Origin of the sequence: Paenibacillus xylanilyticus, from assembly GCF_047246825.1 — a bacterium.
Lineage (GTDB): Bacteria > Bacillota > Bacilli > Paenibacillales > Paenibacillaceae > Paenibacillus > Paenibacillus xylanilyticus_B.
In genome coordinates, this window is sequence record NZ_JBFOLB010000001.1 from 1,910,667 (window position 1) to 2,026,009 (window position 115,343).

General features: G+C 46.5%; 112 protein-coding genes, 1 tRNA gene, 1 other RNA gene and 1 pseudogene. 42 read left to right on the forward strand and 73 right to left on the reverse strand.

The window, feature by feature from the left end:
* Positions 1-45 precede the first annotated feature (45 nt).
* Together AB3N00_RS08175 and AB3N00_RS08180 are read right to left on the reverse strand one after the other, a co-directional pair.
* On the reverse strand, positions 46-792 hold the full coding sequence (locus tag AB3N00_RS08175) for a pseudouridine synthase (protein WP_413034101.1): 747 nt from the start codon (positions 790-792) through the stop codon (positions 46-48).
* Positions 789-2,444, reverse strand: coding sequence for an RsmB/NOP family class I SAM-dependent RNA methyltransferase (locus AB3N00_RS08180; protein WP_413034102.1), 1,656 nt, complete (start codon positions 2,442-2,444; stop codon positions 789-791). The genes AB3N00_RS08175 and AB3N00_RS08180 overlap by 4 nt, the downstream gene beginning before the upstream one ends.
* Positions 2,445-2,662: 218 nt before the next feature.
* On the opposite strand from AB3N00_RS08180, the gene AB3N00_RS08185 reads away from it, so the two are divergent.
* On the forward strand, positions 2,663-3,208 hold the full coding sequence (locus tag AB3N00_RS08185; RefSeq protein WP_413034103.1) for a thioredoxin family protein: 546 nt from the start codon (positions 2,663-2,665) through the stop codon (positions 3,206-3,208).
* 183 nt (positions 3,209-3,391) lie between these two features.
* Here AB3N00_RS08185 and AB3N00_RS08190 read toward each other — a convergent pair whose 3' ends face one another.
* The 3 genes from AB3N00_RS08190 to AB3N00_RS08200 all read right to left on the reverse strand — a co-directional run bounded on the left by AB3N00_RS08190 (position 3,392) and on the right by AB3N00_RS08200 (position 5,925).
* Entirely contained in the window at positions 3,392-3,886 is a 495-nt protein-coding gene (locus tag AB3N00_RS08190; RefSeq protein WP_413034104.1) for a DUF309 domain-containing protein, read from the reverse strand.
* Positions 3,873-4,688: a GTP pyrophosphokinase family protein gene (locus tag AB3N00_RS08195; RefSeq protein ID WP_175399759.1), complete on the reverse strand. Its 816-nt coding sequence runs from the start codon at positions 4,686-4,688 to the stop codon at positions 3,873-3,875. Before AB3N00_RS08195 ends, AB3N00_RS08190 begins: the two co-directional genes overlap by 14 nt.
* 139 nt (positions 4,689-4,827) lie before the next feature.
* A complete protein-coding gene (locus AB3N00_RS08200) occupies positions 4,828-5,925 on the reverse strand; it encodes a quinone-dependent dihydroorotate dehydrogenase (RefSeq protein ID WP_413035223.1) in 1,098 nt (365 codons plus the stop codon).
* 270 nt (positions 5,926-6,195) lie between these two features.
* Between AB3N00_RS08200 and AB3N00_RS08205 the strand changes: the two genes are divergently transcribed.
* Positions 6,196-6,333 carry a hypothetical protein gene (locus AB3N00_RS08205; RefSeq protein WP_164764163.1) on the forward strand — a complete coding sequence of 46 codons (138 nt, stop codon included), beginning with the start codon at positions 6,196-6,198 and terminating at the stop codon, positions 6,331-6,333.
* Between the two features lie 76 nt (positions 6,334-6,409).
* On the opposite strand, the gene AB3N00_RS08210 is transcribed toward AB3N00_RS08205, so the two are convergent.
* From AB3N00_RS08210 to AB3N00_RS08220, 3 genes are all read right to left on the reverse strand, one after another.
* Positions 6,410-7,846, reverse strand: a complete 1,437-nt coding sequence (locus AB3N00_RS08210; RefSeq protein ID WP_413034105.1) for a L,D-transpeptidase family protein — start codon at positions 7,844-7,846, stop codon at positions 6,410-6,412.
* 213 nt (positions 7,847-8,059) lie between these two features.
* The gene (locus tag AB3N00_RS08215; RefSeq protein ID WP_062322102.1) at positions 8,060-8,302 is read right to left on the reverse strand and encodes a ferredoxin; all 243 of its coding nucleotides are present in this window, start codon (positions 8,300-8,302) and stop codon (positions 8,060-8,062) included.
* 117 nt (positions 8,303-8,419) lie between these two features.
* Positions 8,420-9,721: a DNA polymerase IV gene (locus tag AB3N00_RS08220; RefSeq protein WP_413034106.1), complete on the reverse strand. Its 1,302-nt coding sequence runs from the start codon at positions 9,719-9,721 to the stop codon at positions 8,420-8,422.
* A 523-nt stretch (positions 9,722-10,244) separates the two neighbouring features.
* On the opposite strand from AB3N00_RS08220, the gene cimA reads away from it, so the two are divergent.
* Positions 10,245-11,864 (forward strand): citramalate synthase, encoded by a 1,620-nt coding sequence (gene cimA, locus AB3N00_RS08225; protein WP_175399756.1) that lies wholly within the window; start codon positions 10,245-10,247, stop codon positions 11,862-11,864.
* A 75-nt stretch (positions 11,865-11,939) separates the two neighbouring features.
* Here cimA and AB3N00_RS08230 read toward each other — a convergent pair whose 3' ends face one another.
* Positions 11,940-12,488: a TlpA disulfide reductase family protein gene (locus AB3N00_RS08230; RefSeq protein WP_413034107.1), complete on the reverse strand. Its 549-nt coding sequence runs from the start codon at positions 12,486-12,488 to the stop codon at positions 11,940-11,942.
* Between the two features lie 234 nt (positions 12,489-12,722).
* On the opposite strand from AB3N00_RS08230, the gene AB3N00_RS08235 reads away from it, so the two are divergent.
* The gene (locus tag AB3N00_RS08235) at positions 12,723-13,211 is read left to right on the forward strand and encodes a Mov34/MPN/PAD-1 family protein (RefSeq protein WP_413034108.1); all 489 of its coding nucleotides are present in this window, start codon (positions 12,723-12,725) and stop codon (positions 13,209-13,211) included.
* Here AB3N00_RS08235 and AB3N00_RS08240 read toward each other — a convergent pair.
* The 3 genes from AB3N00_RS08240 to AB3N00_RS08250 are packed head-to-tail and all read right to left on the reverse strand — an operon-like array spanning position 13,197 to position 16,462.
* Positions 13,197-13,934, reverse strand: a complete 738-nt coding sequence (locus AB3N00_RS08240; RefSeq protein ID WP_175399753.1) for an exonuclease domain-containing protein — start codon at positions 13,932-13,934, stop codon at positions 13,197-13,199. The two genes, AB3N00_RS08235 and AB3N00_RS08240, sit on opposite strands and share 15 nt — an antisense overlap.
* Positions 13,931-15,025, reverse strand: coding sequence for a DUF294 nucleotidyltransferase-like domain-containing protein (locus AB3N00_RS08245; RefSeq protein ID WP_413035224.1), 1,095 nt, complete (start codon positions 15,023-15,025; stop codon positions 13,931-13,933). The genes AB3N00_RS08240 and AB3N00_RS08245 overlap by 4 nt, the downstream gene beginning before the upstream one ends.
* A 33-nt stretch (positions 15,026-15,058) precedes the next feature.
* Positions 15,059-16,462, reverse strand: a complete 1,404-nt coding sequence (locus AB3N00_RS08250) for an ammonium transporter (protein ID WP_413034109.1) — start codon at positions 16,460-16,462, stop codon at positions 15,059-15,061.
* 356 nt (positions 16,463-16,818) lie between these two features.
* Between AB3N00_RS08250 and AB3N00_RS08255 the strand changes: the two genes are divergently transcribed.
* Both AB3N00_RS08255 and AB3N00_RS08260 read left to right on the forward strand, forming a co-directional pair.
* The gene (locus AB3N00_RS08255; protein ID WP_095288009.1) at positions 16,819-17,247 is read left to right on the forward strand and encodes a MerR family transcriptional regulator; all 429 of its coding nucleotides are present in this window, start codon (positions 16,819-16,821) and stop codon (positions 17,245-17,247) included.
* A 28-nt stretch (positions 17,248-17,275) separates the two neighbouring features.
* The gene (locus tag AB3N00_RS08260; RefSeq protein ID WP_413034110.1) at positions 17,276-17,956 is read left to right on the forward strand and encodes a zinc metallopeptidase; all 681 of its coding nucleotides are present in this window, start codon (positions 17,276-17,278) and stop codon (positions 17,954-17,956) included.
* 35 nt (positions 17,957-17,991) lie between these two features.
* Here AB3N00_RS08260 and AB3N00_RS08265 read toward each other — a convergent pair whose 3' ends face one another.
* Both AB3N00_RS08265 and AB3N00_RS08270 read right to left on the reverse strand, forming a co-directional pair.
* A complete protein-coding gene (locus AB3N00_RS08265) occupies positions 17,992-18,903 on the reverse strand; it encodes a LysR family transcriptional regulator (RefSeq protein WP_413034111.1) in 912 nt (303 codons plus the stop codon).
* Between the two features lie 77 nt (positions 18,904-18,980).
* Positions 18,981-19,610, reverse strand: coding sequence for a rhomboid family intramembrane serine protease (locus AB3N00_RS08270; protein ID WP_413034112.1), 630 nt, complete (start codon positions 19,608-19,610; stop codon positions 18,981-18,983).
* A gap of 147 nt (positions 19,611-19,757) precedes the next feature.
* On the opposite strand from AB3N00_RS08270, the gene tpx reads away from it, so the two are divergent.
* Complete coding sequence (gene tpx / locus AB3N00_RS08275; protein ID WP_175399747.1) at positions 19,758-20,276, forward strand: thiol peroxidase; 519 nt, start codon at positions 19,758-19,760, stop codon at positions 20,274-20,276.
* Positions 20,277-20,349: 73 nt separating this feature from the next.
* On the opposite strand, the gene AB3N00_RS08280 is transcribed toward tpx, so the two are convergent.
* The 4 genes from AB3N00_RS08280 to AB3N00_RS08295 form a co-directional block, all read right to left on the reverse strand.
* Positions 20,350-20,742: a DUF1499 domain-containing protein gene (locus AB3N00_RS08280; protein WP_154896022.1), complete on the reverse strand. Its 393-nt coding sequence runs from the start codon at positions 20,740-20,742 to the stop codon at positions 20,350-20,352.
* Positions 20,743-20,928: 186 nt separating this feature from the next.
* A non-coding RNA gene (ssrS, locus tag AB3N00_RS08285) (6S RNA) lies at positions 20,929-21,120 on the reverse strand.
* A 51-nt stretch (positions 21,121-21,171) separates the two neighbouring features.
* The gene (locus tag AB3N00_RS08290) at positions 21,172-21,981 is read right to left on the reverse strand and encodes a YesL family protein (protein ID WP_413034113.1); all 810 of its coding nucleotides are present in this window, start codon (positions 21,979-21,981) and stop codon (positions 21,172-21,174) included.
* Positions 21,982-22,185: 204 nt separating this feature from the next.
* Positions 22,186-23,760, reverse strand: coding sequence for a DEAD/DEAH box helicase (locus AB3N00_RS08295; protein WP_413034114.1), 1,575 nt, complete (start codon positions 23,758-23,760; stop codon positions 22,186-22,188).
* Between the two features lie 302 nt (positions 23,761-24,062).
* On the opposite strand from AB3N00_RS08295, the gene AB3N00_RS08300 reads away from it, so the two are divergent.
* The 4 genes from AB3N00_RS08300 (at position 24,063) to AB3N00_RS08315 (ending at position 28,136) form a co-directional block, all read left to right on the forward strand.
* A complete protein-coding gene (locus AB3N00_RS08300) occupies positions 24,063-24,884 on the forward strand; it encodes a YitT family protein (RefSeq protein WP_175399744.1) in 822 nt (273 codons plus the stop codon).
* A 174-nt stretch (positions 24,885-25,058) separates the two neighbouring features.
* Complete coding sequence (locus AB3N00_RS08305; protein WP_413034115.1) at positions 25,059-25,247, forward strand: hypothetical protein; 189 nt, start codon at positions 25,059-25,061, stop codon at positions 25,245-25,247.
* Between the two features lie 161 nt (positions 25,248-25,408).
* A complete protein-coding gene (locus tag AB3N00_RS08310; RefSeq protein WP_413034116.1) occupies positions 25,409-26,590 on the forward strand; it encodes a putative glycoside hydrolase in 1,182 nt (393 codons plus the stop codon).
* A gap of 154 nt (positions 26,591-26,744) precedes the next feature.
* Positions 26,745-28,136: an MATE family efflux transporter gene (locus tag AB3N00_RS08315; RefSeq protein WP_413034117.1), complete on the forward strand. Its 1,392-nt coding sequence runs from the start codon at positions 26,745-26,747 to the stop codon at positions 28,134-28,136.
* 112 nt (positions 28,137-28,248) lie between these two features.
* Here AB3N00_RS08315 and pfkA read toward each other — a convergent pair whose 3' ends face one another.
* A complete protein-coding gene (pfkA, locus tag AB3N00_RS08320) occupies positions 28,249-29,220 on the reverse strand; it encodes a 6-phosphofructokinase (protein WP_413034118.1) in 972 nt (323 codons plus the stop codon).
* Between the two features lie 54 nt (positions 29,221-29,274).
* On the reverse strand, positions 29,275-30,354 hold the full coding sequence (locus tag AB3N00_RS08325) for a tetraprenyl-beta-curcumene synthase family protein (protein ID WP_175399741.1): 1,080 nt from the start codon (positions 30,352-30,354) through the stop codon (positions 29,275-29,277).
* A 179-nt stretch (positions 30,355-30,533) separates the two neighbouring features.
* Between AB3N00_RS08325 and AB3N00_RS08330 the strand changes: the two genes are divergently transcribed.
* A complete protein-coding gene (locus AB3N00_RS08330; RefSeq protein ID WP_413034119.1) occupies positions 30,534-31,874 on the forward strand; it encodes a multi antimicrobial extrusion protein MatE in 1,341 nt (446 codons plus the stop codon).
* A gap of 35 nt (positions 31,875-31,909) precedes the next feature.
* Positions 31,910-33,088 carry an MFS transporter gene (locus tag AB3N00_RS08335; RefSeq protein WP_413034120.1) on the forward strand — a complete coding sequence of 393 codons (1,179 nt, stop codon included), beginning with the start codon at positions 31,910-31,912 and terminating at the stop codon, positions 33,086-33,088.
* A gap of 126 nt (positions 33,089-33,214) precedes the next feature.
* Here the strand turns inward: AB3N00_RS08335 and AB3N00_RS08340 are convergent, their stop codons facing one another.
* On the reverse strand, positions 33,215-33,412 hold the full coding sequence (locus AB3N00_RS08340; protein WP_095288023.1) for a cold shock domain-containing protein: 198 nt from the start codon (positions 33,410-33,412) through the stop codon (positions 33,215-33,217).
* Positions 33,413-33,575: 163 nt separating this feature from the next.
* On the opposite strand from AB3N00_RS08340, the gene AB3N00_RS08345 reads away from it, so the two are divergent.
* From AB3N00_RS08345 to AB3N00_RS08365, 5 genes are all read left to right on the forward strand, one after another.
* Positions 33,576-33,809 (forward strand): hypothetical protein, encoded by a 234-nt coding sequence (locus tag AB3N00_RS08345; RefSeq protein ID WP_056700248.1) that lies wholly within the window; start codon positions 33,576-33,578, stop codon positions 33,807-33,809.
* A 3-nt stretch (positions 33,810-33,812) separates the two neighbouring features.
* Positions 33,813-33,998 (forward strand): hypothetical protein, encoded by a 186-nt coding sequence (locus AB3N00_RS08350; protein ID WP_413034121.1) that lies wholly within the window; start codon positions 33,813-33,815, stop codon positions 33,996-33,998.
* Positions 33,999-34,196: 198 nt separating this feature from the next.
* Positions 34,197-35,987, forward strand: coding sequence for an oligoendopeptidase F (gene pepF / locus AB3N00_RS08355; RefSeq protein WP_175399866.1), 1,791 nt, complete (start codon positions 34,197-34,199; stop codon positions 35,985-35,987).
* Positions 35,988-36,122: 135 nt separating this feature from the next.
* The gene (locus AB3N00_RS08360; RefSeq protein ID WP_413034122.1) at positions 36,123-36,503 is read left to right on the forward strand and encodes a LapA family protein; all 381 of its coding nucleotides are present in this window, start codon (positions 36,123-36,125) and stop codon (positions 36,501-36,503) included.
* A 104-nt stretch (positions 36,504-36,607) separates the two neighbouring features.
* Positions 36,608-37,648: a M42 family metallopeptidase gene (locus AB3N00_RS08365; protein WP_413034123.1), complete on the forward strand. Its 1,041-nt coding sequence runs from the start codon at positions 36,608-36,610 to the stop codon at positions 37,646-37,648.
* A gap of 96 nt (positions 37,649-37,744) precedes the next feature.
* Here the strand turns inward: AB3N00_RS08365 and AB3N00_RS08370 are convergent, their stop codons facing one another.
* The 9 genes from AB3N00_RS08370 to AB3N00_RS08410 form a co-directional block, all read right to left on the reverse strand.
* The gene (locus AB3N00_RS08370) at positions 37,745-38,755 is read right to left on the reverse strand and encodes a hypothetical protein (RefSeq protein WP_413034124.1); all 1,011 of its coding nucleotides are present in this window, start codon (positions 38,753-38,755) and stop codon (positions 37,745-37,747) included.
* A 196-nt stretch (positions 38,756-38,951) separates the two neighbouring features.
* Positions 38,952-40,880, reverse strand: a complete 1,929-nt coding sequence (locus AB3N00_RS08375; protein WP_413034125.1) for an ABC-F family ATP-binding cassette domain-containing protein — start codon at positions 40,878-40,880, stop codon at positions 38,952-38,954.
* A 67-nt stretch (positions 40,881-40,947) separates the two neighbouring features.
* Positions 40,948-41,526, reverse strand: coding sequence for a TetR/AcrR family transcriptional regulator (locus AB3N00_RS08380; protein WP_413034126.1), 579 nt, complete (start codon positions 41,524-41,526; stop codon positions 40,948-40,950).
* A gap of 13 nt (positions 41,527-41,539) precedes the next feature.
* Positions 41,540-42,349, reverse strand: a complete 810-nt coding sequence (locus AB3N00_RS08385) for a DUF92 domain-containing protein (protein WP_413035225.1) — start codon at positions 42,347-42,349, stop codon at positions 41,540-41,542.
* A 229-nt stretch (positions 42,350-42,578) separates the two neighbouring features.
* Positions 42,579-43,352 carry an ABC transporter permease gene (locus tag AB3N00_RS08390; protein ID WP_413034127.1) on the reverse strand — a complete coding sequence of 258 codons (774 nt, stop codon included), beginning with the start codon at positions 43,350-43,352 and terminating at the stop codon, positions 42,579-42,581.
* A gap of 17 nt (positions 43,353-43,369) precedes the next feature.
* Positions 43,370-44,146: an ABC transporter ATP-binding protein gene (locus AB3N00_RS08395; RefSeq protein WP_413034128.1), complete on the reverse strand. Its 777-nt coding sequence runs from the start codon at positions 44,144-44,146 to the stop codon at positions 43,370-43,372.
* Between the two features lie 25 nt (positions 44,147-44,171).
* Complete coding sequence (locus AB3N00_RS08400) at positions 44,172-45,164, reverse strand: ABC transporter substrate-binding protein (protein WP_413035226.1); 993 nt, start codon at positions 45,162-45,164, stop codon at positions 44,172-44,174.
* A gap of 75 nt (positions 45,165-45,239) precedes the next feature.
* Positions 45,240-46,688: an aryl-sulfate sulfotransferase gene (locus AB3N00_RS08405; RefSeq protein ID WP_413034129.1), complete on the reverse strand. Its 1,449-nt coding sequence runs from the start codon at positions 46,686-46,688 to the stop codon at positions 45,240-45,242.
* Positions 46,689-46,741: 53 nt separating this feature from the next.
* Entirely contained in the window at positions 46,742-47,299 is a 558-nt protein-coding gene (locus tag AB3N00_RS08410) for a MarR family winged helix-turn-helix transcriptional regulator (RefSeq protein WP_413034130.1), read from the reverse strand.
* Positions 47,300-47,652: 353 nt separating this feature from the next.
* On the opposite strand from AB3N00_RS08410, the gene AB3N00_RS08415 reads away from it, so the two are divergent.
* Positions 47,653-48,060: a hypothetical protein gene (locus tag AB3N00_RS08415; RefSeq protein ID WP_413034131.1), complete on the forward strand. Its 408-nt coding sequence runs from the start codon at positions 47,653-47,655 to the stop codon at positions 48,058-48,060.
* A gap of 104 nt (positions 48,061-48,164) precedes the next feature.
* On the opposite strand, the gene AB3N00_RS08420 is transcribed toward AB3N00_RS08415, so the two are convergent.
* The 6 genes from AB3N00_RS08420 to hemE all read right to left on the reverse strand — a co-directional run bounded on the left by AB3N00_RS08420 (position 48,165) and on the right by hemE (position 54,730).
* Complete coding sequence (locus AB3N00_RS08420; protein WP_413034132.1) at positions 48,165-48,797, reverse strand: fumarylacetoacetate hydrolase family protein; 633 nt, start codon at positions 48,795-48,797, stop codon at positions 48,165-48,167.
* Positions 48,798-48,922: 125 nt separating this feature from the next.
* Positions 48,923-49,666, reverse strand: a complete 744-nt coding sequence (locus AB3N00_RS08425) for a glycerophosphodiester phosphodiesterase (RefSeq protein WP_175399726.1) — start codon at positions 49,664-49,666, stop codon at positions 48,923-48,925.
* A 35-nt stretch (positions 49,667-49,701) separates the two neighbouring features.
* The gene (locus tag AB3N00_RS08430) at positions 49,702-51,111 is read right to left on the reverse strand and encodes a CapA family protein (RefSeq protein WP_413034133.1); all 1,410 of its coding nucleotides are present in this window, start codon (positions 51,109-51,111) and stop codon (positions 49,702-49,704) included.
* A 187-nt stretch (positions 51,112-51,298) separates the two neighbouring features.
* Positions 51,299-52,723 (reverse strand): protoporphyrinogen oxidase, encoded by a 1,425-nt coding sequence (gene hemY / locus AB3N00_RS08435; protein ID WP_413034134.1) that lies wholly within the window; start codon positions 52,721-52,723, stop codon positions 51,299-51,301.
* Positions 52,723-53,673, reverse strand: a complete 951-nt coding sequence (gene hemH, locus AB3N00_RS08440; RefSeq protein ID WP_413034135.1) for a ferrochelatase — start codon at positions 53,671-53,673, stop codon at positions 52,723-52,725. The genes hemY and hemH overlap by 1 nt, the downstream gene beginning before the upstream one ends.
* Positions 53,666-54,730, reverse strand: coding sequence for a uroporphyrinogen decarboxylase (gene hemE / locus AB3N00_RS08445; RefSeq protein ID WP_413034136.1), 1,065 nt, complete (start codon positions 54,728-54,730; stop codon positions 53,666-53,668). The genes hemH and hemE overlap by 8 nt, the downstream gene beginning before the upstream one ends.
* Before the next feature lie 194 nt (positions 54,731-54,924).
* On the opposite strand from hemE, the gene AB3N00_RS08450 reads away from it, so the two are divergent.
* Positions 54,925-56,136: an MFS transporter gene (locus tag AB3N00_RS08450; RefSeq protein WP_413034137.1), complete on the forward strand. Its 1,212-nt coding sequence runs from the start codon at positions 54,925-54,927 to the stop codon at positions 56,134-56,136.
* Positions 56,137-56,224: 88 nt separating this feature from the next.
* Here the strand turns inward: AB3N00_RS08450 and AB3N00_RS08455 are convergent, their stop codons facing one another.
* Entirely contained in the window at positions 56,225-57,430 is a 1,206-nt protein-coding gene (locus tag AB3N00_RS08455; RefSeq protein WP_413034138.1) for a cytochrome P450, read from the reverse strand.
* 424 nt (positions 57,431-57,854) lie between these two features.
* Here AB3N00_RS08455 and AB3N00_RS08460 point away from each other — a divergent pair, with 424 nt between their 5' ends.
* On the forward strand, positions 57,855-59,066 hold the full coding sequence (locus AB3N00_RS08460) for an asparaginase (protein WP_413034139.1): 1,212 nt from the start codon (positions 57,855-57,857) through the stop codon (positions 59,064-59,066).
* Between the two features lie 111 nt (positions 59,067-59,177).
* On the opposite strand, the gene AB3N00_RS08465 is transcribed toward AB3N00_RS08460, so the two are convergent.
* The gene (locus tag AB3N00_RS08465; RefSeq protein ID WP_413034140.1) at positions 59,178-59,810 is read right to left on the reverse strand and encodes an O-methyltransferase; all 633 of its coding nucleotides are present in this window, start codon (positions 59,808-59,810) and stop codon (positions 59,178-59,180) included.
* Between the two features lie 241 nt (positions 59,811-60,051).
* Between AB3N00_RS08465 and AB3N00_RS08470 the strand changes: the two genes are divergently transcribed.
* The 4 genes from AB3N00_RS08470 to AB3N00_RS08485 all read left to right on the forward strand — a co-directional run bounded on the left by AB3N00_RS08470 (position 60,052) and on the right by AB3N00_RS08485 (position 64,841).
* Complete coding sequence (locus tag AB3N00_RS08470) at positions 60,052-61,203, forward strand: THUMP domain-containing class I SAM-dependent RNA methyltransferase (RefSeq protein WP_413034141.1); 1,152 nt, start codon at positions 60,052-60,054, stop codon at positions 61,201-61,203.
* Positions 61,204-61,409: 206 nt separating this feature from the next.
* Positions 61,410-63,404, forward strand: coding sequence for an LTA synthase family protein (locus tag AB3N00_RS08475; protein ID WP_413034142.1), 1,995 nt, complete (start codon positions 61,410-61,412; stop codon positions 63,402-63,404).
* Positions 63,405-63,484: 80 nt separating this feature from the next.
* Positions 63,485-63,889: a cytidine deaminase gene (locus AB3N00_RS08480; RefSeq protein WP_413035227.1), complete on the forward strand. Its 405-nt coding sequence runs from the start codon at positions 63,485-63,487 to the stop codon at positions 63,887-63,889.
* 214 nt (positions 63,890-64,103) lie between these two features.
* Positions 64,104-64,841: a DsbA family oxidoreductase gene (locus tag AB3N00_RS08485; RefSeq protein ID WP_413034143.1), complete on the forward strand. Its 738-nt coding sequence runs from the start codon at positions 64,104-64,106 to the stop codon at positions 64,839-64,841.
* 240 nt (positions 64,842-65,081) lie between these two features.
* Here the strand turns inward: AB3N00_RS08485 and AB3N00_RS08490 are convergent, their stop codons facing one another.
* The 3 genes from AB3N00_RS08490 to AB3N00_RS08500 all read right to left on the reverse strand — a co-directional run bounded on the left by AB3N00_RS08490 (position 65,082) and on the right by AB3N00_RS08500 (position 67,720).
* The gene (locus AB3N00_RS08490) at positions 65,082-65,987 is read right to left on the reverse strand and encodes a prenyltransferase (protein ID WP_413034144.1); all 906 of its coding nucleotides are present in this window, start codon (positions 65,985-65,987) and stop codon (positions 65,082-65,084) included.
* Positions 65,988-66,431: 444 nt separating this feature from the next.
* Entirely contained in the window at positions 66,432-67,262 is an 831-nt protein-coding gene (locus tag AB3N00_RS08495; protein ID WP_413034145.1) for an aldo/keto reductase, read from the reverse strand.
* A gap of 176 nt (positions 67,263-67,438) precedes the next feature.
* Positions 67,439-67,720, reverse strand: a complete 282-nt coding sequence (locus AB3N00_RS08500) for a hypothetical protein (protein ID WP_413034146.1) — start codon at positions 67,718-67,720, stop codon at positions 67,439-67,441.
* A gap of 199 nt (positions 67,721-67,919) precedes the next feature.
* Between AB3N00_RS08500 and AB3N00_RS08505 the strand changes: the two genes are divergently transcribed.
* Positions 67,920-68,327, forward strand: coding sequence for a hypothetical protein (locus tag AB3N00_RS08505; protein ID WP_413034147.1), 408 nt, complete (start codon positions 67,920-67,922; stop codon positions 68,325-68,327).
* A gap of 110 nt (positions 68,328-68,437) precedes the next feature.
* Here the strand turns inward: AB3N00_RS08505 and AB3N00_RS08510 are convergent, their stop codons facing one another.
* The 10 genes and pseudogenes from AB3N00_RS08510 to AB3N00_RS08555 all read right to left on the reverse strand — a co-directional run.
* Positions 68,438-68,659 (reverse strand): DUF1450 domain-containing protein, encoded by a 222-nt coding sequence (locus tag AB3N00_RS08510; protein WP_413034148.1) that lies wholly within the window; start codon positions 68,657-68,659, stop codon positions 68,438-68,440.
* A gap of 21 nt (positions 68,660-68,680) precedes the next feature.
* The gene (locus AB3N00_RS08515; RefSeq protein ID WP_175399711.1) at positions 68,681-68,983 is read right to left on the reverse strand and encodes an iron-sulfur cluster assembly accessory protein; all 303 of its coding nucleotides are present in this window, start codon (positions 68,981-68,983) and stop codon (positions 68,681-68,683) included.
* A 149-nt stretch (positions 68,984-69,132) separates the two neighbouring features.
* Positions 69,133-69,384 (reverse strand): hypothetical protein, encoded by a 252-nt coding sequence (locus AB3N00_RS08520; protein WP_413034149.1) that lies wholly within the window; start codon positions 69,382-69,384, stop codon positions 69,133-69,135.
* Positions 69,385-69,538: 154 nt separating this feature from the next.
* Positions 69,539-70,768, reverse strand: a complete 1,230-nt coding sequence (locus AB3N00_RS08525) for a M14 family metallopeptidase (RefSeq protein ID WP_413034150.1) — start codon at positions 70,766-70,768, stop codon at positions 69,539-69,541.
* Positions 70,769-71,008: 240 nt separating this feature from the next.
* Complete coding sequence (gene racE / locus AB3N00_RS08530) at positions 71,009-71,818, reverse strand: glutamate racemase (protein WP_413035228.1); 810 nt, start codon at positions 71,816-71,818, stop codon at positions 71,009-71,011.
* 227 nt (positions 71,819-72,045) lie between these two features.
* Positions 72,046-72,441: a YtxH domain-containing protein gene (locus AB3N00_RS08535; RefSeq protein WP_413034151.1), complete on the reverse strand. Its 396-nt coding sequence runs from the start codon at positions 72,439-72,441 to the stop codon at positions 72,046-72,048.
* Between the two features lie 179 nt (positions 72,442-72,620).
* Entirely contained in the window at positions 72,621-73,586 is a 966-nt protein-coding gene (locus tag AB3N00_RS08540; protein ID WP_413034152.1) for a DUF4261 domain-containing protein, read from the reverse strand.
* Between the two features lie 11 nt (positions 73,587-73,597).
* Entirely contained in the window at positions 73,598-74,059 is a 462-nt protein-coding gene (locus AB3N00_RS08545; RefSeq protein WP_413034153.1) for a DUF86 domain-containing protein, read from the reverse strand.
* A 175-nt stretch (positions 74,060-74,234) separates the two neighbouring features.
* Positions 74,235-74,522, reverse strand: a complete 288-nt coding sequence (locus AB3N00_RS08550) for a Dabb family protein (RefSeq protein ID WP_413034154.1) — start codon at positions 74,520-74,522, stop codon at positions 74,235-74,237.
* A 250-nt stretch (positions 74,523-74,772) separates the two neighbouring features.
* Positions 74,773-75,156 (reverse strand): annotated as a pseudogene (locus AB3N00_RS08555) (holin family protein); the annotation flags it as partial.
* 447 nt (positions 75,157-75,603) lie between these two features.
* Here AB3N00_RS08555 and AB3N00_RS08560 point away from each other — a divergent pair.
* On the forward strand, positions 75,604-76,200 hold the full coding sequence (locus AB3N00_RS08560) for a helix-turn-helix domain-containing protein (RefSeq protein ID WP_413034155.1): 597 nt from the start codon (positions 75,604-75,606) through the stop codon (positions 76,198-76,200).
* 250 nt (positions 76,201-76,450) lie between these two features.
* Here the strand turns inward: AB3N00_RS08560 and AB3N00_RS08565 are convergent, their stop codons facing one another.
* On the reverse strand, positions 76,451-77,599 hold the full coding sequence (locus AB3N00_RS08565) for a sn-glycerol-1-phosphate dehydrogenase (RefSeq protein ID WP_413034156.1): 1,149 nt from the start codon (positions 77,597-77,599) through the stop codon (positions 76,451-76,453).
* Positions 77,600-77,757: 158 nt separating this feature from the next.
* On the opposite strand from AB3N00_RS08565, the gene AB3N00_RS08570 reads away from it, so the two are divergent.
* Positions 77,758-77,958, forward strand: coding sequence for a hypothetical protein (locus AB3N00_RS08570; RefSeq protein WP_413034157.1), 201 nt, complete (start codon positions 77,758-77,760; stop codon positions 77,956-77,958).
* A gap of 108 nt (positions 77,959-78,066) precedes the next feature.
* Here AB3N00_RS08570 and AB3N00_RS08575 read toward each other — a convergent pair.
* Positions 78,067-78,151 (reverse strand) — tRNA-Leu (locus tag AB3N00_RS08575).
* Between the two features lie 220 nt (positions 78,152-78,371).
* On the opposite strand from AB3N00_RS08575, the gene AB3N00_RS08580 reads away from it, so the two are divergent.
* The 4 genes from AB3N00_RS08580 to AB3N00_RS08595 all read left to right on the forward strand — a co-directional run bounded on the left by AB3N00_RS08580 (position 78,372) and on the right by AB3N00_RS08595 (position 81,378).
* Positions 78,372-79,565, forward strand: coding sequence for an adenosylhomocysteinase (locus AB3N00_RS08580; protein WP_413034158.1), 1,194 nt, complete (start codon positions 78,372-78,374; stop codon positions 79,563-79,565).
* A 42-nt stretch (positions 79,566-79,607) separates the two neighbouring features.
* On the forward strand, positions 79,608-80,600 hold the full coding sequence (locus tag AB3N00_RS08585) for a Gfo/Idh/MocA family protein (protein ID WP_413034159.1): 993 nt from the start codon (positions 79,608-79,610) through the stop codon (positions 80,598-80,600).
* Positions 80,601-80,649: 49 nt separating this feature from the next.
* Positions 80,650-80,784 (forward strand): hypothetical protein, encoded by a 135-nt coding sequence (locus AB3N00_RS08590; RefSeq protein ID WP_413034160.1) that lies wholly within the window; start codon positions 80,650-80,652, stop codon positions 80,782-80,784.
* Positions 80,785-81,018: 234 nt separating this feature from the next.
* Entirely contained in the window at positions 81,019-81,378 is a 360-nt protein-coding gene (locus AB3N00_RS08595; RefSeq protein WP_413034161.1) for a winged helix-turn-helix transcriptional regulator, read from the forward strand.
* Positions 81,379-81,455: 77 nt separating this feature from the next.
* Here the strand turns inward: AB3N00_RS08595 and AB3N00_RS08600 are convergent, their stop codons facing one another.
* The 5 genes from AB3N00_RS08600 to AB3N00_RS08620 form a co-directional block, all read right to left on the reverse strand.
* Positions 81,456-83,072, reverse strand: a complete 1,617-nt coding sequence (locus tag AB3N00_RS08600) for a diguanylate cyclase (RefSeq protein WP_413034162.1) — start codon at positions 83,070-83,072, stop codon at positions 81,456-81,458.
* Positions 83,073-83,234: 162 nt separating this feature from the next.
* Positions 83,235-83,957, reverse strand: coding sequence for a spermidine synthase (locus AB3N00_RS08605; RefSeq protein ID WP_413034163.1), 723 nt, complete (start codon positions 83,955-83,957; stop codon positions 83,235-83,237).
* Positions 83,958-84,192: 235 nt separating this feature from the next.
* A complete protein-coding gene (locus AB3N00_RS08610; protein WP_175399694.1) occupies positions 84,193-85,095 on the reverse strand; it encodes a LysR family transcriptional regulator in 903 nt (300 codons plus the stop codon).
* 57 nt (positions 85,096-85,152) lie between these two features.
* Positions 85,153-85,890 carry an SDR family oxidoreductase gene (locus tag AB3N00_RS08615; RefSeq protein ID WP_413034164.1) on the reverse strand — a complete coding sequence of 246 codons (738 nt, stop codon included), beginning with the start codon at positions 85,888-85,890 and terminating at the stop codon, positions 85,153-85,155.
* Between the two features lie 32 nt (positions 85,891-85,922).
* The gene (locus AB3N00_RS08620) at positions 85,923-86,189 is read right to left on the reverse strand and encodes an Atu4866 domain-containing protein (protein WP_413034165.1); all 267 of its coding nucleotides are present in this window, start codon (positions 86,187-86,189) and stop codon (positions 85,923-85,925) included.
* Between the two features lie 162 nt (positions 86,190-86,351).
* Between AB3N00_RS08620 and AB3N00_RS08625 the strand changes: the two genes are divergently transcribed.
* A complete protein-coding gene (locus AB3N00_RS08625) occupies positions 86,352-87,284 on the forward strand; it encodes an AraC family transcriptional regulator (RefSeq protein ID WP_413034166.1) in 933 nt (310 codons plus the stop codon).
* Between the two features lie 60 nt (positions 87,285-87,344).
* Here AB3N00_RS08625 and AB3N00_RS08630 read toward each other — a convergent pair whose 3' ends face one another.
* A complete protein-coding gene (locus tag AB3N00_RS08630) occupies positions 87,345-87,779 on the reverse strand; it encodes a MerR family transcriptional regulator (protein ID WP_413034167.1) in 435 nt (144 codons plus the stop codon).
* Positions 87,780-87,981: 202 nt separating this feature from the next.
* On the opposite strand from AB3N00_RS08630, the gene AB3N00_RS08635 reads away from it, so the two are divergent.
* From AB3N00_RS08635 to AB3N00_RS08645, 3 genes are all read left to right on the forward strand, one after another.
* Positions 87,982-88,836: an SDR family NAD(P)-dependent oxidoreductase gene (locus tag AB3N00_RS08635; RefSeq protein WP_413034168.1), complete on the forward strand. Its 855-nt coding sequence runs from the start codon at positions 87,982-87,984 to the stop codon at positions 88,834-88,836.
* 133 nt (positions 88,837-88,969) lie between these two features.
* Positions 88,970-90,133, forward strand: coding sequence for an oxalate decarboxylase family bicupin (locus AB3N00_RS08640; protein WP_413034169.1), 1,164 nt, complete (start codon positions 88,970-88,972; stop codon positions 90,131-90,133).
* 78 nt (positions 90,134-90,211) lie between these two features.
* Complete coding sequence (locus AB3N00_RS08645; protein WP_413034170.1) at positions 90,212-91,351, forward strand: zinc-dependent alcohol dehydrogenase; 1,140 nt, start codon at positions 90,212-90,214, stop codon at positions 91,349-91,351.
* Positions 91,352-91,472: 121 nt separating this feature from the next.
* Here AB3N00_RS08645 and AB3N00_RS08650 read toward each other — a convergent pair whose 3' ends face one another.
* From AB3N00_RS08650 to AB3N00_RS08685, 8 genes are all read right to left on the reverse strand, one after another.
* On the reverse strand, positions 91,473-92,258 hold the full coding sequence (locus AB3N00_RS08650; protein WP_413034171.1) for a class I SAM-dependent methyltransferase: 786 nt from the start codon (positions 92,256-92,258) through the stop codon (positions 91,473-91,475).
* Between the two features lie 162 nt (positions 92,259-92,420).
* Positions 92,421-94,385: a fructose-specific PTS transporter subunit EIIC gene (locus AB3N00_RS08655; protein ID WP_413034172.1), complete on the reverse strand. Its 1,965-nt coding sequence runs from the start codon at positions 94,383-94,385 to the stop codon at positions 92,421-92,423.
* Positions 94,386-94,467: 82 nt separating this feature from the next.
* On the reverse strand, positions 94,468-95,379 hold the full coding sequence (gene pfkB / locus AB3N00_RS08660) for a 1-phosphofructokinase (RefSeq protein ID WP_413034173.1): 912 nt from the start codon (positions 95,377-95,379) through the stop codon (positions 94,468-94,470).
* A 2-nt stretch (positions 95,380-95,381) separates the two neighbouring features.
* Entirely contained in the window at positions 95,382-96,128 is a 747-nt protein-coding gene (locus AB3N00_RS08665) for a DeoR/GlpR family DNA-binding transcription regulator (RefSeq protein WP_413034174.1), read from the reverse strand.
* A gap of 268 nt (positions 96,129-96,396) precedes the next feature.
* Complete coding sequence (locus tag AB3N00_RS08670) at positions 96,397-96,873, reverse strand: hypothetical protein (RefSeq protein WP_413034175.1); 477 nt, start codon at positions 96,871-96,873, stop codon at positions 96,397-96,399.
* A 149-nt stretch (positions 96,874-97,022) separates the two neighbouring features.
* Complete coding sequence (locus tag AB3N00_RS08675; protein WP_413034176.1) at positions 97,023-98,450, reverse strand: NAD(P)-binding domain-containing protein; 1,428 nt, start codon at positions 98,448-98,450, stop codon at positions 97,023-97,025.
* A gap of 396 nt (positions 98,451-98,846) precedes the next feature.
* Positions 98,847-99,800 carry an SDR family NAD(P)-dependent oxidoreductase gene (locus tag AB3N00_RS08680; RefSeq protein WP_413034177.1) on the reverse strand — a complete coding sequence of 318 codons (954 nt, stop codon included), beginning with the start codon at positions 99,798-99,800 and terminating at the stop codon, positions 98,847-98,849.
* A gap of 112 nt (positions 99,801-99,912) precedes the next feature.
* On the reverse strand, positions 99,913-100,434 hold the full coding sequence (locus AB3N00_RS08685; RefSeq protein WP_413034178.1) for a TetR/AcrR family transcriptional regulator: 522 nt from the start codon (positions 100,432-100,434) through the stop codon (positions 99,913-99,915).
* A 390-nt stretch (positions 100,435-100,824) separates the two neighbouring features.
* On the opposite strand from AB3N00_RS08685, the gene AB3N00_RS08690 reads away from it, so the two are divergent.
* Positions 100,825-101,004, forward strand: coding sequence for a hypothetical protein (locus AB3N00_RS08690; RefSeq protein ID WP_413034179.1), 180 nt, complete (start codon positions 100,825-100,827; stop codon positions 101,002-101,004).
* 68 nt (positions 101,005-101,072) lie between these two features.
* On the opposite strand, the gene AB3N00_RS08695 is transcribed toward AB3N00_RS08690, so the two are convergent.
* From AB3N00_RS08695 to AB3N00_RS08705, 3 genes are all read right to left on the reverse strand, one after another.
* Positions 101,073-101,849 (reverse strand): hypothetical protein, encoded by a 777-nt coding sequence (locus AB3N00_RS08695; protein ID WP_413034180.1) that lies wholly within the window; start codon positions 101,847-101,849, stop codon positions 101,073-101,075.
* 33 nt (positions 101,850-101,882) lie between these two features.
* Entirely contained in the window at positions 101,883-102,848 is a 966-nt protein-coding gene (locus AB3N00_RS08700) for an ABC transporter substrate-binding protein (protein ID WP_413034181.1), read from the reverse strand.
* A 108-nt stretch (positions 102,849-102,956) separates the two neighbouring features.
* Positions 102,957-104,588, reverse strand: a complete 1,632-nt coding sequence (locus AB3N00_RS08705; protein WP_413034182.1) for a helix-turn-helix domain-containing protein — start codon at positions 104,586-104,588, stop codon at positions 102,957-102,959.
* A gap of 353 nt (positions 104,589-104,941) precedes the next feature.
* Here AB3N00_RS08705 and AB3N00_RS08710 point away from each other — a divergent pair, with 353 nt between their 5' ends.
* The 3 genes from AB3N00_RS08710 to AB3N00_RS08720 all read left to right on the forward strand — a co-directional run bounded on the left by AB3N00_RS08710 (position 104,942) and on the right by AB3N00_RS08720 (position 106,432).
* Positions 104,942-105,361, forward strand: coding sequence for a MarR family winged helix-turn-helix transcriptional regulator (locus AB3N00_RS08710; protein ID WP_413034183.1), 420 nt, complete (start codon positions 104,942-104,944; stop codon positions 105,359-105,361).
* A gap of 30 nt (positions 105,362-105,391) precedes the next feature.
* Positions 105,392-106,042, forward strand: a complete 651-nt coding sequence (locus AB3N00_RS08715; protein WP_413034184.1) for a nitroreductase family protein — start codon at positions 105,392-105,394, stop codon at positions 106,040-106,042.
* A 93-nt stretch (positions 106,043-106,135) separates the two neighbouring features.
* A complete protein-coding gene (locus AB3N00_RS08720; RefSeq protein WP_413034185.1) occupies positions 106,136-106,432 on the forward strand; it encodes a putative quinol monooxygenase in 297 nt (98 codons plus the stop codon).
* A 158-nt stretch (positions 106,433-106,590) separates the two neighbouring features.
* On the opposite strand, the gene AB3N00_RS08725 is transcribed toward AB3N00_RS08720, so the two are convergent.
* Positions 106,591-108,141, reverse strand: coding sequence for a class I adenylate-forming enzyme family protein (locus tag AB3N00_RS08725; protein WP_413035229.1), 1,551 nt, complete (start codon positions 108,139-108,141; stop codon positions 106,591-106,593).
* A gap of 286 nt (positions 108,142-108,427) precedes the next feature.
* Positions 108,428-109,912, reverse strand: coding sequence for an amidase family protein (locus AB3N00_RS08730; RefSeq protein WP_413034186.1), 1,485 nt, complete (start codon positions 109,910-109,912; stop codon positions 108,428-108,430).
* A gap of 217 nt (positions 109,913-110,129) precedes the next feature.
* Here AB3N00_RS08730 and AB3N00_RS08735 point away from each other — a divergent pair, with 217 nt between their 5' ends.
* Complete coding sequence (locus AB3N00_RS08735) at positions 110,130-111,638, forward strand: hypothetical protein (RefSeq protein WP_413034187.1); 1,509 nt, start codon at positions 110,130-110,132, stop codon at positions 111,636-111,638.
* 865 nt (positions 111,639-112,503) lie between these two features.
* Positions 112,504-113,718 (forward strand): helix-turn-helix domain-containing protein, encoded by a 1,215-nt coding sequence (locus AB3N00_RS08740; protein ID WP_413034188.1) that lies wholly within the window; start codon positions 112,504-112,506, stop codon positions 113,716-113,718.
* Between the two features lie 737 nt (positions 113,719-114,455).
* Here the strand turns inward: AB3N00_RS08740 and AB3N00_RS08745 are convergent.
* Entirely contained in the window at positions 114,456-115,301 is an 846-nt protein-coding gene (locus tag AB3N00_RS08745) for an AraC family transcriptional regulator (RefSeq protein ID WP_413034189.1), read from the reverse strand.
* Between the last annotated feature and the right edge of the window lie 42 nt (positions 115,302-115,343).

Here is a 115,343-nt window from a genome sequence, read left to right on the forward strand (position 1 = left end):
GCACTCTGCCCGGCTCCCTGCTCCGCTTCGCGAAGGACGGGAGCCTTACTTACGCAGACAAGCTAATTCGTCTGCGGTTAGTTCACGATATTTGCCGATCGGCAGTTCGGCGTCGAGCTGAAGTTCGCCCATGGCTACTCGTTTTAGATAAACCACTCGTTTGCCTACTGCCAGAAACATTCGTTTAACTTGATGGAATTTGCCCTCATGGATAATCAGAGATATCGAAGAGATGACACCCTCCTCCGTCTCCTCATGACTAAGCACGGTGAGCTCTGCAGGCATTGCTTCATAGCCATCATCCAGCTGTATGCCAACCTTGAACCGTTGTACATCCTCGTCATCCACTTTTCCCAATACACGGGCTTCATATGTCTTGGGTACATGTTTGCGCGGGGACAACAGATCATGCGCAAGTGGACCGTCATTCGTTAGAATGAGCAGTCCCTCCGTATCCTTATCCAGCCGTCCCACAGGGAATGGCTCGAAGATCCTGTCCTCTTTGCGCAGCAGGTCCAGCACGGTTTTATCCCTGTTGTCTTCCGTTGCCGACACCACGCCAGGGGGTTTATGCAGCATCAGATAGATCATTTCCCGGTACACAATCCGCACCCCATCTGCTTCTATCACATTGGTGTCCGGGTTCACCTGGATTCCACTATCTTTCACCGTTTTGCCATCGACAAGGATTCTGCCTTGCTTCACCATTTTTTTGAGCTCACTCCGCGTACCTACACCCATGTGACTCAATATTTTATCGAGGCGCTGCGTTTTCTTTCCTTTTTCACTCATACCGATGTCCACCTCCAGCCCGCTGGATACTCATTTTTCAGCACGCCATCCAGCCATTTCCCCCAGCCGAGCGCATACCCGTCCACACACACCAACGCATATCCTTTGGCCGCTGCTTCTCCCTTACACTCCACGCGTTCTTCTTCGATATTCAAGGTTTCACCTTTCAGGTACCTCACCGCTTCTCCGTTCGCGGAAGCCAGGTTTATCATCCTTTTTGCCTCGGAACTATGCAGGGCACAAGCCAGTGGGTGAGACGGTACAAATCGTCCATTCTTCACCGTCCCCATAAACCATCCCGGACGGATCACCTTAAGCCCTTCCAGTCGCGCTGCACCAACAGACGATTGATACACACGATCACCGTAAAATACCGTTTCACCAAAGAGCTCCAGTTCCACATGATCTTCAATAAATTGTTGATACACCGTTACCGGATCAATGTTCACCTGCTCGGTCCCTCGGCCTTTGCCACGATTGGTTTTACGAGTATCACGCTCATTATTTCTTCCGACTCTTCCTTCGTTTTTGCCACCTCGTGCTGGTCTGTCATTTCGCTCTCTGGATTCGGTTCTCATCAAGCGTTCCCGTTTTCGATCTGCTTTGCTGAGAGGCTGAGCCGCAGCGATGGCTTGATCCTCGTATATTCTTGATTCAATCTCGCTCTTTTCTCCTGTAATGCTGCTCAATTCTGCAAAGGATTCAGAGCGATGCTGTAATACAGCTACATAATGGCCTTCTCCTTCCAACAAGTGAGGCCACAACCTCGCAGTGCCACGCGTCTGGTCCAACACAGTATCGGTCTCTTCTGCCGTCTCAGGCAGCATCTGGCGTACCCAATCCGGTCTTCCCGGGGCAAATCCGGCCGCTTCCGGAATGTCCTTAACGACAAAGTCCGGATTGAGGTTCAGAAATTCCGCAATCATGGCCTCATTTTCTTCAGGTGCAAACGTACACGTGGAATAAACGATGGTTCCCCCAGGAGCAAGCAGCTTCGCGGCTGTCTCCAAAATGTCACGCTGCATGAGCACACATTTTTCCACCGAATGATGTTCCCATGATTTGACCATGTCTTCATCTTTACGGAACATGCCTTCCCCCGAACATGGCGCATCAATTAATACCTTATTAAAATAATGCGGAAATGCACCGGCAATTCGCTCAGGTGACTCATTCAGCACAACTGCGTTGCGTACACCGTACAGTTCGACGTTTTTGGCAAGTGCTTTGGTCCGTTCTGCATGGATATCATTGGTTACCAACACACCCCTGCCCTGAAGCTTCGCTGCGATCTGGGTTGACTTACCACCTGGTGCTGCACACAGGTCCAGCACATGATCCCCAGGCTGAACACCCAACAGTTCAACCGGGGCCATCGCACTTGGTTCCTGAATATAATATAGACCCGCATGATAGTACGGATGCAAACCTGGCTTCACACCATGAGGCACATAAAAGCCCGTCCCGCACCACGGAATGGGCCGCAAATCAAAAGGAGCCAATTCATCAAATTGATCCAATGATATTTTTAACGTATTTACTCGAAGCCCCGCATGTGGGGACTGTTCATATGATTTCATAAATTGTTCAAACTCATCACCAAGCAGACCTTTCATACGCTCGGCAAAGATTAAAGGTAGCTGTACAGCCATATTCACTCATCCTGTCCTGTTAAAATGCATATTGTTCTATGTTATCATATCCGGGTGCAGCTTTCCTATGGCTTCACTGCATATTCCACTACAGCGTGTAATGTTGTATAATGACAAGTAGGTTGATTCTCGTGCAAAAAACGGGTGTTTATGTATATTATCCCATACTCTATTTTTGCCAAAACTATATTTTGATATGATTAATGGGGGATGGTCCAATGAAATCGAAGAAAAAGAAAAGTGCCTCAATCCTGATTTTCCTGGGTATTTTCGTTGTGCTGCTTGCAGCGCTTGTCCTGGTGAATCAGCAATCCAAGAAACAAATGGACGCTGTCGAGAACGCTTATGGCATTGCAGCATCCAAGCTTAATCCGGCTACACGCGAATTGCTTGATGATCCTAACTATCAACAGATTATCCTGCCAGATGATCTTAAAACCAAGATTGACAATAAGGAAAGCTTTTTCGTTTATTTCTTTGCCTCTGACTGCTCACATTGCCGTGCAACTACACCTCAGTTAATGCCGCTGGTAGATGAAGTAGGCATCGATCTGCCACAATTCAATCTGCGTGAGTTCGATTCAGGCTGGACAGATTATAACATCGAATATACACCTACGCTGGTTTATTATCAGGATGGCGTGGAAAAAGACCGTATGGTTGGCGGGCTGCAGGAGAACGGCAGCGACAACGGCTACACACTCGATGACTACAGACAATTTTTTGACAAGTATAAAGTCAGCACAGCTCCTTCGGCAAGCTAAAGGGTAACTTATGATTTCGAGTCATGAACTTATTCAAGCTTTTTCTTAGAGGACAAGCACGCACTCATTCGCAACTTCAATCACATGAAAATCAATTAAAAAATCACCCCGACAAATCCTTTTGAAGGATCTGCCGGGGTGATTTTTGTTATGTCGTATATCTATGATGCCAATATCTCTAATTTACTTCCCGTTCGAACTCTGTTCCTGCTGCAACGCCTTCATCTTCTCTTCATAGATGCGCCCACGGGTCGGACTGCGGCGTTGCGGAATGTTGGGTTTCAATTGCAGAGATCGTTCTTGAACTGCGTCAAGCAGTGCCTTATCCCGGATCTGAATGGTGAGATCCCTGTATGGAAAATGCTCTGGATCAGGACCTGATAGTCCTTGAACCAGTTCCTTCACTTCCTCAACCAATTTCCCGAGTCCAATCCCCCTCGCATCTTCAGGATAATGCTCCAGCAGTTCAACCGAACTCTGTAACATCATCCGTCCTCCGCGAAGATTGCTGTTCCTGAAATGATATAAGCCAACCGCAATCTGTAATAATCCTTTATAAAAGGTATCCCGATCCCGTTCCAGCCACAGTTCTTCCAGTACCTCATGGCATTCGAAGTAGTCCTGATCACGGTTAAAATAGATCAGATAATCCACATACAGCGGCTCATAGCTGCTCATCGGGATTTTCGCCCTTCCTGGCCGAATTCAAAAGTGCTTTTACATCGTCCAGCAAGTCTTTCAGTGCTTCCATATCATGACGCTCCCAGCAGTCGTTAAAGCGCTTCTGCGCCTCAATAGCCTCGTTGACGAGATGATAGAAATACAATTGATGTATGATCGACAACGTCTTGGAGACGATGTTTGAATCATCTTCAAACTCCTTCTGCGCTTCCAAAATCTGCAGGCGGATTGCTGACATCTCATTGTCCAATACAAAAGCGGCTTCAGCGGTTTTCTTCAACCTTGCCCGCATATCATCCGGCAGACTTTCCCGATATTTATAGCTCAGCGAGTGCTCAATCGTGGCCCAGAAGTTCATGGCAAGCGTCCGAATCTGAATCTCGGCCAACACCTTCTTCTGTCCCAGAGCTGTCTGAACAGGATATTCAATAATCATATGGAAACTGCGATAACCGCTCTCTTTGAAGTTCGTAATATAATCCTTTTCAATCAAAACCGTTAAATCCTTGCGTCCGCGAATGTACTCCGCCACTCTGCGAATATCATCCACGAATTGACACATAATACGGATTCCCGCAATATCCTCAATTCCCGTCTCTACCTGATCTAGTGGCACATTCAGACGTCTGGATTTCTCCAGAATGCTGGATATTTTTTTGACACGACCGGTAACGAATTCAATCGGGGCATATTCTTCCCGTTTCTTCAGTTCCGCTCGCATCGTTTTGAATTTGACTTTCAATTCCTCTACCGCTTGTTCATAAGGAAGTAAAAATGTACCCCAGTCTCTACCGTCCATGCTTATGCCTCCTGTCTCTATAGCGTCCCCTGTTCTAGTCTATTATACATGATGTTCAGCGGGGGGAAGAGTCCCGTTCCATTACCCTCTTCCAAGCTTCTATATTTTCGCTCCGGGGAACTTCTTATCCTTCTTACTCTTATACGTGCTCTGCACCAACAGCTTCGGAGATATGGCGATAACCGTCCTTGCGCAGCAACTCACGCAATCCGGCATGAATACGCCGATTCACCTCAGGACCTTCATAGATCAGAGCTGTGTATATTTCCACCAGACTTGCTCCGGCCTTAATTTTTTCGTAGGCGTCCTCGCTCGTAAAAATACCCCCGGAACCGATGATCGGAAGCTTCCCTTCGGTTTGGCGATAAATTCGGCGAATAATCTCCGTAGAGCGATCACGCAGCGGTTTGCCGCTCAGTCCGCCGGTCTCCTTCGCATGCTGATGGGACAGGCCCTCCCGGTTAATCGTCGTGTTGGTGGCAATGATGCCGGCAACGCCGCTGTCCGCGATCGTGCTGACCATATATTCAAGCTCCTGATCGTTGACGTCCGGTGCAATTTTGACCAGAACCGATTTGACCGGTCCACCTGTTTTCGCACGCTGTGTCTCCATTTCGCTCATCACCGCAGCAAGCAATTCCTTCAATTCATTCCCATGCTGCAGGTTACGCAGATCCGGCGTATTTGGTGAACTGATATTTACCACAAACAAGTCAGCATAATCATATAACGCCCGGATGCATTTGGCATAATCCAGATGGGCTTCTTCATTAGGTGTTGCCTTATTTTTGCCAATGTTGACAGCTACGGGAATCCGGCGATCCTTCAGACGCGCCAACTCACCTGCCATCGCTTCCACGCCAAGGTTATTGAACCCCATCCGGTTGACCAATGCCTCATCGGGAGGCAGACGGAACAGGCGAGGCTGCTCGTTGCCTGGCTGTGCGAGTGGTGTTACGGTGCCCACTTCCATGAACCCAAATCCGATGGATGAGAAACCCGTTACAGCCTGTCCATTTTTGTCCAGACCTGCCGCGAGGCCCACTGGTGTAGGAAAATGACAGCCAAACATATCAACAGCCAAGTCTTCCGTTTCACGCACGCCATACATCACACGCAAACCGGAAGGCACCGGGCGAATACTGCCCATGCCGCTAAGGCCACCAATAATCAGATGATGGGCCTGTTCAGGGTCCATTTTGAACAACAAGGGTTTAGCAAGACTTCTGTATAACAAATCACTCACTCCGTTCTCGGCCGGTACGCTGTAAATATGCTTTCCCGTCTTTTTCATATGTAAAAAAACACTCTATACACAAGTCTATCCGTTTCTTCATCAAAAGGAAAGTAGTTTGCGCATAGACAGCAGCATTTTGCCTGTACCCCGAAGCGACTTGAATCCGTGCGGAAGAAATACACCCGCATACTGGAAATGAAGTGTTGAATTCTTTACAATGGGAGCATGGTTACATTATACCAGTCCCAATGAACGAAGGAGGAACAGCCCATGGCTCCCAAACGTAAACCGCCTGCATTGCAGCAAAAGAAAGAAGAAGTCAATCGGAAAGCCATTGCCTGGACAGCGGCCAGTGTCATCGGATTAATCATTATCATCGGCGCTCTGATCATTATAGCCAACATGTAAATGGTCAATCCGATTGCCAGTTCCATACATAATCATTCGGCTGGATTTATGCCTTAACGAACAATTAAACAACAGCTTAGTTCAGCCAGTGATACTTCTTGTTTGGATTGTTTTGCTTCGGAACGAGCGTGTACTGATAACGATCCTTCGCTTCCGGAACAAGGATGGTTTCTGGCAGCAGATCTGTTCCAATGCGTACCGGGGTTCCCTGAGGGGCAAGCGCAAACAGTTCCTCCACATCCCCTTTACTCATTCTCACACATCCAAGGGATTCATCCAGCCCGATGCTGTTTGGCTCGTTGGTCCCATGGATGGCATAATTCGTATCCGACAGCTGCATGCCTCGTGTTCCGAACTCACCATCGGCGCGGCCATTCGGATTCACGACCTTGTCTGTAATGACAAAAGTGCCTTCGGGTGTGCGTTCTCCCCCCAGTCCGACCTCATAATTACGTATAATGGTATTCCCGCTAATCAGCGCCAGTCTGTGATTGCTTTTGTCTACCACAATCTCCAGTTGATCCTGCAAAAACAGCTGCCCTCCAAGCGTATCTGCAAAAGGGTTGCCAGCTTGCGGAGAATCCGATTGTCCAGCTTGTCCCTCATTTGTTGGTTGACCTACGGTTCCCTTCTCTTGTTGATGCAACGACAGTAATGTCGGGAACATTTCAGTCATCCCCGGTGCAGTCTCGCCCAAGATATTATTTGGAAAAGGTTGAGCAAGCTGGCTTACATTTTTCGGCCAAGTCCCTTTTTGCTTATGATATGTAATGATCGCACTGGACAACGACGCCGCTGATTCCTGTTTGGCGGTCCAGGCTTGTGCCAACAGCTGTATGTCCTTCGAAACTTCTGGAGGTTCGCAGTTACACTGCTTTGAATCATAACTTTGCGCTGTTAACCTGCCGCTGCTGTTGGTCTGCACGATATATTTCACCGGCATATTCCGTTTCCATAACGCCCAGTTGTCAGTCATTTGCATACCCAGTACTGCCGATGTCTCCACCTTAGGTCCGGCCCCTGACCAGGCAGAAGCCAGCGCTTTTTCTCCCTGATGACTGCCACCAAACCCAGCTGCTGTAAACACATTTGAATTGGATACAGGAACGGTTGGTGCTTCCTGCCCCCCCGATAATGGCTCCTCACCTGAATCACTTACAGATTCCAATGCGGTAGCCAGCGTTTCAGCTGCATCTCGATTGAAGCCAGGGGCATCTGCAGGCGGCAATCCTGCAAGCACAAGCAGCATCAGCAGAGTCAGCCACATTTTGCGAATACGGTGCTTCTTCTCCTTTTGTTCCGCCATCTCAACCAGCTTGTTTTGATAATCCACCCAAATGTCTGCAGGAGCCTTACTCCGTTCAAACGCTTCGTAAACCTCACCTGCTTGCTGAAAACAATAATTGGCCTTGCCTTCCTGGCCTTCGCGCACATACTCCTTGCCGAGCAAATACCAGGCCATTTTATTATCTGGATGTTTCTTAACATATGTTCTTAGATGAGTGTTCTGCATCCGATCCTCCGTTGTTATGCCTTTTTCCGTTTCTTTCTATTATATCGGCATAGTAAGGAATGAAATCCATAGGACTTGAGTACCCGGATGGAGGCTGTGCTTTCGACAAAAAATACGTCCAAATCCATTGAACCAATTTCAGTACATCAAAAAAAGCACGTCCTCCTGTCCCACGACAGAAGAATGTGCTTTTTTAATGTTATATGGAGTGGATTAGCCTTCTTTGTTGAAAGGTTCGTCGGCAACTTTGATGGAATCTGTAGGACAGCCATCGCAAGCATCCTGCATATCATCGAACAGGTCGTCCGGGATCGCCTTAATGCCTTGGTTGGCGTCACCATCGAAGATCACTTCGGCCAAACCTTCATCGTCATAGTCATAAATGTCAGGCGCTGTTGCTCCGCAAGCACCACATGCAATACATGTGTCTTTTTCAACCCAAGTATACTTACTCATTACAATCTCTCCTCCTAAAATTCAAAACGTACAGTGTTTTTATCTAGAAACATATTAATACAAAGTAAAAGTAATTACAAATTATTTTAACAACATCAAGACTATATTATGCCCTATTTAATCGAGACTTTGCAAGTTATCTTTTTGCAGTGAGGTGCCCCTCACCTTATGGTTGCGAAGTAACACGGAAGGGTCATCTCCGAGCATGCCCGCGGTTACAACAGCATTCTCTCCAAATTTGTCACGCAGCTGATCCATAATGCGAATCAGATTTTCCTTTTTCGGCTTCTGCTCATATTCAAACAGATCAAGCTGTACAACAGATTCCTCACGGGGAATCAGATTTTGCAGCGTTACTCCCAGCATTCGTACAGGCTTTCCCCCGCTCCAATGCTTCGCAAATAAAGCGCAGGCTTCCCGGTATATAATCGCTGCATCTTCCGTAGGTACTTCCATCATTCGTGATCGCGTGATGGTCTTCATGTCCGGTGTACGGATCGTAATCTGAATGCCCTGACTCAGCATCTCATGCTTGCGCAAACGCCTGGCCACCTGATCACTTATATTAAGCAGCACCCGGTGTACATCATCCATCTCGCTAATGTCCGCAGGAAGTGTAGTGGTATGCCCGATGGATTTGTTCGCTTCCCGTTCTGCCTGAACGGATGAATGATTAATGCCATTCGCCGAATTTTTCAGCCAGGTACCGTTAATGCCAAAAACATCCCTCAGCATGCGTTCATCCGATTTTGCAAGCTGTCCAATGGTTTCTATGCCCAGCTTTTTCAGCTTCTCAGCCGTCTTTTTGCCAATCCCATACAACTCGTTGCAGGGTCTGTGCCATAGAATCTTAGGTACATCCCTCATTCGCAAGATAGAGATACCGTTAGGCTTTTTCAAATCAGAAGCCATCTTGGCCAGCAATTTGTTGGGTGCAATTCCGATGGAACACGGCAGTCCCAGTTCCTCCCGAATTCTGCGCTGGATGCTCTCCGCAATTTCCATGGGTGTGCCGAATTGTTTTGAACCGGTGATATCCAGGTAACACTCATCAATGGAAGTCGCCTCCAAAAGCGGTGTGTAGCTATAGGCTATTTTCATAAATTCTCTTGAGTAGCGACGATATAAATGAAAATCGGGACGAATGACGATCAATTCCGGACATTTCTTCATCGCTTGGTTTACTACCATGCCTGTGGAGATGCCTCTGCTCCGAGCAACGTACGAACACGTTACAATCACGCCTTTTCTCACTTCGCTGCTGCCTGCAACAGCTGTTGCTTTACCTCTGTATCGTTCCGGCTCTTCGGCTTCATGCACTGAGCAATAAAAAGCGTTCATGTCAACATGCAAAATGACTCTTCCGGCGGCAGGATAATATCGATCCACATCGGTGTAATGAGTTCCATCTGAAGACATGTTCCTCCGCCCTTTCGTGCATCTTATTTAATGAAACATTATATAATCTATTTCTATTATACCAAGGTCATTATGTAAAATCAGTCACGTGATTTTATTTTCGGTTGGATTTGATGATCGAGCGAATAATCAACCATCCCACACTCACAAAAAGAACAACGGCAATCAAGGCTAAAACCGTATTCTCCCATACAATAGTCAAATATATCCCTCCGATTTTCCATATATCCCATTTATCAGTTAAACTTAAATATATCATAAATTTTGACATAGGATCACATATCTTATATTCGTAATTTGATATTTGTTACATGAAACTGCGATTTCTGTGTAGCATTTGGCCATAATGGTGCTATAATAATTAATTATACAAATTCACGACTTTAGGACAAATCAACGCACCTAGTTTAACACAGTGTAGCGTTGCAGAATCGAAGGATTCGTCCGCAAATTAGTTCGCACGCTTCTCCAAACTTACAATTAAACTTTTTAAAAAAGCGCTTTATTTCAAAGGAGGATCTTCATGTCAAAGGCCATTTCCATCTTCGATACGACTTTACGTGACGGCACACAAGGGGAGGGTGTCAGTTTATCGGCAGATGACAAGCTCAAAATTGCCAAGAAACTAGACGACCTGGGTGCTCATTATATTGAAGGCGGAATTCCGGGCAGCAACACCAAGGACATTGAGTTTTTCAAAAGAGTCAAGGAGTTAAACCTGAATGCCAAGGTTGTTGCCTTTGGCAGCACACGTCGCAAAGGAAGCATTGCCAGCGAAGACGCCAACCTGAAACGGATGATTGAATCCGGTGCACAGGCAGCAACATTGGTGGGCAAATCGTGGGATTTCCATGTGCATACCGCCCTGCAAACCACTTTGGAAGAAAATCTGTCCATGATCTATGATTCGATTGCTTATTTGAAACAAAATGGAATGGAAGTCATATTCGACGCTGAGCACTTCTTCGATGGATTCAAGCACAATCCGGAGTATGCCCAAGCTGTATTAACCAAAGCCCATGAAGCAGGGGCAGACTGGCTCGTGATGTGTGATACCAACGGTGGTACGATGCCACATGAAGTGTATGAGATTGTATCCAGACTCTCTGGAACCCTTCCTCAAGCTCATCTCGGCATTCACACACATAATGACTGTGAGCTCGCTGTTGCGAATACGCTAAGTGCTGTACAAGCCGGTGCCAGACAGGTTCAAGGCACAATGAACGGTTATGGAGAACGATGCGGCAATGCCAATCTGGCCTCCATTATTCCGAACCTGCAGCTGAAGCTTGGATATGAATGTGTGTCCGAGGATTCCATGAGACAACTTACAAACGTAGCCCGTTACGTCAGCGAGATTGCCAATGTGAACATGCCGATCAATCAGCCTTATGTCGGTAATGCAGCTTTCGCCCACAAGGGCGGCATTCACGTCTCTGCCATCCTGCGCGATTCCCGTACCTACGAACATATCGTGCCTGAACTTGTCGGGAACAAACAGCGTGTACTCGTCTCCGAACTGGCTGGACAGAGCAACATCGTTTCCAAAGCTCAGGAACTTGGACTGGAGTTCGACCCGAGCAGTGCCAATTCACGCCAGATCATCGAGAAAATCAAAGATCTGGAGCATCAGGGTTATCAATTTGAAGGGGCAGATGCTTCCCTTGAGCTGCTGATTCGCGAAGCAAACGGAGATATGAAGGAACTGTTTACATTTGAATCATTCAAAATGCTTGTGGAAAAAACAGCCGGCAAATCCGTTGTCTCCGAAGCATTTGTGAAATTGAATGTCGCTGGAACAAGCGTTTATACCGCGGCTGAGGGTAACGGTCCGGTAAATGCATTGGATAATGCTCTTCGGAAAGCACTCGTCCAATACTTCCCTTCGCTTGCCAACATGCACCTCTCCGACTACAAAGTGCGTGTGCTTGACGAGAAGGATGCCACAGCAGCCAAAGTACGTGTATTAATCGAATCCAAGAATACAGAGAATACCTGGAATACTGTCGGCGTTTCCGAAAACGTCATTGAAGCGAGCTGGGAAGCCCTTGTTCACAGTTTCCGTTATGCCCTACTTCAGGAAAAATTACAGGACGAGCCGGGAGTAGTCCATACTGCCTTTCATGGATTAAGCAACCATTAGTGCTTATTTCCCGGAAAATAAAAGAAGCGCTTGTCTCCAAATCACATGGAGTCAGGCGCTTTTTATTGGATTTATTTAGTTGATTACATCCTTAATCTTGCGTTCCAGTTCTTTTTCAGGCAAAATACCGAGAATAACTTCCTGGATCACACCATTCTTATCAATCAATACATTTGTGGGAAAAGCTACACCATTATACTTTGCATAGGCTGCACCATCTTCATCAAGCAAAATGGGGAACGTCAGTTTGTATTCCTCCACAAAAGCTCTTGCATCTTTCAGTTTATCGTAAGGAGTTACATTAACTCCATACATATCCAATTTGTCTTTGTACTTCGCAGCCAAGGTATTAAGCGCAGGCGCTTCTTCCTTGCAGGGTTCACACCAGGAAGCCCAGAAGCTGACAAATACAGCCTTTTCTTTGGCTCCTCCTGCGGTATATGTTTTTCCATCCATGCCTTTCAGAGAAAACCCGGGAGCCAGCAGTCCCGCTCTCGGTCCCGTTTCAGTAGGAAGCGGTTCCTCTTGTTTAAACACTGCAGCGATCCCATTATCCGCATTTTGAGCGAGCGCAACCCCAATCAGCAATATAACACCAAGGAGTATGTAGATGTTCCGTTTCATGGCCAGCCACCCTTTTATAGTATCAGCATATTACTGACTTATTTACTTCATTGTGGAGAGTTCGGTTCTCTTATCGGCATTTGCGCATTGGGAAACCCTTATTACATTGATACAAATACTTTCTTTAATATTGTACCCTTTTCCTTTAAAATTTTACAATCAGGGATCACACAAATTGAACCAAAAAAGGACCCCTGCCTAAGCAGGAGCCAAAGAGAGAGGGGTGAATACAAAATGGCAGCACTTCATGGACAGCAAAACACATTCTTCATCCCTTCTTCCGTAGAGCAAGAGATGTTGAAGCACATGTACACTTCGCTGCCGCAGGAAGCCTGCGGGGTTGTGCTGGGTGAAGCCGCAGCGGGCGGCATACGAATCAGTCGGTTTCAGCCAATTCGTAACGTAGCGCCTAACCCGCTGCATCACTTCAGTCTGGATGATGCAGAATGGATTCGGTGTGTATTTAATGAGCCCCAGCTCATCGGCATTTTCCACTCCCATCCTCGAACCGAGCCAGTACCGTCTACCCAGGATCTTATCGCCCTTCAAGCTTACGCCCGATTACTCCAAGTGTATCTGATCGGCTCTCCTAACCTGACAGTCAGGTCTGAACAACAGATGCACTTAAACGGCTATCAGATCCAGTCTGATCTTGATTGCGATAGCAAGACGGACCAGCAAAAGTTATATCATCTTCAGCCGTCACAATTATGCGTGACTTAAGTGAGTGTACAAGTCACCCAATGTTTCTACATTTTTACGAGTCATGTCCTCCAGATAGCATGACCACAGCTGCGCCGTCATCTTGGCATCCTCCAAGGCATGATGGCGTCCATAAATCGGAATGCCTCTTGATTCCAGCAATTCATCCAGACCATAACCTGGTCGACCCGGCTCCAGCCAGCGAGCCAGCATCATAGTATCGATCAGCCGATGTGTCAGCCTCACCTTGGAGGTGCGCCACAGCGCTGCATTCAGAAAGGCCCGATCATGCGCACTTGCATGTGCAACCAGTACACTGCCTCCAACAAATGACATAAAATCATGCAAGCCCTCCAACAGCGAAGGTGCTTCAACAGTCATCTGCTGCGTAATGCCTGTAAGCTCAGTAATATGTTCAGGAACCGCAGTTTTGGACTGCACGAGCGTATAAAAATGTTCCCCTTCCAGCACCACACCACCACTGATGCGCACAGCGCCAAATGAAAGAATCTCATCTCCATGCTGGGGAGAAAAACCTGTCGTCTCCAGATCAAACACAACAGCATCCAATTCATTCAGCGGCGTATGAAGAACTTCCGGTCTGCGCTGCTCCCTCATCATAGAGCGAATGAACGCCATGTGTTGCGCCGTTGGGGCCCCCATAATGGAAGCGATGGCAGAAGGTACCCCTCCCTGACGCAGCGAATTCCAAAATCCAGTATTGCCCCTTGCCGGCTCTCTCATGGACGTCTCCTTTCTGCAAAACGAAGTTGTCTTTGCAGTGCACGATGCACGCGTCGCACCTGCCCTAACGTATCCCGAAGCTCATAATGCATTTGTTTTTGTTTCATTTGTTTCTCATCCAGAAAACCACTGCTCTGCTGCAATCCGCTTCTAATCACAACTGGTGTACTACGTCTAAACTTGAGCGCCATCATGAAGGCCCGACCGGCTGCATCAAGTAAGGTCAAAGGGACAGCTTCAAGCGAAACCAGTCTCTGAATTCGTTTAAGTGTGGACGTTTCCCTAATTCCATGCTGCAATGCCAAAAAACGCGCACTGTTCACCAGCGGAATATATAAGCCATATTTGACGTCAAATCCGCCAGCATGCTCACCGAATCGTTCCGTGACCACCTGACCGAGAATATTAAGTGTCGCCTTGTGTTTAACCGTATTGCGCAGAACAGCATCCGATAGCTCAGGAACGGCTCTGAATCCATCATAGAACGCAGCAATCCATTCCTCTGCCAGACCTCGCTCCCCTGTCACAAAACGCATATCCGAAGCAATGATCAGATTACGTACAGGTTCCCATGCCAGATCTGATCTCCACTCCCTGAGCTGCTCCTTCCAGGATTCAAGTGTCTTACGCCATAACGGCTCCGAACACATGACTTTCCCTTCGCATTTGGCATAACCCAATTCCTCAAGCATATCAGCCATTCGTCGTCCAAGTTCGGCAAAATACGCTTCTTTCCCCTCATGCGGGGTATCACTGATAATCATGCCATTGTCCTGATCACTCCACAATGTTGCTTCTTCCCTGCCCGAACTGCCAAATACGATAAAGGCATAGGGGACGGGAGGCCGGCCGAAGCCGTCCTCTACCATCCCCTGGATGCATAACTCTACTGCTTTCCGGTATATCCGGTCATGCAGTTCATTTACCGTTTGGTACCACTCGATCGGCGACAAGGAAGCGGACAACAATTCCTGAAGCTCATTCTGCAAAACTACACGTGCCTGGCGCAGCTCCTCGGAAGAAGCCGCACCATCGATCCCCTGATAGGACCAAGAATGGTTTATAAACGGGATAGGTTCCATCATGTCCAGCCTCCTTGAAGCGTGATTCAGTCATCATTCATCTCAGGAGCTGAACGTACCGCCTCCATTGGATTTACCTTCAATGTTTTTCATTTGCTCAGGGTACCCGTAAGTACCGTGCTCACTAAGATCCAGACCCATGGTTTCCTCTTCTTCTGTAACACGGATACCCATGATGGCTTTCATTCCGCCAAGGATAATGAAGGAGACAATCAGTACGAAGGCAAATGCGCCTGCCAGACCTAAGAGTTGAACTCCGAGCTGGTGGAATCCACCGCCGTAGAACAGACCCGCTTGACCTACGCCTGCATTCTCAGCAAGCTCCGGAGTTGCGAACAATCCTGTGGAAATGGCTCCCCACATACCAGCGATACCGTGAACGGAGAAAGCGTAGATTGGATCGTCAATTCCTTTGCGATCAAAGAATTGAGCCGTGAAGAATGTAATGATACCTGCCAATGCACCGATGACCAGAGCTGCCCAAGGTTCTACAAAGGCACAAGCACCTGTAATCGCTACGAGTGCTGCAAGAACACCGTTCAACATGCTTGGAATATCCGATTTACCCAGAACTGCCCACGAGATCAGCAGTGCAGCAACACCACCCGCAGCAGCTGCTACGTTTGTAGTCAATGCAACATAACCGAAGAATCCATCGCCCATGGCAGACAACGTACTACCTGGGTTAAAGCCGAACCAACCAATCCAGAGGATGATTACACCGAGTACAGAATACACTTGGTTGTGACCCGGGATGATGTTAGGTTTACCGTCTTTGTTATATTTACCGATACGTGGTTTCAAAAGAATTGTAGCTACCAGCGCAGCCGTTGCACCCGTCAAGTGAACGACAGTGGAACCTGCAAAGTCTTGCATGCCCAGCTCTGCGAGCCAGCCGCCGCCCCATACCCAGTGAGCAACAACTGGATACATAATAATGGTATAAAGCGTTCCGAAAACAATATATACGCTCATTTTTGCACGTTCAGCCATACCACCGCAGGCAATGGCCAGAGATACCGCCGCAAAAGCGAGATGGAATACAAATTTTACGGTAAGTGGAACATCGGAGAAGGCCAGTGATTCGAAGGAAGCAGCCATTTGGTCACCACTCAGGAAAAATCCTGTTGTTCCAAAGAAGCTGTTACCATTACCGAAGCCGAGACCGAAGCCGAGAGCCCAGAAAGCAATAACCGAAATTCCCAATGTCAGGATCGTCTTACCCGCAATATGTCCTGCATTCTTCATTCGTGTTGAACCTGCTTCCAATAAAGCAAATCCCCCCTGCATTAAGAAAACCAGCACAACAGCCAGAAACGTAAAGGCTGAGTTCAGACCGCTTTGAAGTTCGATGTTAGTCGGCCCCTCCGCTGCAGCAAACGCGCTGACCGGGAAAGCCAGTAAAGTAAGCATTAATAACACCGAAACCAACCATTTCTTTCTCATGTACCCCACTCCCTCGTATGTTAAGTTTCTTCACATAACGTGAAACTCTTAATGTCATTATAAGCAGAAGACAGGAAAGTTGACAAGAGTATTTTAAACAAAACCGAAAATTATTTCTGGGAATAAAGTCATGCGTCTTTTTCTTGCACTTAAGTACATATTCATGTCCCATGAGTACATAGTTATAGAAACGAAGTTTTACCGGGCGTTAAAGTATAACGTTTGACTGTATGGTTAAAGATCATGTATCATAACTATATAGGAAGAAAAGAATGGGGCGGAGTCTGTAAAGCCGCAGGTGGAATCTACAATTCCCTACATTAGAACTTGCAAGCGAGGTGAATACCATTGGGGATATGAAACTGTTTCGGATTGGCGAACTTGCCAAGACCGCTGGTGTGAGTGAACGGACGATTGATTACTACACGAAGCTTGGTTTGATCGCTCCTGAAGAGCGGACAGAAAAGAACTATCGTCTCTATAGTAATGAAACTTTAACTAGGCTCGAACGTATTGTACAGATGAAACAAGAGAAATATAGTCTCGACGAGATCAAGCAATCTCTTGAGAAGTGGAGCCTCGTTAGCACGGAAGAGCAGGTTGCCAGCAAACTGACAACCCTTGAGCTCCATGTTCAACAACTCGAGCGGGAGGTCAATGAACTCAAACCACTGCTTGGGGAGATGAAGCCTGTACAAGCACGCAAGATGATGGCAGGCCTGCTCACGAAAAGCGCTGGTACGATGGAAGCCTTGAAAATCTTGCTTGAGAACACCATGATGTAGCTTACTATTAGAAAGCGGAGGAATGAATATGAGTTTTAATAACGGTATGTTCGTTTTGATCATTATCGCATTTTTGCTCTCCTTATGGGCGCAATTCCGCGTTAAGAGTACATTCAACCGTTGGTCTGATGTCAAAAACCTGAACGGTATGACCGGTTATGATGCCGCTCGCCACATGCTGGATTCAAACGGTCTGCATGATGTTCCGATCGAACCGGTACGCGGTGCACTCTCCGATCACTATGATCCAATTAATCGGGTTGTTCGATTGTCCGAACCGGTATATTATGAAAATTCAATCTCAGCTGTTTCCGTAGCCTGTCATGAGGTCGGCCATGCGATACAACATAAGGAAAGCTATCCGATGCTGGCACTTCGCCACCGGATCTTCCCGATTGTGAACTTCGCATCCGGACTTGCACCTTTTCTGTTGATTGCCGGTTTCCTCTTCAACGCAATGAACCTTGTTGGTATCGGTATTATTTTCTTCTCCGTTACCGTTGCGTTCCAGCTCATCACGCTGCCAGTAGAATTTAACGCAAGCAATCGTGCTCGTGAAATTATGGTATCGGAAGGTTACATTCGTAATGAAGAGGAAAAAGGCGTTGCCAAGGTACTGAACGCTGCAGCATTGACTTACGTTGCCGCTGCACTGATTTCCCTGCTTGAATTGATCCGTTACATCGGGATTTTCAACAGTCGTGACTAAATTAAATACAATTACAACAAAACAATACCCCACCGTTATTCGGATGGGGTATTGTTTTGTTGTAAACCGAAATAATTAAGCAAAAACGAACGAAACGACTGTGCCACAAGTGGCAGTTTGTCATCTGCACGATGGATCAGTCCGATCGTTCGCGTTACTTTCGGATGAGAGATCGCCACATGAGCCGGTTGCAGCGGATTGGTCTGAAATAGCGCCATTTCGGGCAGCAGACTCACTCCCATTCCCGCAGCAACCAATCCTCGAATTGTATCTGTCTCTTCACCTTCAAAGGCGATTTTCGGCGTAAACCCCGCCTCCAGGCAGGCATGCCAGACAATTGGGCGCAGTGAGTATCCTTTGCTGAACAAAACAAACTTATCGTCCTTGAGTTGTTCAAGTGCGATCTCTTCTTCGCCTGCAAGGGGATGATTCGGGGGAAGAATCGCATGCAACTCTTCGGTTAACACGATATCACCCGCAACCTGATCATGCTTTTCCGGAAAAGGAGATATAAAGGCCAGATCAACCTCAGCAGACAACACATCACGTATGAGTGTGGGAAACATGCCCTGTTTAAATCTGAATTTGACGTTGGGATAACGCTGACGAAATGCAGCCACAACCGAAGGAATCAGGTGAATACCAAGACTATGAGGAAAACCAATGCGAATTTCACCATGTTCCGGGTCCAAAAATTCATGAACCTCTCCGACTGCTTTGTCCAGATCCTTCAGTATGCCTTCAATTCGTTTGCAGAAGAGCTGCCCAACTGCGGTCAACTGCAAATTTCTCCCCTTTTGCATAAAGAGGTCAACTCCCAGTTCCTCCTCCAGTTGATGAATCTGGCGACTCACCGCGGACTGTGCGACATGCAGCTCTTCGGCTGCTTGGGTCACATGCTCCTTTTGTGCCACTTTTAAAAAGTAATGCAACTGTCTTAATTCCACTCGCCTGATCTCTCCAATCTGCTATACCCTACTTAGATCTTGCCTGCACTCCGTCTTCAGATCATTTATTTACGTGTTTACTGTTTCCTGAACTTGCGCGGCTTCCATAAGCGGATGAGAAGTCCATAAATGAAGAATCCACCTAACAAACCACCCAAATGAGCCATCCAGCTAATGTTCGACATGGCAAAAGAGAAAATAATACCGAACGCAAGCAGTGTGTATAACGTTTTGCGGGATGCTTCGTCCATCATCGTCCGCTGGAACAAAGCAACATACAGAAACGCACCATAGATAGCATAAATCGCTCCCGAAGCACCGACCGAAATCGTAACCTCTCCAGCAGTGTTATACCATGCCACCGCCAGAATGTTACCCAAGATACCTCCGCCCAAATACAGCAAGCCATATCTCACTGAACCAAGTAAGCGTTCCATTGGTGGCGCAAATACAACAAGTGCAAAACTGTTAAATAACAGATGACTGAAACCCGCATGGAGGAAAATGGACGTGAAGTACCTCCACCATTCTCCCGAGAAAAACTCATGGTTTGTCAAAGCACCAAACTTGAGCAGCGTCATTGTGTTGGTCGATCCACCATTGACAGCGAGTACAATAAACATAACAACATTGGCTATCAAAAAAATTGACGTCAGCGGGAAAAATTTTAAGTAACTTCTCCAATTTTCATACCTTAAAAATATCATAAGCTTCTTCTTTCACTCCACCCTGTTCAGATCTGCCTTTAATTCCGATCCATTGTATTGATTGTTCGTCTGAATTGGACAATGCCTTTCATAAAAGATTATAATGGATTTTGGCACGGATCACCAATTTAAAGGAGGAACATTATTATGGCACAAGAACGTACAGGCGCAGCCACATTCAAAGGCAACCCTATTACATTGATCGGACCCGAACTGAAAGTGGGCGATCAAGCTCCCGATTTTACTTTGAGTAAAAATCTGGTTGAAGATGCATCCCTGAAAGACTACGCAGGCAAAATCAAACTGATCAGCGTTGTTCCTTCACTCGATACGGGAGTATGCGATGCCCAAACCCGCCGCTTCAACGTCGAAGCTGGAGACCTCGGTGACAACGTTGTCGTTCTAACGGTAAGTGTAGACCTTCCGTTCGCACAAGAACGCTGGTGCGGCGCAGCCGGTGTAGACCGCGTTGTAACATTGTCCGATTACAAAACACGCTCATTCGGTGAAAACTATGGTGTTCTGATCAAGGAATTCCAATTGGACATGCGTTCCATCTTTGTAGTGGATACCGAAGACCGAATTACATATGTGGAATATCTGCCTGAGATGACAGAATCCCCTAACTTCGAGCAAGCAATTGCAGCGGTTAAAGCTTTGCTGTAAAAGGACTCCACGTTCAGAACAAAAGCGAGGAAGGTTCACCTTCTCTCGCTTTTTGTTTATCCATCCATCTATTTCAATCGTTTGCCTTATATTTGGCGAGCTTCTTATCCAATACAGAGAACAGGTTCATGATCGTCCGATAATTGGAACCCAGGTCTCCAAGTGAACCGCGTGAAGCTGAATACATATCCACCGCACTGCGAACCGGACTTACCGAAATAACTGAAACCGTAATATCCATGGTCCGTCCAAACGTCGTCCGTTTCTCCAGAATAATCTCTCCAACCGAAGGAACCTCGTGAAGCACCTTATAACCCGGAATCTTTTTCAGTGTCGAAGAAACCTCTTCCCAGGCTCTGTCTTTGGATAAATTATAATAACGTGTTTTTAATTTGGGATCCTTGGCTCGATCGCTGGTTCCCTCCATACTGCGGATGATACCGACGAGCGTTCTCTTTAAGGTCAAGACCCTTCCTCCTTTGAATGTAACCGTTCCATTTATGTATTCTAGTGTAACATTGTTCAAGTAGTAACAAAAGGGCATACAGCGCTTTTAACAGAAATACACCGGTCAAAACATAAAAAGTTCAAATAAAAAACACCCTGCTATTCCTGGATTAGAGGAAAGAGTCAGGGTGCTGTACTTGTAACATAGGAACCCGCCTATGCCGTCCGGCTACATTGTCTTATGAACCTGCTTGGCAGGTGGGTGACCGCAAAAATGCTTTTTGAAGTCCCCATGTCGTATAGACAGGGCGTTTCAGCAACATTCTGTGTAGATCTCCCGAAGACATCATCATTGGTTCAAAACAACGAATAACCGAAACGTACATCGCAGGATGTACAATTATTATATCCCTAACTGTGTAAAAAGTAAATGGTGACGACTCAAGTTTTATTTTTGCAGATTATCGTTTTTCACTTCAGATGCTTCAATATCACCGATGGTCTCTACAGAATCGCCGGCCTTAGCAGCTTCCTCTTCTTCCTTCTTCTGCTGCATTTTTTCCATCTGCTCCTGCATTTTCATGAAGGTCGCGTAGAAGTTAAAGAAGGCAAACCAGGCAATAATGCTGATAATGAAGAAGACAAACAATACCGGATACCGGAAACCAATGTAAAATAACAGTCCGCTTCCAAGCAATGTAGAGAATACACGAAACGGTCTGATCAGTGTCAAGAGCACTGCATTTTTAATAATGAGTCCGATTGACATATGATAGTGTACAACCATCGAGAAAAAGTTAAACAGGGATACAAACAAAAGCAACAGCAGCACAAGCATGATGATTCCCACCAGCTGCATATTGCGGAACTGTGTCATGTATACTGTATAATCCAGATACATGATGGCAAACAGCAGGGTGTAAAATATGCCCCCAATTAAACTTTGTTTGTAGTTCTCTTTGTACCCTACAAAGAAAGTACGGAAGATCGGCACATCTGTGTCACCCATATTCCATTTGCGTACGACCGTGAACAGGGCCGAAGTTGCCGGAAAAAGTGTAAGCGGTGCCACAATAGCTATAGCCCAGTTCATTTGCAATGATTCATTTGCGAGATTCTGCTGCATAACGAGCAGTTTCATAATCAAGAAAAACAAGAATGGAGACGAACAAATAGCCCACAACAGATTGGTTGCGGCCAGTCTTGTAATCCACTCTGTAAGCCGGTAGATCCCACCCATAGCTCCTTTAAATTCCAAACATTTCTCCTCCTCCGCAGCCTTGCGTCTAACCTGAAGTCTAATATTAATATACCTTATTATAGATAGGAAAAGCCAGTACTTCCCGAAAACAGATCAGCTATCCCTCTAATCCAGCGCCATAAAGAGCAGGAATTTATGTACATTTCCAAAATAAAAAAATGGAGCAGTTGTCTGCCCCATTTCCCAATTCAGCCTTGCATATTATTCGAAAGAAGAATCTTTCGCAGGACGACGTCCTTCGTTGTTGCTTGGACGCGGTTTGCGGTCACGGTTGTAACCACCTTCTCTGCTTCCACCGCCACTGCTGTTGCGATCGCGGTTGTAACCGCCACGTCCGCCACCACTGCTGTTACGGTCACGGTTGTAGCCACCGCCACCACCGCTGCGGTTACCGCTGTAGCCAGATGGTTTACGTCCACTGGAGCGAACATCTGGTTTACGACGTTTAGCACGAATCGGATCTTCTGGAGTCAATTCAACTTGAGCGTCTTTTTTGTCACCTGTCAGGAGCTTCAGGGAAGCAGACAACAGTTGAACAGAATCATATTGCTCAAGCAATTGAATCGCGATGCCTTTGTATTCGTTCAGTTCACCGGATTGTACAATCTCAAGCAAACGCTCAGCTGTCAAACGTTGTTTACCTTCTACAGCCTCAGCCAACGTTGGCAGTGGTTTGCGAGGGATACGGTGACGTGTTACACGCTCAATGAAGTGCAAGTGATCGATCTCACGTGGTGTAACGAATGACCAAGCAGCACCCTCTTTACCTGCACGGCCTGTACGACCAATACGGTGAACGTAGCTCTCAGGATCTTGCGGAAGGTCAAAGTTCACAACGTGAGTTACGCCGGATACGTCGAGACCACGTGCAGCCACATCTGTTGCAACGAGTACATCAATGCTGCCATCACGGAATTTACGCATTACTGTATCACGTTGGTTTTGAGACAAGTCACCATGGAGACCATCAGCAGAGTATCCACGTTTTTGAAGTGCTTCTGCCAGTTCGTCAACACGACGTTTCGTACGTCCGAATACAATCGCCAGTTCAGGAGATTCCATATCCAGCAAACGGCTGAGTGCTTCAAATTTTTGACGCTCAGGCACTTCGATGTAAGCTTGGTCAATCAGAGGTGCACTAACTTGTTTCGGAATTACGGATACGTGCTCTGGGTTGTTCAAGAATTGCTGAGCCAGTTTTTGAATGTTAGGAGGCATTGTTGCTGAGAAGAGCATCGTTTGACGATCAGCCGGAACTTGTTTCAGGATGGATTGAATATCCTCCATGAATCCCATGTCGAGCATTTCATCTGCTTCATCCAATACAACCGTTTGTACATCTTCAAGTTTGATCGTTTTGCGGTTAATGTGATCCAGGAGACGTCCAGGTGTACCGATGATAATCTGTGGTTTTCTTTTCAGTGCACGGATTTGACGAACGATGTCTTGTCCTCCGTAAATTGGCAGGGAGCGCAAACCTTTGAAGCGGGTGAGTTTTTCGATCTCTTCGGCAACTTGGATCGCAAGTTCACGTGTAGGTGCCATAATGAGGGCGCGGATTTTTTCGTCGCTTTTGGAGATTTTGCTGATCAGCGGAATACCGAAAGCTGCTGTTTTACCTGTACCTGTTTGAGCTTGGCCGATCAAATCTCTGCCTTCAAGCGCAATTGGGATCGATTTGGATTGAATCGGCGTTGCCTCTTCGAACCCAAGTTCGGTGATGGCTTGCAGCACCAGTGGTTCAAGATTGAAATCTGAGAAATTTAAATTTGTCAAAATTATTCATACTCCTTCTATAGGGTGGACATGGTGGACAATCCACTTTGTTGTCTGTATTCTTAAGTAGCGTTAATATTTATAGGGTATCCCATAAGGGCAAATTATTTTCACAATCATCACAATTCGTGAATGGGTCCCCAACATAAGACTAAAACTACATACATCTGTTTGAAACATTTCAAATTTTATCGTTCCATTTGGAAAAAGTTCCCTACTCAAGAATATCCACAAATCATTATATCACAAAACAAATCAAGATTACCAGCAATCTGGTTTTAAATATAAATGAGGTGATTAAATTGCCCAAAATAATTTGGCACTCTTTAGTGATCATATTGGGTGCTGCAGCTATAGCCTGCGGCTTTAACTGGTTTTTGGTCCCCCATCAGCTGCTAAGCGGCGGGGTATCCGGTATTTCCATGCTTCTTGGTTATTTTACAAATTTGAATCTTAGTGTAATGTATTTTGTTCTTAACATTCCTTTGCTCGTTGCGGGATGGTTTATTCTTGGACGACGATTCATTATATTGAGCATTGTATCGGTAGCAGCCACTTCCTGGTTTATTGGACTGCTGCCTGTTTTTGTCGTGGCAACAGACCCTCTCCTCAGCTGTGTATTCGGGGGCGTATTGGTAGGTCTGGGCACAGGCATCTCCTTCCGGGTAGGCGGTTCTACAGGTGGACTGGACATTGTCGGTTCCATTTTCACTCGATATCGGGACTTTCCGATTGGTACGGTTATGGCCGGCATGAACGGGGCTATCATTATGCTCGCGGGATATCTGAACAATGACTGGAACATCGCCTTGGCCTCCATGGTATCAATTTATATCACAGGGAAGGTGCTGGATCTGATCCACATCAGTCATGTTAAAGTGACATTGTACATCATCACGAATGAGACAGAATCCATGTTGAAAAAATTGCTTGTTCGTCCCCGCGGAGTCACGAAGATCAAGACCCAAGGGGCATATACCGACATTGAAAAGGATATGTTAATGACTGTGACAACCCGTTATGAGCTCGTTGAGATTAAACGCATCATTAAGGAAACCGATCCCAATGCGTTTGTGAATATCGTCGAAACGGTTGGTGTCATGGGTTCCTTCCGCAGAAGTTGAGACACATGTACGGTTAACAATTTATATAATTGTGGTATAATAATTGTGCACGGCTCCTAAATATGATGTATAGCAGGATCTGCCCTTCACTTTCACAGGCCATATGCTTTTCCGATTCGCGCCGAATGACTTACCATTTTGGAATTCGAGTAGGAAAGGGTGATTATTGTGGATATGGAAACGGTAAAACTGTTTGAAATCGTCAACAGATGGTGTCCGGAAATGCTCCCTTTCTTAAAACCGAATGAGCTCGATTCACTTATTGTTCTCCGGGATGGGCTGGGCATTCTGGAGCAGGTAGACGCAATGGAAATCATTCAGTACAGTATTTGTGAGCATCAGAACGATATTTACATTCAATAAATTTTTTTGACTGATTACGCCGCTTCTTGAGAGGTTTCCCCTCACAGGAAGCGGTTTTCAATTTTCCCGGGCTGTTTCATTACTTGATTAATATGGTTAAAAGCCCAGAGGCTTTATTATATAATTCAATCATGGAATGCACATAAGGGAGTGGGAGTGAAATGAACATGTTTTGGGCTTTACTGGCCATGGCCATGGGAAGCTTCGGTGGTACACCTGCAACAGCAGATCAGGGAAATCAGCAATTTCAATCATTAACGAACAGTTTCAACACCGCTATTATTCAATCACAAAAAGATCAGGTCATTATTGATGCAGACAATCCGCCTGCCAAGGTTGATCCTCAGCCGGACGCACCCGTTGTTAAAGGCATTTATGTTACAGCCTACAGTGCTGGCGGAGCACGGATGAAAGAATTGCTCGATCTGGTTGATAACACGGAGCTTAATTCCATGGTCATTGATATCAAGGACGATCTCGGATACATAACCTACCCTACAGAGAACAAATCACTACAAGAAATGGGCAAATCCCAGTCATTTATTCGGGATATTGACGCTTTGATGAAAAGACTACAAAAACATGAAGTCTACCCGATTGCCCGGGTCGTCGTGTTCAAAGATACGATTCTTGCCAAAAAAAATCCGGAACTTTCTTTTCGAAACAAGGATGGCTCGGTATGGGCCAACGGCAAAGGCGACAGTTTCGTGAACCCTTACAGCAAGGAAGTCTGGGATTATAATATCGAAATTGCCAAGGAAGCCGCCAAGCTTGGATTCAAGGAAATCCAGTTCGACTATGTTCGTTTTCCAGAAGGCTTCGAGAATCGCGCAGATAAGCTCAAATACACCAAAACTGACAAGTCGCGGGTTGACGTTGTAGCAGAATTTGTTCAATACGCCCGCAAGGAACTGGCGCCGCTGGGCGTCCGGGTTTCGGTGGATATCTTCGGCTATGCAGCCTCAGTGCCTGCAGCAGAAGGCATCGGTCAGGATTTTGTAAAAATATCCGAAAATGTGGATGTGATCTCACCAATGGTCTATCCAAGCCATTACTCAACCGGATGGTATGGTGTCAAGGACCCTGACAAAGATCCCTACACCACGATCAAGGGTTCCATGGAAGACACGCACAAAAAACTCGACCCAACCAAAGAGCTCAAGCCGGTGATTCGTCCGTGGATTCAAGACTTTACGGCAAGCTGGCTTGGCAGCGGGCACTATATTAAATACGGCAAAAAACAAGTTGAAGACCAGATTCGCGCAATGAAAGATATGGATGTAGATGAATATCTGCTCTGGAATGCGTCCAATCGTTACACCTCAGGTGTGAACTATAAATAATGCACTCTTCCCCATTTTCCATCACCTCGTTCCGTTACAGCGGAGCGGGTTTTTTATTTCTTTTGACATGTAACCGTGCCCTTTCCCTGTTCAATTTCGGCAAAATCCACTACAATGAATAGCTGTCCATATATGCAGTTGGATGATCATTCTTATGAATAGCGAGGCATTTCCAGTGAACATGACAACCACAAGTTTTTCGCAAAAAGTAAAACAATTCCTGATCATATTTTTACCCATATTCACAACACAGATCGCCCTGTCTGCCATGTCCTTCTTCGATACCAATATGTCAGGCAAGTTTTCCCCGGCGGATTTGGCTGGTGTAGCCATAGGTACGAGTCTGTGGATGCCAGTACAAACCGGGCTTAGTGGAATTCTCATCGGAATCACTCCTGTGGTTTCCCATCTGCTGGGATCCAAACGCAACGATCAGATCGGACACAGTGTTATACAGGCACTCTATCTGGGCATTGCCGTCAGTCTTGCCGTTCTTGCCATAGGAGCCATGATCCTTACCCCAATACTGAACGGGATGCCGCTGGAACCACGGGTTGCCCAGGTTGCCCTATATTTTTTGTGTGCGCTGGCTTTTGGAATCCTTCCACTATTCGGATATACCGTGCTGCGCAGTTTCATGGATGCACTTGGGCAGACACGAATCACCATGTTCATCACGTTAGTGTCGCTGCCAGTTAATATTTTGCTGAATTATTTACTCATCTTCGGACGCTGGGGTTTTCCCCAGCTGGGGGGTGTGGGCGCAGGTGTGGCTACCGCGTGTACGTACTGGATTATTTTCCTTATCAGCATTTTCTTTGTGCATCGGATTGAGCCTTTTGCCCAGTATGGGGTGTTTCGTCACCTCTCTGGCGTATCGCTGGGAAAATGGAAGGAACTCCTCAAAATCGGGGTGCCCATCGGCTTCGCTACTTTTTTTGAAACATCGATCTTTGCTGCCGTGACGTTAATGATGAGCCGGTTTGACACCATCACGATTGCTGCCCATCAGGCTGCCCTCAATTTCGCGTCTACGCTGTACATGCTGCCAGTGAGCATATGTATGGCCCTTACCATCCTTGTTGGATTTGAGGCGGGTGCTGGACGTTTAAGAGATGCCAAACAGTACAGTCTGCTTGGTATTGGCGGAGCCATTGTACTATCGCTGCTGACAGCGGTTGTATTGCTCGTCTTTGGAGAACAAATTGCAGGTCTGTATTCAAACGAACGTGAGGTCATTGCCTTAACTCAACATTTCCTCATTTATGCCATCTTCTTTCAGATATCGGATGCCATTGCTACCCCAACCCAAGGTGCACTTCGGGGATACAAAGATGTTAATCCTGCGTTGATGATTACGTTTGTGGCTTATTGGATCATTGGTCTTCCTGTAGGCTACCTTACAGCCACGTATACATCGCTCGGCGCTTTTGGCTACTGGATCGGTCTTATTGCCGGCCTTGCTGTCGGTGCCACTGCACTGCTCTGGAGACTGTTCCTGGTTCAGCGGAAAGCTGCGGTTCGCATGATTGAACAATCAAATTAATCAGACAGGATACAAGAAGCTAAGCAAGCTCACGGTTACTTCACATCACATTTCATGTGATGCAAAAAGAGCACAGCGCCGTCAACACGGGCTGTGCTCTTTTGATTGTTGTTTATTGAGATAAACGTTGTGCAAGTTCGTACGTGTTCATGTCGAAATCTTTTTTCGTGTTAACGACTTTATCGATATCTGTCAGGACCAGCTCACCTTTGATAATCCCACAACCCTTGTCAGTCTCACCGGCAATCAGGCTGCGTACAGCGAAGTCTCCCAGACGGCTGGCAAGGTTACGGTCAAACGGAGTTGGCGTACCGCCACGTTGAATGTGACCCAGTACAGTTACACGCGGCTCATAAGTCGGGCAGCGTTCCATCAGTTCTTTGGCCACATCTTCGCCTTTGCCCACGCCTTCAGCAACGATAATGATACTGTGACGTTTACCATGTGCGAAGTTGGCTTTCATCCGGTCTGCCACTTCATCCATGTCAAATGGAACTTCCGGTACAAGAATCGTTTCGGCACCGGACGCCAGTCCTGCATGAAGTGCAATATCGCCACAATGGCGGCCCATAACCTCAACGATGGAAGAACGTTCGTGGGAAGACATGGTATCACGCAGTTTGTTGACTGCATCAACTACTATACTTACTGCTGTATCGAATCCAATCGTGTAATCCGTAAATGAAATGTCGTTGTCAATGGTTCCTGGGAGGCCCATCGTGTTGATACCCAGTTTGCTCAGTTTGTTGGCACCATTGTAAGAGCCGTCCCCACCGATAACAACCAGACCGTCAATACCACGGGCACGCAGGATGTCTGCTCCCTTTTGCTGGCCTTCCGCCGTGTAGAACTCCTTGCAGCGAGCCGATTGCAGAACCGTTCCGCCACGCTGAATGATATCGCCTACACTGCGCAGATCCATTGGGAAAATATCGTTATTCAACAGACCTTGATACCCGCGTTGAACCCCGTATACTTCGAGACCGTGGAACAATCCGCTGCGAACCACCGCACGAACAGCCGCGTTCATTCCTTGTGAATCACCACCGCTCGTTAAAACTGCGATTTTTTTTACTGCTGTCATGATGTTTCTTCCTCCTCTAGTTTCACTTCAGGCTTCCGCAACAATGCGCCTGACTTACATATGTTTGCGAATCCAGCGACTGAAGATAAAGAAAAAAACTCTGGTCATTGGACTCTTCTTCATCAAACGCTTGGATACGGCGCGAACTTCCTGCTGTTCGCTGACTTTGGGATCAGACAGGTAAATGGCAAGCAGTCCTTCGATAATCATCCGGTGAAAAGCGCTACCCGGAATATTCTGCACATCACTGCGGGCCATCTCCACAATAAAAGCAATGCGGTCCAGCATCGTCTCCACATTCTCGTAGTAATTGCAGAAGTTGAGATCTCCGCCGATACGATCTTCATCCTGATCGATTAAATAATCGAGCATAATGTGCAATGCGCATACATGCGGAAAATAGGCAGTGTGGATCGAGGCCGCCTGCTCTTCAGTCAGCTGATCATCACTTGCAGCCAGAAACAGCATGAATACGCCCAGCGTAGAGCCGGTAGCGGCGGCAAATTCGTTCCAACGGAACTGAGGTGTTCGGTGGCGGTGTTCCGACCACCATTCGAGCAGTGCCGTTTCTCTCAGTTCCGGCTTGATGTGCTTATATACCTGCAGGTCCGTGTATAGGCCTGCCAGATCCTGAATTTGGGGCTTGGCGGACGCATATCCAGGCAGCTGACGCGTCAACTCCTGACATGTTGTCACCAGATTCCGCAAGTATCCACCGTCGTCCTGCTCCTCTCGGAGCGCATAATAATTGACTGGTGTTGCTTCCGGATCTACCGCATCAAGCATGGATTGATGGAGAAGTCGAAAGTCATTCGGGTCCATCGATGTGCTGCGGTCGCACAGATTGTCCAAATAATCACTAATAGTTTGATAAGAAACAATGAGCGGAATCAGGATGTGCCTCTTCGGCATATCAGGCAAAGCATAGACCGTTCCGCCTTCACAGTGAAACTGTTTGTCTTTGAGACTAGCCAGGGCCTGATTGCGTAATTCCTCATTCGGAATTTTCTCGGCCTCAGCGCGCCAGGCAGCCAGTTCTTTCCGCGTTTCCGGAATGGTGTACTTGTACACCCCTCTCATCAATTCCAGCGGTCCCCGCGGATATTGATGTCGACTTTGATTAGATTGGCTCAAAATAAATGTGCCTCCACTTGGTTGAATACGTATTAGAGCGATTTTTAACCAATCCCATTATAATATGAACCCCTTAATTGTACAAATGATCTACCGCATAAACACGGCAAAAAATCGCATCCGCTGCCAAGTCTTTGTGATATACTAAGCATATTTCATCCATCAAAGGAGTCGTTGACATGACGTCAAGTGAGCCTCTCTCGTGGAGACGGTTATTTGCTTTTTTTGTGCCGCTCGGCATATCCGCCTCTTTGGTTACCATTTCTCACGTAATTATTAATAGTACACTCGCCAGATCTGCCCACCCGGAGACGGTCATTGCCAGCTACGCCATTGCCGGCAGTCTGCTGACCCTTACGGAACGCCCCTCCACACTGCTGCGGCAAACCTGTTCTGCGCTGGTACGGGACCGCCTTTCTTTTCAGGCCCTCACATTCGTCACCAAAATATTTCTTGCCTGCGTACTGCTAATTGGATTCCTCATTGTATATTCTCCTATTGGTACAGTGGTTTTTAAATATCTATTTGGCGTAAGTCCCGAACTATTGACCAAAGTGATTGATGTTTATGAAATTCTGATGTACGTCAGCATTTTCTCCGTCATTCGCAATATCTACCAGGGCATCATAATTACGAATAACCGGACCAAATGGCTGACCATCGGCATGTTATTCCGTCTTGGCGGCATGTACGGCCTGTCCCTGTATTTCATCTATACAGACAGCATTAACAGTGGTCGTGTAGGCGCTATCATTTTTGCGGCAGGCATGATGATCGAGGCGCTGGTGAGCTTTCTGGAAGGAAACAGCATCAAGCGAAGCATGCCAGCCAAGCTCGAAGATCACCCTGTTGAAAGCAAGGGAGACGTTTTTCGCTTCTACAAACCGCTTTTGTTATCCAGTTTTGTGGCCCTGTTCATCGGACCCGTCATCAATATCGTACTTGGCAAAACAACCGGAATTGCGCTGGCCATCTCTTCTTTTGCTGTAGCCAGCAGTCTGATGCAGCTTATGTTGAGCTTTTTTACTTATATCCATCAAATTGTGCTGAACTTCTATCAGATTGATGCCAAACTGGTGAAAAAATTTGCACTGGTCACCGGATTTATTCCGTTTGCCATGACTGTATCCATTGCCTACACCCCCCTGGGTCCCTGGGTACTGGAGAATGTAATGAGCGTTCAAGGCAACCTGCTGCAGCAAAGCTTATGGACACTGCGTGCCTTTGTACTATTCCCGCTGATTTCGCCTTTTCTCGACTTCAGCAATGGACTGATTCTGCTGCGGGGGCAAACCAAAACGATGTTTCGTTCCCAGTCAGCCAATGCCATCTGTACAGTTATCGTACTGCTCATTCTGGTCAGCATATTTCCAGCGTGGAACGGCATGATCGGAGCTGTCGCCCAGTCTCTTGGCCTGCTTGCCGAACTGATCATTGTCTGGCTTGTCATCCGGCGCACGCAGAAAGAGCCTTCCATGTCTGCTGCACCGTCCGGAAAATCACCTTCACTTAAAGGCTAAATATTGAAATGCATTGAAGAATGGAGTCTCTCAACATGAAATTAAGTCACAACGCCCGCCCGGATCAAAACTGGCTGCGGGCACTAATGTTCACGATCTTCGGCTCGACCGTACTGGTGGTATCCTATCTTCAGCTGTATTTCAGTCATCTGGGTTTCAGCCGGGCTGAAATTGGCTACCTGTACGGGATCGGTCCACTTGTCTCGGTATTCTCCAACATGTTCTGGAGCATGGCCAGTGACCGCTATAAAACCGTCCGCAAAGTCATGATCATTCTGCTTGGCGGACAATTGATTACAGGTGTCATGCTGGCAAATGCCACGTCCTTCGGACAGGTATTTATCCTGGTAACCTTGTTTTACTTTTTCTACTATCCGGTATATCCACTTGCCGATACGATGGCAATTACAACCGCAAGCAAATATGGTCGCAATTTCACGTCCATTCGTGTTTTCGGCTCAATCGGCTACGCATTTTTTGCATTAAGCATCGGATATTTTCTTGGCTCTTTTGGACCGGGATGGACGATGTGGGTGTGCATCGCACTTGCGGCCATTACACTTCTGATCGGTTTCCGATTACAAGATCAGGAACAACCCGCTGGCAGCACCAGTAAAATGGACCTTTCAGGGCTGTGGGCGATCCTGAAACGCAGGGATGTCCTTAGCTTTTTCGGCTGTGTCTTCCTGCTGGCACTGGGTCACCGGATGAACGAGGCTTTTCTCACCATCACACTGAAGGACCTCGGTGCCAGTGAAGGGCTGATCGGCTGGTCTTTGCTCATCTCTTCCGTAAGTGAAATTCCGATATTCCTACTGCTCAGCAAGTATGGCAATCGTTATAAGGAGCTTCCACTCCTCACGTTTGCTGCACTGATGTACACCATTCGTCTATTGCTAATGTCTGTCTCGGATACACCTGCGGCTGTTGTTGCCATCCAGACCATGCACAGCGTTACCTTCGGCATTTTCTACGTAACAGCCGTCCGCTATATTACCCGCCTTGTTCCCGATGCGTATCGCGCAACAGGAATGGCCCTGTTCACCATTGTGTGGTCCAGTGCCTCTGGACTGCTCAGCGGAACGTTTGGCGGTTTGATATTGGATCATGCCGGCAGACATGTTTTCTATCTCACAGCGATGGCATTTTCACTCGCTGCACTTATTGGATTCGTCCTAAACCTGCTGTCCAGCATGACTAATCGTGCACAATGAGCGCAACACAGCCTTTGCCACATATGAACACAAAAAAGCACAGTCTCCCGAGGGGGACTGTGCTTGGGTTCATTATATTCAGCTATAAGCCAATCATTTATAAGAAATCCGATAAACGGAAAAATCTTACAATTTAATTACGTTAGCTGCTTGAGGACCACGGTTTCCATCAGTGATTTCGAATTCTACCGCTTGACCTTCTTCCAATGTTTTAAAGCCGTCGCCTTGGATTGCGGAGAAATGTACGAATACGTCCTCGCCGCCTTCAACTGAAATAAAGCCATAGCCTTTTTCTGCGTTAAACCATTTAACTGTACCTTTCAAATGAACAACCTCCTAAAAATATCGCCATCTATGGCGAATACCCTCATTATACTGTATGACTTTCTACATTGCAATTTATCTTTTCAATAAATGCGGAAAAAATTTGCTTTGAATCGTAGGGTACGGTATCATTTTACCAAAACCGTTAGTTTGGAGACTACCTATGATAAAAAAACATGAAATATACAAAACCGACAAGTGGAATATGATGACTGTGGAAGTACAGGGCAAATATCTCGTACTCCGTGAAATTTCCGAAGAATGGGGCGAGGAATGCCACACATTTCTCAGCCGTCCTGCCTTGATGCACTGGGCTGAACGCCGTTTTCCTAAGGCTGATTTTGAGAACCGCGAAGATGAATGGCGTCAATTGATGGCTGCTTTCAAAGAGGTGTAATGGATGCCGCTTGACTCAAGCAATGTCGTCATCTTCATTATCCTTGCCTTTTCCCTGGGAGCTGTACTTATTCTGGGACGCAATTCCATCCCGGACCGGCTTCGGCGGGGAATGGCTCTTATTGCCACACTACTGATTTGTTTTGCTTTTTTCCTGATTGTTTATTTCCTGTCCAACATGGGAGCCTAGTGCTCTCAAATATTTCAACAGGCCCGAGGCCATACTATATCGGATGGTTCGTATAGTGAGGAGGAAGGCCGCTTGAAATACCGCAAATCGCTGTTCATTATGCTAGTACTCAGTTTGATCCCTTCGTCTCTCTCCGCACAAGCGAGCGAGCCGGGGGCAGACTGGTCTATACATCAACTTCATCAAAGGAGGATTCCCATGAGTCAATTATTGAAACGTTCCGAGGTGCCAACTGAACATACCTGGAAACTCGAAGATTTGTTCGCCGATCAGAAAGCCTGGGATCAGGAATACGAAGAAGTAACGTCTCTGACCAAGAAAGCCTCCGAATTTCAAGGCAAGCTGAACAAGCCGGAATCTCTTAAGGCATGCTTCGAACTCGAAGATGAGGTAAGTCTCAAAATTGAACGCCTCTTTGTGTATGCCCGCATGCATCAAGATGAAGACACAGCTAATCCTACATACCAAAACCTGTCCCAAAAGGCGCAAAAGCTGAGTGTACGTGTTGGCGAAGCTCTTTCCTTTGTGACACCCGAAATTCTCTCCCTACCGGATGATCAGCTGGATGCATTTATTGCCGATGAGCAATTGTCTGCATTCAAGTTCACGCTGGAAGAGATGAAACGTGAAAAGGCGCATGTCCTGAGCAAAACGGAGGAAGCTCTGCTTGCACAGGTGGGCAACTTGTCCCAGGCACCACAGACGATCTTCAGCATGCTGAATAACGCTGATCTCAAGTTTCCCAAAATCAAGGACGAACATGGCAACGAAGTGGAACTTACCCACGGAAGTTACATTCAGTTCCTGGAGAATCCCAATCGCGAAGTTCGTGAACGTGCTTTCAAAGCCGTATATGAAACGTACTCCAAGCAGAAAAACACCATTGCTGCAGCCCTAAATGCCAACGTTACCAAAAACATGTTCTATGCCAACGTCCGCAAGTATCCGTCCGTCATGGAGATGTCCCTGTACGGTGACAACATTCCAACAGATGTGTACACCAACCTGGTGGATACCATTCATGAGAGCCTTCCACTGCTGCACCGTTATATGGATCTGCGCAAAAAATTGCTCGGTGTGGACCAACTGCATATGTACGATCTGTTCGCTCCACTGGTCGATGAGTATAAAATGGATATTACCTATGAGGAAGCCAAACAAACCGTTAAAGATGGTTTGAAACCGCTTGGCAAGGATTATGCAGATGCTTTGCAGGCGGGTTATGATGACCGCTGGATCGACGTATACGAGAACGAAAATAAACGATCAGGCGCATACAGCTGGGGTGCATATGGCACTCACCCATACGTCTTGCTTAACCACAAAGACAATCTGAACAGCATGTTTACACTGGCACATGAAATGGGTCATGCCCTGCATTCGTATTATTCGGATACTTCCCTGCCATATCGGGATGCACAATATACCATTTTCCTTGCAGAAGTTGCATCCACAACCAACGAGGCGCTGCTGATGGATTATCTGCTTAACAAATCTACGGATCCAAAGGAAAAGCTGTATCTGTTGACATACTATGCAGATCAATTCCGCACCACCGTGTTCCGTCAAACGATGTTTGCAGAATTCGAGAAAATCATTCATGAGCGTGCAGAAGAAGGCGAAGCCCTTACGCCGCAGCTGCTCTCTGAAATTTATTATGACCTTAACGTCAAATACCATGGAAATAGCATGGCTGTTGACAAGGATATCGAGATGGAGTGGGCGCGTATCCCCCATTTCTATAACAGCTTTTATGTTTACAAATACGCAACCGGCTTCTCTGCAGCGACAAGCTTCTCCAAACAGATTCTCGAAGAAGGTCAGCCTGCGGTAGACCGTTATCTCGGCTTCCTCAAGAGTGGTGGAAGTGACTACTCCATCAATATTCTGAAAAAAGCAGGCGTGGATATGTCTTCACCACAGCCAATTCGCGAAGCCATGAGTGTCTTCAAAGAATTGATTGAACAAATGGAACAATTGACCAAATAAGGTTGCCCTACTGTTCCATGTGACCTGCATCCCTTGCCCGAATGGGCAAGGGATTTTATCATCAAGCCAGATGCACAACGCCTTCTTTGGGGTAATGCATTCTATTCCTGAATTGTTCAACAAGGAGGCACCACCATGAAAATGCAATGGACCCTCATCGCAGGTCTTGTTTTTGCACTTCTTACCGGAATCTTCGCTGTAATTAATGTGGATTCCGTGCAGGTCAACCTGCTCTTTAACACGGTTCAAATTCCATTAATCCTGCTGATTTTAGGCTGTACCCTGATCGGTGGAATCATTGTAGGATCCTATGGCATTTTCCGCCAATATCGATTGCAGCGCGAGAACAAGCAATTGAAACTGCGTATAACCGAATTGGAAAACTCCACTTCAAGTTACTCGTCACCCGAGTCCTATACAACGACGGAACCATTCGGAGCGACAGAACCGGATAGTATTGCTCAAACGGATTCCATCCAGAGTGGGCGTAAAGGAAATTCTGCGGATACGCTGTAAGAAGAAGAAACAGCCTGCTGGCATAAGGAATGGTTTGACCCATTCTACCAGACAGGCTGTATTCTTGTTTAACGGAACACCCATTATTAAGGAGGAAGCTCTATATGAATTTTACAATTAATGAATCCTACGTCTTGACCTTTCTGAAAAAGCTGCTGGATACTCCAAGTCCGAGTGGTTTCACACACCACATTATGGAGATGATCCGGGAAGAAGCAAAATCATTGAATGTCACATTCGAATTAAACAACAAAGGCGGAGCCGTACTTACTTTGCCTGGTGAGGATTCATCCAAAACGGTTGGACTTAGTGCACACGTGGACACTTTAGGTGCCATGGTACGTTCCATCACTTCTTATGGTACGCTCAAGCTGACTTCTGTTGGTGGATTCTCCATGCATAGTATAGAAAATGAGTATTGTACCATCCATACACGTGATGGCAAGACATACACCGGTACCATTCTCTCCCTGCATCCTTCTGTTCACGTCTACCCTGATGCCCGCACCTTTGAGCGTACGGAGAGCCATATGGAAGTTCGAATTGATGAAGTGGTCTCGTCCAAGGAAGACGTTCTGGGACTGGGCATCGGCGTGGGTGACTTTATTTCTTTTGACGCACGTGCGGTAATTACACCAAGCGGTTATATCAAGTCACGTCATCTGGATGACAAAGCCAGTGTTGCTGCCCTGTTCGGCATCTTGGAATCAGCTCATCGGGAAGGCTGGAAGCCACTACATAACATTTCTCTGCTTATTTCGAACTATGAAGAAGTTGGACATGGTGCCTCCTATATCCCGGCAGAAATCAGTGAACTGATCGCTGTAGATATGGGAGCAATGGGTGATGATCTCAGCTGTAAAGAAACGGATGTATCCATTTGCGCCAAAGACTCCTCTGGCCCGTATGATTATGACATGACGAGCCGACTGATTGAGCTTGCCAAACAAGCGAATCTTGATTACGTAGTCGATATTTATCCACAATACGGCTCTGACGGTAGTGCCGCCTTGCGAGGTGGTAATAACATTCGTGCTGCGCTGATTGGTCCGGGGGTTCACGCATCCCATTCCATGGAGCGTACTCACAAGGATGCCGTTCTGAATACGGCCCGATTGCTGGCTGCATACATCACAACCAAGTAGTCAAGCGCCCATGCCGCAATAATAAACGAAGATGCCAGCAACAGCTCATTCAGGCTGCCTGGCATCTTTTTTTTACTCTTATCTGAATATCCCATCCTAGTCAGCCTGCTCCACATACCGAAGATATCGCTGCTCTAGTCCTGTTAAATCTCGCTCATGATCACGAATTTCATTTTTCAATACATGCAATGTACGGCGAACCGTATGCAAGCCATCCTCCACCTGGGATTCCGCTTTGCGTATTTTGTCCTGTACCATCCAGTCCACAAAGAGATTGTCGAAGAAATAATCTGCAAAGGATAACAAACCTCCTAGCTCCAGGTCCGTGTGTACAGCCATTTTTACATCTTCCAACTCCTTCTGGAATCGTTTCAGATGTCTCCCAGCTTCGGTTATGGCAGATTGCGCGTCATCCATACGACTGCGTTTGATATGGGTAGATATCATGCCTCCGCCCATCATGTCGTAAACTCCCCAATTTCCTGCAGACTTCAACGCATCTCCGGCACGATTCAGTGCACTCAGTAACCGTTCACCTTCACGATCTGCTTCCTTAAGTTCCTTCATTTCTCCGCGCAAATGCTCCAGATCCTCTGCCAACTGCCTCAGTTCATCATTGTTCGTCAGAAGCTGATTTTCCTTTTTGCCCCACAACACCTTGTAATCATTTTCCCAAAATCGATATTTACTCTGCGCATCCAGTTCGCGCTGCACTTCCTTGCGCTGCTCATGGATGTCGTTTAACATTTGGCAGGCTGTATCGTATTCAGCCTTACTCTCCATTAGCTCCAGTTCTTCCTTCTCCAAGCGCTCCTGCTTTTTGCCGATCAGATTATAGAAAAATGCAGACAGCGTCATGCTATTCAGCCGATCCACATCATTCTGCTCCTTCTGGAGATGTTCCAGACGCCGCTGTACTTTCGTTTGCCACTCAGCTTCTTCCTGATTCAACTTCTCCAGCCGATTGTTCCACTTCTCGTAAATTCTCCCCTTCTCCTTGAGCACAGCCAGTTGTTCATTCAGTTCTTTGTACATAAATGTGGTGTTCGCTCCCTTCACTGGAATCATTTCCACAGCATTTTGCATAATTCGATTCAACTCGCTCACGAGTACAAGATATAGACAAATAGAACCATTTTGATCTATATCTCGCTGATTGAAAGGCGCTCTTTGGATTTATGCAAAATGCTTACTTATTAAGTACAACGTAATGGATATGGTTAACGTTTCATATAAAAAACGCCATCCCTCAAAACACAGCGTCAAGCCGCATTTCAAAAGATGACGATTTATTCATTAACGATTAGGATTTACTTTTCTCAATCTGCTCTGCAAGCTCATTCAGGAACGTCCAGCGTTCCATCAGTTCCTCCAGGTGACGCTCTGCCTCGGCCTGCTCTGCCATCAGTTCCTGCAGACGGGCTGAATCACTGAAGGATTCCTCCATCGCAGTGGTAATCCGCGCAAGATTGGCTTCGGCTTTCTCAATATTCTCATCAATCTGATCAAATTCCCGTTGTTCCTTGAAGCTGAATTTCAGCTTGGGTTTGGCGGCAGCAGCAGGCTTGACCTCATCCGTTCCTGCTTTTTTCGCTGCTGAACCAGTATCGCTCACCTGAGAAGCTCCCGGTGCATTCTTCAGCATCCATTCCGCGTACTCACTATAGTCGCCAACATGAACCCGAATGGCACCATCGCCCTCGAATGCCAGCACTTTATCCACGGTACGATCCAGGAAATAGCGATCATGGGATACAACGAAAACAACACCGGGAAAGTCATCCAGGTAATCTTCGAGTACCGCCAGCGTCTGAATATCCAGATCGTTGGTCGGCTCATCCAGAAGCAGTACATTCGGCGCAGCCATCAGCACACGCAGCAGATAGAGACGACGCTTCTCTCCACCTGACAGACGAGAGATGGGCGTCCACTGTGATGCAGGTGTGAAAAGGAACCGCTCCAGCATCTGGGCTGCTGTGATTAGGGACCCATCGGCAGTCCGCACATTCTCGGCCACTTCCTTGATATATTCAATGACTCGCAGAGATTCATTCATCTCCTGATGCTCTTGCGTGAAGTAGCCCAGATTGACGGTTGGACCAAGAACCACCTCACCGGCATCCGGCTCCAGTTTGCCAGAGATCATCTGCAGCAATGTCGATTTACCACTGCCGTTCGGTCCAACGATACCCACCCGGTCGCCAGGTACGGCAATATAGCTTAGATCTTCAATTAATTTGCGATCGCCCGCCGATTTGGACAAATGCTCAATCTCCAGAATCTTTTTGCCCAATCGGGTGGATCCTACCGAAACCTCTAATGAGCCAGAACGATTAGGACCTTGTTGGTCCTTCAGCTGTTCGAACCGGTCAATTCTCGCTTTTTGTTTTGTTGTCCGTGCCTTGGCTCCGCGACGGATCCAGGCAAGCTCCGAACGCAGCAGATTTTGCCGCTTTTGTTCCGATGCTGATTCGCGTTCTTCCCGCTCTGCTTTCAATTCAAGGAAACGGGTGTAGTTTGCCTCATACCGGAACAAACGTCCATGATCCAGCTCCAGCATCACATTCGCCACACGATCCAGGAAATAGCGATCATGCGTAATCATGAGGAGCGCACCACGGCGTTTTTGCAAATACTGCTCCAACCAGACGACGGAATCATTATCGATATGGTTCGTCGGCTCATCCAGAATGAGAAGCTCACAGGGATGAATCAATGCAGAAGCAAGAGCCACCCTTTTGCGCTGTCCACCGGACAATGTTCCCATTAGGGCATCGAACTGACGGATACCAAGTTTGGACAGAATGCTTTTTGCTTCACTTTCCATCTGCCAGATCTGGAGCTGTTCCATCTGCTGGTTCAGACGCAATAACCGTTCTTGCAATGCTGGATCGGAAGGATTGAGTTCCAACAGTTCCATCGTCTCCGTATATTCACGCATTGTTTTCATCTCTGGCCCATCGCCCTCAAATACTTGCTGCAGTACGGTATTATCAGGGTTATACTCAGGATTCTGTGCCAGAAACTGAATACGCACGTCATTACCAATCGCAATCTGTCCTTCATCTGCCGGCTCCATGCCTGCAATCACACGCAGAAACGTGGATTTTCCTGTTCCGTTCACACCAACGACGCCGATCTTGTCCTGATCCCCCATGCCAAATGAGGCATCCTTGAACAATATTTTCTCGCCGTAGCTTTTCGAAATTTGCTCTACCGTCATTATGTTCATTGCTCGTTACCCACTTCTCTGTAAATTGAAATTCAATATTCTCTTGATTCCACGCACATGATGATAATTACACTTGTAAAAAGGAACGGCATCCGTCCAGAAATAGCGCCGCTGCAAAAGCAATTCGTTTATTCAGGTCCTCCTCATTGAATTCCGGATTCAGCATGATATCCATCTTCAATCGGTCCAAAATTCCGATGTAAGCTTCAGCCAGAAGCACGGGTTCAGGTACGCTTGCACTTTTCAGCACCTCACAAACCATGCTCATGTACTCATTCATGAATGCCTTCATAAATTTCATCAAGTCCGGATCATTGTTGGGTGCCATAAAAAACAGTTTTGTATGATTGCGCCGCTCGTAATAATAGGTCAGGTGCGTCTTGGCAATGGCGCCAAGCTTGTCACCCGTGTTCTCCTGAGATTTCAGAGCATAATCAAGCCTGCTGATAAAACTGTTACAATCCCGTTTGGATACGGCGATAAATAATTGTTCCTTGCTTTTGAAATATAAATAAATGGTGCCTTTTGCAATGCCTGCTTCGTCCGCAATATCGGACATTTTCGTCTCATAAAATCCCTTTGAGCCAAAAATACCATAAGCTGCATCCAAAATAGCCTCCGATTTGTCTCCATGCACAGTGCTCACTTGCACTCCCTCCCTACAGCGCCAAAATGTTACCCAAACCGATCGCCAAACATCCTCCGATCACCGAACTCAGGACATTGACGAGATCGTTGCTCATCCATGCCCAGCCACGTGCTCGCACTGTCTTGTGCCCACAATGTTCGCTGACCTCAACTTCGCGCCCACAGGTGGTGCAGCGATACATCAACTGAACCGTTGCTCCCAGATAGGAATCAGCAAACGCTCCAGCCAGTCCACCCACGAGGCCAATGCACGTCCAGCTCAGAAGACCAGGAGTCTCAATGCCTGCGATCCATGAAAAGAAAAATGCACCGGCTCCAATTAACGCTCCACCTATAGCAGCCGCCGTTGTACCAAGAAATGACACGCCTCCGGATGCGCCAGGGGTCAGCACCTTCCAAGTCACAACTGAACGTGGCGGTTTGCGACTTAGACTTCCGAGCTCGGTAGCCCAGGTATCAGATGTCACGGTTGCCATGACTCCAACAAACGCATATGTCCAAGCCGGGTGTGGTAAGATCCAGTACCCCAGACACAGAACCATGCCGATCCCGCCGTTTGCCAGCACTTGTCCTGCATCCCGATTGCCTGTCTTGGCATACGATTTCTCAAGCTCCTGCTTGCGTTCCTTGCGATATTTGGACAGCAGCGTTGAGGTAATGAAAAATAACAACAGTGTGCCAAACCAAAACAGGTTACCTGCTCCGTAATAGATCGTTCCCATCATCACAGCTGCCAGGCAGCCGGACAAGGTTAGCGACTTCTTCGCGTAGGCAGCACCCGCCACAATAAAAGCGCATACGGCGCCGATAATCCAGTCCATAATCTCTCCTGCATGTGGCAGCATATATCGTCCACATGACGTTTATTATATTTTTGAAATTCAATTATACCACGGTTTGACCCCAATGCCGAAACTCCCGTAGCAGGCATAACAAAAACCTGATTTGGCAACTTTGGAAGCTGCGAAATCAGGTTTGCTTGATAAGATATAACAAATTGCGAATTGCCTTACGAGGTAAGTTTTTCGTTCTATCACTCCATTCAAGTGTTTAGCCCCGCTTCGCTCCGCCAACAACACCATATCGGTACAATACGCGGCGGCCAAACCAGTTGAATAAGCGATCCGTGAGAAAACCCATAAAACCTAAGGAGATTAGGCCAACAAAAATCCAGTCCGTCCGGAAGAACAACCGTGAGTTCCAGATCAGATAACCCACACCCTCATTTGAAGCAATCATCTCTGCTCCGATGATGGCCATGTAGGAAGTTCCCATTGCCAATCGAATACCAGTGAAAATGTATGGTGTGGTCGCCGGAACAACAACATAGAGCAATATCTGCCACTCATTAGCTCCCATGCTGCGAGCTGATCGAATTTTATCTTCTTCAATGGACAGGACACCCGTCAGTGTATTCAGTACGACAATGAAAAATGTGGCATACATGATCAGTGCAATTTTGGATTGTTCCCCAATGCCAAACCAGACCAGGAATAACGTGATGAAAGCGATCGGCGGTATGAATCGAATAAAATTAAGAAAGGGTTCGGCGAACAGCCGAATGATATGAACCTTGCCGATAAGAAGGCCCACCGGAATCGCAAGGGTGCTTCCAAGCACCCAGCCGGCCAAGACACGCGTAAAGCTGATTCCGATATATTGCATCAGCGTGCCATCAGCAATTAATTCACGAGCACCCAGAACCGTATCCCATGGACCAGGAATCACGTCAGGTCCATAGAGCAATGCACCAAGCTGCCATATCAGAATGACTGTAACCCATAACAGCGGGACAGACACCCATTTTTTCTCCAACCATTTCATGGTCCAGTTCACCTCAGTTATTCTTCAAAATGGCTTTGAATCCGGTCATACAGGGTATTGAACTCTGCCGAAGCCATATTTCTCGGATAAGGCTGAGTATTATGATATATATCCGTGATATTGGATGAAGGACCTACCGACATAATTCCGATCCGTTCACCGAGCAACAGCGCCTCCTGGATATCATGGGTGACAAAAATGACGGTCTTATGTGTTTCCCTCCAGATATTCACCAGTTCCTTTTGCATGACCCTCCGGGTCATGGCATCCAATGCACCGAATGGTTCATCCATGAGAAGAATCGCTGAATCATTGGCGAGTACCCGTGCCAGTTGAACCCGCTGCTTCATGCCTCCCGACAGTTCCTTCGGGAATTTACCCTCATGTCCCTTCAATCCTACGAGCTGGATATATCGATCAGAAATCACACGCCGCTCAGACTTATCCACCTTGGACATCCGAAGTCCAAATTCAACATTTTCCCTTACGGTAAGCCATGGAAAAAGCGAGGAATCTGCCTGCTGGAATACCATCGCACGATCTCTTCCAGGTTTGTCAATCTCCTTGTTATTCACTTTAAGCTGTCCACCCGACTTGGAGATAAAACCCGCGATCATGTTAAGTAAAGTTGACTTTCCACAGCCGCTGGGCCCAAGCAGTACGAAGAACTCGCCTCCCTTGATGACCAGATCGACATCCTTGATAATATAATGCACATCTCCATGCGCCGGGGCGTTATACGTTTTTCGAAGCTGTTCAATATGAATCGTATGATGATCAGCTGGTAAGGACATAAGGACACCTCCAATTCATTTTTAGTTATTCAGCATAGGTCACTTTATCGGGCAGTGCCTGCTTCAGGAGTTCCAGGTTCAACTTGCCTTTAAGATCGAAGTCCTGCTCAATGATCCCGTTATCCACCATATATTGCTTCTGTCCTGCCAAACTGTCATAGGCTTCCTGGGTAAACCCAACGACCCACGGATTGATGGGAAGATCCTTCAACGTAGCCTCCTTGGGTTGTTTCGTCTCCTTATACATTAAATCCGCTACCTCTTCAGGATGCGCTTGGGCATATGTCGCAGCTTCATCCAGTGCCAGAAGAAAACCCTTTACCGTTTCGGGGTTAGCCTCGATGAACTCATCGCTTGCGACCAGTCCCATGCCAAGCCTTATCGGAGTCTGGGACATATCTGTCAGCTGATGCACACCTTCGAGTGTATCGAACTTATCGGTTAAAGCAGAGCCAATCACCCAGGTGGCATCCAGTTCTCCTTGCTTCAATGCAATATAGGATTCGTCGAAGGCACCTTGACCAACCTGCGTTACATCACCAAGCGCCAGTCCCTGATCCTTCAAATACTCATCCCACAGATACGGAATAAATGTACCGCGAATAAAACTCACTTTCTTGCCCTTCAAGTCGGTACCGGACCGAATCTCCTCTTTGGCATACAGCTTCCATGCAGCTGCTGCTTCATCCGTCGTCTGACCGGCAGAAGCAATGATGGAGTAATCCCCTTTGGCCAGAGCATTCAACACAGGGAAGTCAGCACCGTAGGCAATGTCCACCTGCTTGATAAACAGCGCATTTACGCCTTCTGCCGGTGAACCGAACGTAATACTCTCTGCATCAATACCTTGGCTTTCGAAGAAGCCTTTGGCAATGGCAACCCTGAACGTCGGGTTAGTGCTTGTATCCGCGATGCGAATCTTGACCTTGGCGGCATCACTGGCGGAGCCGCCCTTCGCTTCGGATATGGTTCCGTTAGAAGAACATCCGGATAATATGAATGTCATGGAGAGGAGCATGATCCATGCTCCCTTTAAAATGGCTGTTTTTTTCACAATATGCACCCCGTTCGATCGTTTTATCTTCGCTAGCCTTTAACCGCCTTGTTTTCCCTCATCTGATGTTGCTACACAAGCTGCGCCTTCGACAAACGGCAGTGTTGTCTCTACATTTACTACAGAGTCAGAGCCTTTGGGTGCCGCTCCTGGCACTCTATATGCAGATACATCGATGGCTTCGATCGCAACTTCCTGCGGCTTCTCCAGTTGAGGAATCCATTGATATGGAACACGATACGAACGGTAAACCATATTGGTATTACGCCCATCTTTGTATGGAGAAATATACTCCCACACCAGCTCATGCTCTGCTGTAACTTCAAACAATCTGCCGTTAGACCCTTCTGTAATCAAGGTGTTACCGTTAGGCAAACGCTGGGCGGAGCTGATATATGGACTGTAGAATTTATACGAATCGGTTGGGACAGAAAACCCTGCTTCGGCAGATGTGTATTGCCACACTATTTCCAGCGTCAACGGGTCAATCTCAAGCACGCGCGAATGATCACGAACTGCATGTTTTAAGCCGTATGGAGAAGCTGGATTGGGAAGACCATAACCTGCCCACCCTCCATTATCAAACACCAGCAGATTTCCCTCACCCGGAAGACCTTGAGGAATGATATGTGCATGATGCTGTCCGATAATGGTGCCGATATGCTTCGCTTCAGGAGAGGAATAATCCGGTCCCAGTTTCCATACAATCTTGCCGCTCTGTCTGTCCGTAATGGCAATTATGTTGGCTTCTCTAGCATCCCATATGATGTTATCCGGGTTAAAACGCTCGTCTCCCGCTTCATAAAACCGGTTGGGGCCAACATAGGAAGCCGAATTAATATGCAGCCAATCACCTACACCACCACCAAGGTGACCAAATGAACGCGTGTTCGGGTCACGGTACAATACATTGCGTGCCGCCTCATCAAAACCAAGTTCTTCAAAATGCTCGTTCGGAAGCCATTCCCACAATACATTCCCTTCCCAATCCACTTCGATAATGGCATCATCGAGCAAAGGTTTATCCGAAATTTGTGGATTGCTTACGTTTTTGTGAGCCAGTATCAATGTCTTGCCCCCCTGTGTTTTGGGAGCAAGACCTGGTGCATAGTAACCTACCGGATTGCCCTCACGCTGATAATCATGGTGCTGCCGGGCGTACCACAATGGTTCGTACCCTGGATCTTCGATATGTTCATAGCTATTGTATTTCCAGACGATATTGCCATCCCAATCCACCTGAACCAGATCCACATTATCCTGAATACCAAACTTCGGATCTCTTCTGCCTGTGCTTCCCAGCACATGACCGCCTGGGAAAATCTTGGCCGGAAATCCGAGCAGACCTTTCCACAAGTGAACTTCCTTACCGTTCATATCAATTAATACAACGCCTTCTTCACCTGCCTGATATACCGTGTAACCACCCCAAGCTTTTTCAGGATTATACAGCGTTGCTCCTGTTGGATAAATTGTTGAGTGTCCCATCGTTCTCATCTCTCCCTTGAATTGGTTTGTTGATTTTCAATGCTGGTCAAACGTTAATAACTGAGATAGCTGCTCTTCCCGGAATTCCCCTTTTGCTTCTGTTCAAGGTCATTGTCAACGGACGGATCTTTATCGTCTCTCGTGTTGCTCTCCGCCAGCTCCAGCAGTGTGTCTGAGAACCCTTCCAGATTCGCAATCACCCGCTCATAAAACTGGCTTTGTTGTTCCAGCTCCGCTGCCGTAAACCCCTCAAACAGAAGCGTGATACATCGGGCACCGATATTGCTGTTGCGGTCATACATCTCCCGACCTTTAGCGGTGATGTCCAGCAGGACCGTCCGGCGATCGTCTTCCTTGCGTCTGCGGATCGTAAGCCCCTTTTTCTCAAGCTTGTCAGTCAAAGCGGTTATGGCACCGGAAGTGAAGTCGAGCTGTTCAGCCAGATCCCCCAGCCGCTGTTCTCCTTCTCGAATGATTTTATGCAGGATGAGCATGCCCGGCAGGCTGATGCCCTCCACCGTTATGCGATCCCGCTCCTTGACGAATCGCCTGACCATTTTGCGAAACAGCCAATCCGTTTTCTCCAACGCATCCCAATCTCTCTCATTCATTTCATTTCCTCCTATCCAACCGAAACGTTAGCCAGTACGCAAAAAGGCTCCCGAAGACATTCCATATGGAGTAGTCCCGGGAGCCTTTGGTGGTCCAATCAGCTCGCATCTGTATTCAATTTATTTCACTGTTCATTTAATGAGTGTTAAAATAATTGAGTCCATCATATAACCAACTAACCCAACCTGTCAAGTAAGAATTAGTAAATATTTAAACTTTCTACGGGTTAGGATTTATTTATCCGAATTTAAGTTTCACTTCAGCTTCCCCGGTTAAACTAATCTCAGATCAAAAACATCAAGATTAAGCTACGATCCCATTCGTACTTTAAAACAGAAATGAGGATGACAGAATGAATATGAAACGCGTTATGTTTGTGGGAACGATGATTGTAACCATGTCCTTTGCAGGAACTGCCTGGAGCAAATCAGCCATTTCCCCGATCCCTTTAACAGAGTGGTCCATTGTAAGTATAAATACCAAGGATGAGAGTAAGGATGAGCTGATGAACGCACTGAATCAATCCTCAGAAGAAAATCTGTATCAGGATCTCTACGCAGGCAAATCACTCCAAACGATTGCCGAAGAGAATGATGGAGACTTTAGTCAGGTTGTGGCTTTGCAGGTCAATCAACTCAGCCAGCAACTGGATGATCGTCTGGCAAGTGGAAGTATTAGTGAAGAGCAGTACATGGCACAACTTGCGGAGCTGGAAGAACTCGTATTAGAGAGTGCCACCACCTCGTATGAGTGGGCATAATTTCGTACCACCTGCCTGTTCATTTAATATTTATGACATGCCAAAAGGAGCGGTTTCCCGCCCCTTCAATAATTTACTGTTTATTTGATACGGAACAGAACAGATTATTTCGCTGCTGCAATGGTACATTTTCCAACAGATTGACCATCCCAAGCGAGTTCGAGCACATCTCCCTCTACGGTTGGTCCCACTCCCTCCGGAGTCCCTGTGAAAATGACATCTCCTTCGCCAAGACCATAATGATGCCCTACATAAGCAATAATGTGTTGAAGGTCAAAAATCATGTTGCGAATGTTCCCTCGCTGAACTTCAACCCCATTTTTGGTCAGCGTAAAGTCTTTTTCAAGCAGCGCTTCTGTTCCGGAAAATGCCTGAAAACCACTTACAGGTGCGGAATTTTTGAATCCTTTGGCCGCGGTCCACGGGTGGCCTTTCTTCTTGATTACGGTCTGTACATCACGCAATGTAAAGTCGATACCAAACGCGTAAGATATAATTAAATCCTCCAAAGCAACACCTGGTTCATAACTCCGGCCAATTTGAACGACCAGTTCAGCCTCATAGTGAACTTCCCCTTGGGAAGCAGGCAGTTCGATCGCCTCTCCGTTCAAGGGTACAACCGCATGGGAAGGTTTCATGAAGATCATCGGTTCATCCGGAACCGCGTTACCCAACTCCTCCGCATGAAGTCTATAATTGCGTCCTACACAGTATACGTTGCGAATATTTGAGAGCATCGGGATACAACCACCTTTATCGGATTCATTAGCGAATATGAAGCATATGGTTTTCGGTTAAGTAGCTACGATCTATAATATTCTGATGCTATGTGTAACCTTGCAAATATAATTAATCCTAGCGTCTATACCTGATTGCTCGACTTCTGCAATGCCTGATGCCAAGCGTCAGGACGATTCGTGCACAGCATGAGCTCAGGGTCAATGGCCGCCAAGCGCTTCATAATGGTTTTGTCATCCACAGTCCAGGCCATAACCTGAATGCCATCGTTCTTCATTTCACGCATCAGCGATTTGTCCACATTCGTGTAACCGATGGATAGGAAGCCACAACCCAATTGGCGCAGTCTGGCTAAAAGATCTCCTGGGCGAGCATCAATAATTAGACCGGTAGTGATCTCCGGTGCAAGTTTCTTGGCTTCGGCGAGCGCAGCAGGTTCAAATGAAGTAAAGACGACTTCATCCTGCATATTTCTTTTTCGTACTTCCTCAATAACGGCTGCCGGCAAGCCCGGATACATGTCTCCTTGAGTTTTCAACTCAATATTCAGACGTACCTTCCCCTTGCAGCTGTCCAGAACTTCACTTAAAGCTGGAACGCGCTCTCCCGTATACTCCTTGGACTTCCAGCTTCCTGCATCCAGCTTCTGGATATCAGACCAGTTTGTTTCCCGTACAAGCCCTTCTCCATTGGTCGTCCGGTTAAACGAGAAGTCGTGAATGACTACAGGCACACCATCACGAGACAATTGTACGTCCAGTTCGATCCACGTTACATAGGGCTGTTCCATGGCAAGCCGAAAGGCTGCCATTGTATTCTCAGGTGCTGTGGAAGAAAATCCACGGTGTGCTACACATAGGTTGCTCATTTATTCCCACCCCTTAGCAAAATTCATTCTTTTTGTCAGCTTGTTGAGGCCACTCCATCCGCATCAAAACGAATACCGGGTGAAAGCTTGGTCATCTGTTCCAGCAACAGCTTGTTGGCTTCACCAATCATTGGAATCGCCTGGCCGAGCCCGGCTTCGTAGGGGATGACTTTCATACTGCACTTTGCTTCCGCGCTGCATTCAGCTTGAAAAACTGCTGTTTTCCAAGTTTCTTCGGTCGTTGATTTGGAAAAAATAAAATTGCCTGTGCTGTATGCAATCCACTTGCCCTTGTAATACTCCATTCCTTGCAGCACATGTGGATGCCCCCCAATGACAAGATCGGCCCCGGCATCCACGAACTCATGCGCCAGTCGGGTCTGATCATCATTGGGTGTGCTGACACGTTCCTCTCCCCAATGGGCTACCACAATGACGAGATCCGCTGTCTGACGGGCTTGCTGTATTGCGTTTACCGCTCCTGTGGAATCATAGGCTTCGGCAACACCAGCCCGATTGCCTTCCGCCTTCCAGCTCGCTTCCGGAACAACCCGGCTGAAGCCGAGCAGCGCAATCTTGATGCCTTTGCGCTCCAAATACACTGGCGCATAGGCCTCTTCCCTGTTCATACCAGCTCCAGTATGAGCGATGCCATATTCCTGAAGATAGGTTAGCGTATCCACCAGACCTTCAACGCCCTGATCCAAAATATGATTGTTGGCCAGATTCACAGCGTCAAATCCAGCATCAGCCATCGCTGCCAGTGCTTTTGGCGAAGATTTGTAAACATATGTCTTGTCTGCAGCAGCCGTCCCGCCCAGAGTTGTGGGTGTCTCCAGGTTGCCCACGGTCAGATCATCGTTTTTGAACAGACTGCCAAGCTTCGCAAATGGATACTCATAGCCGTTCTTGTCCAGCAACTCGGCCACTTTACCAGAGAACTGAATATCACCAACAAAATTAATGGTCACATTCTTCCCTGAACCTGTAGGCTGCGGTACCGGTGTCTGATCTCCCGAGTTGTCATTCCCCTTCGGATTTGAGGGTTTGGCCGTTTCCGTTCCTTTTGAGCCGGATTCGGGCTCCTCTTCCGATTTCTTCCCACCCGAACCTGCCGGTTCACTGCCGGATGAAACGCTCTCATCTTCAGCTGTCCCGGTCTCCGGGCTTTTCAATCCGGAGTCATCCGGTTTCACATCCGAATCCGCTTCAGGAGAATCAACCTTCTCTCCGCCCTTGGCATCGTCGCGATCGGTCGGTTGTTGCTCCACTACAGCTTCTTTCGTCGCTGGCTCCGCTTGCTGTTTCTGTATCCCTGCTGCGTAATATATGCCTACCCCTCCGATTGCAGCAATCAGAAACAGATTGATCATCCAGATGATTCGTCTGCGTGCACGTTTTTCTTTTTTCTTTTGATTACTTCGATTCGATCTTGGGGGATACATAGGCAGCTCCTCTTCTTCTACAGCAATCCTTTATCATTATATCAGGCATATCCTGGATTTCCATCACTCAATTCACATGAAACCAAATTTCCTGCATCATCAATGGATGTTTCCCCGCATAAAAAAAGACTGCCTCTCCTGCAGATAAAAGTTAATCCGCAATCAAGACAGCCTTAAGTTAATTGAATTATTGTGCAGCAAGCTTTTGCGCCGCCTGCAGTGACATTTCTTTTGCCTGTTTGATACAGTCCGGCAATCCGACACCTTCATAACCAGCACCTGCAATGTAGACGCCCGGCAGCTTGCTGCCAAGTTCCTCACGCAGTGCAGCAATATGCTGAAGATGGCCTACCGGATACTGCGGCATGGATTTGCGAAGACGGGTAATCTCCGAGAAGATCGGAACGGCTTCCACACCCATGGTTTCCCGCAAATCCTTGAGCACCAAATCCGTCAGTGCATCATCGGGAAGTTCCACGTTCTGCTCGTCTCCCGAACGACCGACATAACAACGCAGCAGCACCTTGTCGTCCGGGCTGGTGTGCAGCCATTTGGTCGATGTCCAGGTACATGCTGTAATATTCCGGCCTTCCTTACGCGGAACAAGAAAACCCGATCCATCAAATACATGCTCAATATCCTTTTTCTCAAAAGCCAGTACCACATTGGCTACCGACACGTAATTTATTGCGTCCAGCGCGAATGTATCCACATGGGGTTTCAGCAGTTCAGATGCTACATACGTTGGGACTGTAATGATCACGTCATCCGCATCCATTCGCTCACCGCTACTGAGCTGCACACTGTATCTGGCGTGGTCACCCGTCTGAACATCCAGCGATTGTACAGATGTATTCAGTCGCTGATCCACATCCTGCATATCGTGGACAAGCGCATGAACAAGGCTTTGAAGTCCCTGACGAAAATTCAAAAACGCGCTTTTCTTCGTTCCCGTATGCGTCTCTGCAGGTTTCCGACCTGTCATCATGCCGCGGATCAGACTGCCATAATCCCGTTCCACTTCACCAAATTGCGGGAATGTCGCCTGAAGGCTCAGTCGACGCATATCTCCCGCATAAATTCCGGCGAGCAGGGGCTCTGTCAGGTTTTCCAGCACTTCCGGACCGAGACGGCGTTCAATCATGTAACCAAGCGATTCATCCTCCGTTGAACGGCGAGGTGGGATCAAAAAATCCATCAACGCACGCAGCTTGCCCGCAGGAGAAACCAGTCCGCTTCTCAGAAACGGCTTTAACTCTGTCGGGATACCCAGAACGAGTCCGGCAGGCATTGGATGAAGCTTGCCACGCTGCATGATATACGTTTTCTTCGATTCCGGATTTTGGCTAACCAGTTCATGATCGATTTCCAGTTCTTTCGCCAGATCAATCATTGCGGTTTTGCGAGCCAGAAAAGAATCCGGTCCCTTTTCGATGACAAATCCATCCCGGTGCAGCGTCTCAATCATGCCGCCCATGGACGATGTTTTCTCAACCAGTGTAATCTGCGGTTCAATCCCGGCTTCCCGGTAATGTTTTCGAATATAAAATGCCGCGCTAAGGCCGGTCAGACCTCCGCCTACGACTACGACACGACGTTTCTGGTCTTCCATTAGACTTCCGACCCTTGCTGCCATTTGCTGATAATGACGTCACTTAACGTCTCCATATAGAGAGGATCGCTGTTGAGCGAATCAATTCGCATCAGACGCATGTCGATCTCTTTGGCAATCGATTTGGCTTCGATATCCAAATCATACAATACTTCAAGGTGGTCAGATACAAACCCAATCGGTGCGACCAACACGTCCTCAACCTGTTCCCTGGACAAATCCTGAAGCGTATCCAGAATATCGGGCCCGAGCCAAGGCTCAGCCGTACGTCCTGCACTTTGCCATGTAAACTGCCAGTTGCTGATGCCTACACGTGATGCGATGACCTCAGAGGTTTCGAGCAATTGCTGTGGATAGGGATCACCCAGTCCCACGATTCGCTCCGGCAGACTGTGAGCACTGAACAGCACCCGCACATCACCGCGCTTCGCTCCAGCTTCTTCGAATTCATCCAGCTTGGCACTGACGCGGGAAGATAGGGCCTGAATCAGCTTCGGATGCAAGTGGTAACTCTCGACAAAGGACATCTGAATTCCCAATTCCTCCGCTTTCTCACGAGCACGCTTGATATAGCTGCCTACACTCATTGTCGAGTAGTGGGGAGCGAGCACGATACCAACCGCTGTCTGAATCCCATCCTTGGCCATCTGTTCCACGCCATCCTCTATGAACGGATGTGCATGCTTCAGTCCTTGATAACAGCGAAACTCCACTCCGTTTGCACGGTCATCCTTACTCAACATCTCCTGAAGAGCTTTAACCTGATTATCCGTATTCTCGCGAAGAGGGAAAACTCCCCCAACAATCGCTTCATAACGATCCGTCAGTTCCTTCAGTTGTTCCGGCTCAGGCGGTCGACCTCTCCGAATATGTGTGTAGTACGCTTCAATACTTTCCATATTTTCAGGTGTGCCATAAGACATCACCAGTACACCTACGGTATTAGTCATTGCTAACCGTCACCCCCGTCTTTAAAACTTCTGCAGAATATTCATGGATATATGCCGTGAGTTCTCTCAATTTCTCCAGAGAAGCTTCCGGGAACAAACCATGCCCCAAATTGAAAATATAACCCGGCTCTTTAATGCCTTCATCGATAATTACTTTTGCCTGCTGCTTAATCAGATCCATTGGTGCCGTCAGCACATAAGGATCAAGATTGCCTTGTACGGCAAATTTGCCACCCAGTCTTTTGCGACCTTCTGTGATGGAAACTCTCCAATCCAATCCGATGACATTGGCTTGCAGATTCGTCAGGGTTGGCAGCAGTTCACCAGAGGCTACACCAGGGAAATAGATTTTCGGTACATTCAAATCCGATAATTCGGTAAAGATACGGGTAATCGTCGGCAGCACATATGTTTTGAAATCATTCGGAGAAAGCGCACCTACCCAGCTGTCAAACAGCTGGAATGCTTTACCCCCGTTAGCAATGTGTGCACGGACATATGTAATTACCATGTCACCTAGCTTTTGCATAAGCTTGTGCCATACCTCAGGCTCGCTGTACATCATCGTTTTGGTTCGAATATAGCCTTTTGATGGTCGACCTTCAATCAGATAGCTGGCAATTGTAAATGGTGCGCCGGCAAAAGTAATGAGCGGTACGTCCAATTCCTTGTCCAGAATGCGAATGGTTTCCAGAATGTGGGACAGGTCGCCTTCAACGTCAATGGGACGGAGACGATCCACATCTGCAGCAGAACGAATGGGATTGTCTATCACCGGACCAATGTTTTTTACAATATCAAAATCAATGCCCAAGGACGCAACCGGATTCATAATATCCGAATACAAAATAGCCGCATCCACACCGAGTTTACGTACCGGCATGAGTGTAACTTCAGCTGCTAGCTCAGGTTGACGGCAAATTTCGAGCAAAGAATACTTTTCCTTAATTTTGCGATATTCAGGATCATAACGCCCAGCCTGACGCATGTACCACACGGGAACACGGTCCACTTGCTGCTTGAAGCTGGCTCGAATCAAACGATCATTATAGCTCATGTAAGAAGCCTCCAATAGTTTTTGGACTCATAACTCTCATTATGCCCTTTTTGAAGAGCTGTAACAACCACGTGCCGATCTGTTCCGATGACAATACTATGACATTCCTTACATCCCCTTATCCATATGCCAATTATGGTATAATGAAAGAATGGTGTTTTTTCCACGAATTACAGAAAGGAAGTGAAAGCACTTTGAAAACTTGGAAAGTGAATCTCATTGTGCTTTGGTTTGGACAGTTTTTGGTCAATTCGGGTATGACCATGATCACGCCTTTTTTGTCCCTATACCTCGCCAAGGATCTAGGCGTCGTCGGTGAGCATGAGATTGGCATATGGGCGGGATTTATATTTGCTGCCAATTTCCTCACTTCATTTTTATTTCAACCCTTGTGGGGCAAGCTGTCCGACAAATATGGACGTAAAATTATGCTGCTGCGCTCCGGGTTCGGGATGGCGATTGTCATCGCGCTGATGGGGTTTGCACAAAGTCCATGGCAGCTCCTTTTATTACGTTTGCTCAACGGGACGATTTCCGGTTTCAACCCGGCAGCCGTCTCCCTAATTTCCGGAACAACACCCAAGGATCGCATGGGTTTCGCCATGGGGATCAGTCAGTCCGGACAGGTAGCCGGCACGATTCTCGGTCCACTCATTGGTGGATTGCTTGCCGATGCCGTTGGCTTCCGGCCCATTTTCTACATTACAGGCGGTTTGATCTTTGCTGCATCCATGCTCGCGATGTTCCTGGTTAGAGAAACATTTGACCGCAAGGAAGCGGCTAAATTGCCGGAACAATCAGTATTGTCCGGTTTGAAGGAATTGAACAAGTCATCACAGCTGCCCGCGCTGTTTGCCGTAACGTTCCTGCTGCAGTTTGCAATGATCAGCCCCATGTCACTCTTGCCGCTGTATGTGCAAAAACTGCATGCATCGGATGTAAACGTGGCATTCTGGGCCGGACTTGTAGGCGCGGTTACCGGACTATCCAATATGGCCATGTCTCCTGTACTCGGCAAACTGAGTGATCGTATAGGTGCGCACAAAGTGCTTACGTTCTCTCTCATTGGAACAGGGCTCCTGCTTATACCACAGGCTTTCGTACAGACGGTATGGCAGCTCATCCTGGTTCGTTTCCTTATGGGTGTTTTCATGGGTGGTCTGCTGCCCAGCGTCAACGCCCTGATTCGAACCTACACCCCAGATGGCATGATCAGCCGTGCATTCAGTTTCAATACCAGTACGCTTGCCTTGGGAAACATGCTTGGAGCCGTAATCGGCGGTTTTATGGCAGGATTCATCGGCATCGAGGGACTGTTTATCGTCTCCGGTGGCCTGCTGCTAATCAATATGGTTTGGGTTCGATTTAAACTTTATAAAAAGCCTGCTCTAATCAGGGAGTCCTAATACGACAGCCCCTGCAGTTAAAACGGATAACAAAGAGCCGCCTTCATTGCCCCACGGGACAAAGAAAGCGGCTTTTGGCATTCCATTCTCAATGCTGCACAAGACTCTTAAATTGTATTGGATACTCCTTCACACCAAATACGAAAGCACTCTGGATCGGCTGCAGTTTCGTTCCCGAAACCAGTTTGATCCCCTGCATCTGCTGCAGCATGGTATTGAGCACGACCCTGGCCTCCAAACGAGCGAGCGGTGCACCCAGGCAAAAGTGAATGCCAAAGCCAAACCCCATATGCCGATTTGGTTTGCGATCCTCTATAAATTGTTCGGCATGCTCAAATACCTGGCCGTCCCGATTGGCCGATCCAACCCAGGAAATGACCTGCTCCCCTTCCTGAATCGTCTGCCCACTCAACTCGACGGTTTCTCTGGCTACGCGTCCAATGGCAACAATCGGTGGATAATATCGCAGCGTTTCTTCCACTGCTGACGCAATATGTTCAGAATGTTCGCGGAGCCGCTGCTGCAGCTCGGGTTGTTCTGCCAGAATTCGTACCGCATTGGTAATCAGATTGGTGGTTGTTTCATTGCCTGCAGCAAGTAACAAAATGCAGAAACCGACCAGCTCCTCCTCGCTCAGCTTCTCTCCTTCGATCTCAGCTGCGAGCAGCAAAGAGATTAGATCATCCTGCGGTTGTTGCCGCCGTTCTTCCATAATGGCTCTGAAATAGACAGCCAGTTCCTGTTGATTTCGCTTCTTCTCTTCCATGAGTTCCTGAAAAGCTTCATCACTGTCATTGCGCGCGCCCTTAACCAAGGCGTCAGACCAGTCCTTGAACTTCTGCCGATCTTCTGCAGGGACTCCAAGTAGTTCTGCGATCACGATGACAGGCAGCGGGGTCGCCAGATCATCGACCAGGTTCATCTGACCCTGCTGCAGATGCGGATTAATCAACTCATCGGCAATTTCCTGGATGCGCGGGGCCAGCGCCTCAATGGCTCTGGGCGTAAACGCCTGATTAACCAAATCTCTTAGCTGCTTGTGTTTGGGCGGGTCTGTCGTGAGCATGCTGGTATTCGCACGATCACGTGCAGAAGAAAACAGCTTCGGATTTTTCAGTACGTACTGCACATCTTCATAACGAAAAACATCCCAGCATTTGCGGTGCTCATCATATCGGACTGGAGTATTCGCACGAAGTTCAGTGTACACCTGGAACGGAAATAATTGCTGCTCCACCGCTTCCAGTTCCCGGATCGGAATGTAATTGGCATACTTTCTGGGTGCTTGGTTCATCGTATTTCCTCCAATCGTTAATATATATTTATTTACATATATGAAACACCGTATATTATAGACTCAACTGTATTGTCATACAAATATTTGGCAAAAATTGATCCTCATTTCCTAGGTAGTACACGATCAATCCCACAAAACTCATTTTCCAAGCAGGATTAAAGGCTTATATGTTAGATTTAATCACAATAACAATCATTAAATTTTTATTTCCACTGCTCAATTTTACTTTTCATTAATTTATATTTATTCATTTATCCTTATAAATAACATGTTATCTCTGTATTTCTGTTGATTATACCTTATAATCTCTGTTTTTCTTATATTGTCATATTAGTTAACATCAAATACAATCATCTCAATTCATTTACATATTCTTCTGAACAAACATCACACGCTACTAACCTCAAGGAGAGTGCCAATCATGAGTAAACAGTCAAATTTTCGTCCCTGGGCAGTATGGAGCACCGCTGCACTAACCGCTCTGACCATCTCTTTATCCCCAATTGGAACCTATGCCGCTCAAGCGGCAACGGTAGAAGTGAGCGGAACAACAGGTGCAGTACAGACCACATCGTCTACACCAGCCCGAAATACATCCATTCCTGCCGTGTCGGAATCTTCCAAGCAATCCGCATTGCCTAATGTGCTCGTCATCGGAACAGGCGGAACGATTGCCGGCCAGTCCGAGGATGCGACCAGCTTCCAGAATTACAGAGCAGGTACACTTCCGATTGAGGAAATGGTCGATGCTTTACCGGACAAACAGAAGATTGCAGATGTTAGCACGCTCCAATTCGGAAACTCCGGTTCAGGTTCATATACCATGGCCGACCTCTATGATTTATCTCTGACCGTAGACAAGGCTCTTGCACAGTACGACAGTGTTGTCGTTACGACAGGTACAGATACCATGGAGGAGATTGCCTATTTCCTTGACATGACGGTACAGAGTGATAAACCTGTTGTCATTACCGGCTCCATGCGCCCATGGACTGTAATTGGCTCTGATGCCCAGGCCAATCTGTATAACGCCATTAAACTAGCAGGAAGCGGACGCACCACTTCATTCGGAACCGTATTGATGCTGAATGACACGATTCAGCTTGCACGCGGTGTGACCAAAACAAATGACTATCGGACAGATACATTCGAGACGCCGATGCTCGGAGCTGTGGGTTATATTGATGAAGAGAATATTCGAATCTACCGTGCTCCTGCGCGTGCATTAAAACCTGAAGGTACAGCGAAGCCAGCATTTGATCTGAGTAAAATTACGAAGGCGGATCTGGCGAAAGTCGAAATTGCAATCTCCTATCAGGAAGCAGGCGGGGAAGCGATTGAAGGTTTCGTAAGTGGCGGAGCCAAAGGGATTGTAACCTCTGGTACCGGAGCAGGCGGTATCTCCAGAGCTATGGGACAAGCCCGCACAAAAGCGATTGAAGAGGGCGTTATTTTCGTGACCACCACCCGTACAGGTTCGGGAAGCGTGTATGGCGGCGGAAACGGCGTTATTGCGGGGGACAACCTCAGCCCTCAACAAGCACGTATTTTGCTCATGCTCGGCCTGTCGTTCAGTGATGATTTTGAAACGATCAAAACATGGTTCGAGACTTACGGTACACCTGAAGTTTAATCAAGCTCTTATACATTTATAATATGAAAAAAAGAGATGAACACAGTCCCCTTAGAATCTGGGATGAGTTCATCTCTTTTTTGTAACCAAGTATGCTACACGTTTGCTTAATCACTTCACCCAGGCCAGAGCAAGACCATCATAGTCGGGCAGCATTGTTGTTACGAGGCGCGGATCACTCGCCATCTGTTCGTTGAATCGGCGAACGGCAAGTACAGCCGGTCCCTGCTTGTCCGGATTAAGTGTACGTCCACGCAGGAAACAGTTATCTCCCACAATAACAGCTCCAGGGCGCGCTAACCGAATGGCATAGTCGAGATACACCGGATAGTTCTCTTTGTCTGCATCAATGAAGAAGAAATCAAATGTTCGACCTTCCTGCTCAAGCTGTTCCAGGCTGGAAGCTGCCGGGCCGATTCGATATTCAACTTTGTCCCCGAAGCCACCTTCCTCCAAGTGGCCACGTGCCATTGCTGCATACTCCTCTTTCAATTCCAATGAAGTAAGGGTTCCTCCCTCCTCCAATCCGCGCGCGAGACAAATCCCGCTGTAACCACCCAGTACACCGATCTCTAGCACAGCCTCTGCCCGTGATGTCTTGGCGAGAAAAGTGAGCAGACGGCCATAAGCCGGCGCAACCGAAACTTCAGGCATGTCGTTTGAACGAATGGCCTCTTTTACTTTTAATAACAGATCATCTTCTTGAAATAATTGATTTACATATTCGTCAGGGGTAAGATTCACCACGTATATCCTCCTTGGACACTTGGACTGCTTTCCTTATGGATGCCAATGTTCTATAATGAATGTTTGTTATCAACACAGGCGGTTTGACTGATGCATCATCCTGCTTAATGGCTGCAGAATGCCTACCGCATTACTCATTGTAAGTTTTTTCACGGAATGCGGCAAGGCCGCGCCGTCACTATACAGCCGGAAGAAGGCACATGCCTCTCCTGCATGAAATGGAGTTGAAATGAAACACATGGCTCAATTGCAATTGATCGCCACTTCAGCGATGGGACTTGAGGCTGTCGTAGCCCGGGAACTGAAACAGCTGGGATATGAGGATGTTACGGTCGAGAATGGCCGGGTTTTTTTTACTGGAGATTATATTGATATTTGCCGCTGTAACCTGTGGCTGAGAAGTTCAGATCGGGTTCTTATCAAAATGGGTGAGTTCCCGGCGACGACATTCGACGAATTATTTGAAGGGACCAAAGCACTCCCTTGGGAAGAATGGATTCCGGCCAACGGTGAATTCCCGGTCGAGGGCCGCTCTCACAAATCCCAGCTGAGCAGCGTGCCTGCCTCTCAGGGTATCGTGAAAAAAGCGATCGTTGAGAAACTGAAGCTGACCCATAACACGGAGTGGTTCCCGGAGAACGGAGCCCGTTATGTCATTGAAGTCATTTTGTTGAATGACCGCGCCCTGCTTACGCTGGATACGACCGGACCAGGCCTTCACAAACGGGGTTATCGCAAACTGGTGACCGAGGCTCCGCTGAAAGAAACACTTGCGGCAGCGCTTATTCAGCTCAGTCGCTGGAACGTTTCCCGTCCCTTCTATGATCCGTGCTGCGGTTCAGGCACCATGCTGATTGAAGCGGCCATGATCGGTTGGAACATTGCACCGGGACTGCGTCGCTCCTTCAACTCCGAGAACTGGGATGTCATCCCCCATGAACTGTGGGAACAGGCTCGTGAGGAAGCATTCGATGCCGTACGCGATGACGTTCCATTGCAGATATCGGGTAGCGATATTGATCCGGAAGCGATTGAGGTAGCACAGGCTGCGATCAAAAGTGCCGGCTTCGCCAAGGACATTGAAGTAAGCGTTCTGCCTGCACATCGTGCCAGACCTCAAGGAGAATATGGCGTGATCATCACCAATCCGCCATACGGTGAACGTTTGAGCGAAGAGAAGGAAGTTCAGAAGCTGATTCGCTCCTTAGGACGCAGTTACCTTGAAATGCCGACTTGGTCCTTTTTTGCCATCACTTCAACCAAATCCTTCGAAGATGCTTTCGGCCGCAAGGCAGACAAGCGTCGCAAATTGTTTAATGGACGAATCGAAACCCAGTACTATCAGTATTTGGGACCATTACCTCCACGGAATCAATCACCACAACAATAATCACAACATCTCAAAAAGAGTGCTCCTGCCTTCCATGGCCGGGGCGCTCTTTTTTGCGCCAGTTTTGCAGCTACAGCCCTGCATGAAGCACTTCTGCTCTGGGCATAGTTGAAATGCCATGAAGCCACGCTATAATGAATGGAGCCCTATTTTTACATTCCGTTAACAATAAATGAACAAAACACTGCAACCAGGAGGGAACCTAGATGGTCATCTCACAGCCTACACGCAGCATGATGCCGCGCAGGCTTCTAAATCATCCACTTACGTTATATCTTATTTTTCTTGTGCTTATGCTGCTCAAACTCATGTGGCTTCATCACAACCTGCATGCCTACAACATTACAATGGGGTTCTTGGATAAAGTCATTGCCATTGGTTCTTTGCTCCTCCTGTCCTTTTGGACCTGGTGGCTGCCTCGGCGGGGCATGATTCTGTCCCTTGTCGTGCTTAATCTGCTGCTTACAGCGCTGATCTATGCCGATATGGTTTATTATCGATACTTTCAGGATTTTCTGACGATCCCTGTATTGATGCAGGCCAGACAAGTCGACGCTCTGGGTGACAGCATTGCCACCCTCTTACATGTCAGTGACTTGTGGTTCTTCGCAGACTGGATAGCTATCATTCCGTATGGAGCCATTTTGCTTTTCAGCAGACAATATGGCGTTTCACGTTCGACTCCGTATAGTAACAGGTTAGAAAGTTACTCGGATCGCCGCGGCAAAAAAGGCATGCGCAGACTCACTGCCGGCAGCATCGCCCTAGTGTTGGGACTGTGCCTTGCCGTAGGACCTATCTATTTTTACAGCAAAACGTGGGCCAAGGGTCTGTTCGATAATAATTGGTGGAACGTATCCATATACAATGTCACCGGACTTCTCGCTTTTCACGGATATGATCTGTATAACTATGCCAAGGATCACATCGGTTCCGGCCCAGAGGCTGACCCCGCAGATGTCGAGCAGGCCAAGTCCTTTTTCGCTGACAGACAGAAAAACACTTCGAGTGATGATGCCCTGTTTGGTAAGTATAAGGACAGCAATGTCATCATCGTTCAAGGCGAAGCCTTCATGAATTTCATGATTGGACAGAGCATTGGCGGTCAGGAAATCACGCCTCATTTTAACGAACTGATGAAGGAAAGTCAGTATTACAGTCATTTTTATCATCAAACTGGCCAAGGCAGAACATCGGATGCCGATTTTGGAGCCAATATTTCATTGCATCCACTGCCCGTCGGATCAGCATTCGTTCGATACGCAGACCATACGTATGACTCTTTACCGTCAATCCTGAAAGACAATGGATACAGCACGAATGTATTTCATGCATACGAGAGTGGATTCTGGAACCGTTACACCATGTATCAAAACATGAGCTATGATAAGTTTTACAGTAAAAATGATTTTGAGCAGGATGATCCACTCGGCTGGTCCCTGTCCGATGAGTCTTTTTTCCGACAATCCGTTGAGAAGATGGACAGTGATGTGACAGAACCTTTTTATTCCTTCCTCATCACACTCAGCAGTCATCATCCTTATGCACTCCCGCAGGACAAACAGCAGCTTGATGTGGGCGAGTTTGAAGGGACGATGTTTGGCGACTATCTGCAGTCCGTTCATTATGTAGACTCTGCCCTGGGCAGCATGGTAGAAGATCTGAAGAACCGGGGACTGTGGGACAATACCATCTTCATGTTCTATGGGGATCACGATAATTCCATTAAGGAGCAGGCTCAATATGAGCAGTTTCTTGGACGATCTCTAAATGAACTCGATATGGAGCAAATCATGAATGAGGTGCCCCTACTGGTGCATCTGCCAGACGGAGCCGAAGCCGGAACATTGGATCAACCTGCGGGACAATTGGATATTACTCCATCCGTGCTTCATTTGCTGGGTATAACGGATGAGTCCTACTATCATATGGGGAACGACATCTATGACGGATCCTCCCGAACGGTAGTTTTGCGCAGCGGTGCATTCACCGACGGTTCCGTATTTTATATTCCCTCGGACGATTACATCTATGAGAATGGGTCTTGTTATGACCTATCCACCCATTCCAAGACAGACATTAACGCCTGCAATTCCGGGCATGACGAAGCCTCAAAGAGACTGCATGTTTCCGACACGGTCATTACGTATGACCTCATTCCGCGCTTCCGCGAAGAGAACAATGGAGGACCTGCATCCTAGATGACATAGCTGCTAATGTCTAACCTAAGTAACGGACTGAAAAGGAGAACATATGCCCAATGACAACTCAACCAGATCATCTGCCGATTGAACAAAAGTTATACGATGCAGCTGCGAACTTTGTGAAACATCGCTACCCTCAAGGCTGGGGTGGCGCAGCGGCAGTTTATACCGAGGCCGGTTCGCTGTTAATCAGCGTTGCTCCAGAAGTGATTAATGATGCTACGCATCTATGCATGGAAACGGGAGCTTATCTGGAAGCACATAAATTAAACGAGCGAGTCACCCATTCGATCTGCGTGGCACGTGATGACGAGAATTCGGAATTCAAGGTCCTCACTCCTTGCGGGGTGTGTCAGGAAAGATTGTTTTTCTGGGGTGAAGATGTCAAAGCCGCCGTATATGATCCGGAAGGAAAGTTAATCTATAAGAGACTGGACGAGATCCAGCCTTACCACTGGTCCAAGGCTTACAGAGACAAGTAAGATGAGCATTTACGTTTAAACATGTAAGCATCCAGATAACTTCGAAGCTATGATCCTGTTCCTTCACATATTCTTAAAGTGCTACACGCGCAGCCTGCTGCATGTGTAGCACTTCTTTGTTCAGGCCTGGCCGAAGCCTTCTTGCGTTAATTCGAAAGTCGCTTTATAATTGTAACCAAACTAGTTTCATTTATATTGATGGAGGTTTTTACAAATGAATATTGAAATATGGTCCGACTTTATGTGTCCTTTCTGTTATATTGGCAAACGCCGTTTGGAAAATGTACTCGCTGAGTTCCCACACCGGGATGAAGTGAGGCTGCAATTCAAAAGTTTCGAACTGGATTCCAATGCTGAACTGAACAGCGGCAAAACCAACGCGGAATACCTGGCTGCAAAATACAATATGAGTGTAGAACAGGCCCGGGGCATGAACGCTCAGATGAATGCCAATGCTCGCACGGCCGGACTGGAATACAACATTGATGCGATGATCCCTACCAACTCCTTCTCAGCTCACCGTCTGACCCACTGGGCAGATACACAAGGCAAGATGCTTGAATTAAGCGAGCGATTGTTCCAGGCTATTTTCATTGAAGGCAAACACGCTGGTGACACCAATGTACTGATTCAACTGGCTGAGGAAGTGGGTCTGGACCCGAATGCAGCCGCCGAGGTATTAGCCAGCAATCAATTCGCCGATCAGGTTCGTGCCGACCAGGCTGAAGGCGAGCAATTAGGCATTCGCGGCGTACCTTTCTTCGTATTCGATCGTAAATTTGCCGTATCTGGCGCGCAGCCGGATGACGTGTTCCGGGATGCCATTCAGAAAGCATGGGACGAGCGCTCCCCATTCACGATGGTTGAATCCAGCGCACCTAATGCTGACGCCGGCGGTGTATGTACGGACGACGGATGCGAAGTGCCGCAATCCGATAATCAATCCAAATAACACAAAAGCAGCAGGATCAAGGGGTACCCCCTGAACCGGCTGCTTTTTTTTTCAACTTACAACTTCGACTCATCACAATTTCGTACAAGTATGAAAAAAGAACGTTCTTGGTATTTACAGCTCAAATATTTAGAAGATTATAAGTTCAAAAAGGATGACTGTTTTCCGTAAGCAACGGTTTCCACACAAGACCTTGCCCGACCTGCCTAATGCAGAACCGGACCTTATTTATACACTCTTTTAGAGCAGCAGCCCTACGCACATAATCAGGCCGCAGAGCACAGATGATTGCTGGGAAGCTCCCATAAGCGGCAGATACGTCTCAGACGGATTAACTTTGCCCAGTGATTTATAAACCTTGTACATTGGAATAACGGAAAGAATCGCAACAAGACCATAAACGGGCAGAGCATGGAACACCACACTTACGATCAAAAGGATATAAGCAAGGATCGTCATCAGCTTGGATAAACGAAGCGCCCGTTCTTCCCCCCACATGACGACCAGCGTTTTCTTGCCGATTTCGCGGTCCGCACGCCAGTGCAGAAAATGATGGTTAAATAGCAGCATGGTGGTCAGCATGCCGACCGGCAAGGACAGCAGCAGCGGCGCAAGCGCAAACTCTCCTGTCTGTACATAGTAGGCACCCAGAACCGGCAGGATACCAAAGGAAATAAATATCCCGATTTCACTATAGCCTTTTCCCCGGTAGCCGAATTTAATTGGCGGTGCAACATAGAAATAAGCGATCAAAGCACCGATCAGCGCAATCGCCAGGATCGGCCAACCGCTGACGATCGTAAGAATGAGACCGCAAGCCCCAGCCAGCACTAGGAATCCCCAGGTAATCGCCGCAAATTTCTTCTCGGTCATGGTTCCCGAAGTCAGAAACCCGGAGTGCGTCGAAATCGCACCTTCTGTCTCCGTTGCTTGGGTATCAGTTCCGTTCCGATAATCCCATAAATCGTTTACCATATTGGAAAAAATATGAGCTGAGACCGCGCCTACTAGCGTCAGCAAAAACAAAAGAAAATGAAATTCCTTCTGCATGGCGTAGGCAGAAATGGTACCTAGTATTACTGGAACAACCATTACCGTTACCGAATACAGTCGGGTCATATTTTTAAATAAAGCCCAGTTACTCATGATGTATTTAAGCCTCCTATGATGTAAAATCCTTAAAACTTTGTGACAATCTTCACATAACATTAGATTATACACCATATTGACTCTGTTGTGATAGGAAATTTTTGTTCGTTATTTTGACTGTATCTCTCCCAGCAATGAATAACGACAACCATATTCAGGGCTAAGTCCGCCAGATTAAGTATCTGCCATTCCTTCTCACTGTAACACAGCCTGTCCGATTAAATCCAAGTTGACAGCAATTATGAAAGAGAGAAAAGGCCCTCTCCTTTTGGAAGAGGACCTTTCAGTTTATGGCAATAGATTGGTCTATTTGTCCACGATGTATTGGCCTTTGGAACATTTAATCTAAAAATTTGGAGAAAACAGCGATCGAAAGAACGATCGGTATCCGGAACCATCGCAAACAGAACATCGAATACTTATATTGGGATTGAGCTACACTCAGTCCCAAAAGAGCTGATCTGGATGCGGCCCCGTTCTTTTGTCAGAATCCAAAGCATCAATCGATCTAAGTTCATCCGGCGTTAATTCAAAATCAAAAATGTCCGCATTCTCACGGATACGTTCAGGTGTAACCGACTTCGGAATGGTCACAATCTGGTTTTGAATATCCCAACGCAAAATAATCTGTGCGGGTGTCTTCCCATATTTTTGAGCAAGACCCTTCAACGTGGATTCATTGTTCAGCTTCCCTCGCATAATCGGACTCCAGGCTTCCAGTTGAATACCCTGTTCTCCACAGAAATCCTGAAGCTCCTGCTGAATCAGTCCCGGGTGCAGTTCCACCTGATTGACCGCAGGTACCGTACCACCTTCATCTATGATTTCGCGCAAATGATGTATTTGGAAATTACTCACACCAATCGCCCGTACGCTTCCTTCGCTATATAGACGCTCAAATGCTCTCCACGTCTCCTTGTACTGGTCTCTTCCCGGCCAGTGAATTAAGTATAAATCAATGACATTCAACCCCAGCGCCTTCTGACTGGCCTCAAATGCTCTCAGTGTCGAATCGAAGCCCTGGTCCTCATTCCAGAGTTTGGTTGTCACAAACAGCTCATTTCGGGCGATTCCGCTGCTCGCAATGGCTTGTCCCACTTCTTCTTCATTTCCGTAGATGGACGCTGTATCAATGCTGCGATATCCCACTTCCAACGCAGTCTCAACCGCTTGCTGTACTTCCTTACCCTTTGCCCTATAGGTTCCAAATCCTAGCCAAGGCATCGTTACCCCATTATTCAAAATCGTGCAATCGGTAATATGTTTGGTCATCCTGTACCTCCCGTATGGAATTTGGCCTGCTCAAGGTCTATTAACCTTCTGACAGAAATTTAAGCGTTTCCTTATTTACTGTCGAGGGCGCCTCCTTCCTCGGAAAACATTCAAAAAAGGAACAGGAAGAACCCGCAAAGCTCTATGGCTCGCGGGTTCTGGTGTGACAGGAACAGTTATTGATTCCCTTGCCCAATTTGACTCTGGATGGAGTTCAATCTTCTCTTCTCCTCAGCAAACATTTCTTCTGCCAGCTCAACGCCCTGACCTCCCAGCGAACGTTCCGCTTGAAGCATGGCCTGCTCCGTATGCGCCAAACGGCGTTCAGCCTGCTCAATGGTCTGTTCGGTTGGATGTGACATGGCCTGGGAAACGGCAAAATGAAGTTTGTTCACTGCATTCTGCGCCTGAGATACATTCGTATCGGCTTGCAAACTGGAATCATAACGCTTCGGCATGAGTATTCCTCCTTGGGATCATGTTCCTGTTACCCCTTTAGGATGGTTGATGAGGTCCTGCCTTATTCTTCTTTGACATCATCATTTTATGAAAGTTAAGGCCGCGACTTGGTTTGAACATGATTTACACGAATTCGTAACCTTACACAGACTCCCTGCGTTAATTTTATAGATAGCTTTTTAGGAAGGAGATGATTGTTTGAAAAGCCTGCGGGTGCAACTCATTATGTTCACTGTATTACTGTTAGCCAGTGGCTGCTCCTCTCCAACGTATGAAATTACGGGTTACACAGACTCCTCCATTAATGAAGATATTCCTGTTCCGGAGAATGCAACACCATTAAGTGTTACGAGCAATTCGGCAAACCGTAATGTCAAAATAAGTGCAAAATATGAACTGAAACATATCGGAGGTGAACAAGGTCTCTATACGCCTACTGATTATTTTCAGAAATTACGCGAAGAAGGATGGAGTGAATTGGAGGAAAGCCGGATGGGGAATGTTCATTTTCTTCAAAAAGATGACACGGTTATTGCCATTGAAATAAATGAGAATACTTTTGAAATTCATGAAATGAAAAGAATGCTCCCAAATAATGCTCCCTAATTATTCTGAAAGCATTGAAGCATAACAAGTTCACTGCATACGAAAAAGAGAGGCATCAGCCTCTCCCTTTTATTTCGCGGGCGATTCCGGCCCACTCCATTCACAAAATATCACTTCACGAATTTTGCGACTTTCGCCAGCACTTCTTCTTCCGTCTGTGCACTGATGTACCGACCGTTAATAAATACAAAAGCACGCTTCGCACATGGACCGCAGTACGATTTGCATCCAATCTTGATCTCCGTTTCCGGAGCCAGTTTCTCCAGCTTGGGTACAATCGACTTCAGTCTGATATGATTACACTTTTCGCATACGCGGATATCGTTAGCCATGAGTTCCCCTTCTTCGCGGCCTTAGTGGTCGCCGTGGTTCCCTTTGGAAGGATTCGTGATAACAAACCCCTCTTGAGGAAGGTACAGGTAGTCAATTTTAACGCCATCCAGCAGCGGCTGATCGTTCTCAAGAATTACATCGATCTCTTTATCCGTGGATACCACAGTATCATTATCTTTAGGCGTGTCCAGATCCAGTCCGTAGTGAGCGTGATCACCGTGTGCATGCGTGATGACAACACGAAGTTTTTTTCCTTCGTTCTCAGGCTTGTCCAGTTCCAGTTTCAATACTTTCGCAGCATTGCGAGTAATTTTGCAGTTCATTTCGACTTCATCTCCTATATTGTAATTGCTGGTTCCAACAATTTCAGCATTTCTAAACTCCAGCATCTATTGTAAAGAAAGTTACTCCGCTTCGCAATAACATTGATGCAAAATCGGTGTTTAACGGTCCCGTTTTATCTCAATCTCGACTAGACACGAGACGGAAGTACCGGATATTTGCGCTCGGCACGACTAACAAACCAGTTCATGAGCAGCAAAGTGACACCGATATCATCGATAGGCATAAACGGCAGCACGTCGGGCAACACCCAATACAGCAGAACCGGGATGATGAACAGCAATTTTTCATGCAAAGGGATCTGCGGAGCCCGCAATAGGCGGGGCAGTCTCTTGAACACTTCGGCCCACCGTTTGAACGATAGCAGTCTTCTCCACTTCATATGAACCCCTCCATATTCTTCATGCGCCAGAAAAGGCACAGGATCGTATTCAACTTATTACCCGTTCAAGAGCAATATGATATCCAATAAAAAAGACGGGACGCCGTCACAGCGCCCGTTTCTTTTATACGAAGATGACCAGCAGAACGTTTCATCACTTGGACTCTGTCCCTGCATCCCCATCCGACAGCAGCTCAGCCAGGAGCATGCCCACTTCGACACAGATATCATCAAACTGTTCAACTGGCAATGGGTTAACCCCAAGCCCTACTTCAACCGTGAACCCAGGCTTCCGAAACTGCTGAATAAACCAGTCTTTGTATCCTGCATCACTTCCGCCTAGCTTGACTGCCTTGTAACCTGAGGCTCGGGCCAGCCTGCGCGATAAGGGTGCACTCTCTTTTGGCTCCAAATCGCGGTAGTTCCAATAGATCTCCTGCCCCTGACTGTGGAGGGAAACGACAGCAGCGAAGCTGTGATGTTCCGTCCACTGCGCAAGTGCCCATGCTTCCGGTTCAGATAAAGGGGCTGTTCCCGCGTAATCCCGGGGACCGGGTGATGTAATTCCTCTTCGCGCCGCCTCTTCTTCCCAGTGAGCCGGGAATTGATCGTTAAGATCCACTCCTCTAATATTGGCCTTCCAATGAGTAAAGTGTGTCCGTCCGGCATTCCACGCCAGCAGCTGCTTGGCGTGGGGATGTTCATTCACGACGCCTTCCTGAACGAGTTCAACCCCATCGGGGTTGACCATCGGCACAATCCACAACGTCGTTTCCCGCATCCATCGTTCCGTTTGAAACTGGTGCCATGGTGCGCGGACGCTGTACGCTTTCGCATAGTCTTCAATAAAACGCATGACCACCGCTGTTGTAAGCCATTCATTGGCATGCACGGAAGCATTGACGTGAATATGTCGCGCTCCCTCGCCAATTTTCAAGTAGGGTAAAGACTTCCCCATTACACTTGTACCGATTGAACCTGTGGTGATAAACGGGTATTGCTTCACAAGCTTAACAATATCCCGATTCATTTGACGATAACCGTATTCGCCCTGCAGCCTGACAATAGTTTTGCCATTTGAATCCGGAATATGAATACATCGCCCGCTCCAATCCGCAACGTTCGCAAACTCGGGATTAGCCTCGCGCAGCTCTTCTTCATTCAAATCAAAACGTTCCGCTATCAAACCCACGCTCTCCCCAGGCTGAACCGCATATCTTCGACCGGTCCCCGGTAGTATACGCAGCATCTGTCCAGCAAGCAAATAGGGTTGTGCTGCTGCTTCCGGGTTCAGGGCAGCCAGCAATTCTCTTGTCATATGATGTGCTGAGGCTACGCGGGATAAGGTGTCCCCTGACTGAACAATAATCCACTGAAGTTCCATGATGTCTCCTTTCCTTTCCCGGCAGGAGAACGCAATTCTCCCTGTCCTGTGCTCGTAATGGTTTCTACTCTAATATGTATGCGAACCCGGTTGTCCGTCATGTGACATCAATCACGCAAGCCGTCTCGATCACTATTCATACAAAAATAAAAATACCGGAGCCTGAAAGGCTCCGGTTGGCTTATGAGTGCTGCGGGTTAAGCTCTAACCTTAACTCATATATGAATGAATATAGCTAAGCTACGTCAATCGGGTAACCTGCCATACGACAGGTGTTTTCGAGATTTGCTCCCCCAGCCACTGGCGGGTAATATTCTGGAACATGCGCGGGTCTCCCGTACAGAAGAACTGGTGCACCGGTGTCTCATCCCCACTTGCCAGCTTTCGTTTATCATACAAAATCGTGCTGATTTCCCTCGCCGTCTCATCTGCCGAACTAATCAATTTCACTTCCTGTCCCATGACTTCCTGGATCGTTTCCATGAGAAATGGATAGTGGGTGCAACCCAAAATGAGACAATCAATTGGCTGTTGTTTGATCTGGACCAATGACTGCTCCACCGTAAGTGTTGTTTGTTCGGAACGAAATTCACCTTGCTCCACCAGAGGCACAAATGCAGGACAAGCCTGGCTAACGACATCAATATAGGGGGACAACTGCTTAAGTGCCGAAGTATATGCACCACTTCCTATCGTTCCCACTGTACCAATGACGCCAATGCGCCCTGTGCGAGTAGCTGTAATGGCAGCACGCGCCCCGGGGTGGATAACCCCAATAACTGGCACGTTCACCTTCGCCCGAATATAATCAAGCGCTGCTGCCGTAGCAGTATTACAGGCGATTACGATAACCTTCGGATCGAACTGGATCAAGAAATCAACGATTTGTTCCGTAAATTGTTTCACTTGTTCGGACGAACGGGGTCCGTACGGTGTCCGGGCAGTATCTCCAAAATAAATGATCTTTTCCCGCGGGAGCTGACGCATCACTTCCTTGGCAACGGTCAACCCCCCTACACCGGAGTCTAATATAGCGATAGCTTGCTGCACGAACACACCGCTTCCTTCTTCATTGAATTGGTTCTGATAACGATTCGGTTCCAGAGCTTTCTTCCTACCGTATGATTTTTCCGGCAAAAAGGTACCTACATCTTACCCGATTTCATCTCAGGGTTCAAATAAAACGCCGCATGCTGCGGCTTCTTGATCATTGACGCACACAACAAAGCAGGCTTTCCTCATTCTCCGAGGAAAGCCTGCTTATGCATGCCATTGCTTCAGATATTGTCCTTCGAATCATCCGCAGGCAGCTTCGCAACCACGTTAATGCCAGACGCTGTTCCATTGTTATCTATGGAAGTGTCTGCAGCCGAATCAGAATCGGTAATGACGGCAGACACACGCAATTCTTTCCCTTCTGCGCAATTCCGCCAGGACTGGATATCCTGAATCACAACGTCAGCCGTTTCTTTGACTTTGGATACGATCTGTGAGCTTTGCTCGCCGACCTTGACGGCCAACTCCTGCCCTTTTTCGGTTACCTGACGTGCACCCTCCGAAATGTCCTGACGCAGCTCACGACCGGATTTTGGCGCGAGCAGCAGAGCTGTCACAGAACCTACTACCGAACCGATCAATGCTCCCCACAACAAACCCTTGTTTGAATCCTTCACGTCGCATCTCTCCTTTTACCTTTGATGAAGTACCGAATAACAAGCAACTAATCTAGATGCTCATTGATCCGGGCGAATGCCTACTCTGTTGATGCAGTATAAGCAGCAAGGGCTTGACCTGACACTCCAGACGGCAAAAACTTTTTTAAACCCCTTATTGCTCATTCCGATTGTCAGTATTAATTATGTCGAGATGAATCGAGCGACTGAGCTGCATGTGCATCTCCGGGATCGAGGTCAATGACATAACGGCCTGGCGCAATTAGCGCAGCCTGATGTTCACAGCGCCAGCGTCTTCCTCCAGAAGATCCCAGCGTCTGCCCATCCTGCAGAACATCCCCCTGATCGAATATGTAATAGGCTGCTCCAAGTAAGGTCTGGGCAACCGTATCCGGATCCAATCCTGTAAAATGGCACTGCACATCAGGAACACCAAGTGCAGACAATCCAACCGTATCCATAACCAGTTCACGCTGTTCTTCCGTCCCGCCTGCCTGATACATGCGAACATTCATTGCTGCATAGAGATGTTCTTCCCGCTTCTGTGATTGAATGTAAGCTTCCGGCTCTACCAGCTTGTCACTGCCGTACCAGTACATCCCCTCGCAAGACAGAACCTCCATTACGGCCTGGAGCGTATTTTGGAATAATTCCAGACGCTGCTTGCGCGGCATGGCTGCAGAGAACATGTCATGTAGCCGGATGGAGTATCGTGCTGACTTCACTGCCTGTCCCGCTTCAGGCCAGTGCCACGCCTGCTGCACTGCGCCTCCGAAACGCGAACGATCCTGGATCCCGTGAACAGGGAGCATACAGGTCTGTGCAGGTATAGTCCCTTCCTCAAATGAAACCTGATGATCCAGATGGTAGAAAACAAGCATCTCTTGCTTATACTCTGAAGCATCGCCTTCCTCCGAATGCGTCCCTGCTTCATCCATCTTTTTCTGTGAGGGCTGTTGTTCGTTGATCTGCTTCACAGCCAGACGGACTTGTCCGGTATACCGGCTCAGGGCATCCTGTAACTGTATCCGATTAACCACAGGTTCCTCACGGAATAAGAGCTCCACCATGTATACGGGATGGAACCCGGAAGGAATTTCATTTGAATCCTTTTTATCTACTTCATCTTGTCTTTCGTTTTTCATGCTGCTTCCCCTCATTCCTTACTCTGTCCCTCGATCTGATTATGCTGGAACGGACCAAGTTCTTTCTCCACATAAACACTGACCTGCTCAGCAAACTGTTCCAGGATGTCCGGCACCTCCGTGCTCAGCGGATGCAATTCTGCACGCTCCCAGCTGAAGTAGTCCTGTACCAATGGCTTGCGCAGCGAGACAAGACGCCGGAGCACCTCATAAGTTGAAGCATCAAATACATGCTCTTCGTGATTAATCTGGATTATATCATCATAGCTGCTGGCGTCCCGCATAATGAAACCGTCGATCAGATAGCTGCCCACATCCGTTACAATCTCAATAGCCAGGTGTAGACAACGCTCCTGGACCAAACCCAGCATAAGACTGCCATCCCAGGCTTGTGATGCTCGGCGAAGCCCCTCGGCCACCTCCGGCACGGCAGCAAGCCTGCGGGCAATCTGTTCTCTGTTTACGTAATACAATGCGTTCACTTCCCGTTCAGTGAATTATCGGTTCCGTTTTCCTCTTCGCTTAAGCCAGAAAAGCATCACCGGACAAGCGATCAAAAATACGATAAAAATATATAAAAATTCCATTACGTCTCTTAAATCGCTCATGCCCAGTCTCCTTTAACAACTGCAGAATGAAATGATTGAATTAGATTTCATAGTCCACTGCGATCGACTGTTCTCTGACTTCGTTCATATACTTGATTACTTCCTGATGAAGCGGGTGAATCTGGTAGGCCTGAAGATCTTCCAGTGAAGCAAATTCTGCTGTAAGTGAAATGTCGAAGGATCTGTCCGAGCGAAGTACGTCCACACCCACTTCCAATGAGACCAGGACATCAATTTTGCCTTGCAAATTGCGAAGAACGTTCGCAGCTGCCTCAATGGTTTCCGGAGAACGATCTTTCATTTTAAAAAGAACAATATGTTTAATCATCGAACAAGCACCCCGTTTGCGTATATTAGTGGAAATGAATGAATTTTCGTGTAACCAAAATATATCATAACGTTACCTATTGCGAAAGGATACATGGAAACGTTCTCTAAATGTCAAAGGAAAGTTACTCCGAGCTGTTCTTTTCCGGTTTGTCTTGATCCGGTGAAGGGCTTGCCTCTTCTGACGGGCTTTTCGGATCAGCTTTGGGCGTTTGAACTTGCGGTTTAGACCACTCCCTGTCAGACAATTCCTCCTCTTTTTTCAGGACAGCAATAGCCTGTCTGAGCTTATTGGGTAGTGGAAGACCGATTCTCGCATAGTTTTCCGTAATGGAGATCAACTCGTTAACGAGGTAAAAATAGATGGCTCCTCCTTTGATGATATCTGTCCCCATCAGCAGATCAATACGGTGAGCAAGAAGGATAACGGTCAGCATCAACCCCTTGCGGGCAAGTCCCCAGAACCCGATGTTGCTATTCAACCCCGTACCTGACCTTACAGCTGCAGCGATACCTGTCACATAATCCACAGCCATGGTAATCACGAGCAGACTCAGTAATTCATCCCACACCCCAAAAGCAAACGTTACAAATGCTCCAGAAATTGCAGCAAAGGTATTTACGGCTGGACTCACGTTTTTCACCCCTCCCTCTGAATTGATCACTGTACAAGATATGTAAGAGTCATAGATTTTGACAGGCCTATCGCCCGGTTTAACCCGCGGATATTACTTTCGGATTTGTGCATGTTATCGCAGGAATATCACAACTGCCGCCCAATAATATTGGTGAATTTTAGGTAATAATCCGCATCAGATCAACAAAAAACAGAGAAAAGTAAAATAGTCCTATAAGTAATTCTAAAGACCTAATTTATTGATGCCAGAGTTCTTTTTGATCCCTGAAATTTAGTGAAACATTGTAATCTAGGAATATACTAGGAAGTGAATTGCGTATACCCTAGTCCATAATTCCTCCTTCATTGCTCACGTCAGTTTAAGCCCAAATCAAACCAGTGCACACGGCACTTGAAAGTACCCCGGTTCTTATTGTAGTATTTGGTTAAAAAAATCGGAGGAAATATGCCTAATCAACCAGAACAACATTCCATCCAGGCGTGGTCTCTGATCAACCGTAAATACTTGGGAAAAGGCGTCCGTGTTAAACGATTCCGAAAACCGACACGCTGTCAAATCCGTAACCGCGTTCTTCTAGCCGTGCTGATGGCCAATGATATCAAGTTGTCCCAGTTAGCCGAAGATCTATCCATCTCATCACGCAGCGTGAGCGCGTGGGTATATGAGGGGCGGATACCCGGCAGTACCAATTTGGACAAGGCGTGCCAACTGCTAGGCTACCCGCGTCACATCCTCTTCAATGAAGAAGTAGTGCGCAAAAGCCCGGTCATTTGTCAGCCCGAGCCTTCCCGTTTCATGAAGCGTACGGTGACCCGCTCTCCGGTTAGCAACCGTATTCTGACAGGCTTGTGTATGGTCCATGATTTGTCGGTGACAGATGTCAGCCACTGGATCGGGGTTCATCCCGGCACCTTCCGCAAATGGCTGCATCAGGGAACGCTGCCTTCTGCTGCGTTTCAGGAACAAGCGGAACAATTTTTCCGCATCCCGAAAACCATCTTGTTCGCAGATGTCATCCTGAAAGACCAACGCAACAACTAAATGAGCGAACAGACAAAAGGCTCTGTTCTTCCCATCCGGGAAGACAGAGCCTTTTTAAATGGACGTGATCTGTTGAACTGTTATTCGGCTATCCTTCCAATCCCTTCAACTGTAACGTTGATAAGAAACAACTCACTTAAAAAAAACTTGTTCCGACTAATGAATTATAATTCTTATAGTTGTACGTACAAAATATAGCAGCAAAAGTAATCATCCCAATCTCTCTATCTGATGGTATATCTCGGTTCATTTATCCAACGTTAAGGATTTCATTGATATATTTTAATCCTGTATACCGTTCTCTAAGTGTATGTGCTGTTGCAAAAGCATGCTCCACCATTTCGTGTGTTAACCCAAGCTGTTCGGTTGTCGTCGGACCTCCCACCTGCTCGAGCCATGCCACAAGTTGTGACGCATCAGGCAAAGTGCTGTACACCTCAAACACAGGTTCTTTGGACAAACGGGCGAGTTCCTTGTACCGGTCCAAAAGAAGCGCACAGGCTACACCCACCTTGGCTCCATGCAGAACAGGTTTGCGGCCCGCTACCATCAAATCCATCTCCCACCGATGCGAAATGTGGTGCTCACCACCGGATGCCGGACGGGAGTGATCGATAATCAACATGGAGGCCCCGGAAATAATTAGTGCATCCATTAATGCCGTTACCCCTTCGGATCTCCCTTCCGCAATGGCTTGCACGTTATCGATACAGGCGGTCAGCGCCTCTTCTGTCATGCGGTAAGCAACAGGACAGAACGGCTCCCCACCCAGTTCACGGGAGACAATCCAGTCTGCCAGAGAGGTATACTTGCCTAACATATCCCCAAATCCAGCTGCCGTCATTGCTTGAGGAGCTTGCTCAATTACGCTGATGTCCGCGAAAATGGCTTCAGGAGGAACAGCCTGAAAAGTCTGTTTGATGCCGCTTACAATGAGCGGCGCTCCTGCAGAAGTGAATCCATCAACCGATGCCGCTGTTGGCACAGACAGGAAGGGTTTGTTTATCTTGGCACATACAAATCTCACCAAATCGTGTATTGTTCCCGACCCGACGGCGATCATGGCCTGACTCATCGGTTTTACACCAAGCAGCACCTGTACGATGGCAGCCTCATCGGCAATGATATCTCCCGCACTGTTCTCCGGCATTCGAAACTCATCTGCAACAAGACCTGCATCCCGTAACCTTTTTACCACTTCGTATCCTGCTGCGGGTCCTGTCTGATCATCATAAACCACCGTAACTTCGTTGTACCCCAGGTCAGACAAGTATTCTGGCAACCGCCTGATCGCACCCTGTTCCAGAAACACTTGCATTTGTACCAATCGATGATCATGTCCACAGGTACACTGCTGCGCTTCCGCATTCCAAGCCGTAATTCGCTCGTTCATATTCATTTGATCGTAACCTCCCGTTTTTAGGTTCATGCATATTTGCACTGGAAAAGCCACACAATGAGTATAGGGAAAATTTCAATGATTTTCCTGATCACACTTTACTTCTTGTACCCCTATTTTGCAAATGTTTTAACAAACTCTCTGAAGCAGGTGATCCAATGCAGCTCGGCAAAGACACGGGCATTTCTCTCGGTTTCCTTGCAGGAACAACCTTGGGTAGCGGAATTGCTTTTTTGTTTCAATTTCGAGCGTATGAAGTGATTGGAAGTGTTACGTTTTTTGGTATAATTGGTGCATTGATCGGGCTATGGACAGCGGTAGTTTTGCGTCAGCGCCAGCAATCTGATCCAAAAACGTAAATTCACAAATAAGAGCCCCAGGCTCTTTTTTCGTTAAACATATAGTAAGAACAATAAAAAAAGGTTCGGAGTTTGCCAAAGCAAATCTCCGAACCTTTTTCTCTTCGATGCGGTCGAGAGGACTCGAACCTCCACGGGGGGTTAGCCCACACGGACCTGAACCGTGCGCGTCTGCCAATTCCGCCACGACCGCATAATATGTATCTTCTCATCGTTGATGAAAAGCATTCCGGCAAAGCAATTTCTCGTTTCACCGTAATTAAGAGTATACATGCTCTGGAAGAAGAATGCAATAACTTTTTATTATTCATATTTATAGGACATATGTCCTTTTTTCAAAAACAAAAACCTCCTATTGTTAGCTCTAAGCAACTGTCCTTCAAGGACAGGCAACCCTATGGATAGAAAGGATTATGAGCAAACTTATGAACATGACACCTGAAGTCATTGAAGAAGGAAAACGAAATATTCACTGGACAGAAATGCATATGCCCCTGCTCGCCGAATTAAAAGCCCGTTTTTCCGAAGAAAAGCCTTTTGCGGGGCTTACCATTGGAATCTGTATTCATGTAGAGCCCAAGACGGCCGTGTTATGCAGAACCCTTCAGGCTGGCGGAGCCCATGTTGTATTAACAGGAAGTCCAGGCACAACGAAGGACGCTGTCGCTGCTGCACTCATGGCAGAAGGCATTACCGTGTATGGGCAGCGTTCCGATGGACGCAGTCAGCATATGCACAATATTCATCGTGTGCTTCAACACCAACCACATCTTTTAATGGATAATGGAGCCGATCTGGCTCGCACCCTCCTTCAGCACTATGACTATAGCTCACTCATTGGGGGAACAGAAGAAACCACGACCGGGGCCAATCTGCTGCGTGAGGAAACAGGGCAGGAAATCTCATTCCCGATTATTGTAATTAACGACAGTCCCCTCAAACGGATCATGGAGAATGAACACGGTGTGGGACAGACCATTATTGAAGGGTTCATGCGCACCACGAATCTGATTTTGCCTACAAGGCGCTTCGTCATCGTAGGATACGGTACGTGCGGTCGCGGAATTGCCAGATATCTGCGCAATTTAGGCAGCCAAGTCATCGTGGTCGAAAATGATCCCATGGCGGGACTTGAAGCTGCTCTGGATGGATTCCGCGTAGCGAAGCTGGAAGACACGTTTACTTTTGCCCAGGTCTACATTACGGTTACAGGTCGCCCCAATGCCATTTCAATGGCAGATTTCAGTCAGATGAACGATGGTACGATTCTTGCCAACGCTGGACATTTCTCCTGGGAAATGGATCTGGACCGTCTTCGGCAGGAAGCCGAACATATAGAACGTCTAACAGCAGATATCGAGCAGTTTACCCTCACGAATGGCCGTAGACTCATGCTGCTTACCGAAGGTGAGATGCTTAATCTCGCGGGAGGAAGCGGAAATCCTGCAGAGACGATGGATCTTGGCTTGTCCCTTCAGGCTGCTTCCCTGCTCTACCTCGTCCAACAGCGCCAGCATCTGGTGAATGGACCACAGCCTGTCCCTCATATCGTCAATACGGAGATTGCAAGCCAGATGCTGTACCATTTGAGCGAGAAACCTGTGTAATTCCCTGGAAATGTTACTACAAACCATGAAGGAGAACTGCTTATGACACAAACAAAACTTTGCTTTATCGGTGCCGGATTCCATGCAACCACCAATATTTATCCTTCCGCTATTGAAGCGGGGGCTACCATTCAAGCCATATCCACTCGCAGTATCGAGCGTTCTCAGGCCGCTCTGCTGCGATACGGCAGCACGGGAACAGCCTATGATGATGTGAGCCAAATGCTGCAAAACGAAGATTGTGACGGTGTTGTTGTGGTAGCACAACCTCAGGATCAAACGTCTCTCGCCCTCGAATGCATCAAGGCTGGCAAAAATGTCTATGTGGATAAACCACTGGGTTGGACCGCCACCGAAGCTGCTGAAATCGCCAATGCAGCCGAGAAGGCTGGTGTGGTATTAATGGTGGGATTCATGAAGCGTTATGCCCCTGTTTATCTGAAACTGAAAGAACGGATTGATGACGGCTCGATGGGCAGAGCACGTTCATTTCAAATGAAGTTTGCGGTGGACAGCACGCCCTTCTGCAAGGATGAAGAACAGTTCATGAAACTGGCAGCCATCCACATGGTAGATCTGATGCGTTTTCTTTTCGGAGAAGTACAGCATGTGACGGGTACCACGATCAAGGATGGAGAACATATCAACCAGAGCATTTCCCTGAAATTCAATAACGGTGTAGTGGGCAGCGCCTACTTCGCAGGCATGAGTGCTTGGTCACGCGAGAGCGAAAGTCTGCTGGTCACATTCGATCATGGTTTTGTATCAGCAGATGAAATTAATACACTTACCGTTCACCACTCCCGCACTTCGGACAGCCTCCCTTGGAAGTCTCTTGAAGAGCAGGATACGGTCTTCACTCCTTCCGGGTCTCCCATGTCTGGCGCCTACCGTGATCTCTATCTGCGTGGATTTGTAGGCGAGATGACACACTTCATGGCATGTTGTCACAACAAGGCACTTCCGCATTCGAGTGGCAAGGATAACATTGGAACGATGGCCCTGTGCGACACCATATTAGCTGCGCTGGTCTGACATATAACCGTTACAGAAAGCACTGAATGTCATACTGCTGATTATTCCCATGGCTGTTAGCGATCGTGAAGTACACGCAGGCAAAGGACTATGGAACCTCAATGGAGGTTATGAATACATTCTCGTCATCCTTGGCTCATTGGTCGGGGTGGGACTGGCTGGTGCCCGGGGCCTACTCACTTGAAGCCTGGATGTAAGTTTTTCAACCTGACTTGTTTGTTTACCATTCATCTTCGCAAGCCCGTTGTTTCGCATGACGAAACCGGGTTTTTTGTTGTTTTCCACAACTTAACTCATTCGGCACCAGGGTTTATAATCCGAATCAGACATGATATGCTTTGAAGAGATTATACACGCATTTTGGGTACGTAGTACTTAAATTGATACTATACACAATCGCTTACGGAGGTGCAGATATATGAAAAAAATCTCAACAGAGGCATGTCCGAAACCCTATGGCTGCGCCGTAGAAGTTACACTTAGTGTCATTGGGGGCAAATGGAAAGGAGCCATTCTGTATCACTTGTTTTCGGGTTCCTTGCGATTCAACGAACTCAGAAAGTTATTTCCGGACATTACACAGCGAATGCTCACCTTGCAATTAAGAGAATTGGAGAGCAGTGGGATTGTACACCGGGAAATTTACCCTCAAGTACCTCCCAAAGTGGAATACTCGCTTACTCCCTTCGGAGAAACCCTGCGTCCAATCATCTACAGCATGCGTGACTGGGGTGAGACATATACAAATGAAGTTCAGGCCAAGTCACAGGAAGTGTAATGACGAAAAAGCTGGCCCCTTTCACAAGGGATCAGCTTTTTTTGTGTAATGCGTAGATGATGATAACCATTTGTCTGTTACTTTTCAACGGTCTGAATGGTAACAGTACGGTTACGCCCTTCTTCCTTCGCCTGGTACAGCGCATTGTCCGCCAGATGAAACAGTTCCGTTGCTGAGGATGAATGCAGCGGATATTCGGCAATGCCTGCCGAAATCGTTACCAAGCGATCCACCGGCATGACACTTGCCTCAACCGAAACGCGAATATACTCGGCGATCTGATAGGCGGTTTCAGACTCGGTGTGCCGAAGCAGGACCACAAATTCTTCCCCGCCAAAGCGGGAACTTACATCCTGCGGACGAACGGCTAACTTGATCAGACCCGCAATATGTTTAAGAACTTCATCTCCAGCGTGATGCCCGTAAGTGTCGTTAATGGATTTGAACCGGTCAATATCAATGACAATAATCGAAAATGGTGTCTGTTCATCAATCCATTGCTGAATGACTTCTTCAAACGTCCTACGATTCGTCATTCCTGTTAACACATCGGTTCTGGCGTCATAGGTGAGCTGATCCGTTTGTTTGCGAAAATTCGCCAACGCACCCAAAACCGTACGGGTCAGCAAGTCCGCTTCCCGGTTCCAATGCGGCTTCATCGTGGGCAGGTCCACCTTCCCCTGATCCACCTGATTGACGAGGTCGGCCAGATACACAAAAGGACTCGCCAGCTTACGTGCCACGCGAATGACAATCAGGGTCAGGATGAGAAAGGGAACTGAAGTGTACAACAATAACATGCGGATATGCTCATTCAACTGATCGTACACGGTCTGGGTAGGAGATACAACAACCACACCCCAATCGGTAGCTGGCACTTTCTGATACCCGGCAAGGGAGTCTACGCCCGCCAGATTTTTGTATTGTTCCTTACCTGTTTGATTATCGAGCAATTTCTGCACGATTTCATTTTTACTGATATTCTCGCCAATTCGTTTGGTATCTGGATGAAATAAAAGTGTACCCTTGGCATCGACAATAAAAAAATATGAGCCATTACTCGTCTTCAATTGACTTCCAAATGATAGGTTCAAGATATTATTTTCCTGCAAAAAAATATTCCCGCCAATCGTCCCCTTGAACACTCCCTCAGCATCAAAGACGGGTTCACTTACAAACACAATTCTGCGCTTCGAAAGTGGCGATTGATAGGCTTCTGAAATATAGGAGGCTCTCGATTCAAAAGCTTTTTTTGCAGCATTAGAGCTTATCTGCATTCCAATGTTTTTATTAGAATAAGGTGATGTGCTGCGAATAACTCCTTTGTCGTCCACCAAAGTGATTGAATTAAAAAAATTACTGCTGCTGCGAATCAATTCCAGTGTCGAATCCAATTTTTCCGTATCCGAATAGTCCATTTGCGGAAAATAATCTGCGGCATATTTCAAGCTGTTTTGCATGGACTGGAATAGCGAATCCAGTGTCTGACTCATTTGCGCCGCGCTTGAATAGTTGAGAGATAAGGTTTTATCAATAAGTGACTGCTTCTGAGATGTATAGGATGAAATAAACATGATGGTTAATGTCATCAGCACCGAAATGGAGACTAGTCCACTGAGCAGGGCGGTAAGGCTGATTTTCTTGATGTTTCTAGCTTGTCCCCGCAATCTGGATGCTTTGTTCTCTGCGATCATTAGTGCTTCCCCCGGATTTTCATGAAAAGGCATATTCCTTCTATTCTAAACGAAAGGTATTATAAATGTATGAATTTTGTGTGAATTTTTTACATTTTCTTCAATTAACATTGATAATTCCATGCCAAATATAAAATAAGGCGTTTGCCTTCTCCAACTGACTCAAAGTTCATCCACGATGATATAACCTTCTCCAGGCTCCTGCTCCACGAAGCCAGCCATGAACCTCGATTGGAAATCAATGGGCGCGTTGCTGCCCACCAGGATGCGATTTTGGATCTCTTCCTGCGTTTCTGTGGGCAGTGCAAAAGCACGTGTATAAGCAAACTGTTCCGCCAGCGTTGCATATATGGCGTTTACCAGTCTGTCATTGCCCGTACGCCCGAAAACATTCAATAGTATGCTTCCTCCAGTCCGCAGCTTGTCCTGAACCATGGCAAAAAAAGATTTGGAGGTAAACTGCATGGGTGTCCCCGTTGCAGTAAAGGCATCGACAATAATATAATCATACATTCCGGATGGTTCCTGCTGCAGCAGCTCCCGACCATCTCCCACCATGACCTCACTGCCTTTATAACCAAATAAAGTTTTGCTTAGTTCAACCACTTCTTCGTCCAGCTCGGCAATCTTAACAAGGCGGTTCGACAGGTAAGTCGACAGGGTACCGATTCCATGCCCCACCACAAAAACAGTTTCGTATTCAGAATTATTCCGTTCCATCAGATGAACCATCGCTCTTGGGTATTCAAGCAGCATTCGTGAAGGCTGATCCAGATCCATAGCCCCTTGAACTGCCTCATTCGAAAACTCCAAAACCCTGAAACGCCCCTTCTCCCCATAAAGCTTGGTTGTGTCATATACGGTTAACGCATGCTGTTCACTCATATTACGATATAAAACCTTCACCAACCGTTCTCCTCTCATTCCAATCCACTACTCATAAATATACTATTTTTCATTATACCAACTCTTTAGAGCCATACTCCATTAAAATGACAAAAAAACCATTCCCGGTTACCCGGAAACGGTCTATAATCAGCGCCTGAGATCAACCCAGATATAAAATCTTTTTCCAATCTGTCTGCAAACTATTGGGATTATTAGCCGTTGCTCCGTGCAATCAAGATTCTATGGCCTCATGCAGGGCTTTGACATACTCCACACCCAGATTGGAGAGAGAGGTACTTTTGTGGCTGATCCAGCCCACATTGATCGTCTCCTCGCATTCCAATGGAACAGGGATAATCTCATTTCCATTCAAGTCTGCACTGAGAACACCTGTTGAGATCGTGTAACCGTTCAGACCAATGAGCAAATTAAACAATGTTGCCCGGTCATTGACCTGGATGCTCTTGGGATGGGATAACGTACTCAGAATCTCTTCGGAAAAATGAAATGAATTGTATTCCCCCTGGTCAAATGACAGATAAGGATAATCCTGAAGCTGCTCAATCGCTACGGATTCTTGCTTAGCCAGCGGGTTTTTTACGCTGATGAAAATATGCGGTTTAGCCGTGAACAGGCTAGTGAACACCAATCCAGCATCTTTTAACAATTTGTTAATTACCTTGGCATTGAACTCGTTCAAATACAGGATCCCGATTTCACTTCGCAGGCTCTTTACATCCTGGATAATTTCATAGGTCTTGGTCTCCCGCAGAGCCAGCTCGTATTCATCTTGTCCATACTGCTGCACCAGACGTACAAAGGCATTAACTGCAAACGCATAATGCTGGGTTGAAACCGAGAAATGCTGCGGAGAGGGCTTGGCATTCAGATAACGATTCTCCAGCAGTTCAGCCTGTTCTACTACCTGACGGGCATAACTGAGGAACTCCACCCCTTCTTTGGATAACGAAATCCCCTTATTTGTACGTTCAAAAATGGTAATACGCATCTCCTGTTCCAAATCGCGAATGGCGTTCGACAGGCTGGGCTGAGAAATAAATAGCCGTTTGGCTGCTTCATTCATGGAGCCACGTGTGGCAACTTCGATCACATACTTTAATTGTTGCAGAGTCAACGTGTTATTCCTCTTTTCGTATAATTGGTTCTATTATATACCAAAAGAGTCTCTGCCTTAAGCCAGACTTGCAGTTGGTCTGACGACAATTTCATTAACATCCACCTCAGCTGGTTGGCTGATGGCATACAAGATGCTCTGGGCGATGGCTGATGCCGGGATGGATACACGCCGATAATCTTTCATCAGCTCACGCGCTTCTGTATCTGAGATGGTCTCGGCCAGTTCCGATTCGGTCACCCCAGGGGAAATGAGGGTTACCCGGATATCTCCACCCACTTCCTGACGCAGACCCTCCGTGATCGCACGGACCGCATATTTGGTTGCGCAATATACGGATGCCGTTGGTGAAACGGTATAAGCACCAATGGAGGCCAGATTGATGAATTGGCCACCACTCTGTTTTCTCATCACTGGCAAGCCGGCCGCAATCCCGTGCAGCACTCCCCGAACATTGACATCGATCATCCGATTCCATTCGTCTACTTTTAACGCTTCAAGAGGGGAAAGAGGCATCACGCCGGCATTGTTAATAACAACATCCAGACGCCCGAAGCGCGTAAGCGCCAAATCCACAATACTCTGCATCTCCTCCAGCCGGGTAACATCCAGTGCCTGAAACTCCACAGAACCCCCCTCTGAACGAATCGAGGAAGCCAGTGCCTGCAAACGGTCCACACGTCTTGCCCCAATGACCACATGCGCTCCTTGCTGTGCCAACAAACGGGCCGTAGCCTCCCCAATTCCACTGCTCGCTCCCGTAATGACAGCAACTTTTCCTTTAATATTAAACATGTAAAATCCTCTCCTTCATCATTGGTTATCGTTTATTTCCTGTACAAAATCATGCCTGCATGATACAAAATACCGTTTACGAAGTCTCCATCCGCTGTAAATCCGGTATCGTCCACATATTCAATATGGTCTCCTTCGACCACATAACTCCCTTGATATGCACTTTGCCTTTGACCTCTGGCCTCATCATATCGCCCGTTTGGGAGCAGCTCGTGCCGGATATAGCCGTCCTTTGTCACCCACATGCCAACATAAGGGTGATTATCCTCCTGTCTGCTAACTGATGGATTGTGTTCCATCTTCCTGCCTCCTCTCTGTTCTACATAAGCTTCAATTGCTTATCCTCATTATGGAGGAGATTACAACCTAGCCGATAGAAGAATCCAGCAGTAATCTTGCCTATTCCTCCAGGACATTCTAGAATAACAGAAGAAGATTCACGAAAGGAGGATGTATATTCCATGCTTTCATCATTAGAGACGGATAACCATGTCACACGGCAGCAGCAGGAAATAGCTCATCTTATCGGGCGTTTCACTCCAAACGACGGGATTCATCCCACAGCAATTCCATCGCTTTCTTTGATCCGTGCCTCGGAGATTTCAGAGCCCATATATTCCGTTCACCAACCTGCTCTCTGCATTGTCGCTCAAGGGTCCAAAATGGTTATACTCGGCCGGGAAAGCTACACCTACGACCTGACACAATATTTGGTAGCTTCCGTAAACTTGCCTATTTCAGGACAGGTTGTTCAGGCTTCAGCTGAAAAGCCCTATTTATGTATGCGTCTTGATTTTGACTCTGGACAGATTTTCGATCTAATACAGGATGCTGCTTCTGTACAATCCAAACCCGACAATGCAACGCAGCGAGGATTATTTGTCAGTGCCACCAAGCTTCCGCTTCTCGAGGCGGCGGTTCGATTGATTCGACTGCTCGACACACCTGATGACATTCCTGTTCTTGCTCCCCTGTTCATCCGTGAGATGCTATATCGAATTATTCAGGATGAACACGGACATTCCATTAAACAGTTTGCGGTTCAAAACAGTCATGCCCAGCACATTGCCAAGGTGATTGAAGTCATCCAATCCGAATATGACAAACCCCTGCGGGTTGAGCAACTTGCGGACATGATCAATATGAGTTCTTCCTCCCTTCATCATCATTTCAAAGCCATTACCACCATGAGCCCTATACAATTCCAGAAACAGATCCGATTGCAGGAAGCCAGACGCATGCTGATTGCGGGTACGACCGATGCAGCCAATGCGGCATTTCAGGTTGGATATGAGAGCCCTTCCCAATTCAGCAGGGAATATGCCCGAATGTATGGCCTGCCCCCAAAAAGCGATATCAAACGCCTTCGTCATGCTCTGCAAATGGATTGTTAAAAATAATTAAAAAACCCACGTCTTCAAGACGAGGGTTTTCGAGTTCAACGGAACGTGGTATCAAAGGAACATTTTCTTTTTTTCAAATACCGACATCTGGTTCTCTCCGGTTATAAGACACTCATCCGGATACATGCTCCGCTTGTCCAGCTTCTCATCAATAAAATCGACCACCTGCTGCAGCGAGGCAATCTGGCTCTCTATTTTCAAGCGATGATTCACCAGCATCTCACGCTCTTCTGGAAAGTCCTCAAGATCCGAATCCATCGACATATGCAAGTATGGTTTCATCTCCTCTAGAGACATGCCTGTCTTCTTCAGACAGCTAATGAGCTTCATGGTTCGAATATCCCCTTGCCGATATACACGGTGCCTATTGGCCTTCCGATCCGCCCGGGGCAGAAGCCCAATCTTCTCATAATAACGAATGGTATCTTCCGATAACCCAGCCTTTTCCGCTGTTTCCTTGATGGAATACAGTTCATTATTACTCATCCGCATCAGCCTCCTTCATTCTCCCTGCCTCCATCTTACAACTTGGAGTCAGCTCCAAGTCAAGATCGGTTTATTCGAAATCAAATCTACATTTCTATTCAAATCGATGCCATCCAAACGCTTGACTTGGAGTCGGCTCCAAATTATAGAATGAGCACAACATACAGATTCGTTCTGTAATTCCCATCCTTTGGAGGTATCTATGAATACACAATACAAGCTTCGCACCGCTCTAATTACTGGCTCAACCTCAGGAATCGGTCTTGAACTGACCCGCATGTTATTGGTTGAAGGATGGCAGGTCATCGGCCTCAACCGCTCACCTTTTCCAGCAGAGCAAGGCGATATCCAAAATGCATTACGTTCAGGTCAGCTTCGCTTGGTTCAGGCTAATCTGACCAACTATAACAGCTTAAGAATTGCATTAGAGCATATTAAACGCCAAACCGATTCGATCGATGTCCTGTTTAATAATGCAGGAGGTAGTGGTAAAGAGCTACGTTTTTCTGACCAAGGGCATGAAATGCACTTTGAACTCCAAACCATCGTTCCTTATATCATTTATATGGAATTATATGATCTTTTGCGCAAAAGCACCCACAAAACCGTTGTTAATACATCAACAAGTGCGTTCAACATGGTAAGGCAGTTCGATTTGAATATTCTGGAACGTCCGACCGAATTTAAGAAGCTGTTTGGTCCATATGCCACTTCGAAGCTCGGTCTTTCCTTATGGACACGCGAAGCTGCTGATGCTGCCAAGACAGATGGTATTCGTCTTCTAAGCGTAGACCCTGGAGGAAACAATACTTTACGCGGCAACAAAAAATCCGGTCTGCCCTTTTACATCAAGCCCATCATGAAACTGTTCTTTCCTCATCCAAGTCACGGTGCTTCCTTGCTGTATAATGCTGCATTTTCACAGACCATTCATAAATCAGGCACATTCCTGATTAAAAATAAACCGACTGAACTCCGTTTTAAAGATCAAGGCCCCTTCATTTTGAAGAAAATCCATGAAATTTATGAGCACCAGTTTTTGATGACAACCCGTTAAATTATAAATAGACGTGATCTTCATGGTCACGTCTTTTCCTGCTGTCCTTCATAATATCCATGCCCTCACTCATAAATCTATGAATGACGACTCAGGTCTGTATTAGCATGACCTGAACTGGAGGGGATATCGAATGACAAAAGGATCACAACATAATGGTAAACCAATTACTGTTCCACAACCGATCCGAAACGATGGTGCTGGTGGACCGGATTTGGGTCCACGTGATGTAATGAGAGACCTTGAAAATCCGGATATGCTGGTTCCTCCAGCAACGGATGCGGGTTTGCTGCCCAATATGAAGATGTCCTTTTCCGATACACATATGCAATTAAACCACGGCGGCTGGTCACGTGAGATAACAGTGCGTGATCTGCCAATTGCCACAACACTGGCTGGAGTAAATATGAGTTTGACACCTGGTGGCGTGCGCGAGCTCCACTGGCATCAACAGTCCGAATGGGCATATATGATTTGGGGTACGGCAAGAATTACGTCCGTGGATCAGGAAGGCCGCAATTTTATCGCTGATGTCGGACCTGGAGATCTGTGGTTTTTCCCCAAAGGACTACCGCATTCCATACAGGGACTGGAAGAGGGCTGTGAATTTTTGCTTGTTTTTGATGATGGGTCCTTCTCGGATCTGAACACGCTATCCATATCCGACTGGTTTGCGCATACTCCTGCAGAGGTCTTATCAGTTAATTTTGGCGTGTCAGCGTCTGCATTTCAGTCCAGGCCGACAGAACAAGTTTATATTTTCCAGGATCAGATCCCTGGTTCTCTCGCAAGTCAAGAAGTTCCGTCACCCTACGGTACCGTCCCACTCTCATTCAAACATCGCCTCCTCGCTCAGGAACCCCTGATAACGCCAGGGGGAAGCGTGCGCATCGTAGATTCCACCAACTTCCCCATCTCCACAACCGTTGCCGCAGCATTAGTCGAGATCAAACCTGGTGGCATGCGCGAATTACACTGGCATCCAAATGCGGATGAATGGCAATACTATCTGACCGGGCAAGGAAGAATGACTGTATTTGGGGGCAACGGTACTGCGCGCACATTTAACTACAGAGCCGGAGATGTAGGGTATGTTCCGGTTGCCATGGGACACTACGTTCAGAATACAGGCACAGAAACCTTGTGGTTTTTGGAGATCTTCAGAAGTGACCGCTTCGAGGACATTTCGTTGAATCAGTGGATGGCATTGACACCTCGTGAGCTTGTCCGTGAAAATCTGCACGCTTCCTCCGAGCTGCTTAACGCGCTGCGTAAAGTGAAGTGGCCTGTCGTTTAATTTGGCATGGACCTCTATCAAATGGCCCCGTACGGGGTAATTCTCAGAGAGTCACAATATGATAGGAGGAATATGTTGATGAGAGCCGTTACTTTTCAAGGAACCAAGGATATTCAGGTGAAACAGGTTGAAGATCCGAGACTGCAACAAAAGGATGACATTATCGTGCGTATTACTTCCACCGCCATATGTGGATCAGATCTTCATATTTATCAGGGAGCTTTGCCAGCCGAGAAGGATTATGTCATCGGTCATGAACCGATGGGGATCGTGGAAGAAGTCGGTCCTGAAGTCACACGCGTAAAAAAGGGGGACCGCGTGGTCCTGCCTTTTAACATTTCCTGTGGCGAATGTTTCTATTGCAATCACGACATGGAGAGCCAGTGTGACAATTCTAATGGTAATCCCGATATCCACACCGGTGGTTATTTCGGTTTTACGGAACGGTACGGAAATTATCCTGGTGGACAGGCTGAATATTTGCGCGTGCCTTACGGTAACTTCATGCCGTTCGTGATTCCGGAATCCTGTGAATTGGAAGATGAAGCTCTGCTGTTTCTGTCCGATGTTCTTCCCACCGCTTACTGGAGTGTGGAAAATGCCGGTGTTAAACCAGGAGATACCGTAACTGTGCTTGGGAGCGGACCAATTGGCCTGATGACGCAGAAGTTTGCCTGGATGAAAGGCGCCAAGCGGGTTATTGCGGTTGACCGGCTTCCGTATCGTTTGGAAAAAGCCAAACGCATGAATGATGTGGAAGTCTTCAATTTTGAAAATCATGATGATATGGGCGCACATATCCGTGAGATTACGGGCGGGGGTACCGATGTGGTGATCGACTGCGTCGGCATGGACGGCAAGAAATCCACGTTGGAGGAGATCGGGCAGAAGCTGAAACTTCACGGCGGTGCACTGAGTGCCATTGAAATCGGCATGAAAGCCGTTCGTAAATTCGGTACACTTCAGCTTACCGGTGTGTATGGCTCGTCCTACAACATGTTCCCGCTCGGCAGTATGTTTGAACGCAATATTAATCTTAAAATGGGACAGGCTCCTGTCATCCACTATATGCCGGAATTGTTCCGCAAAATTACTGCGGGCGAGTTCGATCCGACCGAAATTGTCTCCCATCGCATTGCGCTCGAAAATGCCAGTGAGGCATACCGGATATTCAACGATCATGAAGACGAGTGTACTAAAGTTGTGCTGAAACCTTAATGAATGATCCCAATGAAAAAGGCAGGTGCTCCCTTTACAGGTGCATCTGCCCTTTTGGTTGTTGTTTTACCTGTGCAAACGGATGAAAAATGTCTCTGTTATCATTGCCCGCATACTACGGCTATCTCGCTTTTGACGCCTGAATGAATACACTCTCTCCCCCGAAGCTCTCAAGTTTGCCTGGTAATACCTCTTCAAACCTAAAAAACTTTTTAATCACCGAAGGTGCACAGAGCATGCTTGCTTCAAGCTCTCTTCCATCTGGTTCCGGCAGTCCGGCACGCTTACACCAGTCTTCAAAGGCAAAGTTTTTCTCAAAGGAAATCATCGATCCCACTTGGTATTCCGCAATCTCTATCATCCGGATCCACTCCGACTTGCGCCACGCACGAACATGACTGGGATCCCGGCGCTTCTCCACTTCATTGTAAAATTGATCATATTCATCACGCTCAGGTGCCACGTTGTCAATCAATAACAGCCTGCCACCTGGTTTCGTTACTCGGTACGCCTCAGATAGAAAAGACGGCACATCCGGAAAATGATGCGCGGCAATCCGGCAGGTGACAATGTCAAAGACATCATCATCAAACGGCAAATGCTCTGCATCCCCCGGCACAAACTTCACATTTTGATGCCCCTTCCCCCGAATAAAGCGTTCAGCCACCTGAAGCATCTCTTCGGTTAAATCCAGTGCAGTTACCTGCTGAACAAGTGGTGCCAATGCGCACGCAACATGTCCTCCTCCAGTTGCTATATCAAGTACATGCATATCTGGACTTGCTTGGGATGAAGCCACCAGTAAATCAAGATCCTCACCTTTTGCATGTCCAGGACTGGTCACATACTTCTCGGCATTGTTGCCAAATTGTTTTTGTACTTGTCCTTTCGTTGCATCATTCGTCAATATGCTTCCTCCTTGCCAAATGTTCCGATAGATGAAACATCGTTTCAAAAGTTAAATTATTGTAACTATTTTAACACAGATTGATGCTCAGCGAAAATAAAAAAGCATCTCCTGAATGAAGCCCACTCAGGAAATGCCTTGTTACCATTAAATTAAATCTTTCTATTTCACAATGGTCGGTGACTTCTTCCACAATCCCAGAATCAGACCGGAGATCACTGCACCAATCGCAACGGCGAGCAGGAACAGCATCGCATGATTTGCCAAAGCTGCTACGAAGATTCCACCATGCGGTGCCGGTACGTTAATGCTCCAGAGCTGTGTGAGTCCGCCTGCAACAGCAGAACCAATGATACAGGATGTCAGTACACGCAGCGGATCAGCAGCAGCGAATGGAATTGCGCCTTCCGTAATGAAAGATAAACCGAGTACATAGTTAGTCAAGCCCGATTTGCGTTCTTGCTCCGTGAATTTGGATTTGAAGAACGTTGAAGCCAGAGCGATGGCCAGAGGTGGCACCATACCGCCTGCCATAACGGCAGCCATCCAGGCACCGTCCGTATTGCCACTTGATGTGAACACACCAATTGCAAATGTATAGGCTGCCTTATTGAACGGCCCACCCATATCAATGGACATCATGCCACCAAGCAGCAAGCCAAGCAATACGGCATTTCCTGTTCCCAGATTTCCAAGTGCATCTACAAGCCATGTGTTAAGTGAGCCAAAGATCGGATCGAAGATATAGTAACTGATTGCACCAACAATGAGCAATCCGAACACGGGATACAACAGAATCGGTTTCAAACCGTCAATGGCTTTCGGCAATCCTTTGAACAATTTACGCAAACCAATAACAACATAACCTGCCAGGAAACCGGCAGCAAGTCCGCCAAGGAAACCAGCATTGGAGTTAACCGCCATCAATCCACCAACCATACCCGGCATCAGAGCTGGGCGATCACCGATACTCATGGCAATAAATCCGGCCAGTACTGGAATCAGGAAGTGGAATGCACCCGTTCCGCCACCAATGGTCTGCAGCAGCTGAAAGAGGGGATTATCCTCGCTTGCAAGCTGTTCGATCAGGAAAGAGATTGCGAGCAGAATTCCGCCACCCACGACAAACGGAAGCATGTGCGAAATCCCGTTCATCAAATCCTTATAAATCTTGCTGCCTACGCTCATTTTGCCCGCACTGGATCCATCTTCCTTCACGTTACTTCCACCTTGGCTGCGATAGATTGGAGCATCTCCATTCACTGCTTTGCGAATCAGCTCTTCAGACTTCCGAATACCATCGCTTACCGGTCTTTGCAATACCGGTTTACCGTCAAATCGGGCCATCTCCACATTTTTGTCCGCTGCCACGATAACACCTTTGGCACGAGCAATCTCGTCTGGAGTCAAAACATTCTGGGCTCCCTCGGAACCATTCGTTTCAACGCGGATATTAATGCCCATTTCCTGAGCTTTCTTTTTAAGTGCATCTTCAGCCATAAAGGTGTGTGCAATCCCTGTTGGGCAAGCCGTAACGGCAACTACGAAATCCTCGGAATTCTCATTCCCAATGATCACACCAGGAGCTTGCTGTGTAGAGCTGGCCTCGCTTGCTGCTTTTGCAGCCTTTTCTGCTTTGGCTTTCTCCTTGGCAGCTTCTTTCTTCGCTGCTTCCTCCTGCTTCGCATCAAATAGTGCACTCACTTCTGCAGGCGTATCTGTACTCATCAATTGAGCGATGAAATCGCTATCAATCAGCAGCCTGGAAAGAGCAGCTAGTGTGCGCAGATGGGTATTACCCGCACCTTCAGGCGCCGCAATCATGAAGAATATATGAGCAGGCTCACCATCAAGCGCTGCAAAATCAAGTCCTTTTCTGCTTTTCGCAAATACAACTGTTGGTTCATTCACTGCAGAAGTCTTGGCATGGGGCATTGCAATACCGCCACCAATCCCTGTGCTGGATTCTGCTTCCCTTTTATAGATCATTTCCTTGAACAAAACCGGATCATTAATGCGTCCACTTTTGTTCAGACTTGCAATCAGTTCATCAATGGCTTCATCTTTGGTTGTGGCTTGCAGGTCCATGATCATCGTTTCCTGGATCATCAGGTCTGTTATTCTCATGTGTTACACTCCCTTAAGTTCAGTCGGCCTGCACTCCGCAGGCCGGATTATATTTACAATTGGCTTGCACTGATATTCGGTTCTACATTTTGGTAATGGTGACCTGGCTTCTCAGTTCTTCAATGAATTCGCGTGTTGCGAGGTCATCGGAGAAGGCCGTTGCACTTCCCGAAGCGACTCCTGTACGGAATGCTTCAAGGATGTCTCCGTTTAATACATAGGTGCCTACGAATCCTCCAATCATGGAATCTCCAGCCCCAACCGAATTTTTCACAATGCCTTTTGGAACATTCGCATGATAAACATCCGATCCGGTAATGAACAGCGCCCCTTCTCCAGCCATGGAGATTAACACTTGCTTGGCTCCCGCTTCCAGCAGCTTGCGACCATACAACACAAGCTCTTCCCGTGTCTCGATGCTTACCCCGAAAAGTTCAGCAAGCTCGTGATGGTTCGGCTTCACCAGTAATGGCTTATGCACGAGTGCTTCCATCAACGCTGGTCCAGTAGTATCAATCACAAACTCTGCACCCGTTTGTTTGCATACCTGGATGAGACGATCATAAAAATCAGTTCCAAGGGACGGCGGAACACTGCCCGATAGAATGACGATATCCCCTGTTTGCAAGGAGGATAGCTTGTGAAGCAGCTCTTCTGCTTCTTCTGCACGAATCGCTGGACCAAGTCCGTTAATTTCGGTCTCATCTCCGTGCTTCAACTTGATATTGATCCGAGTATCATCCGCAATGGTAACGAAATCAGTCTGAATATGATCTGACTGCAATTTGTCATTAATGAAGCGTCCCGTGAATCCACCAAGGAATCCAAGCGCCGTGTTACCTGCTCCCAGCTGATTCAGCACACGTGATACATTGATGCCTTTGCCGCCCGGAAGTTTCAAATCCCGGTTCATGCGATTCAAGCCGCCGAGCTTCAGGTCATCCACTTCCACGATGTAATCAATGGAAGGATTAAGCGTTATCGTATATATCATTGTTATCCCTCAATTATTTTAGTTTTCTGCTCAATGACGGGCCGCCAGTGCTCTGGCATCTGCTCCGTAATCAGGTCTGCCTCCTCAAGCTCGAACAATTTGGCAAAAGTAATTTCGCCGATTTTGCTCGAATCTGCCAGTACATATGATTTTCCGGACAATTGATGTGCACGCCTCTTAATCAGGGCTTCCTCCGGGTCTGGAGTCGTATACCCCATCTCGGCATCCACACCGTTTGTACCAAGGAAACATTTATCAAAACGAAAGTTGTCCATGTTTTGCAGCGCGATACTGCCGATTACGGCTTTGGTATGAATTTTCATCATGCCACCAAGCAAATAACTCCGAATCCGCTTGCTTACCAGCGCTTCCACATGAGACAGGCCGTTGGTCACAACGGTTACATCCTTGGCTTCAATGTAGGGAATCATGGCCAATGTTGTCGTACCTGCATCCAGATAAATGCAATCGCCATTTTCGATCTCCTGTGCAGCCAAACGAGCAATCGTCACCTTTTGTTGAATGTTTTTGGACGTTTTCTCTTCCATGCCCGGTTCCAGTGTCTTCTCATTCATGAGTGCTGCTCCGCCATGTATACGTTTCAGCATCTGACGGCTCTCCAAATCAATTAGATCACGTCTTATCGTTGATTCGGAAGCACCAAGCACGTCGACAAGCTCTTGCAATTTGACAATCCCTTGTTGATGTAAGCGCTCTATAATTGCAGCGTATCGTTCTTCAGTCAGCATCTTCATTCCTCCAACTGCTTCTATAGTAACATAAATCTCGCAAAAAACAATCATTTTCATTCAAAATAATTTATAAACCTTCAAAAATTCACAACTTTCGCCTTTTGCACTCCAGTATCTCCCATAATATAAACTAAAACGTTCACTTTCATCCAATACTAAAATCCTATTCCAATCGTTTCTACTCCCTAGCAAGCGGTAGTATCCTCTATCCTTGCTCAAACATCAAAAAAACCTGCAGCTGTTACATTGCAGGATTATCAAACATCTATGGATTCATCCCTGGTTTGGGTTTAAGCCATTTTCCCTCTTCATTAATAAAAGCACCTTTGAAGCGTCCCATCTCCAACTGCTCAATCAGCTTGTTTTCATCCGTAGCCAGAATCTCTGCCAGCTGTTCAGATGTGTAATAATCGTCGGGATCATAGTCTACTAAGAGAGGAACTGCTGTATCATACAATTCTTTAATCATATTCTCGAACGATTGCCTTCCCAGGTCTTCCATATCCCTATAAAACTGCAGAGGGTGAGACACCATGTTTCGAAAAGACTTGTTCTCCAGGTTCATCCAAAGCGTATTACATGCCTGGACACTCATGTAGTTTTGCTCTACATCGAAAAATTGAATATCCTCAATCTTCATATACTTCTCCTGAAAAGCAACAATCTTGATCATGGGTACGCCCCGTTTGCGGGAAGCTTTCTTCAAATGGGCTCTAAACTGTTCGTAGTTCATTTCTTTCATCTACTTACACCTGCCTTTACATGTTCCATTCGACATTTTACAACAAAACCGCACAGAGTGTAAGATTCTCCTATAAAATAAACAAAACCGCACAGCATAAGCACGCTGCACGGTCTATAGGATTGGAAAAGGATTGGATAAGAACTGGATCAGCCAGGAACGCCACTTTTGGCCCAAGATGCTGTAAATTCCTGTTCATTATAATCATAAAATTGCTGCAGTATCGTCTCCCGGTCATCTAGAAACAGCTGATCAGCTATGGCAGACACAAGCTTCGGAACAGCACTCTTGGTACCGGAGATTGCAGAGGCGGACAAGCCACAACTTGCAAGAGCCGAGTAATTGAAAACGAATAACCCATGCAGCTGTGATTCACCTGCTTCACTTCTGCTTGTCATGGCAAATCCGGAAGTAAGGAAGGGATGTGCATCCAGCAGCTCATTGCGATGCTCAGGCGGAGCCTGATAACAATCTGCCCAACGAGCAATATGTTTTTCCACCAGTTGGAGTTCTGGTCGTAATGCGGGATCACTTAACAGCCCCGTACTAATCACCAGGAAATCAAAAGCAAATTGCCCCTCAGCTGTCGTGACCACTGCTCCATTATCATTCGCTTCCACATTGAGCCAAGGTGAATTCAAATGTAATTCGAATCCTGGCCAGGCCGCAGCCCGGTTGAAGGTATCGTTGGTTGGAGGCTGATTGAATTGAAAAAAGTGTGAGATTACCGCGTATTTATCGGCTGCTTGTAATGCATGGAAACGTTCAATCATTCCGGATTGCTCCATCTGACGTATGGGATTGACACTTGGGAGTTGTTTTCTCCGCACAAATACATGAGCTTCAGCCGCACCTGCTGCGAGTGCAAAACTCGCATTATCAAAAGCAGAAGCACCTCCCCCAAGCACAGCAATTCTTTTGCCACGCAGCCGTTCAAAATCAATAGCCTCCGAAGTATGAGCGTACAGCTCTCTTGGCAATCGTTCGGCAATCATGGGTGGTACATGCCACTCTCCACCTCCCTGTATACCGGTGGCCAGCACAACTTTACGCGCGAGCAGCTTATCCGGAGTAGCTCCGGGACCCTCCACGTGAAGTCGGTGGACTCCTTCAGGCATGGGTTCGATCATTTTCAATTTCACTTCGTTGATTACAGGCAGATTCAACACTTCCCTGTACCAACGCAAATAATTCATCCAATCCCCGCGTGGAATCTTGTCCAGCGCCTGCCAGCCTTCAGGGCCAACCTGTGCCTCCCACCAGGACCGAAACGTTAAGGAGGGAATTCCAAGATCAATGGACGTCAGATGTTTAGGTGTACGCAGGGCTACCATACGAGCGTATGTCTCCCAAGGTCCCTCCAGTCCAGCCTTATTTTCGTCGATAATTAGAATGTTAGATATCCGCTCACGCAGAAGGCCAAAAGCAGCCCCCAGTCCACTCTGTCCGCCACCGACAATAATTACATCATATACATGTCCATCGGCATGTTCGGTTGCACGCACCCAATCTGCCCCGCCATATGCCAAATAAGTGAGATCGTCTTTTACACGTTGGTTCAAAGCTTCAAGGCTCATGATCCTCAACCCTTTCAATATACACTCTGTAAAAATGAGATGTATCTTCTTTTTGAAAAATGATGTCAGATTAACGTCAGATCAAGGGATTCGTTGTATTTTTTTGTATCTCCGCGGTATATTACCGTTTATTATATGAGTTCTTTTTCTTGTTTTGAAGTTCACGTCATATATATTGTCATCACTCCTAAAAATAACTAACATGCTTGTGGATAGTAACGAAACAAAGCCTGATGTCCTATCGGTTTTCTACCTAAAACCAAAATGCCACTATTCATGTTCATCTTGATTGAAGACAAAAAAAGCAGACCCGTAAAACTGGATCTGCCCATCATTGGATATACCATATCTTTTTTGTTAGTGATCAATCAATTACAAATCAATAAAAAATATAATTTACTTCTTCTGCAGCTGTCTGATCGTAAAAGCAATTCCTTCTTCGAATGAGGTCGCCTCTACCGGACCAATGTATCGCTCGTACTTTTGTCGGCTTAATATGAGCGGCTCCTCGGTCAGATATAACATTTCTATAATCTCCCTCATTACCGGCACCCCCAGCCCAATCAAGGACAACCCGATTCTACCTAGCGGCACTACAGGTTTGGTTACACCTGCCGCCTTCTGAGCAATCCGGACGATGTCATTACCTGCAATGATACCTGAACCGGGAATATTCCAGTTCTGCCCATACGTATCCTCCCTGTTTGCCAACTCCACCACCATAACTGCTGCGTCAGGTAAATAGATATACTCTCGTGAAGTCTTCATATTACCGATAAAGAAGGCCATTTTGCCTTTCGCTATGGATTCAAGTGTTGATCCCAGATAAGAGGCATCGTTCGCTGTAGGACCATAATAATCAGGTAAACGTACAATCATGACCTGGGCTCTGGACCATCTGCTGCTGAACAGCATCTGCTCATAGGCCAGTCTTGTTTTTCCTTTGCGGGTATGCGGCTGCTTCGGATGTTCCTCCGTTACTTCTTTCATTTGTCTTCTCCCGTAAGGGTAGATCCCATCGATGACCACAACTTTCAGACCCAGCTGTTCTGCTGCCTCCATAACGGACTCACCAAGTGGCATCAGCCTGCTTTCCATTTCGTTGTAGGGGACATTAGCACAGTGAAACATCACATCAACTTCCTGGGAAGCGGCAATAATCTCATTCGGTTCGAAGGCATCCCCCACAGCGAGCTGAAGGTGACTTGGAGACCCCAATGCTGCAGCAAGCTGTTCCAATTTGTGTCGTGAACGTCCATAGGCCACAGTCGATATCCCCCTGTTAATCAATTCCTGTGTAACTGCCGCACCTGTTCCGCCTGTTGCACCGATAACAATCGCCTTTTTCATGTCAACTCTCCTCTTTCACTTAGTTATTGATCAATTACTTACCTGAAAACAATATAACTCATAATTAGTGATTGATCAATAACTAATCTTTAAAAAAGGGTAATCACCCTCTCTATCTCTCTTTGAGCTCAGGCATATCCAGTGCTGTCGATATATTACATAACATGCCGATCGCCAAGAAAACCAGCGTTCTTTGCTTCGGTTCGGCAATGCCTGCATTGCTAAAAGCATTCAACACCATCGTTCTTACTTCGCCAAACCCTTTTTTCATCGCCTGCCGGATGACGTCTTCCTGGATAGTTTGTGCTTGCATCTGAAGCAGAATTTCGCTTTTGTGAGACTCCAAAATCTTCTCGTACGCTTCAATCAAGTCGCTCTCCAGTTGATCCGGCGTCGCCGTCTCCACCACAAGCCGAAACGAATCAATGACCCGCGTCCACGAAACTTCCAGTGCAGTCAGCAACAGCGATTCTTTTGTTTTGAAAAAGCGAAAAATATACGGTTGCGAAATTTGTGCCCTTTCAGCTACTTGAGCTGTCGTTGCACGGTAATAGCCGATCTCTGCAAATACTTCGATGGCTGCCGAGATGATATCATTCCGCCGATTGACTGATGCAGTGCTATCTTTAGCCATGAACATTACACCTCTTATCCGTTATTAATTGATCAATAGCTAAAAGTATATAGGATAGCCGTAATCATTGCAAAAGTTCAACCCCTCCCCTTTTTAATCCTGTCCGGATTATAACCATAGGTTTGCCTGAACCGGCTGATGAAATAACTGCTATTCATATCCCCCACCTGTTGGCAGCCTCCATGACACTTGCCTGGCTCATGGCTTCCTCTACCCGTTTCTAAACGCAATGCAAAGATTACTTGTCAGTACGCCTAGTAACCATTTTTTCGTTAAAGCCCAACAAACCCGCAGACGCTGGCTCAAGCCACTGCAGGTTGTTGAACGATATTCAGTCGGATCATTTAGTGGAATTCCGCTATATCATCGATTCGCCAAAATGGCCCAGCTATGAATTTTATTTTTAGTGAACGAAACTGGTGCCACGGCTTCTATGCCCTCGTAACCGAAGAAGTGTGGGTTCATTATCCAGGCTGCCCTGTGTTGAATCAGCTTCACACCATTACCCTGTATCCTCAATCTCCCTTTATATACAAAAAGGATTTTGGACGGGGTGTAAAGGAAGCCTAGGGTATCCATTGCCGTGACAATAAGAGCGACTGAAGCAGATCCGTACGATGCGGTACAAAACCGTTAATTCACTGCTGTAGGAGATTATTCAGTCTCATATCCGGAGTAAGCTTGGGACAGCTGTTGCAATATCCATGAGAATGATCTCCATCACCCACCTGATACGCCAGGCAGCAATAACGACGAATATAAAGCAGCGGTCCCTTCCACTTCGAATGTTCGAAAGGTTGAAGCTGGATGGCAAAAGGGTTGGTTTCGGAGGGCTCTAACCACAAGTCCCGATCCTGTTCGATCCGATTCAGCCTTCGCTCCGTTAACCGACCCCACTGGCCCCTCATCAACCGGACATAGAGCTGTTGCACATTATGTGCAACCAAACTCCACATAACCTTCGGGCTTGCCTCTGTCACCTCGGATACTGATTGAAAAAGCTGGTCCAAGTGCTGCTTTAATCCATCCTTAAGAATGTCTATTTCTATTCTCCGCAGATCAGGATCTTCGCTGCCTTGCAGCGAAGCACTCTCCAATATCGTTTTGTATCGCATCCCACCTGATCCGTTTAGTTCAAACCGCACCATCTCGTCAACTATACTCAATCGGGCATCGTACAGACTGAAGGCAGAGATCACCGCCATCACAAATACCGAATAACGCTTGGCAAAAAGTGTACCAACGGCAATGTCCCCTTTTCCCCTCAGTTTAAGTCCCTGCTGAATGGCCTGTTCATGCAGAATTAACATCCGCTTCTCTTCGTCCAGCAAATCCTTTGCATAGAAAGGATATAGAGAATCTTCACGCATATCTCCGATTGAGGTTACGAAAAAGTTCCGTAATGTGTCCGTCATTTCCAAATGGTCAGAGTCTCGAATACTTCCCATCTACTCAATCATTTTCTGAACTTCGTCCATAATTTCACTTCGGCCAATTACTCCCCATCCCTTGAACAACCAGAAAGAGTCTGTCTCATAGACCTGATCTGCATGAACGGCCGGAACCTGCCTCCAGAGCGAGCTCTCGTTCATGCTGTTCAGATAATCCTGTCCGTTAGGATCAACTTCAAGAACGACGAAGTTTGCATCAATATCAGAAATTTTCTCCATGGAGAGATCCTCACGTTGTTCAGAAGGTGTCACAGCAGTAGGTTCAAACCCCAAATCATGATACAGGAGTGTGTTGGTGGGGTGTCCTTTTGCCGCATAGATTTGCAGATTCTTCTCTCTTACCCGCAAGTAAGCGAGTTTTTTCTGATCCAGTTGCGCGATCTTCTCCTTTAATTGAGCAGCCCGTTGCTCCACCTCGCCCATTTTTTCCTTGGCCAGATCCACCTTGTCGTACATTTCTGCAATCGTCAACAGATCCTGAGTCCAGTATGTGGTGTCATCTTCATAATCCAGCCATTCATTGCCCAGTACCACGGTTGGAGCAATCTTCTCCAGCTGTTCATATGTATTTTCCGCCGTTCGACTCTCAATGAGAATAACATCCGGGTTGATAGCAACGATCGCCTCCAGATTCGGACTGTCCGCTGAGCCTACCGTAGGAACCCCTTCCAGCTGGTCTGCAAAATAAGGCAGGTAATCTCCGCCGTAGCGTACTTCCACATTGACACCTGCAGGTTTCTCGCCGATGGTGAGCATATGATCAATATAAGCCGCGGACAAAACAACCATGCGTTCTATTTTTTTTGGCACCACCGCTGTTCCTTTCAGATGCTCAATCGATTGTGTGTTATTCTCTTGTGCGGATGTGCCCTGATTGGATTGGGCTGCTTCCGGTGCCTTGCCACATGCGCTCAAAACAAGTATAAGAAGTACCAAAAATATAAAAGAACTCTGTCTTAACATCTGTAATAGATCCCCTCTGCTATTTAATAATAATAATCATTATCAATATAATAGAAAAAGGGAATCCCTCTTACAATGGAATATCTCACCTTCCTTGCTTGCAGCATATCACCTTAACGAAATTCCAACCTGGTTGGCTACATAACGCATGGCCCACATCCGTCCAGCAGGTCCCAGTGTTTTGAAGAACATATCGCCTGCATCGTAAACCCGCCCCTCTTTCACTGCATCCAGTGCCAGCCAACGTTCGGATTGTTGCAATTGTCTCCACCTGGTACTCGCTTCTGCAGTTGGATCGATCATGACAAAAATATGATCTGCCTTGTATAGTTCCAAACGGTCAAGGTCAGCTTCCATAACCCATTTCTTCATCGGAAAACCATCAGGTAAATGGAATGGCAAATCATTATAAAGCAGAGCCCCTGTCTGGTTCGTCTTACCATACATCCGGTAGAACGCAGCGGTTATTCGTATAAACATCGCGCTCTGGGGTCCCCATCTGAACTGCATTTTCCGGTGCAGAATTTGCCTCAAGTCGGCATGTTGCTCCATCCAGCGTTCCGCCTGCTCTGCGCGCCCCAGAATATCTGCCATTTCCACAAGTCTTTCACCAACTTCGTTTGTGTGTTTGATCATGGCGGTCGGTGCAATATGATGCAACGCTTCATCCGGTGCGTAGCGATCACTCGTAAGAATTAGATCCGGTTTGACCTGTCTCAATCGATCATAGTTTCCGGTCAGTCCGTCTAGTTGAATATCTTCTGGAACGTTGGTATCAAGTTCAGGAACCCTCGTGTGACGTAAAACCCTTTGATTATAGGATAAGATGGTCACAGGCTTAAGCCCCAACGTAACGATATAATCGTCCAGCCCATAATATAAGGTGGCAATTCGGTTCACTCTCTTTTTCATATACATTGTCGGAGCAACACCCTCGGATTTTTTGAATATGCGACTGAAATAATGCTCATCCCTGTAACCGACCTGTTCCGCAATGTCCCTGATCTTGTCTGACGAGAACAAAAGCTGTTTGGCTTTGGACATACGCTGTTTTAGCACATACTCCATCGGAGTCATGTTGAATTGCAGTTTAAACGTCCGAATAAAATGGTTTACACTTAGTCCTGCCATCCGGGACATATGGTCAAGCCGGATTTCGTTCATATAATGACGAGTCATGTATTCTATGGCCTGCTCCATACCAGTGGCGGGGTGACTTTCTTGGTTCACACTTACCATAAGTCTGATTAACAACTGATGCAGAAGGTGTTTTCTGCGATTATTGTCCATGCTTTTCCCCATTGAAGTAACTCTCTCTGTTGTTAACGTCTGCATCCTTTCATCAAATTCCGGCAAATCGGAAGACAGATTCAGTTTGCCCGTCAACGTGAATTCAGGTTGCCTAACGAACCAGTTATTTTGGGAACGTGTCAGCTCAACACAAGAAAATAAAATGATTTCATATCGGGCTGGTTCTTCGGAGTACGTCCTAAACTCCACTCGCATTTCCGGCTTCAGCAGAAACCAGTCCCCCGTAGCCGCTGTGTTTACGGCATCATCAATCATCAGAATTCCTTTTCCAGAAACTACTCTGCATATGGCATACCTTTTCCAGTTTCTTCGTTTGACCACTCCAGGGTCCATTACATATTTACACACGTGAACCGAAGAGATGAATAGCTGTTCCAGCCTTTTAAGCGACATTTTTTCTTCCATGCGATATATCTTCTCCGTTCTCATCCAAATTGCCTGATTAAAAGTGCAACCGCACAACAATCCCTTCTATATCACTAAACTGATCCTAATTATAAATGATAATTCTCAATAACAACAAAGATTGATACGATCCAGCTATTCTGGAGACATAAAACAGGAAAAGACATAAGGCTTAATCCACACAAATCCCTTTTTTGGTCCCAAGTGTTGCAAAATAAAAACAGCCATGATATATTAGTTGAGCCATCAATGATTGATGCGTCAATGATTGAGGCGTCCATTATTTTTTATTAGCATTGGCACTGCATAAAGGCCGCAATCGGATTGTGTGAACATAAGCCGTTGTTCATGTCCAGATTCACCCGGGAGGTCTAGTCATGACACGTATCGTTTCAAACGAAGAGCAGATCATCAACCTGCTCAATGCACTTGGCAACAAAATCAGCCCCAAGTTCGAGCGCTGTACTGGGATCAGTTCATCACGTTTTGAGATTTTGTATGAATTGGATCAGGTCGACGAGATCAACCAATCGATGCTGCAAAAGATCATTAATATTGATAGTGCCGCCATTACCCGCCATTTGAAGCAGCTCGAAGTCGACGGCATGGTGAGCAGACGCAAAAATCCGGAAGACAACCGGGTCACCTTTGTTCGTCTGACTGATGATGGTCGCAAACATATTGAAGGTTACAAAGTAGAGAAGAAAAATTTCATTCATCAGATTTTACATGACTTCAGTGAAGAGGAAATTCAAGCTCTCGCGAGTTATCTCGAACGAATGCAAAACAATTTTTAATAAACCTTTTACAGAGGAGAGATTCATTTCATGAGTACCTTTCAAAGTACGTTCCAAAAAACAAATGATTTTAACGAAATCACATATGGCCGTCGTTCCGTTAAACTTTATGATCCTGAGGTAAAAATCAGCCGTGAAGAAATGACCGAAATTTTGGCAGAAGCTTCCCGCGCTCCATCCTCCATCAACCTGCAGCCTTGGCGTTTCCTGGTTGTCGACACCCCTGAAGGAAAAGAGAAGCTTGCTCCTCTTGCCAGATTCAATCAAAATCAGGTTCTGACTTCTTCCGCAGTCATTGGCGTGTTTATCGACATGAACAATGTTGATTATATGGAAGAGATTTTTGGTAAAGCTGTAGAACTTGGTTATATGCCACAAGAAGTGAAGGATATGCAGCTGGCCAAAGTAATGCCTTATTACGATGTTATGCCACCTTCCGCCCTTCGCGATGTCAACCTGATCGATGCAGGTCTGGTCTCCATGCAATTGATGCTTGTCGCACGTGCGCATGGTTATGATACCAACCCTATTGGCGGTTATGAAAAAGACCAAATCGCTGAAGCCTTCGGCATGGACAAAGAACGCTATCAACCAGTCATGCTGATCTCCATTGGCAAATCAGCCAAAGAAGGTCATCCATCCTACCGTCTGCCTGTTGATACCATTACAACTTGGGCATAATCGTCTTATCTTTACCTTTTTATTGAACAGCGTTACCCTTAACATTTCGGCACCATTCAAACAATTTATATACATTAACGGAGGTAGACACACATGATTATCATTCACGCACACCTGCAAATTCAACCGGAACAAGAGCAAGCTTTCCTCTCCGCAGCCAAAGAACTCGTTGCAGCCACACGCAATGAAGAAGGCAACATCAGCTACGCTCTGAACAAAAGCACAGAACAAGAACATCAATATGTCATGATCGAATTGTGGAAAGACGAAGCAGCTACAGCAGCTCATAACGCAAGCGCACATTTCCAAGCATTTGTTCAACAAGCACCATCATTCATGGCAGCTCCGATGAACGTGGAAGTATTCGCTGGCGAAGCGGTTAAACACTAAGATTGATCCGATTAATCCAATAACAAGGCATACAGGCTCCATTAGTGCCTTTAAAAAAGAAGCCGTCTCGAAGTCAATTTGACTTTGAAGCGGCTTTTTCCATTGGAGCAAAGGATATTTCAAACTCTGCCATTTTATAGGTCTTACCTTTTTCACGATTAATACACTTGAATGCGCAAACTTTTTTTGTCCACTTTATCCACGGCGGTTCGAGGCAGAGTATCGAGAATATATATCTTCGTTGGCCATTTATATCGTGCTAGCCTGGGTTCACAAAACGCCCACAATCGTTCCAGTTCTAAGCGACCATCGCCACGTAGAACGATGCAAGCAACGAGTTCCTCTCCTTCATTGGGTTGTGGAAGTCCGATAACGGCAACCTCTATAACCTGTTCGTGAGTCATGATCACTTGTTCCACTTCAGGACAAAACACATTTGAACCATTTATGATGACCATATCCTTGAAACGATCCAGCACATATAAATATCCTTCGCCGTCCAGACAACCTACATCACCTGTTCGGATCCATCCATTGCTTATTGCTTCGCTGGAAGCCTCTGGTTGATGCCAATACCCCAACATCGTTTGGGCTCCGCGAACTACAATTTCGCCAGGTTCATTTTCTAATGCATCCTGTCCCTCTTCAGTGACGATTCGGACCTGAAAGGCTTTCTCTCCTTGTGCAGCTAAATCCGAAGGACGCCCTACTGAGCGAAGACGGATCGGATCTTCCACATGATGTACAGGCAGTAGTCGACTGATCGCCATTCCACATTCTGCTTGAGAGTAATTGTTAACGATTAACGCCCCTGGAAACTGTTTAACCGCATTCTTTAAGGTATCCGGTGAAATGACAGATCCTCCACAACCAATAACCTTAAGGCTTGGTAAATCTTTACCCGTATCGGATACCTCGCTGGTCAGGTCACGGAGCAATTGTCCGACCGTACTGAGGTGCGAAATCTGTTCGCGTTCCACTGCCTCAACGATACGCTGGACGTTAGCCGGATATTCATCCAGAAAGACCAGGCAGCCTCCAGCAGCCATGGTTGCCCATAGTTGGAATTGGCCGACTAGGTGAGATAGATTAAGTACTAACACTCGACGATCCATGTCATACCCAAAGCCTTTAGTAGGCGTACATTGATTCCATGCTGACATTCCGAGATGTGAATGCATTACTCCCTTAGGTCTGCCCGTTGTTCCTCCTGTATAAATTAAAACGGCGGTATCCTCCATTTTGCGGTCGATCGCTTCAATGGGTCGTGATTCTAAATTCTGATGTAAAACAGATCTCAATGAATTAGAAACAGAATCTTCTTCAGTCGCAAAAAGTATCGGAGATCTCGTAAGAAGTTTTACAGCGGAGTAAGCTGCCTCGGCGTGACGATTATCATGGATCAGGAATTTGGGCTCAGCGTTCTCTAGAATCGCTGCAATCTCTGGAGGACTTAGCAACGGTGAAATCGCTGTTGGTATTGCACCCACCTCAACCGCTGCATAGAGTGAAACCACCATTTGGGGATCAGGATCCCCGAGAATGGCAAGCCGATCTCCTGGTCGAAGACCCTCAGCATAGAGGGCACGTACAAGTTTTTCAGCGAGATGATACAGCTCACAGTATGTAATTGTCTGCCCGTATCTTAAAAGTGCTGGCGCATCAGAAAATAAACTTGCTGCTAGTGGTAGTCGTTCAAACAGAAACATGTTCACTCCCCTTAATCTGGTTTGAGTGCTAGGATTAAGGAGAGCATATCACATTATTGGAAAAATTAAGCATAACACTTTTCAATTAACATCATTAGATCGTCTAATATGTATACCTAACTTGACCGTTAGTAAATAAACGGCAGCCAAGGATGGTTGCCGTCTCTTTTGGTTGTTGATCTGTAGTGTGCGTTTACATTATTTTCGCGCACCAATGTGATGACTAAAAATCTCTATGTTTATAATTTCTCTCATGCTTTCCGCGCTTTAAATTCGAATTCTAAGATTAAGCCTCATCGTTGGGCGCAAAACGAAATTTGGTCGCTTGTTCGTAGGCATAGGCTAGTCGGAAAAGGATTGGCTCGCTGTAGGCGGTTCCGACAAAAGTAATTCCCTGGGGACCTTTGGTCGTATAACCATCTTCCCCGATGGGGCCTGTTTCCGCGTACCCGCCCGGAACGGTAATGACAGGATAACCCGCACGTGCAGATAGATCGAGTCCTTCCTCATTGCCCAAAAACAGCAAAGCGTCTAGGCGATGTTCGCGGATCGCGTGATCGATGCCTTGGTCCCGGGATAACTCACGGTTAAGTCGCAAGCTCTCGGAGTATTCCGGTTCAGACAATGTGCCGCTTGTTTCATTCGACCAGATCAGCGTATCTTGACCATACTTAAGGGCAACCTCACGGTTTGCTTCGTTATAGGCGATGAGCTCATCTAACGTCCTAACGAAAGCGCCGGAACCAGCTTTAGCTAAATAATCATTTAGCCCTTTTTTAAATTCATACCGCAACACGTCCCAGTCCCACTTCGCACTCTCACAGGGCAAAGATACCGGATCCACAATGATAGCTCCATGTTGTTTACATAAAGTAATTGCCCGTTCGATAATCTCCGCTCGTGGTTCATCCAGGCCTTGATAATAAAACCGCGGAACGCCGATTCTTGCGCCTAGCAGGCCATTCGCATCCAGGAAGGACGTGTAATCTGTATAGGCTACCCGTCCATTCTCATGCATCGCTGCATCGTCCGGATCCATCGCAGTCATCGCACCGAGCAAAATCGCGGCGTCCCGGACCGTACGCGTCATTGGGCCGGCTGAATCTTGGCTGTATGTAATTGGGATTATCCCTGTACGGCTGACCAGACCGATTGTCGGCTTCAGTCCGACAAGGCAGTTTTGCGAGGCCGGGCTAATAATGGAACCCGATGTTTCTGTACCAACGGCGGCGGTACACAGATTCGCGGCAGCGGCTGCTGCGGAGCCCGAACTCGATCCCCCAACGAACAACTCTCCAGGACCGTAAGGATTTAATGTCTGTCTGCCCCTGGAGCTATATCCGGACCACATCGTGCTCGACATGAAGTTCGCCCATTCTGTCATGTTTGCTTTTCCGAGGAATACAGCTCCTGCGGCTCTTAACTGAGCAGCCACGGCCGAATCCGATGGTGCAAAATGTTTGGCAAGCGCGACTGAACCGGCACTGGTATGCATGCGGTCTCCTGTATCAATATTATCCTTGAGTAAAATCGGGATGCCATGAAGCGGTCCTCGTGCTCCATATTCCCTTCGCTCCGCGTCAAGCGCAATGGCTTCCCCTATCGCTTCCGGATTGACTTCAAGTACCGATTTCAGCTTAGGGTCGAGTCTCGTGATTCGCTCCAAATACCAGCGAACGCAAACTTCCGACGATATAGAACCTGATTCCATCGCTGCTTGTAACGAAACGATGTCTGCCTCTATTAAAAGATCACTTACCGTTTTGTCCATTTTTACAGCCTCTCCCTTTTTGCTTTGTACTACTTATGGTTCGACGAACAAATCTGTTGTCCTCTGCCTCGCAGCAAAGATTAGAAGCAGTAATTATAAAAAGACAGCCTTTGTCATATGTCATTTTTCCCACATGAAATACTTTTCCATGATAATCCCTGCCCTAATTGATAGGAAGTTATGATATATTTTTATGGAGAAGTTTTTTTAAGGGAGAATGGCTATGGTTAAACTTTCGCTTTTTGCAATTACAAAGACAATTGAGTGTTTACCTCCAAGAATTGTCGATCATTTATACATGTACGTCTACAAAGAGTCTACAAACACGACAAAAGAAACCTGGCTATTTGAGGTGATAAAGGAAATCCTCATTCAGAATTTTGGATTCGATACTCCTCATCTGGAGGACCATGTTGAAATCCGGGATAAAAATTATCGCAAAAGACAGCAGAGCAAAAAGTACTGGCTCAAGAAATTTAAAGAGGAATTGGATTCCGTTCCAAACAACCCTGTTTTGATTGAGATTAGTTCCTGGAAACTTGCGCTGGAACAAATGAAAGCATCCAATGCGGGATTGGATATCGTTGCTGAATCCGAAAGACTTATTGGCGTAAAAGACCTGAATGATTTACCTGCTTTACGTTTGCAACAAATAAGTGAGTGGGCGACCACCAGCTCCACCTATCTTACTGACTATCGCTACTTGTCGAGTAAAAAAACCAATCAGATCAAAAAGGCGATCGATACTGATCTTCATTTTATTGTGGCTGATATTATTGATAAACACGATTTGACAAATGCAGTGGATGTGCAGCCTCATGGCTTGATCGAGGATGTCGTTTTTGCGGAAAAATCAACAAACCTGAAAATCAGAATGGAACTGGACGAAATCACCAACAAACAAACCTACTTCGATGATTATGAGATCAGTGACAATGAGTTTCTGCGCACGATTATCAAGGTGGAAGATGGAGATTTCCTGCTAGCTGATAAAAGCCTTACGAAATCACTGGATGGTACCGATCGGGATATCATTTTTTACGTCCTTTCCCAAAAGGATGAATCGTTCTACACCGACCGGACGATCACCGTTGATATTTCCAAGCTAGTAAGTAAAGCCTATAATTCCTCAGGTGTTAAAAACTATGTTGAAATTGAGAAAAGATTGCGTAAAATCAGATCCTTCGGCTTTCAGGCCGTAATTAAGAAAAAATCAGAAAAAGCGAGATCTGGTTCTGCGGACTGGTCCATATTTGACTCGGTTGTCATCAACTCGAATCCAAATGGTAGACGTTATGCTGAAATTGTCATTGGTACTTACTTTCATCAGCAATACATTAATCAGCAGACCGTTAAGATCTATAGAGACAGCCTTAACTCCATTGAAGGTAACATCTCTAAAATTTTAGTACATGCATTACAGAAAGAACGTCTGGAGCGGTATGTTCAAGGAAACCAATTCATAGATATCTTCCCGCTCAGCTACTTCTTGCGTAAAGTCCGGATGGATAAAAGAAAAACGGAACAAAACATGAAGAAAATCCAGGATGCTTTAGAAGAGTTTAAAAGTCTGAATTTTCTGATTGCTGATTATAAAAGACTTCATTCCTCTTTTGAAATTTCCTTTATTCCATTGACTCACACGGAAATGCATGACTTTTTTGATCAGGCGGAACCGCCTATACAACTTACCTTCCCTATACAAACCGAACTTATTGGAGAATGAACCACATTCTCCAATTTTTTTTGTTTATGTACATTTGCCTATTCATTGAATTTTTATTACTCATTTCTCGTACTTGTAATAAATTATTACTTTTTTCTCGTACTTGATGAAGTAATAAAATTGAATATGCTGCTACAGTGCTATTAAAGCAATTTGTTCATATTATTTTATTACGAAAACTACGTACCATGTTTCATTTTCTTACTTATTATTCGTTCTTTATTAATTATCCATAATATATAATGCTTAGATTCGGCTGTCTCTTTTTTTATTACGAATTACTCGTACTTTAAATATATGTTTCAATCCTCCAACAACAGGGTAGAATCCTTGATATCATCGTAATTCTCACTTATTTTTCGTACTTTCTAATAATTATTACTTATAATTCGTACCACACTAAATTTATTACGAATTTCACGTACTAAAATGTCCAAAAAAAAGTTCTATATTTGTCGAGCACAAAAAAATTTCAAGCTTGTAGCCCTATTTTTAGTTTTCTAACTTTTTTCTCGTACTATATGTATGATTGTAAAGCTTCGGTTTCATTCTTCATTTCTATTTTTATTACTCATTTCTCGTACTACCACTGGTGTTCCCAATTAAATAGACGGATGCTATAATCAATGTATAGTGAATGGAAAGCTAATAAAAATCTCTGTAAAAATAAAAAAAGAACCCAACCATATCGTTCTAATAAGTGGATAGTTTGGCGACTGACACTTATTAAAACTACGAAAAGTCGGGGTCTTGGTCTTGCTTCTTTTTTGATGTGTTCATTATAGCATGTCTTCTAAAAAAACAAAAGCCAAAACCCTTATTTTCCCTACCCATTTTTACAGTTGGGAGTTAAGGAGAGGCGCAGATGAAACACCATCCTGATCTATTCGATGCACAGACCCTACATCATGACACTCGTTTGCTTTTCAAACTCAAACTCCTGCTGGGTACCGTTTGCGCATATGGCGGAGAAGTTCCACTTTCTCAGACAGAACTCGCTAAACGAATGGGTACCTCCACTTATCGTATCCGAATTCTTCTCCACAAATTAGAACATGAAGGTATTATCCACTACAATGACTCTGGTACATTGTTTTTTGATCGATATGTTTTTGTACGCGATCAGGCAGAGTTTTCTCAAGAAACTCTATATGCCAAAAACTTTGCCTTCTTTACTTGCGATGAATTTCTGTCTGAGGATCGAAATGTTCAACGCTTCGTTCTTCATTATGTCGGCAAAGAGCTTGTCTACATTCCAGGCAATTTCCGCTGGGGTTACATAAATGATCTTTACGGGGCAGCAGGCCTTCTAAACATACGCACGCCAAAGGAAGCTATAACCATCCTAAAGAAAGCAGCCAAATATCTGAAAATAAAAATACACACGGAAAACTTCCAAGTCCTGAACGTTCATCAAAAATGGATTGACATGGGTGAAGTTTATTCTGAAGGTGCTGAGCTATGGGTGACCAAACAGCTTATGAAGCATCGTTTTTGTTGTGACTTTTTAGCTCGAAAAGCAGTTTGGCAAATAGCAAAAGTAATGGAAGACTACTATGCCAAATTTGGATATGAATATGCAACCGAGATTTTCGACAATGCCCTCTTCAGCATTCAAAAAAATAGAAGACGTTCACAAACCTTTTTCAATATGATATACAGAGAAGACTCGGCTTACATTGTAAATGAAGAAAAAAATGAACTCAATGAAATCAGTGCCTATTTTCGGTCCTGTATGGAATCCGCCGAGCTCAACTATGCTGCACAATTGTCTATGGAACTTGAACATATCGAACAGAAGAAACACATGGCGGAGACCAACCTCTATGCGAATAATGAGATCTCTGTCATTAATCAAAAACTAATTGAAGCAGCCCATAAGCAACAAATGAAAGTGTGGGACAAACTTCGTCTCATCAACAAGTGCTGGCTCAACCGTTTCAGACAACATCCTGAATGGTTTGTCCACCATTATTACCGCATCAAAACTCTCCCAGCCCCTATCCTGGAGATCAAAATGGAAATTGAGAAGTATATCCGTAACCAAAAAAATAATCCTTATCAAACGAGCGTCATCTAATTTTTTTCATTGGTTAGATTTATTTGTGTTCCCTTCAATTTGCTTTCAGCCTAAATTGTATTGCAGTGGTTCTACGACTGGTAGAGCGACTGCTATTTGATGTTCAATTCTGCTGTTCTTGAGGGTGCTATTAATGGGACCTGTCTTAAATTAGGGTCATAGAAGAGATCTCATAACTTCCTTTGAATCCCAATTTGATCAATAATACTGTGGATAACGTTTTTTATCATGTGATTTTGTTATGTAGGTGATGTCTATACTGATTCTATTCGTTTGGATGAAATGAATGTTGATGGGGGCTTCTATAAATTTAATGTTACTTTCGTGTTCTCTAGTGTGTACCCTGTCGTTATTATTTTGCATAAAAATAAGTGGTTTCTATATCTAATTTTATCCAGATACAGAAGCCCTTATGGTTCAAGCTTTTCGAGGCACTTTTTTGGCTTATAAAAAGGTATTAATTAAAGGTGTTGATCTATGGTTTTGAGAAATGGTGTTGAACTAAGATTTTAATATAAGGTGTTGATGAAGGGTATTGAAAAGCTTTTGAACACCTCCATCTTCTAAATATAGAAATCAACATCGAACAGAGTGAAATCCTTGCTTTCCCCTAACTGCTCAAAGATTAAGCTACCCGATATTGTCTGCTGCTAATTCATCGTTTAACGTACTTTCGCACCATATCGATGTATCCCCGCTTACAAGCTGTAGAATTAACTTTCGGAATGGATGTCCCTTTATTTAATTGGTATCCAAATTTGGGGTGGTTGATGATGACCCGGATATACTTCTAATTCCGGTATACCCGCATGCTCATAAGGATTAGATGGGAACCATTCGGAGACAATCTGCTTCCATAGACTTTGTATACTCTCTGGCATCGGACCTTGCACTTCAAACACACTCCATTTGGAAGCAGGAATCGTGATGGATGCCAATCCTTCCGGTACTTCACCCTCATAAGCCGTACCTATCCAGTATTCCATTTGTTTCTCCTGAATCTCGGTCTCATCTACACAGACTCCAAGTAATCCTTGGATAGCCCCGTTATTAATTTCAATTAAACGATCTTCTGTTCCACTCGAATACGCTTCTTGCCACATCTTCGGGATTTCTCTTAAATTTTCCCCATCTACATAAGAGAAGGCTTGCTTGATTCCAACTAACGTAAATTCATCCTGTTCAACAATTTTATAATCCATCGGTTCCGCTCCTTTTAAACTGACTTGAATAACCAAACGATTATACGATTTAACTAAGGTGCTACTTTTTCGTGCATCACTTGGTGCAATCCCATGCTGTCTGCGAAAAGCTTTGGAAAAAGATTCAGGTGTGTCATATCCATACTTGTGCGCTAGATCAATAATTTTGTGATCACTCTGTAAGAGTTCATGTGCCGCCAATGTTAATCGTCTCCGTCGTATATATTCGAATACAGTAACATCAGTTAATAGTGCAAACGTACGTTGAAAATGAAAAGGCGAAATATGAGCTTGTGCTGAAATCTGCTCCATCGTTACATTTTCGAGTAAATGCTCTTCTATATACTGTATAGCTTTCTGTAACGATTCAATCCAGTTCATATGGTTGACCACTCCTTGACTTCTATAATAGATGAAAGCCTA

Excerpts from the sequence above, each read along its gene's own strand:
- AB3N00_RS08175 (WP_413034101.1), bottom strand. The coding sequence starts at position 792 with ATGAGTGAAAAAGGAAAGAAAACGCAGCGCCTCGATAAAATATTGAGT.
- AB3N00_RS08180 (WP_413034102.1), bottom strand. The coding sequence starts at position 2,444 with ATGGCTGTACAGCTACCTTTAATCTTTGCCGAGCGTATGAAAGGTCTG.
- AB3N00_RS08185 (WP_413034103.1), top strand. The coding sequence starts at position 2,663 with ATGAAATCGAAGAAAAAGAAAAGTGCCTCAATCCTGATTTTCCTGGGT.
- AB3N00_RS08190 (WP_413034104.1), bottom strand. The coding sequence starts at position 3,886 with ATGAGCAGCTATGAGCCGCTGTATGTGGATTATCTGATCTATTTTAAC.
- AB3N00_RS08195 (WP_175399759.1), bottom strand. The coding sequence starts at position 4,688 with ATGGACGGTAGAGACTGGGGTACATTTTTACTTCCTTATGAACAAGCG.
- AB3N00_RS08205 (WP_164764163.1), top strand. The coding sequence starts at position 6,196 with ATGGCTCCCAAACGTAAACCGCCTGCATTGCAGCAAAAGAAAGAAGAA.
- AB3N00_RS08210 (WP_413034105.1), bottom strand. The coding sequence starts at position 7,846 with ATGCAGAACACTCATCTAAGAACATATGTTAAGAAACATCCAGATAAT.
- AB3N00_RS08215 (WP_062322102.1), bottom strand. The coding sequence starts at position 8,302 with ATGAGTAAGTATACTTGGGTTGAAAAAGACACATGTATTGCATGTGGT.
- AB3N00_RS08220 (WP_413034106.1), bottom strand. The coding sequence starts at position 9,721 with ATGTCTTCAGATGGAACTCATTACACCGATGTGGATCGATATTATCCT.
- cimA (WP_175399756.1), top strand. The coding sequence starts at position 10,245 with ATGTCAAAGGCCATTTCCATCTTCGATACGACTTTACGTGACGGCACA.
- AB3N00_RS08230 (WP_413034107.1), bottom strand. The coding sequence starts at position 12,488 with ATGAAACGGAACATCTACATACTCCTTGGTGTTATATTGCTGATTGGG.
- AB3N00_RS08235 (WP_413034108.1), top strand. The coding sequence starts at position 12,723 with ATGGCAGCACTTCATGGACAGCAAAACACATTCTTCATCCCTTCTTCC.
- AB3N00_RS08240 (WP_175399753.1), bottom strand. The coding sequence starts at position 13,934 with ATGAGAGAGCCGGCAAGGGGCAATACTGGATTTTGGAATTCGCTGCGT.
- AB3N00_RS08250 (WP_413034109.1), bottom strand. The coding sequence starts at position 16,462 with ATGAGAAAGAAATGGTTGGTTTCGGTGTTATTAATGCTTACTTTACTG.
- AB3N00_RS08255 (WP_095288009.1), top strand. The coding sequence starts at position 16,819 with ATGAAACTGTTTCGGATTGGCGAACTTGCCAAGACCGCTGGTGTGAGT.
- AB3N00_RS08260 (WP_413034110.1), top strand. The coding sequence starts at position 17,276 with ATGAGTTTTAATAACGGTATGTTCGTTTTGATCATTATCGCATTTTTG.
- AB3N00_RS08270 (WP_413034112.1), bottom strand. The coding sequence starts at position 19,610 with ATGATATTTTTAAGGTATGAAAATTGGAGAAGTTACTTAAAATTTTTC.
- tpx (WP_175399747.1), top strand. The coding sequence starts at position 19,758 with ATGGCACAAGAACGTACAGGCGCAGCCACATTCAAAGGCAACCCTATT.
- AB3N00_RS08305 (WP_413034115.1), top strand. The coding sequence starts at position 25,059 with ATGGAAACGGTAAAACTGTTTGAAATCGTCAACAGATGGTGTCCGGAA.
- AB3N00_RS08310 (WP_413034116.1), top strand. The coding sequence starts at position 25,409 with ATGAACATGTTTTGGGCTTTACTGGCCATGGCCATGGGAAGCTTCGGT.
- AB3N00_RS08315 (WP_413034117.1), top strand. The coding sequence starts at position 26,745 with ATGAATAGCGAGGCATTTCCAGTGAACATGACAACCACAAGTTTTTCG.
- pfkA (WP_413034118.1), bottom strand. The coding sequence starts at position 29,220 with ATGACAGCAGTAAAAAAAATCGCAGTTTTAACGAGCGGTGGTGATTCA.
- AB3N00_RS08330 (WP_413034119.1), top strand. The coding sequence starts at position 30,534 with ATGACGTCAAGTGAGCCTCTCTCGTGGAGACGGTTATTTGCTTTTTTT.
- AB3N00_RS08335 (WP_413034120.1), top strand. The coding sequence starts at position 31,910 with ATGAAATTAAGTCACAACGCCCGCCCGGATCAAAACTGGCTGCGGGCA.
- AB3N00_RS08345 (WP_056700248.1), top strand. The coding sequence starts at position 33,576 with ATGATAAAAAAACATGAAATATACAAAACCGACAAGTGGAATATGATG.
- AB3N00_RS08350 (WP_413034121.1), top strand. The coding sequence starts at position 33,813 with ATGCCGCTTGACTCAAGCAATGTCGTCATCTTCATTATCCTTGCCTTT.
- pepF (WP_175399866.1), top strand. The coding sequence starts at position 34,197 with ATGAGTCAATTATTGAAACGTTCCGAGGTGCCAACTGAACATACCTGG.
- AB3N00_RS08360 (WP_413034122.1), top strand. The coding sequence starts at position 36,123 with ATGAAAATGCAATGGACCCTCATCGCAGGTCTTGTTTTTGCACTTCTT.
- AB3N00_RS08365 (WP_413034123.1), top strand. The coding sequence starts at position 36,608 with ATGAATTTTACAATTAATGAATCCTACGTCTTGACCTTTCTGAAAAAG.
- AB3N00_RS08375 (WP_413034125.1), bottom strand. The coding sequence starts at position 40,880 with ATGAACATAATGACGGTAGAGCAAATTTCGAAAAGCTACGGCGAGAAA.
- AB3N00_RS08385 (WP_413035225.1), bottom strand. The coding sequence starts at position 42,349 with ATGGACTGGATTATCGGCGCCGTATGCGCTTTTATTGTGGCGGGTGCT.
- AB3N00_RS08390 (WP_413034127.1), bottom strand. The coding sequence starts at position 43,352 with ATGAAATGGTTGGAGAAAAAATGGGTGTCTGTCCCGCTGTTATGGGTT.
- AB3N00_RS08395 (WP_413034128.1), bottom strand. The coding sequence starts at position 44,146 with ATGTCCTTACCAGCTGATCATCATACGATTCATATTGAACAGCTTCGA.
- AB3N00_RS08400 (WP_413035226.1), bottom strand. The coding sequence starts at position 45,164 with ATGCTCCTCTCCATGACATTCATATTATCCGGATGTTCTTCTAACGGA.
- AB3N00_RS08405 (WP_413034129.1), bottom strand. The coding sequence starts at position 46,688 with ATGGGACACTCAACAATTTATCCAACAGGAGCAACGCTGTATAATCCT.
- AB3N00_RS08410 (WP_413034130.1), bottom strand. The coding sequence starts at position 47,299 with ATGAATGAGAGAGATTGGGATGCGTTGGAGAAAACGGATTGGCTGTTT.
- AB3N00_RS08415 (WP_413034131.1), top strand. The coding sequence starts at position 47,653 with ATGAATATGAAACGCGTTATGTTTGTGGGAACGATGATTGTAACCATG.
- AB3N00_RS08420 (WP_413034132.1), bottom strand. The coding sequence starts at position 48,797 with ATGCTCTCAAATATTCGCAACGTATACTGTGTAGGACGCAATTATAGA.
- AB3N00_RS08425 (WP_175399726.1), bottom strand. The coding sequence starts at position 49,666 with ATGAGCAACCTATGTGTAGCACACCGTGGATTTTCTTCCACAGCACCT.
- AB3N00_RS08430 (WP_413034133.1), bottom strand. The coding sequence starts at position 51,111 with ATGTATCCCCCAAGATCGAATCGAAGTAATCAAAAGAAAAAAGAAAAA.
- hemY (WP_413034134.1), bottom strand. The coding sequence starts at position 52,723 with ATGGAAGACCAGAAACGTCGTGTCGTAGTCGTAGGCGGAGGTCTGACC.
- hemH (WP_413034135.1), bottom strand. The coding sequence starts at position 53,673 with ATGACTAATACCGTAGGTGTACTGGTGATGTCTTATGGCACACCTGAA.
- hemE (WP_413034136.1), bottom strand. The coding sequence starts at position 54,730 with ATGAGCTATAATGATCGTTTGATTCGAGCCAGCTTCAAGCAGCAAGTG.
- AB3N00_RS08455 (WP_413034138.1), bottom strand. The coding sequence starts at position 57,430 with ATGAACCAAGCACCCAGAAAGTATGCCAATTACATTCCGATCCGGGAA.
- AB3N00_RS08460 (WP_413034139.1), top strand. The coding sequence starts at position 57,855 with ATGAGTAAACAGTCAAATTTTCGTCCCTGGGCAGTATGGAGCACCGCT.
- AB3N00_RS08470 (WP_413034141.1), top strand. The coding sequence starts at position 60,052 with ATGGCTCAATTGCAATTGATCGCCACTTCAGCGATGGGACTTGAGGCT.
- AB3N00_RS08475 (WP_413034142.1), top strand. The coding sequence starts at position 61,410 with ATGGTCATCTCACAGCCTACACGCAGCATGATGCCGCGCAGGCTTCTA.
- AB3N00_RS08485 (WP_413034143.1), top strand. The coding sequence starts at position 64,104 with ATGAATATTGAAATATGGTCCGACTTTATGTGTCCTTTCTGTTATATT.
- AB3N00_RS08490 (WP_413034144.1), bottom strand. The coding sequence starts at position 65,987 with ATGAGTAACTGGGCTTTATTTAAAAATATGACCCGACTGTATTCGGTA.
- AB3N00_RS08495 (WP_413034145.1), bottom strand. The coding sequence starts at position 67,262 with ATGACCAAACATATTACCGATTGCACGATTTTGAATAATGGGGTAACG.
- AB3N00_RS08500 (WP_413034146.1), bottom strand. The coding sequence starts at position 67,720 with ATGCCGAAGCGTTATGATTCCAGTTTGCAAGCCGATACGAATGTATCT.
- AB3N00_RS08510 (WP_413034148.1), bottom strand. The coding sequence starts at position 68,659 with ATGGCTAACGATATCCGCGTATGCGAAAAGTGTAATCATATCAGACTG.
- AB3N00_RS08515 (WP_175399711.1), bottom strand. The coding sequence starts at position 68,983 with ATGAACTGCAAAATTACTCGCAATGCTGCGAAAGTATTGAAACTGGAA.
- AB3N00_RS08520 (WP_413034149.1), bottom strand. The coding sequence starts at position 69,384 with ATGAAGTGGAGAAGACTGCTATCGTTCAAACGGTGGGCCGAAGTGTTC.
- AB3N00_RS08525 (WP_413034150.1), bottom strand. The coding sequence starts at position 70,768 with ATGGAACTTCAGTGGATTATTGTTCAGTCAGGGGACACCTTATCCCGC.
- AB3N00_RS08540 (WP_413034152.1), bottom strand. The coding sequence starts at position 73,586 with ATGAAAAACGAAAGACAAGATGAAGTAGATAAAAAGGATTCAAATGAA.
- AB3N00_RS08550 (WP_413034154.1), bottom strand. The coding sequence starts at position 74,522 with ATGATTAAACATATTGTTCTTTTTAAAATGAAAGATCGTTCTCCGGAA.
- AB3N00_RS08560 (WP_413034155.1), top strand. The coding sequence starts at position 75,604 with ATGCCTAATCAACCAGAACAACATTCCATCCAGGCGTGGTCTCTGATC.
- AB3N00_RS08565 (WP_413034156.1), bottom strand. The coding sequence starts at position 77,599 with ATGAATATGAACGAGCGAATTACGGCTTGGAATGCGGAAGCGCAGCAG.
- AB3N00_RS08570 (WP_413034157.1), top strand. The coding sequence starts at position 77,758 with ATGCAGCTCGGCAAAGACACGGGCATTTCTCTCGGTTTCCTTGCAGGA.
- AB3N00_RS08580 (WP_413034158.1), top strand. The coding sequence starts at position 78,372 with ATGAGCAAACTTATGAACATGACACCTGAAGTCATTGAAGAAGGAAAA.
- AB3N00_RS08585 (WP_413034159.1), top strand. The coding sequence starts at position 79,608 with ATGACACAAACAAAACTTTGCTTTATCGGTGCCGGATTCCATGCAACC.
- AB3N00_RS08590 (WP_413034160.1), top strand. The coding sequence starts at position 80,650 with ATGGCTGTTAGCGATCGTGAAGTACACGCAGGCAAAGGACTATGGAAC.
- AB3N00_RS08595 (WP_413034161.1), top strand. The coding sequence starts at position 81,019 with ATGAAAAAAATCTCAACAGAGGCATGTCCGAAACCCTATGGCTGCGCC.
- AB3N00_RS08600 (WP_413034162.1), bottom strand. The coding sequence starts at position 83,072 with ATGATCGCAGAGAACAAAGCATCCAGATTGCGGGGACAAGCTAGAAAC.
- AB3N00_RS08605 (WP_413034163.1), bottom strand. The coding sequence starts at position 83,957 with ATGAGTGAACAGCATGCGTTAACCGTATATGACACAACCAAGCTTTAT.
- AB3N00_RS08615 (WP_413034164.1), bottom strand. The coding sequence starts at position 85,890 with ATGTTTAATATTAAAGGAAAAGTTGCTGTCATTACGGGAGCGAGCAGT.
- AB3N00_RS08620 (WP_413034165.1), bottom strand. The coding sequence starts at position 86,189 with ATGGAACACAATCCATCAGTTAGCAGACAGGAGGATAATCACCCTTAT.
- AB3N00_RS08625 (WP_413034166.1), top strand. The coding sequence starts at position 86,352 with ATGCTTTCATCATTAGAGACGGATAACCATGTCACACGGCAGCAGCAG.
- AB3N00_RS08630 (WP_413034167.1), bottom strand. The coding sequence starts at position 87,779 with ATGAGTAATAATGAACTGTATTCCATCAAGGAAACAGCGGAAAAGGCT.
- AB3N00_RS08635 (WP_413034168.1), top strand. The coding sequence starts at position 87,982 with ATGAATACACAATACAAGCTTCGCACCGCTCTAATTACTGGCTCAACC.
- AB3N00_RS08640 (WP_413034169.1), top strand. The coding sequence starts at position 88,970 with ATGACAAAAGGATCACAACATAATGGTAAACCAATTACTGTTCCACAA.
- AB3N00_RS08645 (WP_413034170.1), top strand. The coding sequence starts at position 90,212 with ATGAGAGCCGTTACTTTTCAAGGAACCAAGGATATTCAGGTGAAACAG.
- AB3N00_RS08655 (WP_413034172.1), bottom strand. The coding sequence starts at position 94,385 with ATGAGAATAACAGACCTGATGATCCAGGAAACGATGATCATGGACCTG.
- pfkB (WP_413034173.1), bottom strand. The coding sequence starts at position 95,379 with ATGATATATACGATAACGCTTAATCCTTCCATTGATTACATCGTGGAA.
- AB3N00_RS08665 (WP_413034174.1), bottom strand. The coding sequence starts at position 96,128 with ATGCTGACTGAAGAACGATACGCTGCAATTATAGAGCGCTTACATCAA.
- AB3N00_RS08670 (WP_413034175.1), bottom strand. The coding sequence starts at position 96,873 with ATGAAAGAAATGAACTACGAACAGTTTAGAGCCCATTTGAAGAAAGCT.
- AB3N00_RS08675 (WP_413034176.1), bottom strand. The coding sequence starts at position 98,450 with ATGAGCCTTGAAGCTTTGAACCAACGTGTAAAAGACGATCTCACTTAT.
- AB3N00_RS08680 (WP_413034177.1), bottom strand. The coding sequence starts at position 99,800 with ATGAAAAAGGCGATTGTTATCGGTGCAACAGGCGGAACAGGTGCGGCA.
- AB3N00_RS08685 (WP_413034178.1), bottom strand. The coding sequence starts at position 100,434 with ATGGCTAAAGATAGCACTGCATCAGTCAATCGGCGGAATGATATCATC.
- AB3N00_RS08690 (WP_413034179.1), top strand. The coding sequence starts at position 100,825 with ATGAATTTTATTTTTAGTGAACGAAACTGGTGCCACGGCTTCTATGCC.
- AB3N00_RS08695 (WP_413034180.1), bottom strand. The coding sequence starts at position 101,849 with ATGACGGACACATTACGGAACTTTTTCGTAACCTCAATCGGAGATATG.
- AB3N00_RS08700 (WP_413034181.1), bottom strand. The coding sequence starts at position 102,848 with ATGTTAAGACAGAGTTCTTTTATATTTTTGGTACTTCTTATACTTGTT.
- AB3N00_RS08705 (WP_413034182.1), bottom strand. The coding sequence starts at position 104,588 with ATGAGAACGGAGAAGATATATCGCATGGAAGAAAAAATGTCGCTTAAA.
- AB3N00_RS08710 (WP_413034183.1), top strand. The coding sequence starts at position 104,942 with ATGACACGTATCGTTTCAAACGAAGAGCAGATCATCAACCTGCTCAAT.
- AB3N00_RS08715 (WP_413034184.1), top strand. The coding sequence starts at position 105,392 with ATGAGTACCTTTCAAAGTACGTTCCAAAAAACAAATGATTTTAACGAA.
- AB3N00_RS08720 (WP_413034185.1), top strand. The coding sequence starts at position 106,136 with ATGATTATCATTCACGCACACCTGCAAATTCAACCGGAACAAGAGCAA.
- AB3N00_RS08725 (WP_413035229.1), bottom strand. The coding sequence starts at position 108,141 with ATGTTTCTGTTTGAACGACTACCACTAGCAGCAAGTTTATTTTCTGAT.
- AB3N00_RS08730 (WP_413034186.1), bottom strand. The coding sequence starts at position 109,912 with ATGGACAAAACGGTAAGTGATCTTTTAATAGAGGCAGACATCGTTTCG.
- AB3N00_RS08735 (WP_413034187.1), top strand. The coding sequence starts at position 110,130 with ATGGCTATGGTTAAACTTTCGCTTTTTGCAATTACAAAGACAATTGAG.
- AB3N00_RS08740 (WP_413034188.1), top strand. The coding sequence starts at position 112,504 with ATGAAACACCATCCTGATCTATTCGATGCACAGACCCTACATCATGAC.
- AB3N00_RS08745 (WP_413034189.1), bottom strand. The coding sequence starts at position 115,301 with ATGAACTGGATTGAATCGTTACAGAAAGCTATACAGTATATAGAAGAG.